The following is a 111,803-nucleotide window of genomic DNA, read 5'->3' on the forward strand; positions in this document are numbered from 1 at the left end:
CCGACCCAGCGCCTGCCGGTCGCCGACTCCGTCACACCTAGAAAAGCGCGCGCCATATGTTGTGTCTCATCCATCACCTCACACCATATGCGCAGGGGTGCGGTTTGACCACGCCCCCAATCTCATCTTGCGAAAAATATCCCCGCCGGAGGCTCCGCCGCCCGCAGCGCCGTCACCCCGTCGGGTTGCGATAGGACATCCGCCGCACGGATCCTGTCTTGGAGCGCATCAGAATGGTTTCGGCGGTCAAGTAGCCGACCTCGCGCTTGATCCCCGCCAGAATCGACCCATCCGTCACGCCGGTCGCGGCAAAGATCACATCGCCCGTAACCATGTCATCGCGGGTGTAAACGCGGTCCAGATTGGTGATGCCGGCCTTCTTGGCGCGGGCGCGCTCATCGTCGTTGCGAAAGGTCAGGCGGCCAAACATCTGTCCGCCCATACATTTCAGCGCCGCCGCCGCCAGCACACCTTCGGGCGCGCCACCACTGCCCATATACATGTCGATGCCGGTCAAATGCGGCTCGGCGCAATGCATCACACCAGCCACATCACCATCGGTGATCAGGCGAATGGCCGCGCCGGTACTGCGCAACTCGGCGATCATTTCTTCGTGGCGCGGGCGTTCAAGCACGCAAACGGTGATATCTTGCGTGCTGCAACCCTTGGCAGAGGCAAGCGCGTTGACGCGGTCAGCGGGGGACATATCAAGCGTCACAATGCCGGTGCGAAACCCCGGACCGATCGCCAGTTTGTCCATATAGACATCGGGTGCGTGCAGCATTGATCCGCGTGGCCCCATCGCGATCACGGTCAGGGCGTTGGGCATGTCCTTGGCTGTCAGGGTCGTGCCTTCCAGCGGGTCCAGCGCGATGTCCACACCAGGGCCATCGCCCGTGCCGACCTCCTCGCCGATATAGAGCATCGGTGCTTCGTCCCGCTCGCCCTCGCCGATGACCACAACACCTGCGATATCAAGCTTGTTCAACTGATCGCGCATGGCGTTGACGGCGGCTTGATCGGCGGCCTTTTCATCCCCGCGCCCGATCAGGCGGGCACTGGCCAGCGCGGCGGCCTCGGACACGCGGGCAAGGCCCAGAGACAGCATGCGGTCGCTAAAATCGGCAGCTTTGGACATGGGGTATTCCTTTTGGATGGGATAGGTGTGGTGTAACCCGCCCTTTGCCCAAGGCCAAGCGCAAGGAAGCCGAGTTTCGTCGCTAACATTGGTATTCCGGCCCAAATCCTTGCAAAGGATTTGCGTGCAGACTTTCAACGAAAGTCTGCGTCACGCAGGCAGGTGGCAGACCATTTCGATGTTGTTGCCGTCAGGGTCGCGCACAAAAGCGCCATAGTAATCCGCATGATAATGGGGCCGCAGCCCGGGCGGGCCATTGTCGGTGCCACCTGCCGCAAGGGCTGCGTCATAAAAGCGATCAACGGTTGCACGATCAGGTGCATGAAATGCGATGTGAACCGGCGGCGTTTGCGCCGGACCTTCACTCAGCCAGAAAACCGCACGATCAGGGCCATACCCAGCGACTTTCACGCCGCCTGTGAATTCTTCGGGAACCATCATCACAAGCGCCGCGCCAATCGGCGCAAGGGCCGCGTCATAGAACCTTTTAGCCGCGTCGAAATCGGAAACACTTAGGCCAGTGTGGTCAATCATGGCGCATTCCCTTGTGGCCGGTCAGACTTCCTCGATCCGGATCGCAACGGGTGCGCCAATGACAACGCGGGTGTCAGCCATTGCGTCCAACGCCTCGTCCAAAGCAGTGCGTGTGGTTTTATGTGTCACGATCAGCACGGGCGCGCTGGTGTCCTGGTGGCCGTATTGGCGCATCCGGTCGATGCTGATGCCTGCCTCGCCCAAAGTCTGCGCAACCTTGGCAAGCGCACCAGGCTTATCCAACAGCTGCATGCGCAGGTAGTATGGCGCGGACACGGCGGCGCGGGCCGCGCGGGCCGCGCGCAGGCTGCTTGCGGGCTGCCCGAACGTTGGCAGGCGCAAGCCGCGCGCAATATCCATCACATCGCCCATGACGGCACTGGCAGTCGGGCCTTCGCCGGCACCTGCACCCCGCAGGACGATCTGGCCCACGGCGTCTCCTTCGATCACCACCATGTTCGTGCCGCCTTCCAGCTGCCCCAGCGGAGATGTATCGGGCACGAGGCAGGGCGACATGCGCTGTTCCAGTCCGCGCCCTGTCATCTGGGCGACACCCAGCAGCTTGATACGGTAGCCCATGTCGGCGGCCTGATGGATGTCCTCGATGGTGACAGCACCGATGCCTTCCAACTCGACCGCGTCAAAATCGACCTGCGTTCCAAAGGCAATCGACGACAGGATCGCCAGCTTGTGCGCAGCATCAATTCCACCCACGTCCAGTTCGGGATCGGCTTCGAGATATCCCAGCTGGTTGGCTTCATCAAAGACGGCCTCGTAAGAAAGCCCCGCACTTTGCATGCGCGTCAGGATATAGTTGCAGCTGCCGTTCATCACGCCCATGACGCGGGTGATTTCGTTGGCGGCCAAACCTTCGGTCAGTGCCTTGATTACGGGAATGCCACCGGCCACGGCCGCTTCGAAACGGATCACGCGATCTGCGGCCTCGGCTGTTTCAGCCAGGGCCTGACCGTGATGCGCCAGCAGCGCCTTGTTTGCGGTGACCACGTCTTTGCCAGCTTTCAGGGCGGCTTCGACTGCGTCTTTCGCTGGGCCGGTGTCGCCGCCGATCAGTTCGACAAAAACGTCAATATCCTTGCGCTTGGCCAAGGCAACGGGATCGTCCTCCCACGCATAATCAGACAGGGCGACATCGCGGTTCTTGCCTTTGGATCGTGCCGAAACGGCAGTGATCACAATCGGGCGACCCGTGCGGGCGGCCAGCAGGTCGGCCTGCTTTTGGACGATGCGCACCACGCCCACACCTACGGTTCCAAGACCTGCAATTCCAAGGCGAAGTGGCTCTGTCATAATCCGGTTCCGTATAGTTGTGGTTCAAAAGGCTGTTAGCGCGTTGGCGCGGCTACTGCAACGCGGCGATGTTGATGCCGCGCGCCATGCGGGCGCGGGTGACGCGATCAACGACCGGACCACGCAACCTGTTGGCCTGCGCACGCAATCGCGCAAGGCGGCTGTCAAAACTGGCCAGTGCGGCGGCGCTGGTCTGACCCGATTGTGCCATACTGTCCGCCTGCGTCAGCAAAGGCCCAAGCGGCACAAGATCGGGGTAGGGCGCATCAAGTGTCGCCTGATCCAGCGTTGCGTCCAGTTCGGGAAACTGGGTGCAAGCGGTGGTCAGGCAAAGAAGGGCAATCACAAGCGGGCGCATCAACGGGCCTTAGCGGGGCAAAGTTGCGCGACAATAGGGGGCTGGCGCGCGCAGATGCAAGGGGTGCAGGATCACACAATTGGCGCGATGTCGCAAATGGGCGGGCCAGCTGCGCGCCTTCCGACCAAGTTGGCGCAAACAACAGGAGACACAGTATGAAAATTGGCTTTATCGGCTTGGGGAATGTGGGCGGCAAACTGGCGGGGAGCCTGCTGCGCAACGGTATTGATCTGGCGGTGCACGATTTGAACCAGACCTTTGTTGCCGATTTCCTGGACCGCGGCGCGCGCGACGGGCAATCACCCGCCGCGCTGATGGCCGAATGCGATCTGGTGATCACCTGTCTGCCGTCACCCGCCGCCTGCGATGCGGTCCTTACCCAGATGTTGCCCGAAGTCACGGCTGGCAAGATCTGGCTTGAGATGTCCACGACAGACGCCGCCGAGGTGCAGCGCCTTGGCAACGAAGTCATCGCGCGCGGTGGCGCGGCTGTGGATTGCCCTGTATCGGGCGGCTGCCACCGTGCGGACACGGGCAATATTTCGATCTTTGCGGGCTGTGATCGTGCAACCTTTGAACGCGTGTTGCCGGTGCTGACCATTCTGGGGCGGCGCGTCCTGCATACCGGCGATCTGGGCAGTGCCAGCACGTTGAAAGTGATGACCAACTACCTGGCAACGGCCAATTTGCTGTCGGTTTGCGAAGCGCTGGTGACGATGAAGGCCGCCGGTCTTGATCTGGCCACCACATACGAGGCGATCCGCATCAGTTCGGGCACGTCATTTGTGCATGAAACCGAAAGTCAGGTCATTCTGAACGGCAGCCGCGATATCAACTTCACCATGGATCTGGTGAAAAAGGACATCGGGCTGTTTCAGGACATCGCCGAACGCGCCGGTGTGCCGCTTGAAATCAGCCCCCTCATGGTGTCGATCTTTGAAGACGGGATCGCCCGCTACGGTGCGCGTGCACAGTCTGACGACATTATCCGCCGCCTCGAGGAAGCAACGGGGCTTGATATCACCGCGCCCGGATTTCCGGCGGAAATGGTCGACGATGAACCCGAAGAACCCGGCTACGAGGTGGTCCCCAACCGATAAGGCTGGCAGCGGCACGCGCTTTTCGCTAGCACGGCGCAAGGCAAAGGGGTGTGTGCATGATGGATCCGGACAAAAATGGCGTCGTGGCGCGGGTAGGCGCATCTCCGATCCGGCGGGTTTTCGCCTTTGGTGTATTGTTCGGGCTGGGCGCGCTGATCATTCTGATCGCCTTTGTTCAGCCACCCGGTTTCGCCTTGCAAGTGATGCTGGTCACATTTGGCGCTGTTGTGCTTTGGGTCGCGGAACGGATGCGCCGTGCGACCATGACCGTGATCGAGCTGACGTCGGAGGGTTTGCGTGATTCAACCGGCGTGCTGGACATCCCGTTTGATCAGATGGAGCGGGTCGAACGCGGGGTATTCGCGATGAAGCCGTCAAACGGCTTTGTGCTGATCACACGCGACAAGGGCCCCAAAGGCTGGGCGCCCGGATTGTGGTGGCGCGTGGGCCGCCGCATCGGCGTTGGCGGGGTGACAGCCGCAGGCGCGGGCAAGTTCATGGCCGAACAAATCGCGCTACACCTCGCAACCCAGCACCCCAAAGGGCGCTAGCACTGGGCGCTGTTGGCGTTGCCGTTGTGGCTGTAACACAGCTGCGGGGCAAAGCGGGGGCGCGTCACCACAAGGTTTTCGAACACAAACGCCTCAAGCCCGATCGAGAAGATCGGCTCGTAAACCACTTCGGTCTGCACGACGATCACGATTTCACCGTCAGGCATGACAGGCAATTGATCTTCGATATTGCTGATATTGCCATTGTTGAGGTTGCCCATGCCACCCTTGTTGCGCGACCAGCGCACATAATAACGGTCGTCATCCGCATCAAAGGTGATGACGCTGATGCGCAGCTTGGTGCGCTGGCTTGTGATCGTCAGGAAACGGTGCATCCGCCAGACGCTGGTGACATACTGATTGGTGATATAGTCGGTTTCGCGGCTCAGCGCGTCCGAGATCGTATAGGCGGCCTTGAGCGCTGTCGATTGCGAGCGGAACGCATCGAAATAGACGAAAGTCGCAAGGTAGGCCCATGTCAGCATGGGAAAAACCAGCACCGATTCAACCGCGATCCCGCCGTCTTCCTCGCGGTGGAACTTTGCCACCATGTGTTTCAGGATGCGCAGCATTAGATTGGCTCCATCACAAAGGCGGAAATTGAAATCAGCGCGTAAAAGTCGCCGCTGTGGCGCGGGATATCAAAGCCGATTCCGGTTGCCGCAAAGAACGGTGAAAACAGCGAACAGGCGCGCACGATCATGATCTGGTTCTGCGTGCCGGCCTCAAAGTTACGCGTTGGCGTAAACGGCTGGTTGGTGTTCACGCAGTCGGCCCGGCGCGGGATATTTGACCAGTTGCGCGGATCAATCGGGCGCATTTCCAGTTTCAGGTTGTTCATGCAGTTGGGGATGATACCCGCGCCTTCGCAGATCATTTCCTTGAACTGGTCATGGGTCGGGGCGGCACCTGTGTTCAGGCGCACCTCGCGCACGGCCATGTCAAGACCCCGTTCCAGCATCACATGACGCGTCATCATCAAACCGGCCTCGAAGGCCGAGGTGAAAAGCACCATGAACATCGGGAACACGAGGACGAATTCGACAGTGGCCGAGCCGTCCTCGGAACGCCGGAACAGGCGCAGGATTTTGGCGAGTGTTCTGATCATTGTGTCAACTTCAGGCTACGGATGTCACTGGCAATCGTGGCAAACTTTTCAGCAAGGTCCGTGCCGGACGCCGTGAAGTAGTGGCTGGGCGAACTTGCACAGTCTTGCAGCGCAACCTGACCACCATAAGGGGCTTCAAAGGCGACGGTATAGACGATGATGTTTGCGTTACGCGCCTCGGCACAGATGTCGGACAGGCGGTCGTCAGCCTCGTTGCCGTTCACAACCGAATAGTCAGCATTTGTCGCGCCTACGTATTCCGAATAGCTGATATAGCCGCGCGAATAGGGTTCGTTCATGAACTCGTTCTTGATCCGCGAACGTGACCAGAAGGCGTAGATGTCCTGCCAGCTGGCGTGATGCACGTGACCGGGGAATTCAACGCCCTGGCCAACACCAAGCTGCACGCCATCGGGGCCGTTGGGGCCATGGATCTTGTAGTCAGGATAGCCCTGTGGGTAATCGTGGATACGGTTCCAATAGGGCTGGTCCAGCCAGAAGAACGTGTCGTCCGTGAAATCATTGGGCGACCCGTCATCATCCACAAGGATCGAGATGTCGTTCTCGGACACATCACCGATATGTTCCCACGCGCCGTCACGGTCAAACCAGATCGGTGACATGCCTGATTTGTAGGGTTCGGCGATGTCGTATTCGGTTGTGTTCTGCCCATCGGTCATCAGCACGATCACCTTGAGGTTATCGGACAACCCGTAATCCATCGGGCGCCCGGCAACCACTGCGGGGGCATCACCGGCGGTGATCAGGTCAGTTACCAGATCGCGCGAACTTGGGTCCAGAAAGGCCGTGGCCCATTTCATGCCCAGATCAATGGCCGTGTTGCCATATGCATACAGATCATCAACCATGTCATTCAGATCGCCAGGCGAGGTCGAGTGCACGATCACGGCGTTTTGCTCGCCAGCGAAACAGATCGGATCACGCAGCGTTTCGCCATAGGACCAGTCATACCACTGCTCGAAATGGGACACTTGCGTATAAGGCGTTTGGGCAAAGCCATAGCCGTCCATCGGCAAGCCGGGGTAATCAAACACCTCGTCGGGCAGCAGCAGGCAGTTGGAATACTCGTGCAGCGTGTCGACATTGTAGTGCGACGCGACTTCCTCGCCCAGGTTCACAACGGAACTGTAGGCGATGATCGACATCGAAATCAGACCTTCGGCCGGCAGACCGTTGTTGGCCATGATCAGGTCGACGAATTCCTCGGCGGCGTCCTGCATGTTGCCAAAGCGGCCGTTGCTGTTCATCGAACTCGAGATGTCAAGCACCAGCGATACTTCAACGTTGGTCACACGCTCTTCGGCGGTGCCTGATGCAGGCGTCGTGATGGCGCGCACACCCGGCGAGAAGGGGTCGGTAAAGACGTTCATCATGTCAGCGAACATCATCGCCATGGATGCTTCGGCACGGGCCGACACACGGCGGTAGTTCAGACCCTCGTGAACGACAGGTTCTCCCACGAGGTAGGCCGACATGCCAGCCTTGGCGAAATAGTCCGCGACAACTTCGGCAGGGGGAAGGGGTTGTTCCATGTCGGCGGCGGCCAGAACGGCGCGATCAAGGGTGCCCTGCAGCTTGGTGCGGGTCGTTTCAAAGCGCATGAAGTCAATTGCCATGCCTCCAGCCATGAGCATCAGCACGAAAATGAACAGGGCAAAGATGATCATCCCGCCGTCCTCGTCACGCTTGAAATCTTTCAGGCCCGAAAAGCCCGGCGCGTTATCAATGTGTCGATCGCAAAATGTTTCGCGTTCCATGACGTCCCTTTCCATACCCCTTGAATGCGCGCCTGGGGTTTGCGAATCACTTGACGCAAAACCCGACTGACGCATTGGGCCAACCGAAGATGTGACATGTTGAAGTGGCAGAATTTTGACCAAATATGGCAATAATAGGTTAACGGAACCACGGATTGGCACCAATTCCAGCCATATCCCCCGCACTGTCGATCGACTGGAAACAAAGGCGGCAGCGGTCGCGCGGCCTGTGCAAAAGGGGATTTGCGGGCAATTTTGCTGAAGTTAGTAAAATCCTAAGAATTTTGCGTGCAGTTGGTGGGAACGGGGTTAGGGTCAGGGATGTCTTGGCGATGGCTGACCATCGCTGTTCAGCTTTAAGGAGCGCACCGTGGCCAAATCTTCCAAAAAGAGCAAAGAACCGTCTTTCCGCGAATCCGTTGACCTGATGTTCAATCGGGCCGTTGCCCTGATGGACCTTTCGCCGGGACTCGAGGAAAAGATCAGGGTGTGCAACGCTACCTACACGGTGCGGTTCGGCGTGCGTTTGCGCGGGTCACTGCACACCTTTACCGGCTACCGGTCGGTCCATTCGGAACATATGGAACCGGTCAAGGGCGGGATCCGCTATGCCATGGGTGTCAATCAGGACGAGGTCGAGGCGCTGGCCGCATTGATGACCTACAAATGCGCGCTGGTCGAAGCGCCCTTTGGCGGGTCCAAGGGCGGCTTGCGGATCGACCCGCGCGAATGGGACGAACACGAACTGGAGCAGATCACGCGCCGCTTTGCCTATGAACTGGCCAAGCGCGACCTGATCCACCCCAGCCAGAACGTGCCCGCCCCCGACATGGGCACCGGTGAACGTGAAATGGCATGGATCGCCGATCAATACCGCCGGATGAACACAACCGACATCAACGCCGCCGCCTGTGTGACCGGCAAACCGACCAACGCGGGCGGCATTCAGGGCCGCACCGAAGCGACGGGGCGCGGTGTCCAATACGCCCTGCGCGAGTTTTTCCGCCACCCGGAAGACATGAAGGCGGCGGGGCTGACCGGAACGCTGGATGGCAAACGCGTCATTGTGCAGGGGCTGGGCAACGTGGGCTATCACGCAGCCAAGTTCCTCTCCGAGGAAGACGGCTGCAAGATCATCGGTATCATCGAACGCGACGGTGGCCTGTTCAGCGAGGACGGGATCGACGTCGAGGCGGTGCACAAATGGATCGCCGCACATGGCGGTGTCAAAGGCTACCCCTCGACCACCTATCAGGAAAACGGCGCAACCCTGCTTGAGGCCGCATGCGACATCCTGATCCCCGCCGCGCTGGAAGGCGTGATCCACATGGACAACGCCGCCAAGGTCAAGGCGCCGCTGATCATCGAGGCCGCGAACGGCCCCGTCACGGCCGGTGCCGATGAAATCCTGCGCAAGAAGGGCTGCGTGATCATTCCCGATATGTATGCCAACGCGGGCGGTGTGACCGTGTCCTATTTCGAATGGGTCAAGAACCTGTCGCATATCCGCTTTGGCCGCATGCAACGGCGCGCCGAAGAGGCGCGCAACGAATTGATCATCGCCGAACTGGAACGGCTGGACGACATGCTGGAGCATCGCTGGTCGATGACCCCTGATTTCAAGGCGAAATACCTGCGCGGCTCGGACGAACTGGAGCTGGTGCGCTCGGGCCTTGATGACACCATGCGCAAGGCCTATCAGGACATGAGCGCCATGTGGCACAGCCGTGATGATTGCGAGGATTTGCGCACCGCCGCATACCTTGTGGCCATCGACAAGGTTGCCGCCAGCTATCGCGCCAAAGGGCTGTAGCGCCACGCAAGCGCGCGGGCTGGAGGGCGCTGCCCCCCCGTCCTGCGGACTCCCCCCGGAGTTGTTTGGCCAAGATGAAGATAGGGGCGCTGTGCTGGCAATCTTTCACTATCTGCACCTGTCGATTGCGGTGATCTGGGCAGGGTCGACCGTGTTTGTCGGGCTTGCCGTCTGGCCGATGCTGGCGCGTTTGCCTGGCGATCAGGCTGTGGCATTGTTTGACCGCCTGCGCCCTGTTGTGGCCGGTGTCTTGGGCAGTATGGCCGGGTTGACCTATCTGTTGGGCGGCTTTCGCGCTTGGCTGGGCGGTGGCATTTCCGGTTGGGCCGATCTGCTTGCGCCTTATGGCGTGTTGGTGATCACGGCCTTTGTCGTGATGATGGCGATCGAGAACGTGGGCGGGCGTTTGCGCCGCCAGTTCAGCGGGTTGACGGACAGACCGGATGCGTTTGTCGCCCATGCGACAATTGCCGCGCGCCGCGCAGGACTGATCCAGCTTGGGCTTTTGCTGGTCATGATCGCGATTATGGTGACGATGGGTCTGGCCCTCTACTAGACGTCGCGCGGAGGCGCGGATTTGTCGAAAAGCGGCGTTGCACGCGGACGCGGGCTTGATAGGGTCGCCCCGTAGGGACAAAGGGCTGCGCCATGGGCTATTCCGGTTTTCGGGTGATCAAGGAAGGGCTGTTCGGCCAGAAGGGCTGGACGCCGCAGTGGCGCGATCCCGAACCCAAGGCCGAATATGACGCCGTGATCATCGGCGGTGGCGGGCACGGGCTCTCGACGGCCTATTATCTGGCCAAAGAGCACGGGATGACCAATATCGCCGTGCTGGAAAAAGGTTACATTGGTGGCGGCAACGTGGGGCGCAACACGACGATCGTGCGCGCCAACTATTTCCTGCCGGGCAATTCGGAATTCTACAGCCATTCCCTGAAACTGTGGGAAGGGCTGGAAGCGGACCTCAATTACAACGTCATGCATTCCCAGCGCGGGCTGATCAACCTGTTCCACAGCGACGGGCAGCGCGATGCTTTTGCGCGCCGTGGCAACGCGATGATCAATCAGGGCGACGATGCGGTGTTGCTGGACCGCGACGGTGTGCGCAAACATCTGCCCTATCTTGATTTCGACAATGTCCGCTTTCCGATTTACGGCGGCCTGCTGCACCCGCGTGGCGGCACGGCACGTCATGATGCGGTCGCCTGGGGCTATGCGCGCGGGGCGGATCAGCGCGGCGTTGATCTGCTTCAGAATTGTGAAGTGACGGGGATCGATATCGAAAACGGTGTCGTCAAGGGCGTGCAGACCACACGCGGGGCGATCCGCGCCAAAAAGGTCGGGATCGTTGTCGCCGGGCGCAGCGGGCAGGTCGCGGCGATGGCCGGAATGCGCCTGCCGATCGAAAGCCACGTCTTGCAGGCCTTTGTGACCGAAGGGTTAAAGCCTTGCATCGACCATGTGGTCAGCTTTGGCATGGGGCACTTCTACATCAGCCAATCCGACAAGGGCGGGCTGGTGTTTGGCGGCGATCTGGATTTCTACAGCTCGTATGCCCAACGCGGCAACCTGCCGATGAAAGAACACGTGATGGACGCGGCGATGACGCTGATGCCGATGATCGGCAAGGCGCGCGTGCTGCGATCATGGGGCGGGATCATGGATATGACGCCCGATGGCAGCCCGATTATCGACAAGACCGACACCGAAGGTTTGTTCATTGATTGCGGCTGGTGTTACGGCGGCTTCAAGGCGGTGCCGGGGTCCGGTTTCAGCTTTGCCCACCTGATGGCGACCGGAAACCACCACGCCCCCGCCGCCCGTTTCCGGCTTGACCGTTTTCGCACAGGCCGCGGCTTGATGGATGAAGAGGGCACCGGCTCTCAGCATAATCTGCACTAAAGGTAGCAAAACATGCGTATCACATGCCCCCATTGTGGCGAACGCGACCGCCGTGAATTCACCTATCAAGGTGACGCATTGGCGCTGGACCGCCCTGCGCGCGATGCAGGCGATGGCGCGTGGGATGACTACCTGCACAACCGTGAAAACCCCGCCGGGGACACCCGCGATCTTTGGTATCACGATGCCTGTGCGACCTGGATCGTCGTGCACCGCAACACCGTGACACATGCCGTGCATGCCAGCACCGCCGCCGCAAAGGTCAAACGATGAGAATTCAAGGCAAGGGCATTTACGGCAACGCGGCCTCGGTCCCGTTTACCTTTGACGGGCAAAGCTATGCGGGGCGCGATGGCGACACGCTGGCCGCGGCACTGCTCGCCAATGATGTGCGGCTTGTGGCGCGCTCGTTCAAATATCACCGCCCGCGCGGGATACTGACCGCCGGATCAGAAGAACCCAACGCGCTGGTGACAATCGGCAAGGGGGCAAAGGCGGATCCCAACCAGCGTGCCACCACGCAAGAGATTTTCACAGGATTGCAGGCGCAAAGCCAGAACCGTTGGCCGTCGCTGCGCATGGATGCGATGGGCGTGAACGACCTGATTTCGCCCTTCCTTGGCGCGGGGTTTTATTACAAGACCTTCATGTGGCCGCGCGCATTCTGGGAACGCGTTTACGAACCGATTATCCGCCATGCCGCCGGTCTTGGCGCACTCAGCGGCAAGCACAACCCCGACACCTATGAAAAGGCATTCGCGTTTTGCGATCTGTTGGTGATCGGTGCGGGGCCTGCGGGATTGATGGCGGCGCTCACGGCAGGGCGGGCAGGCGCTGACGTGATTTTGGCGGACGAGGACGCGCGCATGGGTGGGCGGCTTTTGGCCGAAACCCATGATGTTGACGGGATGGTGGGCCACCTGTGGGTGGAACAGGTGCTGTCCGAACTGCGCGGTATGGACAACGTGCGCCTGATGACCCGCACCACCGTCACAGGTGCCTATGATCAGGGCACTTATGGCGCGCTTGAACGGGTCGGCCACCACCGCCCCCGCGCGGACGGCCTGCCGCGTGAATGCTTCTGGCGGATCGTTGCAAAACGCGCGGTGCTTTGTGCAGGTGCGTTGGAGCGCCCCATCGCATTTCCCAACAACGACCGCCCCGGAATCATGACGGCAGGGGCCGTGCGCACCTATCTTAACCGGTGGGGTGTTGCCCCCGGTCAGGCTATCACGGTCTTTGCCAACAATGATGATGCGCACCGCACCGCGCTGGATATGATCGCCGCTGGTGTCACCGTGGCAGGCGTGATTGACAGCCGCGAGGATGCGCGCGCCTTGGGTGATTATCTTTTGTTCACCGGCGCGCAGGTCACTGCCACGCGCGGGCGGCTTGGACTGGAACAAATCAGCGTCACCCACGCGGGCGGCACTGACAAGATCGCGACCGATTGTCTGGCCATGTCGGGGGGGTGGAACCCGTCCGTGCATCTGACCTGCCATATGAACGGGCGGCCCACATGGCGGACCGACATCGCGTCATTCGTGCCGACACCGGAGGCTGTGCCGGGGATGACGGTCGCGGGTGCCGCCAACGGGCATTTTTCCACCGCCGCCTGCCTTGCGGATGGCGCGGCAGTGGCCGTAGCCGCGCTGGCCGCGTTGAAGATCAAGGCGAAACCCACCGCGACACCGCAGGCAGAAGACACGCCCTATCGCATGGAACCGCTGTGGTTCGTTGAAGGCAAAGGGCGCAAATGGCTGGATTTCCAGAACGATGTGCACGTCAAGGATATCAAGCTGGCCGCGCAGGAAAATTTCCGCAGCGTCGAACACATGAAGCGCTACACGACCCAAGGGATGGCAACCGATCAGGGCAAGAATTCCAACGTGGCGGCCCTTGCAGTGCTGGCCGATGCCACCGGGCGCGGTATTCCCGAAACCGGCACGACCACCTTTCGCCCGCCCTATGTGCCCGTCGCGATTGCGGCGATGGGCGCCGGATCGCAAGGCGCGGGGTTTGCGCCGCAACGGTTCACCACATCGCACAAGGCAAGCGTGGCACGTGGTGCGCCGATGATCGAAGCGGGGCTGTGGTATCGCCCGTCATTCTATGCGGCGGATGGCGAAACCACGTGGCGGCAATCCTGTGATCGCGAAGTGAATGCCGTGCGCAATGCTGTCGGGATCAGCGATGTCAGCACCTTGGGCAAGATCGACATTCAGGGGCCGGACGCCGCCGCCTTTCTTGATTTCGTCTATTGCAACACGTTTTCGACGCTGAAAATCGGGCGGGTGCGTTACGGGCTCATGCTGCGCGAGGACGGCCATGTCATGGACGATGGCACCACCGCGCGGCTGGGCGAAAACCACTTTGTCATGACAACGACGACCGCCGCCGCCGGATTGGTCATGCGCCACCTTGATTTCGTGGCGCAAGTCTTGCGGCCCGATCTGGACGTGCAATGCATTTCAGTGACCGAACAATGGGCGCAGTTTGCCGTGGCTGGGCCGAAATCGCGCGCGTTGTTGAACGGCGTGCTGGACGCCCCGATTGACGACGAAAGCTGGCCCTTCATGGCTTGCGGCGACATGGGTGTCGCAGGGGTGCAGGGGCGTTTGTTCCGCATCTCGTTCAGTGGCGAACACGCCTATGAAGTCGCGGTGCCCGCACGTTATGGCGCTTCCCTTTATGACCTGCTGGTGGAACGCGCCGAGGCCATGGGCGGCTGCGCCTACGGGATGGAGGCGCTCAATGTGCTGCGGATCGAAAAGGGCCACATCACCCATTCGGAAATCCACGGGCGCACGACCGCATTCGACATCGGCTTTGGCCGGATGGTCAGCCAGAAAAAGGACTGTATCGGCAATGCCGCGTCGCAACGCGAGGGGCTGCTGGACGACGATCGTGAACAGCTTGTCGGGCTGAAACCGGCCGGCGCGGTCAAGCAAATCACCGCCGGCGCGCATTTGTTCAATCAGGGCGCGGACCCCGTGCGCACCAACGATCAGGGCTATGTGACCAGCGTGGGCTTTTCGCCGACCCTTGGCACGACACTTGGCCTTGGGTTTTTGCGGAACGGGCGCGCGCGCCATGGCGAGGTGATCACGATGGTCGATCACCTGCGCGGCGTGACAACCCAGTGCGAGGTTTGCGATCCGGTCTTTGTTGATGCGACAGGAGGGCGCTTGCGTGGTTAATTTGGTTGCACAAACGCCCTGCGCGGGCCTTTTGCCGATCACCATCGGCGGGCTGACACTGTCCGAAGTAGAGGCCGGGCCAATCACCTCGGTCGCGCCTTTCGCGGGGCAGGCCAAAGCGGTCTCGGACGCCGTGAAATCGGCCACGGGCATCGCGTTGCCCAGCCCCAATCGCATGACGTCCAAGGGCGGCGCGCGTGCCTTGTGGTTCGGCAAAGGCGTGGCGTTGGTTACGGGCGCGGACCTGCCCGCGATCAAGGGCGCGGCTGTCAGCGATCAATCAGATGCATGGGCCGTGGTCCAGTTGGACGGCGCGGGGGGCGAGGATGTCTTGGCCCGTCTGGTCCCTGTCGACTTGCGTGCAGCGCATTTCAAAAAGGGCCATACCGCCCGCACCATGTTGGCGCATCTGACGGTCAGCGTGACACGCACGGGGCCGCAGACGTTCCAGATCATGGCGATGCGATCCATGGCGAAAACGCTGGTGCACGATCTGGAAACGGCGATGACTGGTGTCGCGGCGCGGGGTTAATCCGCGCTGGGCGCAAGCCGTGCCAGAACACTTGCGCGGCAAATCTGCCCGATGGGTTTTCCGTTTTCCGTGACACTTAGATCACCATTTTCACCCAGCATCGCAATGATATCACGCACCGGCGTTTCGGCGTCCACCGTGGGCCCGTCAATACTGCCGTCAATCATCACATCCCGCGCACACAGCACGCCAAGCGGGTTCATATTTGCCACGAAATCAGCGACATAGCCATTGGCTGGAGCGGAAAAAATCTCGCGCGGGGTGCCGATCTGCACAATCCGGCCACCGTCCATGATGGCGATCCGGTTGCCGATCTTGAACGCCTCGTCCAGATCGTGGCTGACAAAGACAATCGTGCGGTTCAGCCGCTTTTGCAGGTCCAGCAGTTCGTCCTGAAGCCGCGTGCGGATCAGCGGATCAAGCGCGGAAAACGGCTCGTCCATCAGCAGGGTTGGGGCATCAGTGGCAAAGGCGCGCGCAAGACCGACACGCTGCTGCATCCCGCCCGACAATTCGCCCACCAGCGCATCGGCGCGATCCGACAGCCCGACCAGTTCAAGCTGCTCGGCGACCTTGGTCGCACGGGCGGATTTTTCCATGCCGTCCAGTTCAAGGCCAAAGCCGACGTTGTCGCGCACCGTGCGCCATGGCAGCAGGCCAAAGGCCTGAAACACCATCGCCACGCTTTTGCGGCGCAGGCGGCGCAGGGTCGCTGTGTTGGCGTGGGTGACGCTTGTCATCTCGGCACCGTCCTTGATACGCACCTCGCCGCGAAGCACGGGGTTCAGCCCGTTCACGGCGCGCAGTAACGTCGATTTGCCAGACCCCGACAGCCCCATCAGCACAAGGATTTCACCCTCTTGGACGGATAGCGAACAGTTGTGCACGCCCAAGATCTGCCCACAGGCGGCCTGAATATCAGGGCGGTCCTTGCCCGCGTCCATCATCGGCAGGGCGGCGGACGGATCATCCCCGAACACGATCGACACGTTGTCAAATTCAACGGCGCTCATTTGCGGCCCACCCGCAGGATACGGTCAAGCATGATCGCGACGATCACGATGACCAGCCCGCTTTCAAAGCCCTTGGCCGTGTCCACAGTATTCAACGCACGCACCACCGGCACGCCCAGCCCGTCAGCCCCTACAAGGGCCGCAATCACCACCATCGACAGGGACAGCATGATGGTTTGGTTCAGCCCGGTCATGATCTGGGGCATCGCCGAGGGCAACTCCACTTTCCACAGCTTTTGCCGCGCCGTCGCGCCGAATGCATCCGCCGCTTCCAGCAGGGATTGCGGCGTGGATGAAATGCCCAACTGCGTCAGACGGATCGGCGCAGGCACCACAAAGATCACCGTCGCCACAAGGCCCGGCACCATCCCGATGCCGAAAAACACGATTGCCGGGATCAGGTAAACAAAAGTCGGCAAGGTCTGCATCAGGTCCAGCACGGGGCGCATCCAGGCATACAGGCGCGGGCGGTGCGCCGCAGCGATGCCAATCGGCACGCCCACTGCCATACAGACAACACAGGCCGACAGAACAAGGCTCAGGCTTTCGGCCGTTTCTTCCCAATAGCCCTGATCAAGGATGAACAGAAATCCCAGCGCCACAAAGGCGGCAATTGTCAGGCGGCGGTGCAAGGCAAAAACCAGCGCGACAATCACCGCGACAATCACGAAAGGATGGGTCGTTTCGGTCCAGAATGACACATAGGGTTCAAAGCCGCGCCCGCGTATCCAGTTGGTGCCGGGCGGGCGCGACAGCAATGCGAGCAGGAATTCGATAAAGATTTCAACGCTGTCGGAAAACCCGTCCAGAAACCCCTGCGCCCCGTCGCGCACATAATCAAATCCGCGACTGGCGGTTTCGCCCACAGGCAGTTTTTCATCTGTGTAGCCGAAAACCCGTTGGGGCAGCCATTTCAGGAACCACCACAGGGCAGGGACCAGCCACCAGACGAAATCCCAGACGGCAACGATGCACCACCAAAAGGCATAGGCGATGGCAACCACCGCATCCAATATGCTGTTGATAAATGACATCTGTGCGCCCGAATGGGCCGCCCCGCGCGGGACGGCCCGCTATCGCTTACATGCCAAGTGCGGCTTTGACGGCCTCGGCGGCGTCGCCACCGTCTTTGGTTGTCACGCCATCAAGCCAGCCCATGACGAGATCGGGGTCGGCGGCCATCCATGCGGTTGCGGCCGCGGCTGGCTCTTGGCCCTCGTCAAGGATCGCGCCCATGATCTCGTTCTCCATCGCAAGCGTGAATTCAAGATTGTTGAGGAACGCGCCAAGGTTCGGGCAGGTATCGGCGTAACCGGCGGTCGTGTTGGTAAACACCGTTGCGCCACCCAGATCGGGGCCGAACCAGTCGTCGCCACCTTCAAGATAGGTCATGTCGTAGTTGGCGTTCATCGGGTGGGGTTCCCAGCCCAGAAACACAACGGGTTCATCACGATCATTGGCGCGGCCGACCTGCGCCAGCATCCCCGCTTCTGAACTTTCGACAACTTCCATGTCCGCATCACCCAGACCAAAGGCGTTGTCGGCGATCATGTCCATGATCAGGCGGTTGCCGTCATTGCCCGCTTCGATCCCGTAAATCTTGCCGTCCAGCGCATCGGCATTGGCGGCGATCGAGGCGAAATCGGTGATCCCAAGTGCAGCGCCTGCGGCATTGGTGGCCAGCGTGTATTTCGCGCCCTCTAGGTTGGCGCGCACGGTATCGACGGTGCCAGCGTCGCGGTAGGCCGCGATATCGCCTTCCATCGTTGGCATCCAGTTGCCAAGGAAAACGTCCACATCGCCCTCGGCCAGCGAGGTGTAGGTGACCGGCACCGACAGCACCTTGATGTCTGTTTCATAGCCAAGTGCGTTCAGCACAACGGTGGTTGCGGCGGTTGTTGCGGTGATGTCGGTCCAGCCCACATCGGAAAACGTAACCGAATCGCAGTCAGCAAAAGCCGGCATTGCGGCGCAAATTGCCAGCACGGAAAGTGTTGATTTCGTTGTCATTTTAGCAGCTCCCAAGTTGGTTCATTTTTCTTGATTGACCAGTCAATAAAGAACGATCTAGTGTCACCGGGCAAGCAAAATCTGAGGAATTTATGCCCAAGCTGGGATGGAGCCTATACGCCGCGCGGCGTTGGTGAAAGCAACTATTGCAGAGGTCGGTGCGGCCGCGTCTTTGGACGTGACCGTCAGCCAGATCGCCAAACGCGCGGGCATGTCTTCTGCGCTGGCACACCACTATTTTGGTGGAAAAGACCAGATTTTCATCGCTGCCATGCGCCAGATCCTGCGCGACTACGGCACCGAGGTGCGCGCGGCCCTTGGCGTAGCCCCCACCCCTGCGGACCGTGCCCGTGCCATCATCCGAGCAAATTTCGCGCCCGCTTTCTTTGATCCGGCCACCGTCAGCGCCTGGATGACATTTTACGTGCAGGCGCAAACAAATCCTCAGGCCCTACGCCTGCTGCATATCTACCAGCACCGCCTGCGCAGCAATCTGACCCACGCGCTGCGCCCGCTGTGCGATGATCCACGCGATGTGGCTGGCACGCTCGCGGCGCTGATTGACGGGCTTTATATCCGCGCAGCCCTTGCCGAACCGGATGCAGACGCTTGCGGGCGCACGCTTTCGCTCCTTTCCACGCTTACCAAAGGTGCCGCATGACCCAGCCCAACATCCTGATTATCATGGTCGACCAGTTGAACGGAACGCTGTTTCCCGACGGCCCCACCGACTGGTTGCACGCGCCCAACCTCAAGGCATTGGCGGCGCGCTCGACCCGTTTTGCCAACTGCTACACGGCCTCGCCGCTGTGCGCGCCGGGGCGGGCCTCGTTCATCTCGGGGCAACTGCCTTCGCGCACGGGTGTCTATGACAACGCGGCCGAATTTGCCTCGGCGATCCCGACATTTGCGCACCATCTACGTCGTGCAGGCTATCAAACCTGCCTGTCGGGCAAGATGCACTTTGTCGGCCCCGACCAGATGCACGGCTTCGAGGAACGCCTGACGACAGACATCTATCCCGCCGATTTTGGCTGGACGCCGGATTATCGCAAACCCGGCGAACGGATCGACTGGTGGTATCACAACATGGGGTCGGTGACGGGGGCCGGCGTTGCCGAAACTACCAACCAGATGGAATATGATGACGAGGTTGCCTATCACGCGACCCGCAAGATTTACGAGTTGTCACGCGGTGGCGATCCGCGTCCGTGGTGCCTCACGGCCAGCTTTACCCACCCGCACGACCCCTACGTTGCGCGCAAGAAATACTGGGACTTGTATGAAGACTGCGAACACCTGCTGCCGCAGGTCGCCGACCTTGGCTATGATGCCCAAGATCCGCATTCCAAACGGATTTTCGACGCCAACGACTGGCGCAATTTCAACATCACCGAAGATGACATCCGCCGCTCGCGCCGCGCCTATTTCGCCAATATCAGCTATCTGGACGACAAGATCGGTGAAATCCTGCAAGTGTTGAAAGACACCCGCCAAGAGGCGACGATCCTGTTTGTGTCAGACCATGGTGACATGCTGGGCGAACGCGGGTTGTGGTTCAAAATGACCTTCTTTGAAGGCTCGGCCCGCGTGCCGATGATGATCTCTGCGCCGGATATGGATGCAGGGTTGGTGACCACCCCCGTCAGCAATATCGACGTCTGCCCGACCCTGTGCGACCTTGCCGGTGTCAGCATGGACGAGGTCATGCCCTGGACCGACGGCGAAAGCCTGAAACTGCTGGGTCAGGGCGGCACGCGCACCACCCCCGTGGCCATGGAATATGCCGCCGAAGGGTCAAACGCGCCGCTGGTCGCCCTGCGTGACGGGAAATGGAAGTATATCCGCTGCAATCTGGACCCGGATCAGTTATTTGACATTTCCACCGACCCGCACGAGCAGAACAACCTCGCCAATGTTGAAAAATACCAAGAGGCGCTGACGCAGCTACGGGCCAAATCGCAGGAACGCTGGGATCTGAAACGCTTTGACGCGGACGTGCGCGAAAGTCAGGCGCGCCGCTGGGTTGTCTACGAGGCCTTGCGCAACGGCGACTATTATCCGTGGGACTACCAGCCGCTGCAAAAGGCATCCGAGCGCTACATGCGCAACCACATGGACCTGAATGTGCTTGAAGAAAGCAAACGCTTTCCCCGTGGTGAATAACGCTCTCATCTTGCCCGAAATATCCCCGCCGGAGGCTCCATGACCTATCCAACCCAACCCACCGCCAGCCACTTTATCGACGGCGCTTACGTCGAAGACACAAGCGGTGACGTGATTGACGTGATCTATCCTGCAACCGGCAAAGTGATCGCCAAGGTCCATGCCGCGACCCCAGCAATCGTCGAGCAGGCGCTGGCCGCCGCGACCCGCGCACAAAACGACTGGGCGGCGATGACGGGCACCGAAAGGGGCCGCATCCTGCGCCGCGCCGCCGATATCATGCGGATTCGCAACCGCGACTTGTCGGTGCTGGAAACCTATGACACCGGCAAGCCGTTGCAGGAAACGCTGGTGGCGGATGCGACCAGTGGCGCGGATGCGCTGGAGTACTTCGGCGGGCTGGCCGCGTCGATCACCGGCGAACACATCCAGCTCGGCGATGATTTCGTCTATACGCGACGCGAGCCTCTGGGCGTTTGTGTTGGCATCGGGGCATGGAACTACCCCACACAAATCGCCTGTTGGAAGGGCGCGCCCGCACTCGCCTGTGGCAACACGATGGTGTTTAAACCGTCTGAAACCACCCCGCTGTCCGCCCTGAAAGTCGCCGAGATATTGCACGAGGCTGGCGCGCCCGCCGGTGTGTTCAACGTGGTGCAGGGCATGGGCGCTGTGGGCGCATCGCTGGTCACGGACCCGCGCGTGGCCAAGGTGTCGCTGACCGGTTCAGTGCCGACAGGGCGCAAGGTTTATGCCGCCGCCGCCGAAGGCATACGCCATGTCACGATGGAGCTGGGCGGCAAATCCCCGCTGGTGATTTTCGACGATGCCAACCTTGAAGACGCCGTCAGCGGCGCGATCCTCGGGAACTTCTACAGTTCGGGGCAGGTGTGTTCCAATGGCACCCGCGTTTTCGTGCAAGACGGCATCCGTGCGGCGTTCATCAAGCGGCTTTGCGAGCGGCTTGACCAGATCAAAATGGGCGACCCGATGGATGAATCCACCAATTTCGGCCCCATGGTCAGCGCCCGCCAGCGCGACATCGTCATGGGGTTCATCAAGGCCGGTATCAGTGAAGGGGCCACATTAAGTTATGGCGGTAAGATCATTGAAAAAGAAGGATTTTATATCCAGCCCACGGTCTTTTCCAACGTCACAGACGATATGACGATCGCACGGGATGAAATCTTTGGTCCTGTCTTGTCCATTCTTAACTTTAGGGATGAAGAAGAGGTTCTAACGCGCGCAAATAAAACAGAATTTGGCCTTGCCGCCGGTGTTTTCACCCAAGACCTGACCCGCGCCCACCGCATGGCTGCCGGATTTCAGGCAGGCACCTGCTATATCAACACCTACAACCTTGCACCGGTCGAAGCCCCCTTTGGTGGGTCGAAACTGTCGGGCGTGGGGCGCGAAAACTCCAAAGGCGCGATCGAGTACTACACCCAAATCAAATCCGTCTATGTGGCCATGGGCCCCGTCGACGCGCCGTTCTAGGACACCGCAATGCAGGCAGATTATGTGATCGTCGGCGCAGGCAGCGCGGGCTGCGCTATTGCCTATCGACTGGCCGAAGCAGGCAAATCGGTGCTGGTCATTGAACATGGCGGCACAGATGTGGGGCCGTTCATCCAGATGCCCGCCGCGCTGTCCTATCCGATGAACATGAAGCGCTATGACTGGGGCTATTGGTCCGAACCCGAACCGCACCTGAACAACCGCCGCCTGGCCTGTCCGCGTGGCAAGGTGATAGGTGGGTCGTCCTCGATCAACGGGATGATCTATGTGCGCGGCCATGCGCGCGATTTCGATCACTGGGCCGAAAGCGGGGCGCAGGGCTGGGGGTATGGCGATGTGCTGCCCTACTTCAAGCGGCAGGAAAACTGGACGGACGGCGGGCGCGGCGGCGATCCGGGCTGGCGCGGCAGTGATGGCCCGCTGCATGTCACGCGCGGCCCCGGCAAAAACCCCCTGACGCAGGCCTTTGTCGACGCAGGGCAACAGGCCGGATACCCCGTGACGGGCGATTACAACGGCCACCAGCAAGAGGGCTTTGGCCCCTTTGACGCAACCATCCATAACGGCCAGCGCTGGTCTGCCGCGCGCGCCTACCTGCGCCCCGCGCTGAAACGCGCGAATTGCGATCTGGTGAACGCGCTGGCGCTGCGTGTGGTGATCGAGGAAGGCCGCGCCGTGGGTGTCGCGGTGCAACGCGGCGGGGTGGTCGAAACGATCCGCGCCAACGCTGAAGTGATCATCGCGGCCTCGGCCATCAATTCGCCCAAACTGCTGATGCAGTCGGGGATTGGCCCTGCCGCGCATCTGGCGGAGCACGGGATCAATGTCATCGCCGATCGCGCGGGCGTTGGCCAGAACCTGCAAGACCACCTTGAGATGTATATCCAGATGGCGGCGTCCCAGCCGGTGTCACTGTTCAAGTATTGGAACCTGTTCGGCAAAGGGCTGATCGGTGCGCAGTGGCTGTTCACGCGCACGGGGCTGGGGGCCTCAAACCAGTTTGAAAGTGCCGGGTTTATCCGGTCAAAAGCGGGTATTGATTACCCTGATATCCAGTTTCATTTCCTGCCGATGGCTGTGCGCTATGACGGGCAAACCGTGACCGAAGGGCACGGGTTTCAGGCCCATGTGGGGCCGATGCGGTCTGTGTCGCGCGGGGCGGTCACGCTGGCGGGCGCTGACCCCCTTGCCGCGCCCGAAATCCGGTTCAACTACATGTCCGATCCGCAGGACTGGGAGGAGTTTCGCACCTGCATCCGCCTGACCCGCGAGATTTTCGCGCAGGATGCCTTTGCCCCCTTCCGCCGTCACGAAATTCAACCCGGTGACGCCGCCCAAAGCGACAATGAGTTGGACGCCGCGATCCGCGAACATGCCGAAAGCGCCTATCACCCCTGTGGCACCTGCAAGATGGGCGCGGCGGATGATCCAAGCGCAGTCGTTGACCCCGAAACACGGGTGATTGGCGTCGATGGGCTACGTGTGGCCGACAGTTCGATCTTTCCGCGTATCACCAACGGCAACCTGAATGCGCCCTCGATCATGGTGGGGGAAAAGGCGGCGGATCATATCCTTGGGCGCGGGATGCTGGCGGCGGCAAATGATGTGCCGTGGATGCACCCGAACTGGCAGACCGAGCAGCGCTAGCGACATCTTAACCTTTTGGTGATTTCACCCTTGCATCAGTCGGAAATTAACCTTTTGTTAAGGATATGTTCCGCTTCTGTTCAATCCTGTTGCTGACGCTTCTCCCCTTGGCGGCATTCGCTGGCCCCGACGGCCGAATCCGTGTGATCGATGGCGATACCTTTGAAATTGCAGGGCAAACCGTCAGGATGCACGGGATAGATGCGCTGGAAAACGGGCAAACCTGCACCACGGATCAGGGCAGCGTCTGGGAATGCGGCGCATGGAGCACGCAGGAAGTGCGCGCAAGGTTTCAGGGGCGATATGCAGCTTGCCAGCAGGTCGATATCGACCGCTATGACCGGATCGTCGCGCGCTGCGCGGTGGATGGAGCCGACATGGGCCGCACCATCGTGCGGGCAGGTCTGGCCACCGCATATCGGCGCTATTCCATGGAATATGATCTGGATGAAAAGGCCGCAGCCGTGGCCGCAATCGGCATCTGGGGGGCGCAGTTCACCGCCCCTGCAACCTTTCGCGCCGATGAACGCGCCGCCACGCTGCAAGGCGCCACGGCACCCGACGCAAACTGTGTGATCAAGGGCAACATTTCGCGTTCGGGCCGCATCTATCATATGCCCCACAACCGCGATTACGAGCGCACCGGCATCAATCCGGCCAACGGTGAACGCTGGTTCTGCACCGAGGCCGAAGCCCGCGCAGCAGGCTGGCGTGCGGCGCGAAATTAGGGCGCATAAACCATCATTGTTTGATCCCTGTCAAAGTGCCACGCGGCCCCGCGCGATAGCCTTGGGCGAACAGTCAAGGGAGGACACCATATGTCTCACACGCCACATGAACTTGCCGAAGAATTTCCCGAGCACATCGAACTGATGCACAAGCTCAAGTCCGAGAACGCGCATTTCGCAAACCTGTCGGAAAAATACCACGAGGTGAACCGCGCCGTGCACCGCGCTGAAACCGATATCGCACCGACCGATGACTTGCATATGGCGGACATGCGCAAGCAGCGCCTTGCCCTCAAGGATGAAATCTGGGGTATGCTAAAGGCTGGCTAGGTGCCGGTGTCGCCCTGCACAACGGCCTGAAAACGATCAAAGAATTCGTCCGCCATCTTGCGGGCGAATCCGCCCACCACGCGGTTGCCCAACTGCGCCAGCTTGCCGCCGACTGCTGCATTAACGGTGTAGGTCAGCGCGGTGCCATCTTCGGTATCGGCCAGGTGCACATCCGCGCTGCCCTTGGCAAAGCCTGCCACGCCGCCCTTGCCCTCACCGACAATCCGGTAACTTTCGGGCGCATTCACATCCGCCAATGTCACCGCCCCTTGAAACGTGGCTTTCACAGGGCCGACCTTTTGTTTCACCACAGCTGCGAACCCCTGCTCGGGTGAACCTGTCAATTCTTCGCACCCCGGAATACAGGCGCGCAGGGTGTCGGCGTCGTTCAGATGCGCCCAGACGGTCGCGCGGTCGGCATTGATGATGCGGCTGCCAGTCAGTTCCATGTGTTACCTTTCAGTCAATTTGATAGGGCAGGGTGCCGCGGTGGTTCAGTTCGACGCGCAATTCGCGTTCCAGCGGCGGAACGGCCCGTTGATGGCATGTGCGGCGCTCGCAAATGCGGCAGGAAATCCCAATGGGTTCATAGGCTTGCGCGGCGTCCACATCCATGTGGTCGGCGTAAACCAGCGCCCCTGCGTGGCGCACCTCGCACCCCAACCCGATGGCGTAACGGCGCGTGGGTGCATCAAACGCCCCACCTGATTTCGTCACATCCCGCGCGAGGCAGAAATAGCGCACGCCGTCCGGTGTTTCGGCCAGTTGGCGCAGCCAGCGTCCCGGCGTTTCAAATGCGCGATGCACATTCCATAGGGGGCAGGCCCCGCCATAGCGCGCGAATTGCAGCGTTGTGGCTGAATGGCGTTTGGTGATCGTGCCGGCCGGATCGACGCGCACGAAAAAGAACGGGATGCCTTTGGCTCCGGGGCGCTGCATGGTCGACAGGCGATGCGCGACCTGTTCAAGCGACGCGCCAAACCGATCTGCAAGGCGTTCAAGGTCATGGCGGGTGTCCTGCGCGGCCTGCAAGAACGCGCCGTAAGGCATAAGCGCCGCGCCTGCAAAGTAGTTTGCAAGCCCGATCTTGGCGATGGCGCGTGCCTGCGGGGAATGGAACCGCGCCAGATCCAGCGTGGCCTCAAGCAGCTTGTCCTGCGTGACCAGCGCCAGCTGCATGAACAATTGAAACGCCTGCGTTGGCGCGGCGGCGCGGGTTGAAATGTGCAGCTTGCGCGTCTCGGGATCAAAGTGGCGCAACGCCCCGTCCTGATCACTGAAATGCACCGCAATCCCATGCGCCCCAAGGGCGGAAACGGCAGCCGCAACCGGGCTTGGTTTCGTGCTGGCCTGCGCGGCGAACCGTTCGGCGGCGCGATCCACCGCATCAATGTAATTGTCGCAATAGTGAAAGAAGTCGCGCACTTCCTCCCAGGGGCTGGGTTGCAGGCGGGCATCCTCGCGGCCCAATGCCTCGTCCAGTGACGCAAGGCGTTCGTGGGTCTGGCGATAGGCGGAATGCAAATCCAGAAAGGCGCGGGTCAGGGCAGGGGCATTTGATGCGGCAAGTCGCAAATCTGCAAGCGGTGGGGTCGGGCCGGAAAAGATCGGATCGGCCAGGGCCTCGCGCATGTCCCCGACAAGGCGGGCCTCGTCACCCGATTGCAACTCGGTGACGTCAAAGCCGAATTCCTGCGCCAGATTGACCACTACCGTTGTGCTGATCGGGCGGTTGTTGTTTTCCATCTGGTTGAGATAGGGCAGGGACACGCCCAGCTTTTCGGCAAACGCCTTTTGCGTCAGCCCAAGGCGGCCGCGCAGTTCGCGCAGTTTTACACCGGCATAGAGTTTCTGAACGGCCACGATCCCCTCCGCAACTTTGCAATCGAGATGCTAGGCTTTGCAAACTTAGTCGGCAAGCCCCAAGGCGCGTTCGCGCCAGACGACGAACAACACCGACAACAGCGAGGCAATGGCCGTACCGAACATCAGCCATTGCAAGGGCAGGGTGCCGGTTTCGATATCCAGCATCCCACCGGCAAACTGTGACAGCCCTGCGCCGCCGCCCACCATCAACGCGCCGCCAAGACCGCTGGCCGTGCCCGCCAGGTGCGGGCGCACCGACAGCAAACCGGCCGTGACGTTGGGCAGGGCGATGCCGTTCCCAAGGCCAAGGAAGGTGCAGAACCCGAAGAACAAGAGCGGGTGATTGAAGCCCAGCAAGGACACCAACAGTGACGCACCAAGGCCGAAAATGATGATATACGAGCCGGTCATCGCCATGCGATTCACGCCAAACTGAACCGAATACTTTCCTGAAATATAGTTGCCCAAAGCATAACCGACCGCAGGTGCGCCAAGCGCGATCCCGCTCCACAGCGGCGACAGGCCAAAGACTTCACCAGCGACGAATGACGCACCACCAAGCAGGGCAAAAAACGAACCCGATGCGAAAGCGGCACACATTGAATAGCCCCAGAACCGCGGCGAGACGAGCAGTTCGGGATAGCCGCGCAACTGGTCTGCAAAACTGACACCCTGTCCGGCAATCGTTTCGCCCTGGTCAAACCAGACCAGAACAAACACGCCGGCGCCGCACAGCGACAAGAACACAAACGTGGCATGCCAGTTGAAAAGCTGGTCCAGCGCCCCGCCAATCATCGGCCCGAACATCGGCACAAGCGCCATCCCCATGGTCACGAACCCGATCATTGATGCGGCCTGATCCTGGGGGACCATATCGCGCACAACGGCGCGTGACAGCACAAGGCCGGTGGCCACAATGGCCTGCATCATTCGAAAGAACAGGAATGCCGCAATCGACGTCGAAAAGAGCGCACCCACCGAGGCGATCACGAAAATTGCTAATGCAATCAAGGTGATATTGCGCCGCCCGTACCGATCAGAAATCGGCCCGATCAGAACTTGCAGCACGGCTGTTGTTGCCAGATAGCCCGACAGCGCGATCTGCATGATAGCATAATCGGTCTCGAAGTAGTCCGCCATCGCGTTCAACGAGGGCAGAAAGATCGACATGTTCAGGGCCGAGATGCCCGCAATCATGATCAGCGTAAAAATATGTGGCGGGGTTGTGCGATCAAGGAACCGCACCAAGGGCTTGTCTGTCATTGCCTATGACTACGCCCGCACCAGGGGGCTGTCCAACGCAATCTGCACCGGACTGTTTAGTTTGCAATTTTGCATTTTTGCAGGATGGCAGAGCGACTAATTTGCAAATTTGCCCATTCCTGCTTTCCCGCGCCCGCGATGCAGCATAACCTGCCGAAAATCGACGAGGGCAAAATCACATGACCGATATCCTGCAAGAACTCGAATCCCGCCGCGCGACCGCGCACAAAGGCGGGGGCGACAAACGCATCGCCGCGCAGCATGCCAAGGGCAAGCTGACCGCACGCGAACGGATAGAACTGCTGCTCGACGAGGGCAGTTTCGAGGAATTCGACACATTCGTTGCCCACCGCAGCACTGACTTTGGCATGGAAAAACAACGCCCTGCCGGTGATGGCGTGGTGACGGGTTGGGGCACGGTCAATGGCCGTCAGGTCTATGTGTTTTCGCAGGATTTCACGGTTCTGGGCGGGTCGGTCAGCGCCACCCACGCCGCCAAGATCTGCAAGATCATGGATATGGCGATGCAAAACGGCGCACCTGTGATCGGCCTCAATGATTCCGGTGGCGCGCGCATTCAGGAAGGTGTCGATGCGCTGGCAGGCTACGCCGAAATTTTCCAACGCAACATCATGGCCAGCGGCGTCATTCCGCAAATCAGCGTTGTCATGGGTCCGTGCGCGGGCGGCGCGGTGTATTCGCCCGCAATGACCGACTTTATCTTTATGGTAAAGGATAGCAGCTATATGTTTGTGACCGGCCCTGACGTGGTGAAAACCGTCACCAACGAAGTCGTCACAGCCGAAGAACTGGGCGGGGCCAGCACCCACACCCGCAAGTCCAGCGTCGCCGATGGCGCGTTTGAAAACGACGTCGAGGCCTTGGCCGAGGTGCGCCGCCTGATTGATTTCCTGCCGCTGAACAACATCGCAAAACCACCCGTGCGCCCCTTCTTTGACGATGTGGACCGGCTGGATCACAGCCTTGATACCCTGATCCCCGATAACGCCAACGCCCCCTACGACATGAAGGAATTGATCCTGAAACTGGCGGACGAGGGCGAGTTTTACGAGATTCAGGAAGAATTCGCCAAGAACATCATCACAGGCTTTATCCGGCTTGAAGGGCGCAGCGTGGGTGTGGTGGCAAACCAGCCCATGGTGCTGGCGGGCTGTCTGGATATCGACAGTTCGCGCAAGGCGGCGCGCTTTGTGCGCTTCTGCGATGCCTTTGAAATCCCGATCCTGACGCTGGTTGATGTGCCCGGTTTTCTGCCCGGCACGGGGCAGGAACTGGGCGGCGTGATCAAACACGGCGCGAAACTGCTGTTCGCTTACGGCGAGGCGACCGTGCCCAAGGTCACAGTGATTACCCGCAAGGCCTATGGGGGCGCATACGATGTGATGGCCTCCAAGCACCTGCGCGGTGATTTCAACTATGCCTGGCCCACGGCCGAAATTGCGGTGATGGGGGCCAAGGGGGCGACCGAAATCATCCACCGCGCTGATCTGGGTGACGCCGACAAGATCGCGGGCCATACCAAGGATTATGAAAGCCGGTTCGCCAATCCCTTTGTCGCCGCCGAACGCGGCTTCATCGACGAGGTGATCATGCCCCATTCCACCCGCAAACGTGTCTGCCGCGCCTTTGCATCCCTGCGCGGCAAACGGCTGACAAACCCCTGGAAAAAGCACGATAATATTCCGCTATGATTCCGGGTATTCGCCATATTGTGACAGCGCTGATCGCCATGGCCGCGCCAGCGCTTGCCGAAACAGGGATGCCCTCGGGCTATACCCACGCCCTGTTCGAGGCCATTCACGAGGAGGAGACGGGTCTGTGGCGGTTCCGCTATTTGTCAGCGGGTTTGACGCTTGAGGACTACGCCAGCGTTGCGGATGATTTCCTGCACCTGTGCGAGGCCGACATCCTGCCCGCCCTTGCCCAAGCCGGCGAAACAGCCAATCAGATCGTCATCTCGATCGCGGATCGCGAGGTGCCATTTGGCACTACCGACCCGCAAGCCGTGCAGTTTTTCGAAGCGTTTCGCGTCGAAAACGATAGCTGCATATGGGAGGAATTTTGATGCATACACAATATCTTGCGGCGCGTTCCTCATCCAAGCCATGTTTTGATGCAGCCATGTCACATGCGCGCGGCTCGCAAACGCCCGCGTATCTTTTCCACAGGTTTTCCAGTAGTTTTCCACAGGGTTACACCCAAGTGACCTTACCTTGGAAAGAGGCGCGCAACCGGCCAGCAGGCCGGACGCATTTTGTGGACAGAGACAGGAGACTCCTATGTCGAAGAGCATCAAGACACTTACAATGCTTGGCCTGCTTGCCCTTGTGGCAGCATGTGGCGGGCGCAACAGTGACGTCGAAGAATTCGTGGTCGTTGACCCGGTTCCGGTCACGGTTGAGCCAGTTTACACCGGCAAATACAACTAATACCCGTGCGGGGCTGGCGAACACGCCAGCCTCCACTTCCCGCAGCCCGCAACCGGAGGGGCTGTAATGGAAAAGCACCGCGGATTCCCAAGCCGCCTTCCGGGCACCGATTATCAATTCACGATCAGGCGCGACTCCAAGTCGGGGCCGACGAAACTGATTGCGCGCGAACGTTTCGCCGACCGCCGCCCGCCTGACCGGCGCGCCGATGACGGGTTCATGGCCGCGCTTTGGGCGCATTTCGGTAACGAGCCCTTTGTGCGCGGCAATCTGGATGCAGGCCGCCTGAGCTGGTTGTTCGGCCGCGAGGTGGTTGCGGCCGAGGACCCCTTTGATCCGCAAAGCTATGACGCCCTGCTGAAAATTGATGAAAAACGTGCGCGGATCAGTTTTCCCGAAGCATTTGCGGGGGATCGCTTCGAATGATCGGCGGGAAACAGCCCATGGAAATGCAATTTGCGCGGGAAAATGCTCATTCCCGTGCCCGGCGTCGCGGGGTTGTTGCGTGGTCCATTTCGGCGTGCAAACGTGATTGTGTCGTTGGGGTTTCCAGCAAGATTTCAACGGCACATTGTCAATACCGTTACCCTTCCCCTAGCCGGTTTGGTCCTCCCCGGACCAAGCCGGCTTCCCTTTTTCGCGCGTGGTCCCGCCGCTTTGGCCAGCACACAAAGAATTTTGTTGTATTTGATGTCCAAACCGCCGATTCTGCGCCCAATAGCAACACCAATAAGGGCAGTAACCTATGCTTAAACTCCGTCTTTTCCTCGCCGCGACTGCGGTTGTTTCACTCTCCGCATGTCTTGATAACGATGTCGAACGTGGCCTTGCAGGCGCCGCAGCTGGCGCTGTTATCGCCGATGCAACGGGCGGCAACACGACCACAGGTGCGCTTATCGGTGCCGGTGCAGGCGTGTTCTGCGACGACGCAGGCGTCTGCCGCTAACCCATCCCGCCCTTCGGGGCGACTGACCAAGATTGACCGCCGTTGGTGCCGCCGTGCGCCAGCGGCGGTTTTGCATTCAAAGGACCGTTTCCCATGTTCAAGAAAATCCTGATCGCCAATCGCGGCGAAATCGCCTGCCGCGTCATCAAGACCGCCAAGCTGATGGGCATCAAGACGGTCGCGATCTATTCGGACGCGGATCGCAACGCGTTGCACGTCAAAATGGCGGACGAGGCAGTGCACATCGGCCCAAGCCCCGCCAACCAGTCTTATATCGTCATCGACAAGGTGATGGATGCGATCAAGCAAACCGGTGCTGAAGCCGTGCACCCCGGCTACGGATTCTTGAGCGAAAACAGCAAGTTCGCCGAAGCGTTATCTGCCGCTGGCGTGGCCTTTATCGGCCCGCCCGTGAACGCGATCGATGCGATGGGTGACAAGATCACCAGCAAAAAGCTGGCGCAAGAGGCGGGCGTCAGCACCGTTCCGGGCTACATGGGCCTGATCGCGGACGCGGACGAGGCGGTGAAGATTTCTAACGAGGTCGGCTATCCGGTGATGATCAAGGCATCAGCGGGCGGTGGCGGCAAGGGCATGCGCATCGCCTGGAATGACGCCGAAGCCCGCGAGGGGTTTCAATCGTCCAAGAACGAGGCCGCCAGCAGCTTTGGCGATGATCGCATTTTCATCGAAAAGTTTGTCACACAGCCCCGCCACATCGAAATTCAGGTGCTGGCCGACAACCACGGCAACACGATTTACCTCAACGAGCGCGAATGCAGCATACAGCGCCGCAACCAAAAGGTCATCGAAGAAGCGCCCAGCCCGTTTCTGGACGAAAAGACCCGCAAGGCGATGGGTGAACAATCCTGCGCACTGGCCGCCGCTGTGGGCTATTCTTCTGCAGGCACCGTCGAATTTATCGTCGATGGCGACCGTAACTTCTACTTCCTTGAAATGAACACCCGTTTGCAGGTGGAACACCCTGTTACAGAACTGATCACCGGTATTGATCTGGTCGAACAGATGATCCGCGTCGCGTATGGCGAAAAACTGGCGATCAAACAAAAGGACGTGCAGCGCAACGGCTGGGCCATGGAAAGCCGCCTTTACGCCGAAGACCCGTATCGCGGGTTCTTGCCGTCGATTGGCCGTCTGACCCGCTATCGCCCCCCCGCCGAGGAAGCCGAGGACACCCGCGCCGTGCGCAATGACACAGGCGTGTTCGAGGGCGGCGAGATCAGCATGTTCTATGACCCGATGATCGCCAAACTGTGTACATGGGGGCCCGACCGCGCCACCGCGATCGAAGAAATGCGCATCGCGCTCGACGGGTTCGAAGTGGAAGGGATCGGGCATAACCTGCCGTTTTTGGCGGCTGTCTATGACCACCCGAAATTCATCGCCGGTGAAATGACAACAGCCTTTATCGAGGAAGAATATCCCGATGGATTTGAAGGTGTTACCCTGCCCAAGGCCGAGGCGAACCGCGTTGCCGCCGCCGCTGTTGCCATGTATCGGGTCTGTGAAATCCGCCGTGCCCAGATCAGCGGGCGCATGGACAATCACGAACGGGTTGTCGGGCAGGATTGGGTCGTGACCCTTGGCAATGGCACTGCGAAGGCGCTTGTGAACGCGGATCGGGGTGGCGCGACCGTCACGCTGGACGGCACCGCCTATCGCATCGAAGGAGACTGGACGCCGGGCCAGACCCTTGCGCGCCTGACCGTTGATGGTGCGCCGCTGGTTCTCAAGGTTGATCTGATTTCGGCGGGGTTCCGCATCCGGTTTCGCGGGGCCGATCTGAAGGTGCGTGTGCGCACGCCGCGACAGGCCGAACTGGCTGCTTTGATGCCTGAAAAGATCGCGCCTGACACGTCGAAACTGCTGCTTTGTCCGATGCCCGGATTGATCGTCAAGGTCGATGTTGCGGTGGGCGACGAGGTGCAGGAAGGCCAGACCCTTTGTTCGGTCGAGGCGATGAAGATGGAAAACATCCTGCGCGCCGAGCGCAAGGGAATTGTCATGAAAATCAATGCAGTTGCCGGTGACAGCCTTGCCGTTGACGAAGTGATCATGGAGTTTGAATAATCCCTGATCCGGCATGCATATCAGGTTATGGCGCGGCGCGGCGGTCCTCGACCTCTTGGGCGCGCAGGGGCATTTTGTCGATGGAACGTGATATTTCGCGCACGCTCCACGGGGCGGGTTTGCGCAGCTCGATCTGCCCGTCCTTGCCCATCAGCACCAACATGAACCCGCGCGGGCGCAGGCGCGTGCGGGCCTCGCTTGCGTCGCGCGGCGCAGTGTCGGTGATGATCACCACATCCCGTTCGGCCAGATCTTCGGGGCGGGCCTGCAGCAGTTCCATCTGGCGGCGGAAATTGGGATCATTCTCGCTGTCGGCAAAGACGATGACCGGGCGGGCAATCCAGACAAATTCGTTCAAATTGATTTCAGATGCCGCAAAGACAGTTGTTTGGTCCTCTTGCCAAAGTGCAACCGCATCAGGAGGCGCATCCTGCGTCTCGGATGCGGTTTGCGCCGCTACCTGGAACGCAATAAACGCCAGAAAAACAAAGCTGATAACCTGTTTCATAGATACCCCTCTGCATCCCAACATAGGGCGGGTGGGCACAAAAGCTAAGTCCTATCGCCCCAAGGGTCACAACAATTTTAAGGTTAAGCCTATCGTCAGAAAGTTTGTCCAATGATCGGCGCAGTTATTCTTGTCGCGCGATGGTGCGCGGCGCTGCGCTGTGGGGTCAAACGGGCGATGGACGTATTATTGCATATTGGTGCGCATCGCACTGGAACAACAACATTCCAGTGCTTTCTGCAACGCAACCAGACCCCTTTGTGGGAGGCGGGGGTAGCCGTCTGGACACCAGAACGCACCCGCAATGGCATGATGGCGGGGCTTGTGCGCCGCCCGCAAGACATCACCGAACAGGTTGAACGCACCGGCACGCGGTCTTGTGGTGTGATGCGCGTTGAAATTGCCCGCACCCGTGCGATTGGCATGCGCCAGCTGATCATCTCCGAAGAAAACATGATCGGCGCGATGCGAAACAACCTGCGCGAGGGGCTGCTTTATCCGTTGTTGAATGAACGCCTGATGCGATTTCGTGCCGCGTTCGAGGATAGCTGCACCCGCATTGCCATCGGGATCCGGTCTTATGACACGCTTTGGGCATCGCAACTGGCCTTTGCGCTGACACAGGGGCACGCCGCGCCCGACCGCGCCGATCTTGACAGGTTCGTGACCCAGCCCCGCACGTGGCGCAAGATCATCCGCGAGGTTGCGACTGTATTCCCCAAGGCCGACATCGTTGTCTGGCCCTTTGAGCGGCTGGTCGGCCAGCCTGACCGGCAGTTGCAGATCCTGACTGATGGGGTCAGTTGCACAAGTCCGATGACGGGCCACAACGATTGGCAAAATCCCAGCCCGCAACCTGTTGCCCTGCGCGAAATTCTGGCGATGCGTGGCGATCTGGACAGCGCGGCACGGATGCCCAACGCAAAGGGGCGCTGGATGCCCTTCAATGACGACCAAAAAGAAATCCTGCGCGCCCAATACCAGATCGATCTGGCGTGGCTGCGACAGGGCGCAGAAGGGCTGGCACGTTTCGTGGACAGCCACGGCGACGACAGGGAACCATCAAAACAACTGTGCGCAGGCGAGGTTGCGGGCATGAACCCGCCCCGCCCGACGCACGCAGGAGGATATGGCAATGGGAAACAGCAAATCGTGGTCTGAAACGGCGGCCGCCGAACTGCGCGGGCGCAGCCTTGACGATCTGACGTGGCAAACGCTTGAAGGGATCGCCGTGCAGCCGCTTTACACGGCTGATGACATCGACGGGCTGTCCCATCTGGGCACCGTTCCGGGGCAGGCGCCATTTACACGCGGCGTCAAGGCAACGATGTATGCGGGCCGCCCCTGGACCATCCGCCAATACGCGGGCTTTTCCACAGCCGAAGAATCCAACGCCTTTTACCGCAAAGCACTGGCTGCAGGGCAGCAAGGCGTATCGGTCGCCTTTGATCTGGCCACCCACCGCGGTTACGACAGCGACCACCCCCGCGTCGAAGGGGACGTTGGCAAGGCCGGCGTGGCAATCGACAGCGTTGAAGATATGAAAATCCTGTTCGATGGTATCCCGCTGGACAAGGTCAGCGTATCCATGACCATGAACGGCGCAGTGATCCCGATTCTGGCCAATTTCATCGTCGCAGGCGAAGAACAGGGCCACGACAAGGCGCTGTTGGCGGGCACGATCCAGAACGACATCCTCAAGGAATTCATGGTGCGCAACACCTATGTCTATCCGCCCGAACCCTCGATGCGGATCATCAGCGATATCATCGGCTATACCTCTGATAACATGCCGAAATTCAATTCGATCTCGATTTCCGGCTACCATATGCAAGAGGCCGGCGCGAACCTTGTGCAGGAACTGGCCTATACGTTGGCAGACGGGCGCGAATATGTGCGCACCGCCATTGCGGCGGGCATGGATGTGGACAAGTTTGCGCCGCGTCTGTCGTTCTTTTTCGCCATCGGAATGAATTTCTTCATGGAGGCTGCGAAACTGCGCGCCGCCCGCCTGCTGTGGCACAAGATCATGGCCGAATTTGAACCGAAAAACCCCAAATCCAGCATGTTGCGCACCCACTGCCAGACATCGGGCGTGTCCTTGCAAGAACAAGATCCCTACAACAACGTGGTCCGCACCGCCTACGAGGCGATGGCTGCGGCATTGGGCGGCACCCAATCGCTGCACACCAATGCCCTCGACGAGGCGATGGGCCTGCCAACCGAATTCAGTTCGCGCATTGCGCGCAATACCCAGTTGATTTTGCAAGAGGAAACCGGCGTGACCAATGTCGTCGACCCGCTTGCGGGCAGCTACTACGTTGAAAAGCTGACCCATGATCTGGCGCAGGAGGCCTGGAAGCTGATCGAGGAAGTCGAAGACATGGGCGGCATGACCAAGGCCGTGGCCAGCGGCATGCCAAAATTGCGCATTGAAGAATCCGCCGCCCGCCGCCAGGCGATGATTGATCGCGGGCAAGAGGTGATCGTCGGGGTGAATAAATACCGGCTTGATAAGGAAGATCCGATCGACATTCTGGACATCGACAATGATGCGGTGCGCCTGTCGCAAATCGCCCGTCTGGAAAAGACCCGTGCGTCCCGCGACGCGGCTGCCTGTGATGCAGCACTAAATGAATTGACCCGCCGCGCCAAGGAAGGCGGCAACCTGTTAGAGGCCGCCGTGGACGCCGCACGCGCCCGCGCCTCAGTTGGAGAAATCAGCATGGCCATGGAAAAAGAATTCGGGCGTCACCGCGCCGAGGTCAAAACGCTTGCCGGTGTTTATGGCGCCGCTTACGAAGGCGACGCAGGCTTTGCCGCAATCCAGAAATCGGTCGAGGATTTTGCCACCGATGAAGGCCGCCGCCCACGTATGCTGGTCGTCAAAATGGGCCAGGACGGGCATGATCGCGGGGCCAAGGTGATTGCCACCGCCTTTGCCGACATCGGCTTTGATGTCGATGTCGGCCCGCTGTTTCAAACCCCCGCCGAGGCCGCACAGGACGCGGTTGATAACGACGTGCATGTGGTTGGCATTTCCAGTCAGGCGGCGGGCCACAAAACCCTTGCGCCCAAACTGGTGCAGGCGCTGAAAGATGCGGGTGCGGGCGAAATTATCGTGATTTGCGGGGGGGTTATCCCGCAGCAGGACTATCAGTTCCTTTACGATAATGGCGTCAAGGCGATCTTTGGACCGGGCACCAATATCCCCGAAGCCGCCCAAGATATCCTGCGCCTGATCCGCGAGGCGCGTAGTTGAAACTGCGCCTGGATCACCTTGCGATCTGTGCCACGGATCTGGGCATCGGCACCGCTTGGGCCGAACGTGCGCTTGGCCTGACCCTGATCACCGGCGGGCAGCATGCACGTTTCGGCACGCATAACACCTTGCTGGGTTTGGGGGACATCTATTTGGAAGTTATCGCGCCCGATCCGCACGGCGCACCCTATCAGGGGCCGCGCTGGTTTGATCTGGACCGGTTCACCGGCGCCCCCCGCCTTGGCAACTGGATATGCGCCACCGACGATATCTCGCAGGCACCCGAAAAGGCAGGCGTGCCCATTGCCCTGACACGTGGTGATCTGGCGTGGCAGATTGTAGTGCCTGCCGATGGCAGCCTGCCTGATGATGGCGGCTTTCCCACGCTAATTGAATGGGGCAACTGCACCCATCCCGCGACCCGTTTGCCCGATAGTGGCGCGCGCCTGCACGCGCTTGAGGTGCATCACCAGCAGGCCGCGGCATTGGCGGTTGAGGTTGACGCAATGCTGGACGATCCGCGCGTGACGTTCCACACGTCTGCCACCCCCGCGTTGCACGCCACGTTTGACACGCCCAAAGGCCGTGTGCGCCTGTGATCCGGCCTGCGACACCTGATGATGCGGCGGCCATTGCCGCGATCTGGAACCCGGTCATTCGCGACACGACGATCACGTTCAACCCCACGCAGAAAACGCCCGATGACATCGCCGCGATGATCAAGGCGCGGCCTGTCTTCGTGGTCGCGTCTGATGGCACGGACATCACCGGTTTCGCCACCTTTGATCAGTTTCGCAGCGGGCTTGGCTATGCCCACGCCGTTGAACACACCGTCATCATTGCACCAAACGCCAAAGGGCAGGGGCTGGCCAAGGCCTTGATGGAAGAACTGTTCACGCTCGCCCGCGCGCAAGGCATGCACACCATGTGGGCGGGCGTCAGTGGTGAAAACCTTGACGGGGTCGCATTCCATGCCGCCTTAGGCTTTGAAACCATTGGTATTTTACCCGAAGTCGGGCGCAAGTTTGATCGCTGGATTGATCTGGTTCTGATGCAAAAACGCCTCTGACATCCGGCGGCAAGATCGTTAAGGTGCCCCCCATGTCGATCTGGACCCGCATTGCCGAAGCCGTTTCTTCCCTCACCTCGGGTGAGGGGCTGTCGGCCGTGTTTGAAAAGCTGCGCACGCCGCCTGAACGATCGGCGGCCTTTGCGATTGCGGTGATCGCGCTGGGCGCCAAGATGGCCAAGGCAGACGGGCAGGTGACGCGCGACGAAGTCACTGCCTTTCGCGAGGTCTTTGCCATCTCCGCAGCGGATGAAAAGAACGCCGCGCGCATTTTCAACATGGCCCGCACCGATATTGCCGGATTCGAGGAATACGCCCGCCGCATCCGCGCGATGTATGACGACAACACCACCGGTGCGCCGCTGTGTGATCTGATGGAGGGGCTGTTTCACATTGCCCTTGCTGATGGTCAGTATCACCCGAGCGAGGATCAGTTTCTGGCACGCGTGGCCGAAATTTTCGGGCTGGAACACCGCGCATTCCAACGCCTGCGGGCGCAGTTCGTGCCCGATGCGCAGCGCGACCCCTACGATGTGCTTGGGGTTGATCCGAATACGCCGCTGCCCGAGATCCGCAAGGCGTGGCGTGATCTGGTGCGCGAAACCCACCCCGACCGGATGATTGCCCGTGGCGTCCCCGAAGAAGCGGTGAAACTGGCAGAAAAACGCATGATCGCGATCAATGCCGCTTGGGACAAGATCGAACAGGATGCGGCATGAGGATCGCCACCTATAACGTCGAATGGTTTGCCAACCTGTTCGACGAGGCGGGCGCATTGATGGAGGACAACCGCTGGTCCGGGCGGCGCGATGTGATCCGCGAGGATCAGATTGCAGCCCTTGGGGTTGTGTTCAAGCTGTTGGATGCAGATGCGGTCATGGTGATCGAAGCGCCCGATGGCCACGCCCGCCGCGACGGTGTCGCCGCACTTGAAAATTTCGCCGCGCATTTCGGTCTGCGTGCGCGCAGGGCCTTGATGGGGTTCGTCAACGAAACCCAACAGGAAATTACGCTGCTGTATGACCCCGACAAAATGACCGCGCGCCATGATCCGCTGGGCGACCAGACTGGCAAACAGGGATCGCGCGATGCCCCGCGTTTTGACTCAGTCTTTCGCATTGATCTGGATACCGATGCGGCCCCCGATTTGGTCCGCTGGTCCAAACCGCCCCTTGAGGTTGCGATTGAAACGGCCAGTGGCATCGCGTTGCGGATGATCGGTGTGCACGCCAAGTCCAAAGCCCCGCACGGCGCGCGCAACAAGGCCGAGGTCATGCGCATTTCCATCGAAAACCGGCGCAAGCAACTGGCCCAGTGCATCTGGTTGCGCCAGCGCATCGAAGGGCATCTGGAGGCCGGCGCGCCACTGATCGTGTTGGGCGATTTCAATGATGGTCCGGGGCTGGACGAATACGAAAAGCTGTTCGGGCGCTCTGGTGTGGAAATCGTGCTGGGTGAAAACGGCGCGACCCGCCTGTTCGATCCGCACGCGCGCATGGCCCTGTCGCGCCGCCTTGTGGCCACGCCCACGACCGCGCGTTTCAAATTGCCCCCCGATGGGCGCTATTTGCAGGCGCTTTTGGACTACATCATGGTGTCCCCCGATCTGGAACGCCGCGCGCCGGTCTGGACAATCTGGCACCCCTTTGATCATCCGGCCTGCTATGAAAACCCGATGCTGCGCGATGCTTTGCTGACGGCGTCCGATCATTTCCCTGTCACAATTGACATTGATCTGTGACTTGGGATTTGGCCCGTTAACCCTTATGTTGGGATTATGAAACAGATACTCGCCGCCACATTCGCCCTGTCCCTTGCCGCCTTGCCCTTGGCCGCGCAAGACGACCAGGACCCTGATATGCAAGAGGGTTTCTCCCTGATGGAGGAAGGGGCCAAGCTGCTGTTCCGCGGATTCATGGATGAAATGGAACCGGCCTTGGATGACTTTGCCGGTATGGCGCAGGAACTGGAACCGGCGCTGGATATGCTGGCCACGGAAATGGGGCCCGCACTGATGGCACTGATGAAGCGGCTGGACGATGTGCGCCACTACGAAGCTCCAGAAATCCTGCCCAACGGCGATATCATCATCCGCCGCAGCCCTGATGCCCCACCCTACGAGGCAGCAGACCCCGAATCGGGCGAAGAAATCGAGCTTTAGGTCACGCGCTTTTTCTTGAACGTGACGATCGGCGTTGCGCCCATGGCGGTGGCAAGCGCGTTGAACCGTGCCTCGGCCACTTCGCCAAACAGGGGGCGCGACCGATTGCGCAGCACGATCTCCAGTTCTTTCTTTTTGGGGCGCCATTGCAATTCACCGGGCTGTTCGTCGGTGGACAGCAACAACATCGCACCAAAGCGCATGGCCTTGCCCAAAATCTCTGCCTCAAGCTGTTCTTTCTCGCTCAGGAGCGTGAACAGGTTTTCAAACGGTGTGCCTTCGCGTTTGTTGGCATAGCGGTGCAGCAGGGCAATGCCCAAAAATACCCGTTCCGAATGTTTCAGGCCGCCCAGATTGGCGCGGGTTGCGTTGTCAAAACAGACCTCGGCGCGGTAGTCGGGATGCGCGCGCCAACTGACATCATGCAGCAGGCAGGCGGCGCGGGTGATACGTTTGCGCTGCCAGCCATGTTGCTTGAACAGCGGTTCGATGAACCGGTGCAGCGCACGCCCGAAACCGGGCATCCGCGCATCCTTGGCCTCGACGAAACGGCAGGCTTCGATCAGCGGATCGCGGTCGCGCAGACGCTGGGGCATTTGTTCGTAAAGCATCCCTTCGCGGATGCCATAGCTGGATACGGCAATGTCCTTGGGTTTGAAAACCCGCACCAATTCGCGCAGCACCTGGATGGCGTAGGGCACCAGCGACATCCGCGCATCTGATATATTGCAGCGGTTGCGTAGCTCTTGCAGGTCAGATTTTTCGATGTATTCCAAAGTCTTGGAAACCTGGCGGGATGACATGCGGTATTCATGCAGCACGGTCAGCGGATAGCCGCGCCGTTCCATATCAATGCGTGCAATCGCGCGCCATGACCCGCCGACCAGAAACAGGCGCATGGCGGTTTCATGTTCCATTTGCGCGTGCAGACCGGCCATCGTTTGCTTGATAAACGCCTTGAGACCCTTCTTGCCGCCCTTGACCTCGCGCAGTTTCAACGGCCCCAGCGCCGAGGTCAGCCGCTTGCCGACGCGTCCTTCGGACAGGTCCGCCAACTCCATCGACGATCCGCCAATGTCGCAGACCATGCCATAGCTGCCGGGCCAGCCCAGCAGCACGCCTTGGGCCGACAGGCGCGCTTCTTCCTGCCCGTCGATCACCCAGAGTTTCAGACCGGTTTCGCGTTCCACTTGCGCGCGAAAATCGGGGCCGTCACTGGCCTCGCGCACGGCTGCCGTGGCCACGGCCGTCAGCGGTGAAATGCCCATGCCCTTGGCCAGCGCAACAAAGCGGCGGATCGCCGACAGCGCACGCACGCGCCCTTCGGGGTTCAGCTTTCCGGTATCGGACAGGCCCGCACCAAGGCCCGCCATGATTTTTTCATTGTAGAAATAGGCAGGGCTGCGCGCGGCCCCGTCAAACACCACCATCCGCACCGAGTTCGACCCCACATCAACCACACCCACCCGCGACAGCGCGCGCGCCTGCGGGTCATTGAACAGCGGGCGCCCGAACGGCCCCCAATCTTCGTGATCTTTCAGATTGTCGTCCAAAACGCCCCCCTGTTCGGCCCCGTGACCATGACGTTTCAACGCCGCCCAAGTCAATTGCCGGTTGGATCATCCTCGGTATGGGTCAGCTTGGGCACATCTGACGCACCTGCCGATCCGCGCCCCGAAAGTGAAGGGTTCTCCATAAAGAACCGGTGGCAGTTGAACGCGAAGGTGCCATCGGGGATGTCTTCGCGCGCAAATACCCCGTCCGGCCCCATCACCCAGCTTTGCGCCACGTCATGCAGGTTCGCGGCCATGATCTGGCTGACGATCTGCGCCTTGACGGTGTTGTTGGTCGCCTCGACCAGCGTTTCGACACGGCGGTTCAGGTTGCGGCCCATCCAGTCGGCAGAGCTGATGAAAACACGCGCCTTTTTATGCGGCAGGCCATGGCCATTGCCGAAACAGACGATGCGGCTGTGTTCCAGAAACCGCCCGACAATGGATTTCACGCGGATGTTGTCCGACAGCCCTTTGATGCCGGGGCGCAGGCCACAAATGCCGCGGATCACAAGGCTGATTTTCACGCCGGCCTGACTGGCCGCATATAGCGCATCAATCACGTCTTCCTCGATCAGGGAATTCATCTTGGCCCAGATTTCGGCAGGCTTGCCGTTCTTCGCATGCTCTGCCTCGGCGGCAATCATTTCCAGCAGGCGGGGTTTCAGGGTCAGCGGTGAAATCGCAAGGTTTTCAAGGGTTTCGGGCTGTGCATAGCCCGACAGGTAGTTAAATACCTTGGTCGCGTCACGCCCCAGCGCGGCATCGCAGGTAAACAGCGACAGATCGGTATAAACCTGTGCCGTGATCGGGTGGTAGTTGCCGGTGCCGTAGTGCGTGTAAGTGACCAGCTTGTCGCCCTCGCGGCGCACGACGGTGCTGATTTTCGCGTGGGTTTTGTAGTTGATAAAGCCGTAAACCACATGCGCGCCCGCACGTTCCAGACGGCGGGACTGGCGGATATTGGCAGCTTCGTCAAAGCGCGCCTTGAGTTCAACCAAAGCGGTGACGGATTTGCCGTCTTCGGCGGCTTCGCACAGCGCCTCGACGATGGGCGAGCGTTTGGATGTGCGATAAAGCGTCTGTTTAATTGCCACCACATCAGGGTCGCGCGCGGCCTGCGCCAGAAACCGCACGACCATGTCAAAGGTTTCATAGGGGTGGTGCAGCAGCATGTCCTTTTGGCGGATTGCCGCGAACATGTCGCCCTCGTGGTCGAGCACCCGTTCGGGCACGCGCGGGCTGAAGGATGGCCACAACAGATCGGGGCGATCTTCCAGCACCAGTTCGGACAGGTCGGACGCGCCGATCAACCCGTCGACCTCAACGACCTCGTCCTCGGTCACGTGAAGCTCGGCCATGATCATCTTTTTCAGGGCAGGCGGGGCATCGACCGACATTTTCATGCGCACCACTTCGCCGCGCCGGCGCCGTTTCAGTGCCGTCTCAAATTCGCGCACAAGGTCTTCGGCCTCGTCCTCAAGCTCAAGATCGCTGTCGCGCAGGATGCGGAATGCACAGTGGCCCTTGACCTTGTAGCCCGGAAACAGGCTGCCCAGATGTTCCAGCAACAGTTCTTCCAATGGCAGGAACCGGTGATCGCCTTCGTTGGGCAATGCAATGAACCGGTCGATCTGGTGTGGCACGGGCAGCATGGCGCGCAGCGGGCGTTTGTCGGTCGTGCGTTCCAGTTGCAGGGCCAGCGCGAACCCTTCGTTCGGCAGGAACGGAAACGGATGTGCCGGGTCGATGGCCAGCGGTGACAGCACCGGAAACACCTGATCCAGAAACACATCCTCGAGATAGGATTTGTCATCTTTGGTGAGGGCCGCGCGGGTCAGGATTGAAATGCCGGCCTGTTCCATTTCCGCGGTCAGGGCGCGGAACACGGTTTGCTGGCGCGCCATCAGGCTGCGCGCGTTGGTGTCAATCAGCGCCAGCTGTTCGACGGGGCTTAGCCCGTCAATGGATGGGGTGAGGTTTCCCGCATGGGCCAGTTCCCGCAGGCCCGCTACGCGCACGGTGTAAAATTCATCCAGATTGGTGGCTGAAATCGACAGGAACCGCAGCCGTTCCAACAGTGGCACGCGCGGATTTTCCGCTTCTTCCAGCACCCGCCAGTTGAAGCCCAGCCAGCTAAGTTCGCGGTTCACGAACCGCGCCGGACCGGACAGATCACCGTCAAGTGCAACCGGATCGGGAAAGGGGGCGTCAAGGAAATCGGCGTGTGTCATCGGGGGCTTATGGCGCAATACTGTAACGGGAAGGTAACGTGTTATCGCCCGTCCGCGCCCAGTTTGTCCAGTACGACCCTTGCCAATGGCACAGTGATCGACCGTTGTTCTGCCATTGCCGCATGGTCCAGTTCGGCGACGACCCATGCGACCGCCTCAAACGAACGGGGCATGTTGCGCAACAGGTAGTTGAACGCACGCAGGTCGGGCGACAACTGGCGATCCTGAAACTGCTTCATCAGGACGGCCCCCAGCAGCGTATCGTCGGGATCGCCGATGCGGATCACGCTTGTGCCCTGCATCCGGCTGGCCAGATCAGGCAATGCGATGTTCCAGCGGGTCGGGGCGCTAGCAGCACTCACCAACAGCCGCCCACCGGTTGCGCGCAGGTGGTTATGGGCGTGAAACAGCCATTCTTCGCCTGCATGGGGCAGGGTTTCGACATCCTCGACGACCAGACAGGGGGCTTCGGGCGGCGCAAGCGTTGCATCGCCCAAGTCGCGCGCTGCGATGATCTGCGCCCCTGACAGATGCTGGAACACGCGGGCAAGGTGGCTTTTGCCCGACCCTTGTGGCCCGATCAGCGCCAGTTTGCCATCGGGCCAGTTTTCCCAATCGCTGACCATGGCATAGGCTGCCGCATTTGCGTCCGAGACAAAGAAATCATCCGGTTCCAGCGCCACACGGGTGGGCCAGTCAAAGGAAAGCTGCTGTGCCATTCAGTCTTTGTCCGACAGGCCCTTGTAAAGGCGCCCCTTCTTGTATTCGGCGATACCGAAACGGGCGATCACACCCAGCATTGCCGCCACCGGCACGGCGACAAGCATGCCCACAAAGCCGAACAGCGACCCGAATACAGATAGCGCAAAGATCAGCCAGACCGGATGCAAGCCGACACTGTTTCCCACAAGTTTCGGCGTCAGGATGTTCCCCTCAAGGAACTGACCGAACCCGAATATGCCTGCCACGGCGGCAATCCAGGCCCATTCCCCCCAGAACTGGAACAGCGCCAAACCGATGGCCAGAATACCGCCGACAAGCGCGCCAACGTATGGGATAAAGGTGATCAATCCGGCGACAAATCCAACTACCAACCCGAAATTCAGGCCCACCAGCATCAGCGAAACGGCATAGTAACTGCCAAGGATCAGGCAAACAGTGCCTTGGCCGCGAATGAAAGACGCCAGTGTGCGGTCAATCTGGCTGGCGATGTCGCGCACTACAGGGGCGTGATCACGCGGCAGCAATTCATCGACCTTGGCGACCATATTGTCCCAGTCCAGCAACAGATAGAACGTCACAACCGGCACGACGACAATCAGCACCAGCACATTGACCAGCGACAGCGCAGAATTGACCACCGAGTTGACCAGATCGCCGCCCTTGGACTGGATCGTTTCTCCGATCGACACCAGTTGCTGGCGGATCGTGCTGTCCGCATCCATCAACTGCGGAAATTTTTCGGTGAGCCAGCTTTGCAGGTTTGTGAACAGGTCAGGTGCGGTGTTGATCAATTGTCCGGTCTGCTGGATCAGCGTTGGAATGATCAGCAAGATCGCAACCACAAAAATCAGGATTGCAACCAGCGTGATCGTCACTGTCGCCATGATCCGGCTCAGGCCCCATTTCTCAAGTCGATCGGCAATCGGATCAAGGCAATAGGCGACGGCACCACCAAGTATGAAAGGCAAGATCACATCACCCAGATACCAAAGAACCACAAGGAAAACCGCTGTGGCGATGCTCCAGTATTTGACTTGCTGTTGAACCGGAAATGCCATTTTGCCCCCGCGCGCTTATACCTGCCCTAAATGGGCGATGCGCAGGCAGGATGCAAGAAAAAGGCCCCGACGCGGCGGGGCCTTTCCTGTTCAGATCGCGATCTTAGTGACAGGCAGGGCGTGTGCCGGGCAGCAACACTTTGTCGATCACATGGATCACCCCGTTTTCGGCAACGATGTCGGCGATGATCACATTGGCCATTTCGCCCGTGCCGTCAGCGATTGTCACGCCGCCCGCACCAGCGGTGATGCACAGGCGCTCGCTGTCCAGAACCGGCTTGAAGTAGTTGGACCCGCTGGGAATATCCGCTGCGCGCAGCAGGCGGTCATCCACGTGGTAAAGCAGCACATTGGTCAGCTGGCCCTTGTTTTCTTCCATCAGCAGGGTCTCGACTGTGCCTTCCGGCAGTGCGGCAAAGGCATCATTCACAGGCGCGTAAACGGTGAACGGGCCAGGCCCCTGCAGCGTTTCGACCAGACCGGCGGCGGTAACAGCGGCGACCAGCGTGCTGAACCGTTCGTCCGCCACAGCGATGTCAACGATCGTGTCGGCGGTGGCAGCACTTGCAACGGTTGTGCCCAGCACAGCGGCGGCGGTGAGTTTTGCAAAGATATTCATGTGTCCATCCCAATTTTTGGTTCATGCGAAATTGCATATGAAAAGGTTACGGGGGGTCAGCCCGCGTGGTTCACATCCCTCGCGCAGCTGTCATATGGTTGAAATCTTTGATCCAAGGCGCGTTTTGGCACGTTATGCGCGCTTGCACCGCGCGCGGGCGATCCGTAAACCTGTCGCGAAACCGTAGTCCAAAAGGGTCCACCCCCATGCGCATGAGCCGCTATTTTCTTCCCGTTCTCAAAGAAACGCCGCGCGAGGCGCAGATCGTCAGTCACCGCCTTATGTTGCAGGCGGGCATGATCAAACAGGCCAGCGCGGGCATCTATTCGTGGCTGCCACTGGGCTATAAGATTCTGAAAAAGATCGAAAATATCGTGCATCAGGAACAGGCGCGCGCGGGCCATCTGGCAATGCTGATGCCGACGATCCAATCGGCGGACCTGTGGCGTGAAAGTGGCCGCTATGATGCTTACGGTGACGAAATGCTGCGTATCAAGGACCGCGGTGGCCGCGACATGCTGTTTACGCCCACGGCCGAAGAACTGGTGACGGATATTTTCCGCGCCAATGTGTCGTCTTACAAAGACCTGCCGCTGACCATGTATCAGATCCAGTGGAAATTCCGCGACGAGGTCCGCCCGCGCTTTGGCGTGATGCGGGGCCGCGAATTCCTGATGAAGGACGGCTATAACTTTGATCTGACCAAAGAGGACGCGCTGCACGCCTACAACCGCCACCTGGTCAGCTACCTGCGCACCTACAAACGCATGGGTCTCAAGGCGATCCCGATGCGTGCGGATTCCGGCCCGATTGGTGGCGAGGATACGCACGAATTTCTGGTGCTTGCCGAAACGGGCGAAAGCGAGGTGTTTTATGACAGCGCCGTCACTGACCTGACTTTCGGCGACCGCGAGATTGATTATGACGACAAGGCCGCCTGCGCCGCCGTAATGGAGGAATTCACCACTAAATACGCGCGCACAGACGAAACCCACGATGAAGCGCTGTTCAACGCCATCCCCGAAGAACGCCGCAAAACCGCGCGCGGCATCGAAGTCGGGCAGATTTTCTATTTCGGCACGAAATACTCGGATGCCTTGGGCGCGCTTGTCGATAACGGCGAGGGTGAAAAAGTCGCGGTGCATATGGGCAGCCACGGTATCGGCGTGTCCCGTCTGCTGGGCGCGATCATCGAGGCAAGCCACGACGAAAACGGCATCATCTGGCCCGAAGGCGTGACCCCGTTCCATGTGGGTATCCTGAACATGCGGTCCGGTGACGCGGCAGCCGATGCGGCCTGCGAAGACCTTTACCGCGAAATTGGAGCACTTGGCCTTGAACCACTTTATGACGACCGCGACGAACGTGCCGGCGCAAAATTCGGCACGATGGACCTGATCGGCCTGCCATGGCGGATTACGGTCGGGCCACGCGGGCTGAAGAACGGCGTTGTTGAAGTGACCTGCCGCCGCACCGGCACATCCGAAGAAATGACGCCAAAACAGGCCGTCACGAAAATCGCTAAGATTTTCGCCCCGCATGTGCCCGTCAAAGGCCACGCCGATGTTGAACCCATGGCAAACCGGTCGTTCCACACATGGATGTAATGCGCGCATTGATCACCTGGGGCGGCTGGGACGGCCATGAACCCGAACAGGTCGCCGCGATTTTCCACGCGATGCTGGAAGGCGTGGGGATGGATGTCACCGTCACCGACAGCCTTGAATGCTTCAACGATGCCAAAGGCTTGCGCGACTATGATCTGATCGTGCCGGTCTGGACCATGGCGCAAGCCACCCGCGAACAGGTCGCCAACGTCAGCGAGGCCGTGGCCCATGGCACGGGCCTTGCGGGATGTCATGGCGGGATGTGCGATGCCTTTCGCGACCAAACCCTGTGGCAATTCATGACCGGCGCGAACTGGGTCGCGCACCCGGGTGGGGACGGCGTCGATTATCGCGTGAACATCACCGACCCCGATCATGAACTGGTCGCGGGGATCGCTGATTTCGACGTCAGTTCCGAACAATACTACCTGCACGTGGACCCCGCTAATCACGTGCTGGCCACCACCCGTTTTCCGACTGTCGATTGGTATCATTCCCCCAACGGCCCCGTCGATATGCCCGTGGCGTGGACACGGGCCTGGGGGCAGGGACGGGTCTATTACAACGCGCTGGGCCACCACGCCGATGTGATCGCAGACGGCCCCGCGTATGAAATGCTGCGTCGCGGTTTGCTCTGGGCGGCGGCAGGCAAGGCAGTGGCTGATCCGGCGGCCCTTACCCCGCTGCAATCGGCGGGCAACCACTATTGATTGACGCGGGCGATGATCTGATTGGCTGGATGATCGCCCTGCGCGACGATCCATCAGATTACGCAGGCAAGGGCGGCACCGCGCGCCTGCACCGTGATCTGACCGCATGGGAAACCGCCCAGCAAACTGCCCCCGTTGAACGCGACAAGGACGGCAACGCTATCCATCCCGCGCGCCACGGGATGCACTTTGTCCAGCGCGCGCGCGAACATTTCATCGGCTACTACGGGCGTGACCACCGCGGACTGTGGGACGGCGGGGCCGGTTGGGGTGACTGGCTGGAAGCGATCAGCGATAGCCCCGATGAGGCGCTGGAACGCGTGTTCAAATGGCTTGACCTGTTCATCGAAATCTACGGGCGCCACGCCAAACCTGTCGTGTTTCATCCGCCAGATACGCGCCCTTTCATCAATATCCGCACCCACTTGCACCCTATGCGCACTGACCCAGCCACACGCCCCGGTGACGGAAGCCTTGCTGCGTTGCAGGCACATCTGGATGCGCTGATAGCCGATCGCAGCATTCGCGTTGATGAATTCGCTGGGATCATGCAGCGCCACATGATCGAGATGCTGACCTACTTGTTCACCACCTCGTTCCTGATTGATGAAACCGCGCGCGCCGCCCCGCCACCGCACGGGGTCGACGCGCTGGCGCAGGCCATTCACCCCGGCGGCGATCCCTGGCGCACATATTTCCGTGCGGTGGATCGACTCTATGAAAACTTCAAGGGAATGGGGCAGTCCCAAGGCGGCACCCGCTCGCTGATCAAGGGCTAGGGCGTTGACCTTTGCCCCCGCGCCCCATTAGGTGATCCCCAAAACCACAAAGGTGCAGCAGATGGCAGGCCAGACCGCCCCGTTTTCCCGCTTTGAATGGATGATCGCCTGGCGCTATATCCGCGCCAAACGCGCCGAGGGTGGCGTTAGCGTGATGACGTGGATATCGCTGATTGGTATTGCGCTGGCCGTGTTTGCACTGATTGCCACGCTGGCGGTGCGCAGCGGCTTTCGCGCTGAATTCGTTGACACAATCGTCGGGGCCAACGCCCATGTGACGGTCTATCCGCGCGGCGAGGTGGTGCCGAACACCTCGATCATCCTGCGCCAGATCGAAGACTACGCGGCAATGGCCGACCGTATCGAAGCCGTGCCGGATGTTGTGCGCGCCGCCCCCTTGGTCAAGGCGCAGGTCATGGCCAATGCGGGCCAGTATAACACCGGCGTCGAGGTATATGGAATTTCGGCCCAAGACCTGTCCGGCATCCCCCGCATCGCCGCCCCCGAAGAAAGCATGGGGCAGATTGAACGCTTTGACGAAGGGATCGCCGTGGGGTCCGGCGTGGCGCGCACACTGGGTATTACCGTGGGCGACCGCATCCGCGTGATTTCCCCCAATGGCGTGCGCACGGCCATGGGCACCAGCCCCCGCACCGGTGCCTACGAGGTGGTGTATATCTTTACCGCAGGCCGCTATGACATTGATAGCACACGTATTTACATGCCTTTCGCCGAGGCGCAGTCGTTCTTTAACAAGGACGGTTTTGCGGATGAAATCGAAGTGATGGTCACGGACCCCGATACTGTCGACGTGCATGTCCCCGCCATCATCGCCGCTGCGGGCGACAGCGCAATCCCCTGGACATGGCAACAATCCAGTGGCAGTTTCCTGCGCGCTTTGGAGGTCGAGGACAACGTGATGTTCGTGATCCTTTCCATCCTTGTGCTGATCGCGTCGATGAACATCATTTCCGGCCTGATCATGCTGGTAAAAAACAAGGGGCGCGACATCGGCATCCTGCGCACGATGGGCCTGTCCGAAGGATCGGTGCTGCGTGTCTTTTTCATCTGCGGGGCCAGTATCGGCACAATTGGCACTGTGATCGGCGTGATATTCGGCTGTTTGTTTGCGCTGTATATCGACCCGATTTTCAGCTTTGTGAACGCGATGGGGCAGGGCGGTGTCTGGGATCCGTCGATCCGTGGCATCTATAAACTGCCCGCGAAACTGGAACTGCGCGATGTGCTGTCCGCCGTTGTCCTGTCGCTGTCCCTGTCATGGATCGTGACCCTGTTTCCGGCCCGCCGCGCTGCGCGCATGAACCCTGTCGAGGCGCTGCGCTATGAGTGATCTGATCCTGAATATCCAAGGCGTTACCAAGGCCTATAACCATGGCAAGCCCAATGCAGTGACCGTATTGCAAGGCGTTGATCTGCAAGTGCAAAAAGGCGAAGTCGTGGCCTTGGTCGCCCCGTCGGGTGCGGGCAAATCCACCCTGCTGCATATAGCCGGATTGCTGGATACGCCCGATGCGGGGCAGGTCAGTATCAGCGGTGTTGACATGACAAATCTGGGCGATCGCAAGCGCACATCTGCGCGGCGCAATCAGGTGGGGTTCATCTATCAGTTCCACCATTTGCTGCCGGAATTCAGCGCGCTTGAAAACATCGTGCTGCCGCAACTGGCCAATGGCGTGGCGCAGGGTGCGGCACAGAACCGCGCGCAGAAATTGCTGGATCAGGTGGGCGTGGGCGCGCGCGCCAGCCATCGCCCCGCCGCCCTGTCGGGGGGCGAACAACAGCGCGTCGCTTTTTGTCGCGCGCTGGCTAATCAGCCGCGTCTATTGCTGGCTGATGAACCTACCGGCAACCTTGATCCGGGCACGTCCGATGTAGTGTTCGGCGCACTGATGGACCTCGTGCGCGATACCGGATTGTCGGCGGTGATCGCCACGCACAACCTTGAATTGGCCGCGCGGATGGACCGCACGGTGCGCCTTGAACAGGGAAAGATCGTCACATGAAAATTGCCGTCACCGAAATTGAAAGCGCCAGCCGCACCGCCCTGATCGCCCATGGCGCAGGGGAATTTCAAGCCGGTGAAGTTGCCCGCGCCGTGGCCCGCGCCGAGGCGTTGGGCAATGTGATTTGCGGACTTTACTACCTTGAAAGCTATTGCACGCAGCTGGCCTCGGGCCGCGTGAACGGCACTGTGGAACCGGTTGTCAGCCAGCCGCGCGGCGGCGCGGTTCTGGTTGATGCACAGTTCGGCTTTGCCCAGCCCGCATTCACCCGTGGCCTGCCTGCGGCACTGAAAGCCGCCCGCGACAATGGCGTGGCCACCCTTGCCGTGGCCCACGCCCATACCTGCACATCTGTCGGGTTCTTTACCGAACAGATCGCCGCCCAAGGGCTGATCGGTATCGGTATGACAAATGCCTCACCCGTGGTCGCGCCGCCCGGTGGCAACGCCGCCGTAATCGGCACCAACCCCATCGCGATGACCGTGCCGGGGGATGGCGTGCCACGCATGCATTTCGATTTTTCGACCTCGGCCGTGGCGCTGGGCAAGATCACCATGGCCAAGGCGGCGGGCGAAAAGATCCCGCCGGGCTGGGCCGTTGACATTAATGGCAACCCCACGACCGACCCAGAAGCCGCGCTGAAGGGCGCGCTGGTCAGCGCAGGCGGCTATAAGGGCTGGGGGCTGGGACTGATGGTGGAATTGCTGGCCGCTGGCATGACGGGCAGCGTCAATTCGCTGGATGTGAAGGGGCTGAAACTGCCCGACGGGCCGCCGCACGGGTTGGGACAGTTCTATATCCTGCTGGACCCGACAACTTACGGCGATGATTTCGGCGACCGCTTTACCCGCGTGGCCGATGCCGTGGCGCAGCAGGATGGCGCGCGCATCCCCGGCGCGCAACGGACGGCCATGGACGTAATCGACGTGCCAGACGCGCTGTGGGCGCAGGTGCAGACCCTCACGCAGGGCTGACATTCGCGTGAAAGGCCTGTGGCAACGGTTGAGTGGTTTCGGGCGTGGGCTATGGTCAAATCCATCACAGATTTGAAAGGTTGCCCCATGCGCTCGTTTGCCCTCGCCCTGCCGATCCTTCTTGCCGCTGCCCCCCTCGCGGCACAATCCATCAGCTTCAACGGCTGGACAGAACAGCGGTTTTCACTGTTCGCGCAGGTCGACTACGGCTTTTCGGGTAGCCGCCTCAGCGTCTCCTCGGATGATGCGGCTTCGATGACATATCGCCAGCTGCCCGCCGGATCATGGGGCGCGACAAGCGCCAGTTGGTCCTGGGCGGTCAGCGAAAGTGTCCCTGCGACCGACCTGACGCGCAAAGGCGGGGATGATCGCAACCTGTCGCTTTACTTCGTGTTCCTGCCGCAGGCCGAGGCCGAGCGTATCGGCGAGGGCGGGTCGATCCGCAGCCTGCTCAATAACGAACAGGCCCGCGTTCTGGTCTATGTCTGGGGTGGTGCGCACGGGCGCGGTGATGTGCTGTCCTCTCCGTATTTGGGGCCGCGCGGCAAGACGATTGTCCGCCGCCCGTCCGGCACCGGCAGCTTTAGCGAAAACGTCGATCTGGCGGGCGATTATGCCCGTGCATTCGGTGGGTCGGCCGGGGCGCTGGTCGGGCTGGCCGTGTCTGCCGATAGCGATGATACCAATTCGACCATTCGCGGCGAAATCAGCGGCCTGTCGATCAACTGATCAGTCGCAAATGCCGTTCAGGTCTGCGCCCGCGGCAATGCCGGTGACGCGGGTCGGGCGGGATGATTGCAACGGTGGTGTGACCTCCAACACCTCGGACAGTTTTTGCCATAAACGCTGCGTACGCGCACCCTCGGGCGCGATCGTGCGGCAACAGACGTATTCTTCGACCAGTGACGCCTGTTGCTCATATCCCATTTGCAAGAATGGAATATCCCCTGCTGGATCAAATAGATAGGGATCATCGCTGCGGCTGTGTTCGGCGGCGGCACGCAGTGGGTGATAACCTGTCACCGCGCGGTTCTGCCATTGCCAGACGTGGGTCATCTCGTGTGCGAAATACATCGCGGCGACGACGTTGATCGCCTCGGGGTAGTTGGGCAGATAATCCGGCGCGGTCCAGTCGTTGCTTGTCAGCACGCGGTTGAACAGCACCACACCAGCGGTGCGGGCGGTAAAGGTCGGCCCCGTGGGTGTTGGCGCGATCCGCTCGCGGCATGTCACGGGCGGGCGCACCGCATATGTGGATGTTGACAAGCCGATGAATGGGTTGCGCGACATGTGGATTGGCGCGGTGTCCAGTGATGGCCCCATAACGTCGGCTGTCAGCCGTATCTCGCCCTCGGACAGGGCGCGGCCACACCCGGCCAGCAACACCAATGCTATGATAATCAGGCGCATATCCGCCAGCCTAACGCGCGGCTGATCCAGATCAAGGTGAATAGCGCTGCAAGGGCGCAAACTTGTGGCAACAAAGGAGTTTACCATGCGGTATGCAACGATCATCATCGCCACGCTGGCCCTTGCCGGCTGTGTCGCACAATCCACCGATGTGTCCATTGAGGCGGGGGCCGTGGCGTTCCAGCAAGACTGCGCGGCCTGTCACGGCACGGACGCCCGTGGCGAGGGCGATTTCGGGCGCGAGCTGATCCGCGTGCCACCGGATCTGACCACAATGACCCAGCGTTATGGCGGCCAATATCCCCGTGATTTCGTGATGTCGACGATTGATGGCTACACCCGCGGCGAACACTTTAGCGCGGCCATGCCGGAATTTGGCGCAGGCGATATGGGCGCGACCGTGATCGTTGAACAGGACGGGATCGGCACACCGGTGCCTGCGCGGCTTCTGGCCCTATCCAACTACCTTGAAAGCATCCAGCAATAGGAGGGCATAATGCGACACCTGATATTGGCGGCCTGCGTGGTCGCGACACCCGTGCTGGCCCAGGATGCGACCGAGGGGCAGGGGGTTTACCTGCAACATTGCGCCACCTGTCACGGGATGGATGCCACGGGCAATGGCCCGATGGCCCCTGCGATGGTCGTGCAGCCGCCTGATCTGACGGCGCTCGCAGCCGAAAACGACGGCATTTTCCCGACAACCCGCGTGGTCTGGCGGATTGACGGGCGCGACCCGCTGGTCGCCCACGGGTCCGAGATGCCGGTTTTTGGCGACTTCTTTTTGGGCGATGATACGCCGCTCAAGGCACCGTCCGGCCAGCCGATCATGACCAGTCGCGTGATCGCCGATCTGGTGGCTTATCTTGAAGGGATACAGCGGTGAGCGGGCATCACATCACCGACTACGCGATCCTCAGCAACGAGGACTCCCGCGCTTTGGAAAAGAAGGTCTCGGCCGCCATCCATGACGGATGGCAGCCTTTCGGGTCACTCTGCATCAGCCCGCGTGGCGATGGGTTTGCAGCCTATTACGCGCAGCCAATGGTGAAATACACCGATCACTTCGGCTAGGGTTACTTGACCTTTTTACCCGCGATCACGGTGCCGTCCTTGGCGCCGCTATTGGCTGTGGCCAGCACTTTGGGTTGTTCTTTTTTGGGTTTCTTGGTCTCGCGGTTACCGCGGTTCTTTTCCTTGGACATGGGGTGTCCCTTTCTCACAACGGTTCCCGAACGGCGGTTGCCCATCGGGTCGATGCTCAGGGGGGCAGGGTTGCCTGACGGATCAGGGCGATGCAGCCGATGAGGCAGCGGGCGCGCGGGTTGGCGCGACCTGCACGGGGAATGTGCGCCTTTGCGGGGAGTCTTTCAAGTGGGATGGCGGCGTGATTTGCACAGGGGGATGGCGATGCGTCTCTGCACGGGGGATGGCGGGTTAAACCCCGCCCTACGAATTGCCCCGTAGGGCGGGACTTGTCCCGCCGTGCAACGACCAACACAATTACGCACCCCATGCCAAATCAAAGATTTGGCAGCGCCCGAACCGCCCCCACCGGGGCGGGCGCAATTGGAAATTACTGCAACTTGTCTAACTCGTCAGGGTCGGTTAGAGCCATTTTTGAAAAGAAATCTTGCGCAAGCCCAAAGTTCGAAAGACCCAAGTCGCGCCGCATCTCGCGTTGAATTCTTTCCATAACTCTAAACATGGACCGCGGGCTCGGTGCGTCACCCATCTTAGTTAAGTCGCTAAGCGCTTGCAGGACTCCAGTTGATCCCCATAGCACCGCTTTTGTTCGAATATCCATTAACTTTAGTACAAGCGCGTTCTGATCAATGGGTTCCTGTCCAAGGTCCGGTTTTGCCGCGACAAATAAACTCTCAAGTGTCTTCAAGAAGTCCAAGTATATCTCAACTTTGCGTTCACGGTAGGCCGCCTCAATCTCACGTTTCCGAATTCTATTTTGTGAATAAAGCGTTGCGCTAAGACCAAGGATTGCGGTCAAGACAGTTATGGAGAGCGGTACAAAGACCTCTGGTTTGAGTTCTCTTGCCCCATACCAAATCGTCGATCCGACTATCCAAAAACCATATAAAATTCCGAGTAGTGCCACCAAAACCAGCAAGATGGCTAAGCCGACAACGGTCCAGACAAGAAATTTCTTCATACTAATTCACGTCCCTCACTCAAACATCCAACTCCTCAACAAACCGCGCGTTCTCTTGAATATACTGGAACCGCAGTTCCGGCTTTTTGCCCATCAGCCGCTCCACCAGATCGCCTGTTTCGCCCGGCTCGTCCTCGTCAATCGACACGCGGATCAGTTTGCGCGATGTGGGGTCCATCGTCGTTTCTTTCAGGTCTTTCGCGTCCATCTCGCCCAGACCCTTGAAGCGCTGCACGTCGATCTTGCCTTTGCCGCCCAGTCCTGCCTCCATCAGCGCGTCTTTTTCCGCGTCATTGGCCACGTAAATCCGTTTCGCCCCTTGCGTGAGGCGATAAAGCGGCGGGCAGGCCAGATACAGATGCCCGTTGTCGATCAGCGGGCGCATCTGGGTAAAGAAGAACGTCATCAGCAAGGCGGCGATATGCGCCCCGTCCACGTCCGCATCGGTCATGATGATGATCTTGTCATAGCGCAGGTCATCAAGGTTGAATTTGGTGCCCATGCCGACGCCCAAAGCCTCGCAGAGGTCACTGATTTCCTGATTGGTCGTCAGCTTGTTGCTGGCCGCGCCCAGCACGTTCAGGATTTTACCCTTGAGCGGCAAAAGCGCCTGCGTGTTGCGATCACGCGCACCCTTGCCGGACCCGCCAGCGCTGTCGCCCTCGACGATGAACAGTTCCGTCCCCTCGCGGGTTTTGGACGTGCAATCGGTCAGCTTGCCGGGCAAGCGCAGCTTTTTCGTGGCCGATTTACGCGCGGTTTCCTTTTCCTGACGGCGGCGCAGGCGTTCCTCGGCCCGCAGCACCAGAAAATCAAGGATCGCACCGGCGGATTTCGTATCTGCCGCCAGCCAGTTGTCAAAGTGGTCACGCACCGAATTTTCCACCAACCGCTGTGCTTCGGTCGTGGCCAGACGGTCCTTGGTCTGGCCGACAAATTCCGGCTCGCGGATGAAACAGCTGACCAGCGCGCAGCCACCCGTGATCAGGTCGTCGCGGGTGATGTCCTTGGCCTTGCGGTTGTTGACCAGCTCGCCATACGCCTTGACGCCCTTGAGGATCGCCGCCCAGAAACCGGCCTCGTGGGTGCCGCCTTCGGGTGTCGGCACGGTGTTACAATAGGACTGGATGAAGCCGTCGCGCGCGGGCGTCCAGTTGATCGCCCATTCGACCTTGCCGGGGACGTTGAATTTGTCCTGAAAATCGACAGTGCCCGCAAAGGGTTTTTCCGAATAGGTGGTGGCGGCGCCGAGCGTTTCGCCCAGATAATCCGCCAGACCACCCGGAAAGTGGAATGTGGCCTCCATTGGCGTGTCGCCGTCCGCAATCGCGGATTTCCAGCGGATTTCGACGCCGCTGAACAGATAGGCCTTGGAACGGATGGATTTCAGCAAGCGCGCGGGTTTGAACCGGTGCGCGCCGAAAATCTGTTCGTCCGCGTGGAATGTGACGGTCGTGCCGCGCCGGTTGGGGGCGGTGCCGACCTGTGCGACCGGCCCCAGCGGGATGCCGCGCGAAAAGCGTTGTTCATAGATCACCTTGTTGCGCGCGACCTGCACGACCATGGAATCCGACAATGCGTTCACGACTGACGCGCCAACCCCGTGCAAACCGCCCGATGTCTGATAGGCCTTGCCGGAAAATTTCCCGCCCGCGTGCAGGGTGCACAGGATCACCTCGAGCGCGGATTTGTCGGGGAATTTCGGGTGGGGATCAATCGGGATGCCACGGCCATTGTCGCGGATGGTGATGGAATAATCGGCGTTCAGTTCAACCTCGATCCGGTTGGCATGGCCCGCCACGGCCTCGTCCATGGAGTTGTCCAGCACCTCGGCCACAAGGTGATGCAGCGCGCGTTCATCGGTGCCGCCGATATACATGCCGGGGCGTTTGCGGACGGGTTCAAGCCCCTCCAGCACCTCGATGGATGAGGCGTCATAATCGGTCGGTTCGTGTCCCGCCAAAAGGTCGTTGGCCATGTGATGCTCGCTCGCGTTTCTTGATTATGCGTCAGTATGGCAGAGGGCAGGGCCGTGTGAAAGCACCCAAACCCCGAAATTAGCCGCGCCGCCCCCTCGCCACGCCGCGATGTTCTGCTAGGCTGCCCGCAAGCAACGAAAGGGCACACACATGCGTATCTTTTTCACTGGCGGCAGCGGCAAGGCTGGCAAACACGCGGTCGCCTATCTGCGCGGCCTTGGGCATCGCGTTATCAACGTCGATCTGGCGGCTGATCCGGCACCGGGGGGTGATACGCTCAACGTCGATCTGACGGACGCGGGGCAGGTGTTCAACGCCATGTCGGCCTATGCGGATTTTGACGAATTGGACGCAAAGGGTGGCAAGCCTGCCTATGACGCCGTAGTGCATTTCGCCGCCGTCCCCTGCATCATGATGCGCCCCGACAACGAGACATTTCGCATCAACACCATGTCCACCTACAACGTGATTGACGCGGCAGTGCGGCTGGGGATCAAAAAGGTGATCTTTGCCAGTTCGGAAACCACATACGGCATCTGTTTTGCCCATGGTGAAAAGAAGCCTGACTACATTCCCGTCGACGAGGACCACCCGACCATTCCCCACGACAGCTATGCCATGTCCAAGGTCGCCAACGAGGTCTGCGCGCGCAGCTTTCAGGCGCGCAGCGGCATCGACATTTACGGGCTACGCATCAACAACGTCATCGAACCCCATGAATACGCAGAAAACTTTCCGGCCTTCATGGCCGATCCGGCGACACGGCGGCGCAACATCTTTGCCTATATCGACGCCCGCGATCTGGGTCAGATGGTGGCGTGTTGCCTGAAAACGGATGGTCTTGGATTTGAGGTGTTCAACGTCAGCAACGACGATATGTCGGTCGGGATTACCTCGGATCAGGTCATCGCGCAGTTCTATCAGGGCGTGCCGCAAAATCGCGAGATGGGACCAAACGAGACATTTTTTGCAAACGACAAGGCCAAGCATTTGGTCGGGTTCAAGCCCCGCCATTCGTGGCGTGATGTGTTAGGGGAACGGCCTAAGTCCCGCTACAAAAAGCCAAGTCCATAGAAATCCCAACCAATGTCCCGACCACGCCCCCTCGTTTCACTGCTCTATATCGTTACAGTGATCTATTTCATCGAACTTGTGAAAATCGACCGGTAGAACAAGTTCTCCATATAAGAATACGGCCGAAAGACAGCCGGTGGGTGCAGGGCCTGGCGCGCCAAATTTATCTAGGAAATTAAACATAATCAGGATTTTTCGCGGGATTCCGCGAACATCCATACTGACACCAGATATATTCGAAACACCCTCACTTGCGTAGCTTTCAGCTAGTAAACCTTGAAGTGCAATTGGGACAAAAACCTTATCATTCCCATTTTCAAGAAAGAACACCCATATATCTGCATCTGAAAAATTGTGCCATTCGTCAGAAATCTCAAGAATGCCAATGTCTTGATCAAGCCGTCGCAGGTTTTCCCAAAAGCCAGGCACGGGTTGCAGAACGGAAACCCGCAAGGGACCATCGGTTTGACCAAAGAAAAGGAAGTCTGAATCGATGAGTTCGGCGTCGCCTGCTTTGAGAGGAGAAGCCCAAAGCAGCGTTGAGAGAATAACAAGAATGGCTGGGACAACAAAAAAATCGTCAATAGCCATACGAAGCCAATAATTTTGGCGGAAGTTTAGTTTTGTCATAGCTATCGTTTCTCTTCCATAGAGTTGACGTGCAGGTTAATAGATTTTCTGATCAAGATGATGGCGTCAACTGTATATCGCTTGAAGCAACAATCAGGCAGAGGCGATACTGATCAGCAGATCATTGAGCGGCCAAAGCTGGGTAAACGCGCGGCTTAGATCGTCGGTCAATGAGCCGCTGCGCTGCAATTCGCCTGACAGCACAAAGCCTTTGTGTTTCAGCAAGTCGCCTTGCGGGTGATCGGCGGCGTAAGCGAGCGGCACTCGTTTCAAAGCGGGTTCGCGCGCGGTGAACCCTTGGGCTGCAACGCTGTCGATGATCCCCGCAACGCGTGGCCCGTCCAGATCAACAAACTTGCGCCAGTCTTCCAGCACGGGTTTGTCAAAGCCCATCATTCCCGCGCCCACGGTGACGTATTCGGGCGCAATCCCGAAAAAGAACACCGGGTCCTGACGGCCACCGCCAGCCACGCTCCACATCATATGCAGGTGGGTGTTATAGGGGGTCTTGTCCTTGGAAAAGCGCACATCGCGGTGCGGGCGGAACAGTTTTGGGGTGATCGCCTCGCCCGTCAGGTCCGCCAGCGGCGGGCATATGTCATCAAGTAACGCCAGCGCGGGTGCCTTCAGCTTGGTGTCGTATGTGTCTTTGTTTTCCAGCCACCAGTCGCGTTTGTTGTTTTTGGACAGCGCCGCAAAGAACGCGCGCGCATCGCTGATCAGGCTGGCATAGGGGTCGGACATTGGCGGCACCTTTGGGATATGGACCTGCCCCAGCTTTGGCCCTAAGCATATCTGATGCAAGCCCCTGATCACCCCTATCCTGCGCAAACCTACCGAGCGCATGTCACGCGCCTTTTGGCGCTGGGCCTGCCGTTGGTGGGCGCGAGCGTGGCGGGCTTTTCGATCCACATGACCGACACGATCATGCTGGGCTGGTATGATGTGACGGCCCTTGCCGCCGCCACCATCGCCACATCGGTGTGGTTCGTGATCTTTATCGTCGGGGCGGGCTTTGGCTATGCGGTCGTGCCCATGGTCGCCGCCGCTGCCGAAGAAGGCGACGAGGTGCGCGCGCGCCGGATCACGCGCATGGCCCTGTGGCTGAGCGCGGCTTATGGCGTTCTGGCGGTCGGGCTCTTGTGGTGGGCCGAGGAAATCATGCTCGCGATCGGGCAAACCCCTGTCGTGGCGGTGGAATCGGAAAAATACCTGCGCATCGCCGTATTCGGGATGTTTCCCGCGCTGGCCGCGCAGGTCGTGCGGTCATTCCTTGGGGCGCTGCACCTGACGGCTGTGCAACTGTGGATCACGCTGGCCGCACTGGTGTGCAATGCCGTGGTGAACTACGCGCTGATTTTCGGCAATCTGGGCGCGCCCGAACTGGGGATACGCGGCGCGGCACTTGCCTCGGTGATCATCCAGATCGTGCAGGTCGTGGCATTGGTTGCCTATGTGCAGTGGAAACGCCCCGATTACAGCCTGTTCCAACGCATCTGGAAAAGCGACTGGGAAGCCCTGCGCGAGGTCTTTGCCCTTGGCCTGCCGATTGGCATCACGTCATTGGCCGAAAGCGGGCTGTTCACGGCCAGCGCCATCATGATGGGCTGGATCGGCGAGATCGAACTGGCCGCGCATGGCATCGCCCTGCAACTGACCGCATTCATGTTCATGTTCCATGTGGGCATGTCACAGGCCGCGACAATCCGCGCGGGCGGGCACTACGGGCGGCGCGACGAGGTGGCGCTGCGCATGGGCGCTGTTTCGGCCTTTGGTGTGTCCACGGCCTTTGGTGTGATTGTCGTGGCGTTGTTCCTGTTGATCCCCGGCACGCTGGTGTCGCTGTTCATTGACCCGACCGAACCACAGCGCGACGCCTTGCTGGGGCTGGGGATCACGCTGGTGATGCTGGCCGCCCTGTTCCAGTTCGTTGACAGCGCGCAGATCGTCGCCCTGTCGCTGTTGCGCGGCGTGCAGGATACGGCTGTGCCCATGTGGCTGGCCACTGTCAGCTATTGGGTGATCGGCATGCCGGTCAGCTACCTGCTGGCCTTTACACTGGATTTCGGCCCTCAGGGGTTGTGGCTGGGCCTGACGGTCGGGCTTGGTTGCGCCGCCGCCTTGTTGGGCTGGCGGTTCTGGGGGCGCTCGGTCCATATCAGTTAGGATTAGTTGCCCGCGGTTGCTTGAGTATTTTTGAACAAAAGAATGTGGGGCACGTCAGACCAGAAACCGCGAATAAAGCAGCACGCCCCAAGGTGACAGTTGGCTTTCGATCAGGGACCAGAGTGCGCGCGCCTCTGTCGGGGCAAGCCCGGTTGTTTTGTATAGCCGCGCCAGTGGTTGCCGCCCGTCGATCTGCGCGATCAGGGGCGCGGTTTCAGGCGGCAGGGTGATCTGGACCCGTTCGCGTTCCACCGTCATGGCGGGTGCACGCCCATTGGCGATGGCCTGCGCCAGTTTCGCCGCAGGCACGCCGTGCAGATGCGGGATGCGTGTATCGGGGTCGGGCACGGGGGCGGGGTGCGCGCGCGCATAGCCCACGTGGGTCTTGATCGTGCCGCGCAGTTTTTCGGCCACGGCCATGGCTGTGGTGGCGGGCATGCCTTCGGGGGCTGGCGCAAGGCGCGCCAAATCGTAAAGACCCGGATAGGCAAAGCTGGCCAGTTCCCACCCTGTTTCATTCAGGATTTGCAGCAGGGCAGGCACGTCAAAGGCGCGATCCTGACTATGTAACAAAAGATCGTAAAATTCAGCGTCACCAATCGTGTGATCGCCCAGATTGGGATTACACTTGAACGGATGGCCCGCGGGCAGGGTGGCAAGGACGGACTTGGCCGCCGTCACGCGCTGTGACGCTGGCATATCGGCAAACAGCGCGCCAAAGGCCTCTTGCAACGGATAGACCCCAGATCGACCATAGGGCGCATAGACCATGAAGCCCAGACCGCCATGCGGCGCAAGGGCGGCGCGCAAAGCGGTAAATCCGGCGGCCGGGTCGGGCAGGTGGTGCAACACGCCGCAGCAGTCGATGTAATCGAACGGACCGAAATCAGGCGCGTCCAGCAGGCTGCCTGTGTGGAAGGTGATATTGGTGAGGTTGCGCATCCTGGCGCGGGCCCCGGCCACCGCGCGTGCGGCAGTGGACAGGTCGATATAGGTGATCTGCGCCGGGCGGTTGGCGCTGGCCATCATCTGCGCCAGCTGGATCAGCCCGTCACCGGTGCCCCCCCCCGCCACCAGCACACGCAGGGGCTTCGACCAGTCGCGCGCGCCGCCCCAAAGGCAGTGATCCATCTCAAGCGGGTGGCTGGGCGATCCGGTGATCAGGCGCTTGGCCTCGTCCGCGGGATCGCGGGCGGGGTAGGGGAAGGCCTCGTATTGGTCGCGCACGTCGGTGATGGTGGGCCTCGCTTGCGTGATCTTGCGGGTCAGGATTTATCCAGCAACCGGTCCGCCTTTTTGCGCACCAGCACCGAGCGCAAATCGTGCATCGCCAACAGCAGGGCATCGGTCACGTCCTCAAGCTGTTCGTCGCTGGCCTTGGACTGCACCCATTGCGTCGTGATATTGAGGTAATCTACCGCGCGGTGGATATCGTCGATGTCGCGCTGGGCCAGCAGGGCGGTGCGGTGCGCCATCCAGTCCTGGATGCGGGCGACATCGGCCTCGGACAACTCGCGGTCGCCATGTGGTTTCACTTCGCCGTTCTTGATATTGATGACGGCAATCTGGTCCATCTCGATCCGGCGCTGGCGGTTCTCGGTGTCCACGCGAAACACCGCCGCCCCGTTCTCGCGCACACGGAAGTAATAGTCTGGTAGGTCTGCCGACATCGTTACCCCTTACGTCAGCCCCGCACAAAACCCCTGGATCCGTGTGCAGGCCTCTTTCAGTGCCTCGTCGGATGTAGCGTAGCTGACGCGGAAGTTTGGGGAAAGACCAAAGGCAGCGCCAAACACCACGGCAACGCCCGTGTCATCCAGCAGGGCGGTGGCAAACACTTCGTCATCGTCGATCACAACGCCGTTGGGCGTTGTTTTGCCGATGCAGCCGGAAATGTCGGGATAGACATAGAACGCACCCTCGGGGCGCGGGCAGACGATCCCTTCGGCGGCGTTCAGCATCTGCACGACCAGATCGCGGCGGCGCACGAACATCTCGTTATTGGGGGCGATGAAATCCTGCGTGCCGTTCAGGGCCTCGACAGCGGCCCACTGGCTGATTGTGCAGGGGTTGGATGTGGATTGCGACTGCACCTTGCGGATCGCGGCGATCAGATGCTTTGGCCCCGCGCCATAGCCGATGCGCCAGCCGGTCATCGCATAGGCCTTGCTGACACCATTCATTGTCAGCGTGCGGTCTATCAGTTGCGGTTCCACCTGCGCGGGCGTGCAGAATGTGAAATCACCGTAAGCGAGGTGTTCATACATATCATCGGTCAGCACCCAAACGTGCGGGTGGCGCAGCAACACATCCGTCAGTGCGCGCAGTTCATCCCATGAATAGCCCGCCCCTGTGGGATTGGAGGGCGAATTGAACAGGAACCACTTGGTTTTCGGTGTAATTGCCGCCTCAAGCTGGGCCGCCGTGATCTTGAAATCCGCGTCTAGCGTGGCGGCGATGAACACCGGTTCACCACCCGCCAGCAGCACCATATCGGGGTAACTGACCCAATAGGGGGCAGGGATGATCACCTCGTCGCCCGGATTCAATGTGGCCGTGAAGGTGTTGTAAAGAACCTGCTTGCCTCCCGTGCCCACCGTCACCTGATCGGGCGTATAGGTCAGGGCGTTGTCGCGCTTGAACTTGGCGCAGATCGCCTGTTTCAGTTCGGGGATGCCATCGACGGCCGTGTATTTCGTGCGGCCTTCGTTGATTGCGGCGATGCCGGCGGCCTTGATGTTGTCGGGCGTGTCGAAATCCGGCTCGCCCGCGCCAAGGCCGATCACGTCGCGCCCTGCCGCCTTGAGCTCTTGGGCTTTGGTCGTCACGGCGATGGTGGGCGATGGTTTGACGCGGTCAAGTGTCGCGGAAAGAAAAGACATGGTCGGCCTCATGTGGAATCCTTTGGTTGCGCGTGTCATATGGTGCACAACCGACCCGATCAAGCAGCAAGGAACATGCGATGAACGATGTCATGGAAAAGTCAGACGACGCTGGCTGGTTCAGCGAAGAAACCGCAACCTTTGGTGACCGTGTCGCAGGCGCGCGCGAAAGCACGGGGCTCAGCCAAAAGGCATTGGCCAAGAAACTGGGCATCAAACTGGGCACCCTGCGCAACTGGGAAGAAGACCTGAACGAGCCGCGCGCAAACAAGTTGCAGATGCTTGCGGGCGTTCTGGGTGTGTCAATGTCGTGGCTGCTGACAGGCAATGGCACGGGGCCGGATGCGCCAATGGACGCAGACGAGGCACAGGCCGATATTGCGGGGATTCTGGCGGAAATGCGCGGCTTGCGCACGCAGATGACCCAAAGCGCCGAACGCCTTGGCCAGTTGGAAAAGCGCCTGCGCGCTGCCCTGCGCGAACCTGCATGAGCGAAAGCGCCGAAACCCGCCTGAAACGGCTGCGGATGCGATCCATGCGGCGCGGGATCAAGGAAATGGACCTGATCCTTGTGGCTTTTGCCGATGCGGAACTGGCGGATCTGGGCGCGGCGGAGGTCGATCTTTATGATCGGCTTTTGGGCGAAAATGATCACGATCTTTATCAATGGGTGTCAGGGCAGGTGCAAACCCCTGCGCCCTATGGCCCATTGATCGCGCGGATCGCGGCGCGCGCGAACGGGATTGTGAAACCCGAACCGTAATTCATGCAAATTTCTATCATCGTTTAACGGGTTGTTGGGTTTTATGCCCCAGACATACCCCGACAAATGTTGACGGAGTAACACGCATGAGCCTTCATTCTGACGTGGCCGCACCGGCCAAAACGGCGATCGACGCCGGATTCATGACCAGCTATCTGGAATCGCTGACGCTGGTCGAACGCCTTCACCGGTTGTTGCTTGACGTGATCAAGGACGAATTTGAACGGGTAGGCGTGATCGAAATCAACGCCGTGCAGGCGCTGTTGCTGTTCAACATCGGCGATCACGAGGTGACGGCGGGTGAACTTAAATCGCGCGGTTATTATCAGGGCAGCAACGTCAGCTATAACCTGAAAAAACTGGTTGAAATGGGCTTTATGCATCATCAGCGCTGCGAAATTGACCGCCGGTCGGTCCGTGTGCGCCTGACGGAAAAGGGGCGGCGCATTCGCGATGTGGTCACGCGTTTGTTCGCGGGTCATGCCGAAGGGTTGCAGGGGCGCGGTGTGCTGGACATGGCCGGTATCGAAGACATTACAACCGCCCTGCGCCGCGTCGAACGCTACTGGACCGATCAAATCCGCTATATCTACTAGGGGGTCGCGCTGCCGATGGCGAAGCTGGCCAGTTCGCGCAGCAACTTGCGGGTCATGGCCGCCGCGTAATCCTCGAATCCCAGTGCCGTTTCCACAAACGCCTGCGGGCCGCGCACGACATAGTTTTGATAGTAGGCCGACAGTTCGCTGATTTGCAGATCATGGCCAGGGTCGTCGTGCCCGATCACCAACCCGTTGATCGTGACATCGGATGGAATTGCGCCATCGGGAATGTCTTGCGGGCGTGTGCCGGTATTGGCCTTGCCATCGCCGGACATATCCAGCGTGCGTTTCCAGCAGGTGGGCTGCTGCTCGAGCAGGCCAAGCCCTGTCAGGATTGCCGGCCCAAGGGCCGTTGTCGGTTGCGCTGGGCGGCGTGTCGTTGACGCAAGGGTGGCGATCACGTCAATCAAAGCGGCCTCGTCCGTGATTTCGCGCCACGGCAGGATCAGATACTGGTCGTGCGGCCCGCTCCACTCGAAGATGGCGATGCGCACCGGTGCATTTGACGGGGCAAGCAGCACCTCGCGCACCGGCGCGCTGTTCAAGGCCGCCGCCAGCCCGTCAAGCTGCAGGCGATATTCGCGCGCATCCACCGATCCCGACACATCCAGCCCAAGGGCCAGCGCCTGACGGCATCCCGTTTGCGCCAGCGCAGGTGCGGCAAGGCACCAGAACAAGGCAGCAAGGCGGATCACCCGGCTGGACCTGCTGCGCCGCGCGGGGCACCTGTCCGCAGACCGATGATACGCACACTCAACTCGCGCAACAGCTTGCGTTGCATCGCGTTTTCGTAATCGGCAAACCCGCGCGCCGTTTCCACAAAAGCCAGCCGCCCGCGCATCACCTCGCGCTGATAATATCCCAACAGCCTGGCGTCATCACTGCCGTCCAGCACCACAAGCCCGTTGACCGTGACACCTTCAAACGGGAAATGCGCATAGGCTTGGGCAGGGGCAAAGCCTTCGTTGTTGATCCCGTCACCGGCAATATCAATGACCTGCGCGTCACAATAAGGGGCCTGTTCCAGCACCGTGGCACCATGGGCCAGGGCATGGCCCAGTGCTGTGGGATAGTCGTCATGACTGCGGGTTGTGCGGGAAATCGCCAGTGCTGCATCGGTCAGGTCAGCGGGGGATCTGATCATTGTCCAGTCCAGCAGCACCGCCTGATTATAGCGCCCGCTCCATTCAAATGCGGCAAGTGCGACGGGCGCATCGCTGGCCAAAAACGCGGCCACAACATCGGGTGCGACAAGCGCGGCAGCCAACCCGCCGCGCTGCAACGCATCCTCGGATTGATCCACCGATGACGACACGTCGATGGCCAGTAGCAGGGCAAGGCGGCACGGCGCGGCCGCCGCACCTTTGGCGACCAACGCCAGAATTGCGGCGGCCGGTATGGCGCGCGCGCCTACCAATGGCCGGTGTTTTCCATACTGGCCCAGGGTTCGCGCGCAGGCAGCGCGTCACCGGCTTGCAGCAATTCGATCGAGATATTGTCGGGGCTGCGCACAAAGGCCATATGCCCGTCACGCGGCGGGCGGTTGATGGTCACACCATTGTCCATCAGGTGCTGGCAGGTGGCATAGATGTCGTCCACTTCATAGGCCAGATGCCCGAAATGGCGGCTGTCGCTTGGCAGTCCATCATCGCCGTCCCAGTTGTAGGTCAGTTCCACGGGGCACTCCTCTTGGCCTTCGGGCGCCATGAAAATAAGGGAAAACCGCCCGCCATCACTGTCGTGACGTTTGGTTTCCCTAAGGCCCAGCAGGGCATAAAACGCCATTGATGCCTCAAGGTCTTTGACGCGCACCATCGTGTGTAGATATTTCAAACCCATTTTTCGCTCCTTGCGTTGCTTTGCCAAATGCTAGCACAGCACTGCGCGATGACCAGCCTCAGAAGGTGGAGCGAAAGCCGAACCGGATCGAAAACGCCGAGCGGTCAAAGCGGCTGACATTGCTGTCGCTGCGTTGCGCACCAAGGGTCACAACGGGCGCGAAACCCGCGTAGTCGAAATCGACAAAGGCGAACTCGGCCGACGCAAACTGCGTTGTATCCTGGCGCCCGCCCGGCACTGGTAAAATGATCGCGTAGTCGGGGTAGTCCGAGTGGCTGGCACCCAGCGTAAACAACATCTCGGCGGGGCCGATCTGTTGGGCCGGCGCATAGGTCATTTGCAGACTTGCGGCCGTGTTGCGTTGGTTGCCCGTTTCACTTGCGGTGTCGCGCAGTTCAAAGGTGCCGCCAAGTTGCGCACCACTGTCAAAACGATAGGTCAGCCCCGCGCTTAGCGTTTCAATCGTATCGCCAGCCTGTCCCGTATCGCCAATCCAGCGCTGTTCAAACGCCAAACCTGCCGATCCGGTCAGTTGGTCCGTGACAGGGTATTGCGCCGCAAGCGACAGACGCGCGAAAGGCGTGCTTAGGTCGCCGCCCGACCAGTGCGCGCCGATGTCGAAGTCCGCCATCGCCAAACCCTGACCCAGTGCGCGCGTGTGACCCAGCCCCACTTCGACAAGTGTCGCGCCGAAATCACCGTTTTCGCTGTCGGGCGCCAAGGCGCGTGCCGCGTCGGACAGCAAAACCTGCCGGCTGTAAAAGCGCCCCGCGATTTCCGTGCGCGCGTGTGCGTTTTCGGCCAATCGGTAGCTAAATCGCAGGTCAGCAGTGGCTGTCACACCGGACAGGGCACGCGCATCCCCACTCAGCACGCCAACAAAAGGCAACCCGTCAATGACATTATAAAGATCGTCGCTGCCGCCATTTACGTTGCTGGACGGGGAAAACGATAGCTGGATATTCGTGCGCCACGGGTTCAGGGTGCGCAGCCCGCCATAGTCGGCCTGCGTTTGCGCAAGGGCGGCGTCATTGGGGGCTACGGTCGCGGCGCGTCGCAGCCAGACTTGCGACAGCGTCAGGCGATCTTCGTTGGCAGCGGCGAGGGCTGTGAGGCGGGCGGCTTCGTATTTTTGTGCGTCCGTTGTGGCCAATCGCCATGCGCGGGCACCTGCCTTGCGGCCTTGGTCCGGGCGTCCCAATCGGGGTTCGACGGCGGCCAACACAATCAGTGCCGCGCGATCATCCGGGTCAGCTTGAAGCAGGGCAGCGGCCAGATCGCGTGCCAGTTCAAAATTGCCAGACAGCGCGGCTTGTTGTGCCGCGGCGCGTGCATCGTCAAAGCTTAGCTCGACCGTGGTTTGTGCCTGCCCCTGAAGGGTCAACCCAAAGCAAAACGCCAGAGCACAGACAAGGTATCTAGTTGACGCCAGCACAGATCGGCGCATCACCGGGCGTGCCACATTGGGCCAGCACGAAAATCCCGTATTCCTGTTCGTTCTCGACACCGGGAATGAAATCACCGTCAAGAAGCACGCCGCCACCAACAGATGTCGCGCCGGTGCCACCAAAGACGCCGGCGTAATTCCCGACACCGGTTTGGTCGCCAATTTCAACCGATCCTTCAAACGTGCCATCGGCTGCGATGTCGCCGGGGATCAGGAAAATATCAGGGATCGCCGTGCCATATTCCGTCAACTCGCGGTTAGTGATCGCACCGTTGATCGTGTTGTCAGTAAAGTCGGCGTTGATAAAGACATCGCCGGTCACGCGCGTGGGCTGCGCGGGCAGGATCGCCGGATCGGTGCCGGGCGGAACGGGAAGCAACTCCGCACCCGGTGCGTTGATGTTGCTTAGGCCCGCATATGTTCCGGCATAGCTGACAAGGCCCGTGTCCGCACTGTATGTCCCGATCTGTGTCACACTTGTGCCGCCAAAGAACTTGGTGAACTGGCCACCGTCCATGACAGTCGCGGCCTGAATCGCCGCATCCGGACTTTCGGCGACAATCGCCACGAACATCCGGTCAAGCGGATCGTCCTGATAGGTATAGGCCTGATAACCCGGCACGTTCAGCGCGGGGTTGCGGTTGTAAACGGCGTCAAATGTTCCTTGGTCAAGCGATGTAATCTGCACCGTGATCGTCGGCGCACCGGCAACAAACGTGACAGAACCCACATTACCCTGCACTTTTTCGGGGACGCCGCTGTCGCTGACAACGGGCGGCTCGATCGGCGTTTCGGTGACACCAAAAACAAATGGATTCCCATCACCGCATGCCGTCAGCAGCCCCAGACACAGGCTGAAAGAAATTGCTTTGTGCATCGACTGCCCCTCATCACGGTTTCGTCACAAAGTCGGGGGATCGTGGTTGAAAGTCAACGCGCGGTTGGTCATTGCGCACAAAAAAGACCGATGCGGCGCGGGCATGTCACAATCTGTGCGGTGTTCGCGCTTTTCACCCGCGCCGTTCACCGCTAGGTTTTGCCCAAAGCGCACCTTGGGGGACAACACAGTGCATCAATACCACGCGGCCCTGCGGCAGGTTCTGGACACCGGCGAAACATCCACCGATCGCACCGGCACGGGCACGATTTCCGCCTTTGGACTGCAAAGCCGCTATCCGCTGGCCGATGGTTTCCCGCTTGTAACCACGAAAAAGCTGCATCTGCGCTCGATCATCCATGAATTGCTGTGGTTCCTGTCGGGGGATACGAACATCGGCTACCTGCGGGACAACGGCGTGTCGATCTGGGATGAGTGGGCCGACGAAAACGGCGACCTTGGCCCCGTCTATGGCCACCAGTGGCGCCATTGGCCCGGCCGCAAAGGCGAAATTGACCAGATCGCGGTTCTGCTTGATCAGATCAAGAACACCCCCGACAGCCGCCGCATGATCGTCTCGGCGTGGAATCCGGCGGATGTGCCGGACATGGCGCTGCCGCCCTGTCATACCCTGTGGCAGGTGCGCATCAACGGCGGCAAGCTGCATTTGCAGCTATATCAACGCTCGGCGGATTTGTTTCTGGGCGTGCCGTTCAACATCGCATCCTATGCGCTGTTGCAACATATGCTGGCCCATGTGACCGGCTACGCCGTGGGGGATTTCATCCACACGATGGGCGATGCGCATATCTATTCCAACCATATGGAACAGGTGCAAACGCAACTGGCACGCATCCCGAAACCATTGCCGACATTGCGCATCACCCGCGAGGTCACTTCGCTGTTCGATTTCAAATACGAGGATTTCGAGATCACGGGCTATGATCCCGATCCGGCCATCCGCGCGCCGGTGGCCGTATGATTTCCCTGATCGTGGCGCGCGCGCGCAATGGCGCGATCGGCAAGGATAACGACATTCCCTGGCACGCCCCCGAGGACCTGGCGTTTTTCCAGCGCGAAACCACGGGCGGCGCGATCATCATGGGGCGCATCACATGGGACAGCCTGCCGCCGTTCAAGCCATTGAAAGGGCGGCTGAATATCGTTGTGACCTCGCGCGAAACGGGTGCGCCACATCAGGTGGCCAGCGTTTCTGATGCCATCGCGCTGGCCTATACGCAGGGATATCGGCGCATCTATGGCATCGGCGGCGCGGGCATTTACCGCGAAATGCTGCCACTGGCCGACAGGCTGTTGATTACCGAAGTTGATCTTGAGATCGCGGATGCGGATGCATTCTTTCCCGACATCGACGCGCAAGACTGGCGCGAATTGGGCCGCCAGCCCCTGCGCGCGGCTGACCCGTGTTGCGAGGCCGTCGAGCTTTTGCGCCGCTAAATCGGGGAAGTTACGCCCCAATCTCCCCTCACTCTTGCCCAAGTGCTTGGTTAACAAGGGGGTATGACAAAGCTGCCCAAATCCAACGGATCGAACCCGTTGTTCCCGCTGACACCGCAACAGGTGCGTGCAATTCTTGGGACAAGCCCCGCCTAGACGACTTTGATGTCGCCGGCCATCTTGCGGCCATCGCGCCCGTCGACCAGCTCGAATTCAACCGCTTGTTCATCCGCCAATCCGGTCAGCCCCGATGCTTCGACCGCAGAAATGTGCACGAAAACATCCGCGCCGCCGTCTTCGGGCGCGATAAAGCCGAAACCTTTTGCAGAATTGAACCATTTTACGGTGCCTTTGGGCATGTCCTTCTCCTTTGTCGGGCCGCAGCCGCGGCGTTGCGGCACAATTGGGCCCGCGACAAAGGCGGATAGTCCGTTGGCCTTCGGTTAAAATTCTAGCGTGATTTCGCAAAAGGCAAATGACAAATTGCCGTGAGGGCGTCAGTTTGCACGAAACCGCCGACCATGTTGAAAGGCCCGCGCATGCGCATCTTTGCCCTGAAATCCTGTGACACCTGCCGCAAGGCGATTGCCGCGATCCGCGCTGCGGGGCATGATCCGCAGATCATCGATGTGCGCGCCGACGGGGTGTCTGACGCCGATCGCGCGGCGATAATCGCAGCCTTCGGCGACAAGGCGATCAACCGCGCGTCGACCACGTGGCGCGGCCTAACAGATGCCGAAAAAGACAGTGATCCCAATGAACTGCTAGCCGCCCACCCGACCCTGATGAAACGCCCTGTCATCGAACATGCGGGCCAGCTTTATCTGGGCTGGAAGGCGGATGTGCAGGCGCTCATCCTTGGATAATCGCGCCACGCCCCTTATGTGGGACTGGCAATCAGATCGGAGAGAACCATGCGCAACGCAGCCCTTACCCTTGGTATTATCGCAGGCGTCATCGGCATTTTCGTCGGCCTGTTCGGCTATGGCTATGCGGAACTGACCACCAACCAACCCGAGGTCGGCGAGGTGTTTGGCACATTCGACAATCCCGGTTTCATCCGGTTTGCCAGCTTCATGGCGCCCTTGCTGGCCATCGCCGGTGGCGCCATGGCCAAGATGCGCGCGCTTTGGGGCGGTGGGTTACTGTTGATCGCGGCGGCGCTGTTTTACACGGCCTTCGGGTTTAACGCCGGCACGATGTTCCCGATCGGATTCGCCGCGCTGGGCGGGATACTGGCCATTGCCGCCGGTAAGCCCGACGAACCTAAGGCGCATTTCTGAAAAAGCGGTCCAGTGACAGCGGCCCCGCACCCTTGAACACCAAGACCAACAAGGCCAGCACCCAGAACGCGCGCTGGTCCATGATCACCCCGTCTGGCAGCCGGTCAAACCATGCGCCCAAAGTGGCGGCATGTTCAATCCCGCCGTGGCCGTAAAGGTCTGTCAGGCTCTGCACCGTGATAAAGCCGATCATGCCCAAGGCCGCAGGGCGGGTCAGCAGGCCAAGCAGGATCAGCGCGGGCAGGATGAATTCGGCCCATGTGCCCGCCACGACCACGGCCCAGTGAAATACACCCAATTCGCCGGTGTTATAGCTTGCCGCCTCCATCGCTTTGGGAAAGATTTGCACGTATCCGCCTGATGACGGCGACAAGAACCCCCAAAACCCTTCGCCAAGTTTGCTGACAGCCGAGCGCCAGAAGTAAACCAGCGTCACCGCGCTGAACACCAGCCGCGCAAGGGTGGGCAGGACCACTGGTGCGGTGCGATCCAACCGGGCCAGCAGCCCGCGATAGGTGGTGATCAACTGGGACATGGTTTTGCCTTTCAGGGCTTGATTTCAGTGATGGCGCGCTGCTGCAAAAGCAGCCCAAGGATCGCCCCCAGATCAAGGGCATCGCCTGCCTCGTCCGCCGCCCCCGCAAGGGTCGCATCAGATTGCAACGCCACGACAAAACGGGCGGACGCAGGGGGCACCACATGCATTTGCGGGTCCAGATCGGGGCGGGTGATCAGCACCGTTTCACCGCCTTTGGTCTGGGCCTCCCCGGCCATATTCGCGCGCCACAACCCGTGAACCGGATAGGGTGACGCGACAAGACGCAGCGCCGGAGCAAGCGAAAAACGCAGATCGCCCAGGGCTTCGGGCGGAAATTGCGCCAGGGCATCAGCCGCAATCGGCGTGGCGTCCGGCGCGTGATAGGCGTGGCGCAGGGCCAGTTCCAGATGCGCCATGTCGGGCAGATACGGCAGGCTGGCGGCGGGGGCAAAGCCCGCCAGAAACGCGGGCATCTGTTCGCCATAAAACATCATCAACGGTGATGTGGGCGGGTGTGCGCGCAGGTAAACCCCTGCCATCGCACGAAAAAAGTCATCCCCCACCAGTTTTCGGATTACGGGGAACGCGGTTTCAAGCGCATCCGACAGGCTGACGGCCACGTTGTTGCGATAGACGTCAAACCGCTTGCCTGCCGCGCGCCCCTGCCCATCGGCCAGCCCGGCGGGCGTTGGCAGCGCGGGGTCAAGCACCGCGTGACGGAAATCGGACTGGCTGACGTTCATGCCAGCACCGACAGGGCCGCATCGGCGCGCTGTGCTTCGGCGGCCAGAACGGGCCAGTCGGGCACATCGGTGTCCCATTCAACAAGCAGCGGGCGGGGGCCGGATTTGGCCAATGTATAGTCCAGCAGCGCCCAGACCGGATCGACCACCTCGCGCCCGTGGCTGTCGATCAACAAAGGCGCGCCGTGTTCGTCCTCGTCCTCGTCATGGCCGCCAAGGTGGATTTCGCCGACCGCTGACAGGGGGTAGTCGTCGATATAGCCTTGCGGCGAATAGCCAAGGTTGGTCGCGGACACGAAGACGTTGTTCACATCCAGCAGCAACCCGCATCCGGTGCGGCGCACCACCTCGCGCAGGAAGTCGGTTTCTGTCATTTCGGATTCAGCAAAGGCGAGGTAGGACGACGGGTTTTCCAGCAGCATCTGCCGGCCCAGCAGGTCTTGCACCTGATTGATATGGGCGGCCACGCGGGCCACCGTTGATTCTGTGTAGGGCAGGGGCAGCAGATCGTTCAGGAAATGCGCGTCATGGGTGGACCACGCCAGATGTTCGGAAAAACTGGCCGGATCAAGCCAGTCGCAAAGGGTTTTCAAACGGGCAAGATGATCGGCGTCCAGCGGGCCTTCGCCGCCGATCGACAGCCCGACACCATGCACGGAAATGGGAAATTTTTCAGACAGGGCTCGCAGTTGCGCCAACGGGCGGCCACCACCACCCATGTAGTTCTCGGCGTGGATTTCCAGCCAGCCGACAGGTGCAGGATCGTCCATGATATCAGCGAAATGCTGCGGCTTGTAGCCAACGCCGGGCAGGGTGGGCAGCGTGTTTTGCGAGGCATCAAACATGGGAAATTCCTGTGTCGGTAAGGTGGGCCGTAACCCACCCTACCATATCAGCTTATGCGGGCAGGTCGCGATCAAGCGCTTCAAGCGAGCCGGAACGCGCGGGATCGTCGCCCATGGCTTCGATCATCGTATCTTCGCAGGTGCCGGCGGGGACCAGTGTCCAGGCGTTGCCCTGATAGTCGACGGTGGATGTGCCGGCGCATGTGGTGCCGGGGCCAGCTGCACAGTCGTTTTCGCCAGCCAGCGAAATACCATAGCACTTTTCTTCGTCAGCTGCGCTTGCGGTGGTGGCAAGACCGGCAACAGCCGTGGCAACAGAGGCAGCAATCGCGAGGGTTTTGTAGGTGTTGGACATGAGGTTTTCCTAAAGGTTGGTTTCGAACAGATGCCAGCGGGTGATCCGTTTGGCTGCCTGAACCGTAGATAGTTTTGGGAGTGCAGGGCTACTCACAGGGCCGTGCATCGCGCCCGCGTGACCGCATGTTATGGGTTTTGCAGGTGCAGAAATCCGGTAATCCCTTGAAACAAAAGACCCGCCCACATTTCTGCGGACGGGTCTGTTACAGTTTCCAGCGCTGGAATGTTACAAAAGGTCGGGCGGTGTGGCCTCGATTTTCAGCTGTGCGACGATTTCGTCCAGACTTGTAACATTTGACTGCTTCTCGCCAAGGCGGCGCACGGACACTGTGCGTTCCTCGACTTCGCGCTGACCGATGGCCAGAATGACCGGCACCTTGCCAAGGCTGTGTTCGCGGACCTTGTAGTTGATCTTTTCGTTGCGGGTATCGGCCTCGGCGCGCACACCTGCAGCCTGCAACGCCGCGACGATTTCGCGCGCATAATCGTCGGCATCCGATACGATTGTGGTCACGACAACCTGCCGTGGCGCAATCCAGAACGGTAGTTTGCCCGCGTGGCTTTCGATCAGGATTCCGATGAAACGCTCGAAACTGCCTAGTGTCGCACGGTGCAGCATGACGGGGCGATGTTTCGCACCATCTTCGCCGATGTAATTTGCATCAAGCCGTTCGGGCAGCACGAAATCCACCTGATGGGTGCCACACTGCCAGTCGCGGCCAATCGCATCCGTCAGCACGAACTCCAGCTTGGGGCCATAGAACGCGCCTTCGCCGGGGTTGAGTTCCGGCTCGATTCCGGCGGCACGGGTCGCATTCAACAGGGCGGTTTCGGCCTTGTCCCAAACGGCATCACTGCCGGACCGCTTTTCAGGCCGATCCGAGAACTTGACGCGGAATTTGTCAAAGCCAAGGTCGCGATACACCTGACTGAGGAAGTCGATATAGATCGCGGTTTCGCTTTCGATCTGGTCTTCGCGGCAGAAAATATGCCCGTCGTCCTGTGTGAACCCGCGCACGCGCATGATGCCGTGCAGCGCGCCCGAAGGTTCATAGCGGTTGCACGACCCGAACTCGGCCATGCGCAGCGGCAGGTCGCGATAGGATTTCAGACCTTGATTGAAGATCTGCACGTGGCAGGGGCAGTTCATCGGTTTGAGGGCGTTCACGGTCTTTTCGCGTGCGTGTTCCTCGTCCACTTCGACGATGAACATGTGCTCCTGATACTTTTCCCAGTGGCCGGATTGTTCCCACAAGCGGCGGTCGACAACCTGCGGTGTGTTGACCTCGACGTAGCCGTGTTTGCTTTGCATCCGGCGCATGTAGTCCTGCAAGGTCGTGTAGATGCGCCAGCCGTTCGGGTGCCAGAAAATCTGGCCCGGCGCTTCTTCCTGCATATGGAACAGGTCCATCTCGCGGCCCAGCTTGCGGTGGTCGCGCAGGGCGGCCTGTTCCAGCATGTGCAGATGCGCCTTGAGGCCTTCCTTGTTCAGGAACGCAACGCCATAAATCCGCTGCAACATCGCGCGGTCGCTGTCGCCGCGCCAATAGGCACCGGCGATGGACATCAACTTGAACGCATCCGCGGGCACCTGACCGGTGTTTTGCAAATGCGGGCCGCGGCACAGATCCTGCCAGTGGCCGTGCCAATACATCCGCAGCGGTTCATCGCCCGGAATGGCCGCGATCAGCTCGACCTTGTAGGGTTCGTTGTTCGCCTCGTAGAACTTGATCGCGCGGTCGCGGTCCCAGACTTCGGTGGTCACGGGATCGCGTTTGTTGATGATTTCCTTCATCTTTTTCTCGATCATGCCCAGATCTTCGGGCGTGAACGGGTCGGCGCGGTCAAAGTCGTAATACCAGCCGTTTTCGATCACGGGGCCGATGGTGACCTTGGTGTCGGGCCAGATTTCCTGCACGGCGCGCGCCATGATATGCGCAAGATCGTGGCGCACCAGTTCAAGGGCCGCCGTGTCGTCCTTCATGGTGTTGATGGCGATGCTGGCGTCCGCGTTGATGGGCCACTGCAAGTCCCAGTGCTGGCCGTTCACGGTGGCGCTGATCGCCTTTTTTCCAAGCGATGTGGCGATGGCATTGGCCACTTCGCCGGGCGTTACCCCTGCGTCGAAATCGCGGGAATTGCCATCGGGAAATGTAAGGGAAATCTGGCTCATGGGCCTGCTCCTCGTCGTTTTGGCGCCTACGGGACGCCCGGTTGCGGGTGATATGTGCGGGGGTTTTCGCCGATGGGATCGGGGGCGTCAAGGGCGTATGGAAACCGTATGGAAAGCGTATGGAAAGCGTATGGCTGCGATATGGCGAAATTCCCTGCCGCGCCGCCCTGTGCAAACAGGTCATCGGCAGTGATCGAACCGGATAAGCATGGCAGCACCCGAACACGCCCGCCTTCGCCTTCCTGTCCGATTCTGGATGTGCGTGCGCGCAAAGCTTGTCCGAGGATCGGATGGATCAGTTCCGGGCCGCGAGCTGATACCCCGGGGCGGCAACGGCCTGCACGGTCGTAATCGGCGCCGTGCCGATCCATGTCGTCCGCTCGATAACGAACAGCGCGCTACCAACGGATGTCGCGAGATGCTTCGCAGTTTCGCCGTCAGCGCTCATTGCTGAAAACCTGACTTCGATGCGGCTGTATGGTTTGTGACGGACAAGCCATTCATTTGCGCTTTCGCGTGTCAGATCAACGTCAAGGATTTCGGGCGACGACTTTGGGTTGATCCATCGGTCCTCGAAGATATAGGGCCGATTGTCGGCGAGGTGCAGTGCCGTCACATGCAGCATCTCGACAGTCTGATGAATTCCGAAGCGCGCCATGATTTCAATGGGCGTCTCTTCAAGTTCGCTGCTGATGAGGTGGTAATTGTACTTGGCACCGCGCTGCTCGACCTCGCGCCGGGTGATCGGAATGTCGAACGTGGCCCGTGTAACCGGGTCAGTTCGCACATGGGTGCCGCCCTTGCGCTTGCGTTCGACAATCCCGGCGAGCGCCAGATCCTGCATGGCGCGGTGCACGGTGGTGCGGGCGCAACCAAGCTCCTGTGCGATATCTTCGTCGCGCGGCAGCTTGTCTCCCGGTGCATAGGTCCGGTTCAGGATCCGCGCGCGGATCACGTCACGAACATCCGTCCATGCAATGCGCGACTCCACGTTCAAAAATCGGTCTCCAGTCGGGTCATTGTCTGCTTGTATCTATCAACTATCGCATCGCGCCGGAAATGGCGACCGCGCGCGACAACATGTCGGCCAGCGCTCCAGACATCCCGGATACAGGATTGGCCACCGCCGCCAAAGATCAGGCTGTCGAGAACCGCATCTCCCCGACGATTGCACAGCCATTCGTTGTCATCATCGAGCGCCATCAGGTCTGCCAGGGCACCGACCTCGATCCGGCCGCTGTCCCGGCCACCGGCGCGCGCGCCGCCTGTCGCGGCAGCGTCAAGCAATACGCGGCCGGTTGACCGGTTCTGCGTCGCCAAAGCCGCCCGCGACCTGTCCCGCAGGCGTTGGGAATACTCCAGCGTCTTCAATTCTTCGAACAACGCGATATGGATATTGGAATCGGACCCGAAACCGACCGTCCCCTTGGCTCCCAGATAGGTCGTGCCGTTGAAGATACCGTCACCGAGGCTCGATTCCGTGATGGGACAAAGGCCCGCCACGGCACCGGTCCTGGCAAGCGCCACCGTCTCGTCGTCTGTCATTTGTGTGCAATGGATCAAACACCAGCGGCCATCTACCGCGTGATTGTCAAGCAGCCATTCAGTGGGCCGCGCGCCAAGATGGGCAAGAACCTCGTCAACCTCGGCCACCTGTTCGGCAAGGTGCATGTGGATTGGTCCGGAAGCCGTCTGTTCAACGACAGTGCGCAGACCCAACGGATCAACGGCGCGCAGGGAATGTGGCGCCACGCCAATGACAGCGTCCGCGGGGCCGCGGGCAACGGCAGCCGCCGCGTCGGCATGCAGGCGCAAAAAGCGGTCGGGATCATTGCCAAACCGCCTCTGACCTCCATTGAGCGCGCGCCGGTCACACCCGCCAAACTGATAATGGACCGGCAACAGGGTCAGGCCGATGCCCGCGTGCGCGGCTGCCGCCACGATCCTTTCTGACATTTCCGCGAGGTTTTCATATGGTTCACCACCGACATCGTGGTGCAGGTAGTGGAATTCAGCGACAGCGCCATACCCCGCTTCAAGCATCTCCATAAAGACAAGCGCCGCGATCGCCTCGACATCTTCCGGCGTCAGCTGGTCAAGGAACTTGTACATCAGCCGCCGCCAGCTCCAGAAACTGTCGCGCGGGTCGGGGCCCTTGGCTTCGGTCAGGCCCGCCATCGCCCTTTGAAAAGCATGGCTATGCAGGTTCTGCGGCGCGGGTAGCAAGAGCGCCACCTGGTGGGTCGGCGATTGCGAGACGGGGCCGACGTGCGCGATTCGCCCGTTGGCGTCAATTTTCACTTCCACACAAGATTGCCACCCACTTGGTGTAAGCACCTGGTTTGCATGAATAACCTGCACGGCAACAACTCCATTGACTTTTTTATGTAGGAACATATTAATTTTAAATAGGTTATATTAAGAAAGCAAGCAATGGCACAGCGCTACGTCATATCCGGAGCAAAGGTCGCCACCCTGGCGGATGACGCCAATGGCTACGACCTGCGCGAAGGCGCCGCCATCGTGGTGCTTGGTGACAAGATCGCTTGGGTTGGTCCTGAATCCGATCTGCCGTCGGAGTATGCCGGGCTGGAGAGCCACGACCACGCTGGCCGCCTGATCACACCATCGCTGATCGATTGTCACACCCATATCGTCCACGGTGGCAACCGTGCGCAGGAATTCGCATTGCGCCTGACCGGTGCCAGTTACGAGGAGATCGCGCGCGCAGGGGGCGGGATCGTTTCGACCGTCGCCGCAACGCGCGGGGCGAGTGCCGACGAATTGCTTGCCAGCGCCCTGCCACGGGTAGATGCGCTGATCGCGCAAGGGGTCGGGACGGTGGAAATCAAGTCGGGCTATGGCCTCGATACCGAAACCGAGCTCAAGATGCTGCGCGTTGCCCGCACCCTTGGGCAAGCGCGCCCGATCCGGGTCATGACCAGCTTTCTTGGCGCCCATGCGGTTCCAGCGGGTGCAGAGGCCGACGCCTATATTGACGACGTGTGTTTGCCGACGCTGGAAGCGGCCCACGCCGAGGGCCTGGTTGATGCAGTTGACGGATTTTGCGAAGGTATCGCTTTTGACGCCGCTCAGATTGCCCGCGTGTTTGATAGGGCGCGCGCACTTGGTCTTCCGGTAAAGCTGCACGCCGAACAGTTGAGCCATATTGGCGGCACGGCACTGGCGGCTGAATACGGTGCTTTGTCGGCTGACCATGTGGAATACGCGACCGAGGCGGACGCGGCGGCGCTGGCCAAGGCCGGAACCGTCGCCGTGCTTTTGCCCGGTGCGTTTTATACGGTTCACGAAACCCAGGCACCGCCGGTTCAGGCGTTTCGTGATCATGGTGTGGCGATGGCCGTGGGGACCGACTGGAACCCCGGTTCTTCGCCGCTTGGGTCGCTCTTGCTGGCGATGAATATGGCCTGCACCCTATTTCGCATGACCCCGGCCGAGGCGTTGGCAGGCACCACGCGCAACGCTGCCCGTGCGTTGGGGCTGACAGACAGCGGCGTGATTGCTGCGGGGATGCGCGCGGATCTGGCGATCTGGGATGTGAGCGATCCGGCAGAGCTTTCTTACGGCATCGGGATCAACCCGTTGCATCATCGCATTTTTGAAGGAACCATATGACCCATACGATCACCCCCGCAGCCACCACGCTGGCGCAGCTTGAAGCGATCTGGCGGTCTGACGCGCCCGTCGCGTTGGACGCCGCTGCGCGCGCGGGCATTGATGCCTCGGCGCAGTTGATTGCGCAGGCCGCAAATGGCGGCGCGCCGGTTTACGGGGTCAACACGGGCTTTGGCAAACTGGCGTCGGTGCGGATTGCGCCACAGGATACCGAAACGCTGCAGCGCAACCTGATCCTGTCGCATTGTTGCGGGGTCGGGGAGCCATTGGAGCCGGACACGACGCGGTTGATGATGGCGCTCAAACTGTTGTCGCTGGGGCGCGGCGCATCCGGCGTGCGCTGGGAGGTCTGTGCGCTGATCGAAGGGATGCTGGCCCGTGGCGTGTTGCCGGTTATCCCTGTGCAGGGGTCGGTCGGGGCGTCCGGTGATCTGGCGCCTTTGGCCCATATGGCCGCCGCGATGATCGGGCAGGGCGAGGCGACATATCAGGGCCAGACGATGGCGGGTGGCGCAGCCTTGGCCAAGGCGGGGCTGGCGCCTGTGGTGCTGGGCCCCAAAGAGGGCCTTGCGCTGATCAACGGCACGCAATTTTCTACCGCCTGCGCGCTTGTCGGGTTGTTCGGTGCGTGGCGCGCGGCACGCGGGGCGGTCGTGACCTCGGCCTTGTCCACCGACGCGATCATGGGGTCGACCGCGCCGCTGAACCCCGCGATCCATTCCTTGCGCGGTCATCAAGGCCAGATCGACGTGGCCGATGCGATGAGCCTGCTTTTGGCGGGGAGTGAAATTCGCGAAAGCCACCGCGACGGCGATACCCGCGTGCAAGACCCCTATTGTATCCGCTGCCAACCGCAGGTGTCGGGAGCGGCGATTGATCTTCTGCGTTTTGCAGGCCGCACGCTCGAGACCGAAGCCAACGCGGTCACGGATAATCCGTTGGTGATTGTTGACACGGGCGAGATCCTGTCGGGCGGCAATTTCCACGCCGAACCCGTTGCCTTTGCCGCCGACCAGATCGCGCTTGCCGTGGCCGAGATCGGGGCGATTGCGCAGCGTCGCGTGGCGCTGATGGTCGATCCGACACTGTCGTTCGATTTGCCGCCTTTCCTCACGCCGGAACCGGGCCTGAATTCGGGTCTGATGATCGCCGAGGTCACAACGGCGGCCCTGATGAGCGAAAACAAACACCTCGCCAACCCGTGTTCTACCGACAGCACGCCGACCTCGGCCAATCAAGAGGACCATGTCAGCATGGCTGCGCATGGTGCGCGCCGCCTGGGCCGGATGACGGAAAACCTGTCGGTCATTTTGGGGGTCGAGGCGATGTGCGCGGCGCAGGGGATCGAACAGCGCGCGCCTTTGGTGACATCCGGACCTTTGCAATCTGCCATCGCCCGTCTGCGCGCCGTGGTTCCGCCCCTACAGCAGGATCGCTACCTCGCGCCCGACCTCAAATCGGCGGCGGCCTGTATCGCGGATGACAGCCTTGCGGATGCGAGCGGTCTGGAGATGAGCCTGTGAGCCTGATCGAGGTCAGCCGCGGCGACAGCCCCCTTGTGCTGGGCCTTCCCCATACGGGCACCGATATTCCGCCCGATTGCCTTGGCCGCCTGAACGACACAGGCCGCGCAATGGCCGACACAGATTGGCACATCCACGCGCTGTATGACGGGTTGGTGCCCGATGTCACCACCGTGCGCACCACCGTGCATCGCTACGTCATAGACGTGAACCGCGATCCATCGGGCGCAAGCCTTTATCCCGGGCAGAACACCACCGGGCTTTGCCCCGTTACCGATTTCGACGGGGTGGCGATTTACAACGACGGACAAGAGCCGGACGCCGCCGAGGTGGCGCATCGCTGCGCCGCCTATCATGCGCCTTATCACGCAGCGCTCGCCGCTGAACTGGAGCGCGTCAAAGCCATGCACGGGTTTGCTATCCTTTATGATTGCCACTCGATCCGCGCGCACATCCCGTTTCTTTTTGACGGCAGGCTGCCGGATTTCAACATCGGCACCAACGAAGGCACCACTTGCGCATCAGCGATCGAGGAAGAGGTGTTCGCCCTGTGCCAGTCTGCCAAGTCCTATTCCAGCGTGTTGAATGGCCGTTTCAAAGGCGGCTGGACCACGCGCCATTATGGCAAACCCGCTAACGGCCTGCACGCGATCCAGATGGAGTTGGCGCAGTCCACCTACATGCTGGAACACCCGCCCTGGACCTATCTGCCAGCGCGCGCTGATCAAACGCGTGCCCACCTGAAAACCATCCTCGAAACCCTGTCTGACTGGAGGCCATCATGAGCGATCCCCGCAAGAACACCCGCGACATCTATCCGCCCACGGGGGCCAAGTTGACCACCAAAAGCTGGATGACCGAAGCGCCCCTGAGGATGCTGATGAACAATCTGCACCCCGACGTGGCCGAAAACCCGCATGAGCTGGTCGTCTATGGTGGTATCGGGCGCGCGGCGCGCACATGGCAGGATTTCGACACAATCGTTGCCAGCCTCAGGGACCTTGAAGAGGATGAAACGCTGGTCGTGCAGTCGGGCAAACCGATTGCGATCGTCAAGACACATGCGGATGCCCCGCGCGTGCTGATCGCCAATTCCAACCTCGTGCCCCATTGGGCCACGTGGGATCACTTCAACGAACTCGATAAAAAGGGTCTGGCGATGTATGGCCAGATGACCGCTGGATCGTGGATTTATATCGGTAGCCAAGGGATCGTGCAGGGCACCTATGAGACCTTCGCCGAGGCGGGTCGCCAACACTACGATGGCGACCTGACGGGCAAGTGGATTTTGACGGGCGGCCTTGGCGGCATGGGCGGCGCGCAGCCGCTTGCGGCGGTGATGGCGGGGGCCTGCTGTCTGGCGGTGGAATGCAATCCCGACAGTATCGATTTCCGTCTGCGCACAAAATATGTCGACGAGAAAACCGACAGCTTGGATGAAGCCCTTGCGTTGATCGAAAAGTGGACGGCCGCGGGCGAGGCAAAGTCCGTGGCCCTGCTGGGCAATGCTGCCGATGTCTTCCCCGAACTCTACAAGCGTGGCGTGCGCCCCGATATGGTGACAGACCAGACCAGCGCCCATGATCCGCTGCACGGCTACCTGCCGCAAGGCTGGGGCATGGCCGAATGGAAAGCCAAGCAGGAAAGCGACCCCAAAGCGGTGGAAAAGGCTGCGCGGGCGTCGATGAAAACCCACGTGGCGGCCATGGTGGATTTCTGGAACGCAGGCGTGCCGACACTGGATTACGGCAACAACATCCGGCAGGTGGCGCTTGAGGAGGGGTTGGAGAATGCCTTTGCCTTCCCCGGTTTCGTGCCTGCCTATATCCGCCCGCTGTTTTGTCGCGGTATTGGCCCGTTCCGCTGGGCCGCGCTGTCAGGAGACCCCGAAGACATCTACAAGACCGACGCCAAGATGAAAGAGCTGTTCCCTGAAAACGAGCACTTGCACAACTGGCTCGACATGGCGCGCGACCGCATCGCGTTTCAGGGCCTGCCTGCGCGCATTTGCTGGATCGGCCTTGGCGACAGGCACCGTGCTGGGCTGGCTTTTAACGAAATGGTCGCCAGTGGCGAATTGAAAGCCCCCGTGGTGATCGGGCGCGACCACCTCGACAGTGGCTCGGTCGCTTCGCCCAATCGCGAAACTGAGGCGATGAAGGACGGATCGGACGCCGTTTCCGATTGGCCGCTTCTGAATGCGCTGGTCAACACGGCATCGGGTGCCACATGGGTCAGCCTGCACCACGGTGGCGGCGTCGGCATGGGCTTTAGCCAGCATTCGGGTGTGGTGATTTGTGCGGATGGCACGCCGGAGGCCGCCAAGCGGCTGGAACGTGTGCTGTGGAATGACCCTGCCAGTGGCGTCTGGCGCCATGCGGATGCCGGATACCAAGAGGCCATCGACTGCGCGCGCGAACACGGGCTGCGCCTGCCGCGCATCCTTGGCTGACACGCCCCGAACAAGGCCGCGCAAGACGGCCCCGACAAACCCAAACTTACCACCCAACCCACAAGGAGATGACAGATGGACAGACGTAAATTTCTAGCAGCAGGTGCCCTTGGCACCGCGGCGACAACGCTGGCGGCCCCCGCCATCGCGCAGGACGTGCGCAACTGGAAGCTGGTGTCGGCATGGCCCAAAAACCTGCCCGGACCGGGCGTCGCGGCGCAAACGCTGGCCGACCGGATCACGACGCTGTCGGGCGGGCGCATCAACGTCACGCTTTATGCGGCTGGTGAAATCGTGCCCGGCAATGGCGTGTTTGACGCGGTGTCCGAGGGCACAGCCGAACTTTACCACGCCGTTCCCGCCTATTGGGGCAGCAAATCCAAGGGCATCCTGCTGTTTGGATCGCAGCCTTTCGGCCTGCGCGCGGACGAGCAATTCGGCTGGATGTATCACGGCGGCGGTCAGGCGCTTTACGACGAGATGTATGGCCGTTTCGGCATCAAGCCGTTCCTGTGCGGCAACTCCGGCCCGCAGTGGGCGGGATGGTTCAAGAACGAGATCAATTCGGTCGAAGACCTCAAGGGTCTCAAGTTCCGCACCACAGGCATCGCGTCGCAAATGGCGGCGAAACTGGGCATGGCCGCCGAAGCCATGTCTGGCCCCGCCATGTTCCAGGCCCTGCAAACAGGTGCGCTGGACGCAGGCGAATTCATCGGGCCATGGACGGACAGCGCGCTGGGCTATTATCAGGTCGCACCGCACTACTACTGGCCTGGCGTGGGCGAGCCGTCCTCGGCGGAAGAATGCGGCGTCAATGCCGATGTCTTTGCCGAATTGCCTGATGATCTGAAAGAGGTCGTCACGCAGGCCTGCCACGGTCTCTATAATCCGGTCTGGACCGAATACATGACCAAGCACGCGCAATCGCTGCAAACGCTGGTCGCGGAACATGGCGTGCAGGTCCACAAACTGCCCGACGATGTAATCGCGGCCATGGGTGTCGCAGCGCAGGAGATCATGGAAGAATATCGCGGTGACGACGACGAACTGGTGGTGCGCATCACCGAGAGCTTCATCGCCTATCGTGATCTGGTGGGCGGTTACATGTCTTATGCGGACAATGGCCAGATGAACGCCCGCGCAGGCGTCTTCAGCTACTAGACCCAACGGGTGCGCGGCCACGGGGTCGCGCACCGCAGACATCAAAGGGGGCAGATTATGCGAGCGATGGCGAATGCAATCGACCAGATGAACCGTGCGGTGGCCAGCGCCATTCGATGGCTCGCGTTGATCATGGTCCTCGTTCAGTTCTGTATCGTCATCGGGCGCTATGTTTTCGGGTTCAATTCCATCGCGGCACAGGAAAGCGTTCTGTATATGCATGCGACCCTGTTTATGCTGGGCGCGGGGTTTACGCTGCTGGTCGACAAACACGTGCGGGTTGATGTGTTCTATGCCAAGGCCAGCGCCGCTGCCCAACGGCGCATCGACATCTTCGGCCATGTTTTCCTGCTGATCCCGTCGATGGTCGCGCTGCTTTCCTGGTCGTGGCCGTCGGTGCGCAATTCGTGGAAAATCCTTGAGGGCCCGATCTCGGTCGGCGGGATCGAGGCGGTGTTCCTGTTGAAATCCCTGATCCCTGCCTTTTGCATTCTGATCCTGCTTCAGTCGCTTTCGCTGCTGGTGCGCCTGCTTCTTGAAGGTGACAAGTCATGACCCAGTATCTTGATCTGATCATGTTCGCCGTCCTGATGGCAGCGATCCTGTCCGGCTTTCCGGTGTCCTTTTCGATTGCGGGCGTCGCCGTGGCCTTTGCCTATCTGGGCTGGATGCTGGGCGAAATGGACGTGTCGCTGCTGGGGGCTTTGGGGCAGCGTGCCTTCGGCCTGATTACCAATACGGTCCTGATCGCCATTCCTGTCTTCGTGCTGATGGGGGCGATCCTTGAGAAAAGCAAAATCGCAGAAGAACTGCTCGACACGATGGGCCGCAGCTTTGGCCAGTTGCGCGGCGGGCTTGGCATTTCGGTGGTGCTTGTGGGCGCGCTTCTGGCGGCCTCTACGGGTATTGTCGGGGCGACCGTGGTCGCCATGGGCATGATCGCCCTGCCCTCTATGCTACGTGCGGGTTACAACCCGGCTGTGGCCTCGGGGATTGTGTGCACGGCAGGGACATTGGGGCAGATCATTCCGCCCTCGACCCTGCTGATCATCCTCGCTGATGTGATGTCGAACGCCTATCAGCAGGCACAATACGAGCAGGGTAAATTCTCGGTCGAGGCTTTGTCCGTCGGTCAGTTCTTTGCCGCCGCGATCATTCCCGGCCTGCTGCTGGTCACGCTTTACCTGCTCTACATCCTGATCCGTGGGGCATTGCGCCCGCAGGACATGCCGCCTGCCGACATCGGCCTTGCAAAACCCGACCGGCGCGAGGTCATGGGGGCAATCGTGCCTCCCGTCCTGCTGATTTTCGCCGTGCTGGGCGCGATCCTTGGCGGTATCGCGACGCCGACCGAAGCGGCATCAGTCGGGGCGATTGGCGCCTTGCTGATGGCCGGGCGCAAGATCGGGATCAATCCGCGTCTGATCCTGATCGGGGCGGCCGCGCTGATCGTGCTGGGCTTGTTGGCCGGTGCCTATCCTGTCCGGCTTCAGCGCAGCGACAATGATATTTTCGACTGGGTAGTCGGAGGCTTCTATGCGCTTCTCGCGATTGTCGGGCTGGTTGCTGTGGGCCTCGCCCTGCGGGCATCCATCCGCGAAAAGATCATTCACGAGGCGCTGACATCGACGCTGACCATGACGGCGATGATCTTTGCCACGATCCTTGCGGCCGGGTTCTTTTCGCTGGTCTTTATCGGGCTTGGCGGCGAGGAGCGGGTCGCGCACCTGCTGGAAAACCTGCCAGGCGGGCCAACGGGCGCGCTGGTCTTTGTGATGATCTTCGTGTTCATCCTCGGGTTCTTCCTCGACTTCGTGGAAATCTCGGTGATTGTCCTGCCACTTGTGGCACCGTCGCTGATCCTGATGGGGCATGATCCGATCTGGCTGGGCGTCTTGCTGGCGATCAACCTGCAAACCAGTTTCCTGACGCCGCCCTTTGGTTTCTCGCTGTTTTATTTGCGCGCAGCAGCCCCGAAAGAAATCAGGACCGAACAGATCTATCGTGGCGTGGTGCCATTTATCGGATTGCAAGCGATCGGAATACTGTTTGTCTGGGCATTGCCGTTCCTCGCGACCTGGCTTCCCGCAACGCTTTTCTAGAAACTCTGCGGGGACGCGAAACATCATGGCCGCTATTTGCAAGTTCCAGCGGCATTGCAAATCAAATCTATATGCGCGTCAAACCAGGCCTGATCCAATGGTTTCCCTGACATGAGCTTTCGGAAGTATGGCACGGAAATTGCGATCTCGATCAGTTGTTCGACGGGCGCCTCGTCACTTATCTCTCCGCGCTCCAAAGCCAGATCAAAGGCCGACCGGACATTGGCGCGACGATCCCGGTTCCATTTCTCAAGCAACTCACGCGTTTGACCATCTATCGCTGCGGTGCCGATGACTTGCGGCGCGATCTTGCCCCACGGCGTATCGTTCAGCGCAGAGACGAGGGTTCCCAGTATCCACTCCAGGTCCGCCCGCAGCGGTCCGTCTGTCGGTTTCGGGCTTTTGCCGCTTTGGGTCGCACGCGCGAAGGCGGCATTCCTCAAATCATCCAGCTTGGGCCAATGGCGATAAAGCGTGCTGCGTGAAATGCCGGTTTCGCGATTGATTGCGCCATGGGTCACGGCAAGCACACCCTCGGTTTCCAACAGGTGCAATGCGGCCTCAAGTGCGCGCGTCTGCGTCGCGTCCAGGCGTGGGTCAGCTAACTTGTTCATCGGGTTTTCATATCACAAAGCAAAGTGGTTTGGAACAGTTTGCAGCGCTACAGTGCAAATTGTTGCATAGCGATACAAATTGTATTAAAAATGATTCCAGTTACAACAAATGCGTCAAAGCCTGCGCAAAAAACCCAAGATTGAGGGACTACAAACATGACCCAGCCTGTTCCAATCATTGCCGCGAAGTTCCCCGCCAAAGTCAGTTTGGAAGAAGGGAAAGATTACTTCTGGTGCCAATGTGGCCGATCCAAAAACCAGCCCTTCTGTGACGGGAGCCACGCAGGTAGTGGGATCGAACCGCTCAAATTCACGGCCGAAAAGAATGGGGATGCCGCGTTATGCCAGTGCAAGTCGACAGCGAACGGGCCGTTCTGCGACGGGTCGCATACGCGGTTGGGTGGCTTGGCTGTGGGCGATGCTTCCCCCGCGCCCAAATCCGATATTCCGCAAGCGACGCCGACGCCCGAAGAACCCACCGTTGCGCGCATTCATGCCTTGGCCAAGGACGGTCTAAGCAAGCTGGGGCATCACGGCGAAATGGGTGCGATGGGCGTGCCTCGCAAAGACCTGCCGCATTGGGATGACGTCCAGATCCTGCCAGCACAGATGGCGCGCAAGCCTTTGTTGGACGACGCAACCGTTGCCACATCGGTCACGATCGGGCCGCGTGCTGCCAAGCCTCTGCACCTCGAAATCCCGCTGTTCGTCTCGGACATGAGCTTTGGCGCACTGTCAGAGGAGGCAAAGACGGCCCTGTCGCGCGGGGCACAGATGGCGGGCACGGGGATTTGTTCGGGTGAGGGCGGCATGCTGCCCGAAGAACAGGCCGAAAACAGCCGCTATTTTTACGAACTCGCCTCGGCGCAGTTTGGCTGGGACATCGACCATGTGACCAAGGTGCAGGCTTTCCATTTCAAGGGCGGCCAGGGGGCCAAAACCGGCACGGGCGGCCATCTGCCCGGCAACAAGGTGCAAGGCAAGATTGCGGACGTGCGCGGGCTGAAACCCGGCCAATCCGCGATTTCGCCCGCGACTTTCCCAGATCTGCATACGCCCGCCGATTTCAAACGCATCGCTGATCAAGTGCGTGAAAGGTCGGGTGGCATCCCGATCGGGTTCAAGCTTTCTGCAAACCACATCGAGGACGATATCGACTTCGCACTGGAGGCATCGGCCGACTACATCATCCTCGATGGTCGTGGCGGCGGCACGGGGGCGGCCCCGCTGATCTTTCGCGATCATATCTCGGTCCCGACGATCCCGGCCTTGGCCCGTGCGCGCGCGCATCTTGATGCGAAAACCGGTCGCGAGGTCACGCTGGTCATCACCGGTGGTTTGCGCGTGGCAGAAGATTTCGCCAAGGCGATGGCCCTTGGGGCGGATGCGGTCGCGGTCAGCAATTCTGCCATGCAGGCGGTGGGGTGCATTGCCGCGCGCATGTGCAATTCCAACAACTGCCCTGTCGGCGTGGCGACGCAGAAACCCGAACTGCGCAAGCGATTGGACGTGCAGATCGGGGCGGAAAAACTCGCCCGATACTTCGGAGCCAGCGTGGAACTGATGCAGGTTCTGGCCCGCGCATGCGGCCACGATAACCTGTCCGGGTTCACCCAGCGCGACATCACCACATGGAAACGCGAGGTGGCTGATTTGAGCGGCATCCGGTTCGCCGGAGTGCGCTGACGCAGAGCCACTGTGCGCCGCGCGGCACTGGTGTGGGCGGATTGGCCGCCCCACCTTTGCCGTGAAAGGAGACGACCGATGCGCGATACACATACCATTCGTCAGGATGAAATGCCCGACGAGATGGGGTTTCTCTTGGAGCAATACCCCCGCGACAGCTGGGACGCTCATCCCGGCTTTCACGAAAAGACCAAGCACTGGCTGGGCGCGCATCAGATGTTCCGCCGCGTGGCGAAACGCGTCCGGCTGGATACAGAAGCGCTGTTGAAAAAAGACATGGCGCTTGAGGATTATGCGGATCGCCTGTCCTACTATGGCGGCAACTTGGTCGGGAACCTGCATGGCCATCACGGCTGGGAAGACCGCAGCTACTTTCCTGAATTGTCAGCCGCAGACCCGCGCTTTGATGCAGGGCTTGCGGTGCTGGAACAGGATCATACCGATCTGGACAAGGTGTTGGATGATTTCACCCGCACGGCCAACCGACTGATCAAACTCACCGCGCTGGACGCGGCGCAGGCTTATGACGAGTCGGGACAGGTGCATGAAACAAGCATGACGATTGAGGCGTTCCTGAAACGACACCTTAGCGACGAGGAAGATCTGGCGGTGCCAATCATCTTGCATCATCGGCTCAGAGGGTGAAGGTGACGAGATGACAGACAAATCGACCCAAGAAGACCAGACAGCCGCCAATCAGCGCCGTGCACGAGGCGAATTCGTGCGCGGCGTCAGCGGGTTCCGGCACGCGCTTGGCGACCCCGACTTTCGAGCAGCGCCGGGCCGCTATCATCTGTTCGTCGCGCTCAATTGTCCGTGGTGCCACCGGGTGACACTGGCGCGCAATGTATTGGGGTTGCAGGACAGTATCACCATGGACGTGGCCTTTCCGAACCGGACCGGAGACGACGATCCGGAGGGGCCGAACTTGTGGGAATTCGCACCAGACCGGATTGCGACGCTCACAGGTGCACCGCTGCCGGAATGCACCGTTGAGACGGGCACCGGCAAGGGATTGCGATTGGCCAAGGAGATTTACCGTGCGCAAGGATCCGAGGAGCAATCGGTCCCCATCCTCTACAACAAGATCGCAGGTCGCATCGTCAACAACGAAAGCGCCGAAATCATCCGCATGCTGGACGCGCACGCCCAAGCGCTGGGCAGCAATGTCGCAACGACGGATCGCGTGCACCTTTGTCCGGATGACGGGGTGCGCCGCGATATCCACGATCTCAACGACCTGATCTACACCACAATCAACAACGGTGCTTACAAGGCCGGGTTCTCGTCAGACCAGAAGGTCTATGCAGCCGCTTTTGATGCCTATTTTGAAACGCTTGCGGCGCTCGACATGCGTTTGTCAGACGGGCGACTGTTTCTGACAGGAGAGACGTTTACCGAAGCTGACTTGCGTCTGTTCCCCACGCTTTACCGTCACGATCCCGTTTACTATGTGCGGATGAAGTTGAATGGCGCAAGGATACTCGATTATCCACACGTGTGGCGCTGGCTGTGCCGGGTCTATGCCCTGCCGGGAATTGCAGACGCGGGTTCACTGGTGCATTGCCGCCAAGGATATTTTGGCCGCAGTTGGAATGGCGTGGTGCCCAGCGGCCCCCTCAAACCGATGACATACCCAGAGGCGTATCACCATCCCGAGCTTGCAGTGACCTAGCAAGATAGACCGGGCGGTCCTGAACTCGAAACGTCGTGCAAATGCGGCGATCAGATAATCAGGTGGTCTTGATCACTGACAGCGCGAGGGCGAGCGCGGCTCTGATCTGGGCAGGGCTTTCCTGTGTGGCCCGTTGCGTCAGCGCAAGCCCGATCTGCTCCATCAGATATCGCGCCACAAGGGGCGTGGTCTGATCACTGTCCCATGCTCCGGCCTGTTTCTGTTCCTCCAGATATGCCGCGAAAGCCTCAACCGCGGCGCGATCAATCTCATCCACACGTGCGCGTGTCTTCGGACCCAGCCTGTGTTTGCCCGCGCGCATCTTGTAAAACAGGCAGCCGGTCTCCATCCGCATGTCATCAACAGCAAAATCCATCAAGGCGTCCAATGTGGGCCTTAGCGACTGATTGCTTTGCAGGATCGCGAACAGATCACTCAGCACCTTTTGCGCATAGTGATCCAGCGCGGCCAATGTCAGCCCGTCCTCGTTGCCGAACGCGCGGTAAAGTGATGGCTTTGAAATGCCAGCCATCTGGCAGATGGCGTTGACGGATACATCGGCCGGATCGGTGCGCTGATACGCCGACACGGCCGTTTCCAAAACGGCATCTTCGCTCATCGTGCGAGGGCGACCGCGCACAGGTTTTTCTTCGTCACTCAAGTTTTTGTTACCACGTGGTATTTAATTATTGACGTCATGTCCAAAGTTTTCGTACCACTAGGTATCAAAACATGCAAGGTCCGCCGCACGGTTCAGAAATCACCGGTGCATGCATCAGACCACAAAGGAAGACACTGAATGTCCAATACTCTCATCTCGAATGTCGGGTTGTTGCTGTGCCTTGCCCCCGCCGCCGTTCACGCGGTCGAGGTTTCAAGGCCGCTCTGGGCACGTTGGGTGGTGAACTGGGTTCTACCATTCTTCGGCCCGGGGCTGCCACGTCCGTCCGTCGCGCTGACACACGAAGACCAAACCGCCATGCTTGACGCGGCTTTGGGCGCAATGCCCGAAACCAAAGGTCAGGCGGGTGCCGACTACGTCTTTTTGATGTTGTTTGAGCAACGACAAGGCGCACTGGCCTTCATCGCCGTGACCGTCGGTGTGTTCTACGGGCTGACGCTTCCCGTGGCAGATCGCCATGCTCTGCATCTTGTCTTTGGTGTCATGGCCGCACTTTTCACATTGGTAAACGCCAATCACGCGGGCCTCCCGTTTTTGGGCCATCACCCGAAGATTTCACGTAACGGACGCAACGTGGGGCTGGTTTTCGCACCCTTTTGGGCCGTGGCCACTGTCCTCAATTACCTCGCCTTCACCAGCGCGACTTAGCGCCTCACACCAAACCTCATAAGGATCATCTCAATGACACAGACCCTCAAGGCAATCGCACTCGCCACCGCTGTTCTTGCCGGCCCCGCAATGGCCGACGATATCGACACGGTGCGCGCCTTTTATTCCGATATCCTGAGCAATCCGGCAGAAACCACGTCGGAACGCTATTACGAGCTGTTCTCGCCCGATGTCGTGTCCATCCCCACGCCGCCCGGTGGCGAAGGTGCGCAAGGCATGCTCAACACCATCGGCTTTCTTGGGCAAGTCGTCCCCGACCTGACATGGGAGCCACAAGAAATTATCGCGACCGATGACAGCCGCTATATTGTTCGCGGCACTTTCTCGGGCACGCCGGTTGGCCCGTTCTTTGGCGTTGATCCTGCAACGGGCAAATCGTTCGAGGCGATGTCGATTGATATCGTCACCGTGGAGGACGGTCTGATTTCCCATGTCTATCACCTTGAGGACTGGACCGGCGCAATTGCGCAACTGACCGCTGACTAACGGCGCGCCAGATCGAGCGTCCAACAATCCAAGGGTCGCCACAGCCACGTGGCGGCCCAAAACGGCGCAAGATCGGCACCACCCCCGACTGCCGTCACAGCAGACCCAAAAACGCCTGCACCTTGATCGAGCGATGCAAATCCACATGCGTCACGACCCACACCGGAATTTGCCATGCGGGATCAGGCGTGCCGATGGAAATCAGATCAGGGTCAGCATCAGCGTCTGAGATCGGGGCAAAACCAATCCCGAAACCGTCGCGGCCGTTTACCTGTTTATCGCAGTTTCGATCGTGCCTTACTGGCAGGATCTGTCCGGCACGGAAATCCAGGATTGGTTCGCCGGGCCGTTTGCGCGATTTGCCTATATGATGGTCATCGTCCATTTGATGTCGATTGCGACGACAATTTGGGCCTTTGTGCTGCATCGCCGTGCGCCCTAACCGCTGGGGGCGCTGTGGCTGGTCGCCTTGATCACCTTGCTGATCTGTCAGGCGTTCAACTTCACGCTGTTTGGTGGCAGTTATAACCTCGCCCTGCAGTCTGGCACGCTTGACGCCGATGTCGCCCTTCAAACACTTGATGACTGGGACCTGTTTCATAAGATCAGAACGGCTTCGGTCTGTATCAGTGCGTTCATCATGGCGGTGATTTTTGTGAAATCGACACAAGCAGCCGCAGATCGCGCCGGCTAACCCTTCATTGGCGACCCCGTTTCTGGTCAGGTGTCCTTGCGCGCCAGTTTCACGTGCTTCAGCATCTCCTGCACCTTTTCGGTCCGGTGCAGATCGACATGCGTCACAAGCCAGAGCGGTACCGTCCAAGCCTTCTTGAAAGGAAAAGCACGATGGAGACCGGTCGCAGCCTCTGCCTCATGGTCAGCCAGGAAGCCCATGCCGATACCTGCCGAAATCGCCGAAAAGTTGACCTCCAAATTCTTGGATGACAGTGCAATCATATCCGGGTTTATGTGGTCTTTGATCCATGGCCCAAACGGCAGGCGGCTGTCATCGGTTGGTGGAACAACAAATTGATGGCCATCCAGATCGCCTTCGCCCTGAGGCAGGCCACGCCGACTGATATAGCTGCTGTGGGCGTAAAGGCTCAAGCCAACACGCCCGAAACTGCTGACGACATAGTCGGGATGGTCGGGCCTGGCCCCCGCGCGCACCGCAATATGTGCCTCGCCGTATTCAAGCCGGGCAAGGTCTTCGCTGGCATCAATATGGACCTGACATTCTGGGTTCGATGCTTTGAATTTTGCGATGGCCCCCATGAGCAAACCGGCAAAAGGGGCCAGGATCGTGAGTTTGATTTCACCGGTGATTGCGGCTTTCGCCCCTGCCGCGCGACCCGCCAGATCGTAGATCAATTCTTCGGTCTTCTGCGCGACCCGTAACACGTCCGCTCCAAGCTCGGTCAGCGCATAACCACGCGCATGACGGATAAAGACACGCCCGCCCAACTCGGCCTCAAGCAAGTCAATATGACGGTTCACGGTCGCGCGGTGAAAACCAAGCAGGTCAGCAGCCGCGCTGACGGTCCCCAATCTGGCAACATGATATGCGGTCCGAAGCTCTGCCCATTTGTCCATATCTCTAGTGCCTGTTTTGCGCGCATTAAGTGCGATCTGACGCGCATTGAGCGCGCACACGATACATAGCACATAACGGAGGTCCGAAAACCATAATTGCTGGAAAATACACATGACCTACATATCGCTCGGCCTTCGTATCCTACTGACCCTCGCATTTGTTGGTGCGGGTGGCGCCAAGATTGCAGGCGTCGAAATGATGGTCGTCACCTTTGAACAAATCGGATTTGGTCAAGCGTTTCGCTATTTCACAGGCGTCGTTGAGGTTATTGGCGCTGCCCTGCTTTGGTTGCCACGCCGCCAAGTGATTGGCGCGGCAATCTTGGGTGGCACGATGGTCGGCGCTGTCCTGACCCATTTGTTCATTCTTGGGCCATCTGCCTTTCCCGCCATCATCCTCGGCCTTCTGTGCGCAGCCGTTCTTTACATCCATCGCGCCCAAGTTCCCGAAGTTTTGGGCCACATAAACACAGATCAAGTCTGATCGGAGATACCCATGTCAACGCGCGCCAACATCGTCGTTTTTGCGGCCAGCAACAGCACAAAATCAATCAACAAACGCCTTGCTTTGCACGCAGCCAAGATCCTTCAGGATGAATTCAAGGCGCCAGTCGAAATTGAGGCTCTCGACCTTAACGATTATGACATGCCCGTTTACAGCCCCGAACGTGAGGGGCAGGGTATTCCCCGGCAGGCACAAGCCTTTTTCGACAAGCTGGGCGCGGCTGATGGCGTGATCATTTCCCTTGCCGAATACAATGGAAGTTACACCGCCGCCTTCAAAAATATCTTTGATTGGTGCAGCCGCATCAAGATGACGATTTTTCAAGATCGACCAGTGATGGTGATGGCAACGTCCAAAGGCGGACGAGGGGGCGCGAACGTTCTGGCGGCAGCGAAAGGCGGCTTTCCGCACTTTGGCGCGAACATAACGTCCAGCTTCGGCTTCGGCCCATTTGACGAACATTTCGATAGCGAAACAGACCGTTTGAAATCACCTGAATTGGCGTTGGAGTTGCGCGAAGCGATCCTTGCATTTCAAGACGCCATTCCCGCAAGCGCGTGAATTCCGGAAAGGAACATCCCCATGTCGCAATCTACTTCACACCTTCTATTGAAAATCGCTGCCGTTCTATGGACCATTTGGGGACTGGTTCATATGTTCGCTGGTATCATGACGATGAGCCAAGATGCAGCGGGTGCTGTCGCTGGAATTGCCGACGCCGTTGACCCGGCACGCATTGGTGCTGATTTTCACCCGGCAGTCGGCGCAGTTCTGAACCAACATGGATTCAACCTGCTTTGGATCGGCGCTTTCACTGTTGTTGGCAGTGTGTTCATCTGGCGCCATTCGGTGGTGGCCATTTTCATGACAGCGATTGTCGGCTGGGTCACTGATGTTGGCTATTTCATCTTTATGGACCTTGGGCGCTTTGTGCATTTTGTGCCCGGCACGGTGATGACAATCGTATCCTCCGCTGCGGTGCTGTTGAGCCTTTGGGCGCATTTTGCAGGGCTACGCGGGCAAAAAACGTCTTAGCACATAGCACCAACCAGCCCTTTGAACGGCGCGCGGACCTTTGACACATGGAACTTTAGGTCATTTTTATTGATGCTTTGATGGTTGCGGGACCACGCGGCTAAACCTCGACGGCGGTTTGTAAATGGCGGGCCTTTTGCAGTTCTTTAGCCCAGTCAGGCGGCAGCGAACACCGCGTAGGCCATGATCAACACGCAGATCCAGCCCAGCAGGAAAATGATCGGGCGCAGGGGCAGGCGGGCGATGCCGGAAATCATGCCGATGGCATGCACCACCCTGACCCAGAAGAACGCAATCGCTGCCCAATAGGTCAGCGCTGTGAACCCGTCGAGCCTGTCGATGATCAGCACCAGCACCGCAAAGGGGAAGGCCTGTTCCAGCAGGTTCAGATGGGCGCGAAAGGCGCGGTGCACCCAGGGGCGCAGCTTTGACAGATCGTGCGGGCGCCCGAACCCGTCAGTTGCACCGGGGTCACTGGACGATCCGACGATATAAGGAATCCAAAGTGATGCGGCCAAGATCATCAGGCAGGCAAGAATGCCCAGTTCGGTTGGGAAGGTATCCATGGGTATTCTCCTTACATGGCCGCTTTGAGGGCGGTGCCCGTTTCAAGATAGGATTTGAGGCTTGCCGCCAGACGCGCCCAGCCTTCGGCGAACCCTTCCTGACCCGGTGCCAGGTCGTAGTGTTCGATGGTCAGCTTGCAGGTCTCGCCCTGCGGTTCGATCAGATAGACCATATGCGACGCAGGCGCGTCCGGCCCCATGAACAGGGGTTCAAACGTCATGGCGATGCGCGATTTCGGGTCAAGCGCAGTCGTGACCTGCCGCAGCATCGCATCGCCATTGGGCAGGATAAACGCGGTCGCCTCGCCCACCGCCGGATTTCCCTGCACCACGTTGCAGGCAAAATGATAGCGCGCCATTTCGTCGGCTTCGGTCAGCGCGCTCCACAGCGCATCCTGCGTGCAGCGGATAAACGTCTGCATCATGAAATCGGGTTTTCCCATATTGGTCTCTCTTTCCAGTTTACTTTTCAAAGCGCTTAGCGCGCGGGCTTGGGGTTGCAGGAAGGGGGCGACCCAGCGGTCCATGACGTCCTGAAGGGGCAGCGCATTGAGGTAGGCATATTTGAACCGCCCCACATTGCGGGTGACGATCAGATTGGCGTCTTCCAGCACCCGCAGATGCTTCATCACGCCAAAGCGGGTCATGGTCAGGCCAGATTCGATTTCCGTCAGGTTTTGCCCGTCCTGTTTGCGCAGGGCGTCAAGGATCGCACGGCGGGTCGGGTCGTTGAGGGCTTTGAAAATCTTGTCCATGGCTCACAATAGGTGACTATATGGTCACATATCAAGCAGAACTTTGCCAACCACCCACGTGACCTTTGCGGCGGATTGCGATACTGTCGCCACGCAACGGCGCAACAGGTTGAATTTATGCAGTTTCTCGACACTCCCCAAGGGCGTCACATTGCCTATTACATCACAGAAGGCGCGGCCCCCACCGTGGTGTTTCTGGGTGGATTCATGTCCGATATGGCAGGAACAAAGGCTGTGTTTCTGGAAGACTGGGCGCGCAACACCGGCCGTGCATTTCTGCGATTCGACTATTCGGGTCACGGCCAGAGTAGCGGTAGTTTCACCGAGGGATGTATCGGTGACTGGTGCGCGGATGCCCGCGCCGTGCTGGCATTGATCGACGGGCCTGTCGTGCTTGTCGGGTCGTCCATGGGCGGCTGGATTTCCCTGCTTTTGGCGCGCGCGATGCCTGCCAAAGTTGCCGGGCTGGTCACGATCGCCGCTGCGCCCGATTTCACCGAGGACAGCATGTGGGCCGGATTTGACGCCGATCAACGCGCCGCGCTTGTGCATGACGGGAAAATTGCGCTGCCATCGGATTATGATGACCCCTACACCATCACCCGCCGCCTGATCGAGGACGGGCGCGACAATCTGGTGTTGCGCGCGCCCCTGAACCTGCCGTTTCCGGTGCGGTTCCTGCAAGGCACGGCCGATAGGGATGTGGAAATGTCGGTTGCCTTGCGATTGCTGGAACACGCCAAGGGGCCGGACATGCGCCTGACGCTGGTGGACGGGGCCGACCATAGGTTTTCCGACGAGACCTGCCTTGACCTGATCACCGCATCCGTGGCCGAGGTGATTGCGCGCGCCTGAGGGGCAGCTGCAAACGCGATATCGTGCCGGCGGCACAGGTGACGCAAGGTTTCGCTAGGGGGATTTGGGCCGCCATGCATAACCTTGGCCAAACGGGGGGAACGCATGGCACTTACATTATCGCAAAAGGCGGGCTGGGGGCTGGCCGACATGGGCATCGTCGTCTTTGTCGTGGTCAAGCAGTTGTTGGTTTTCGCATTTCTGACCAGCCAGTTAGGCGTGCCTGTGGGCCTCGCGGGTGCCGTGACCACGGCGGTGCTGATCTTTGACATCATCACCGATCCGCTGGTGGGTTATCTGTCGGACCATACCCAAAGCCGCTGGGGCCGCAGGTTCCCGTGGATGGCCCTGGGTGCGGTTGTCATGGCGGCGGGGATGATCGGCTTGTTTGCGGTGCCTGCGGGCATGGGCACTTCGGCAAATCTGGCATGGGTGGTCGGGTTCTTCGTGATGGCGACAATCGGGTTCACGATGGTCGCCGTGCCTTACGGTGCGATGGCGGGCGAGATTACCCAAGATCCGCGCGAAAGGTCGACGATGACGGCCTGGCGCATGGGATTTGCCAGTATTGGCATCCTGGTGGGCGGGGCATTGGTGCCCGGCCTTGCGGCGGGGCTGGGCCACGCCACGGCCGCGATTGTCGTATCGCCCCTGATCATTGGTGCGATCTGGCTGTCGATCTTTCTGACACGGCGCGCCCCGCGTATCGCGCAGGCCACCACGGTTGATCCGCGCGCGGTGATCACGCTGGTGCTTGGCAACCGTGCCTTTGTGGTGCTGACCGTGCTGTATGGCGTTATGACCATGGCGATTGCGCTGATCACGGCGGGGCTGCCCTTTGCCGCGCTTTATCTGATCATCGATTCCGGCGATACGCTGCTGTCAGGTGCTGCCACCGCCCTGACCACCCTCAGCCTGATGTTCGCCGCCTTTGTTCTGGGTGCGATCCTGTCCCAAGCGGTGTGGGTCGCCCTGTCGCGCGCGCTGGGAAAGATGGGTGCGCTGGTTCTGGGGTTAAGCCTTTATATTCTTTTGATGGTCGTGCTTTACTTTGAGCTGCCGTCGGTCAATGTCACTGTGATTGCAGGGCTTTTCGTGCTTGCGGGGATGGCCAACGGCGCATACCAGCAAATCCCCTTTGCGATGTATCCCGACCTGATGGATGTCACACGGACGCAAAGCGGCCAGGCGATCGAGGGGGCGTTCAGCGCGATCTGGCTGTTCGGTCAAAAGGTTGCCAACGCCATTGCGCCGCTGATCCTTGGTGCCATTCTGACGGCATTTGGCTGGGTGGAGACCACGCAGTCGATTGTCGTGCAACCGGACGCAGCACTGGGCGCGCTGCATGTGGCGATTACGCTGGTGCCAGCGGGCATCCTTGGGTTGGCAGTTGTCGGGCTGCTGGCGTTTTACCGCCCGCCTTTGGCGCACCAGCGCGGGCCGTGACGCAGATTTGGGTTGCGCCTGCCCTGCGGGAACAGGCATCAATCGCGTGTCGCGCCCCCGGACGGGGCGGCAGGGGATGGCATGAACGAACCACTGGTCTTACTTCCGGGCATGATGTGTGACGCACGCATTTTTGCACCGCAGATTTTTGCGCTTTCCACCGACATGGCTGTCATGGCCGCGCCGATCACGCGCGGTGAACGGATCGAGGAAATCGCCAGCCACATCCTGACGCTTGCCCCGTCGAAATTCGCACTGGCGGGTCTGTCGATGGGCGGGATCGTGGCGCTGGAAATCGTGCGCCGCGCGCCTGAACGGGTGACACGGCTGGCCTTGATGGATACCTCGCCCTTGGCGGAAACCCCGGCCGAGGCCGCCGCGCGCGAGGCGCAGATCGTGGGTGCGCGCGCAGGAAGGATGCTGGATGTGATCCGCAACGACATGCTGCCAAACGTCCTGCGCCCCGGACCGGAACGGGGTGATCAACAGGCGTTGATGCTGGACATGGCGGCAGACCTGGGCCCCGAGGTTTTCGTGCGCCAGACCCGCGCGCTGCAACGGCGGCGCGATCACCAGATGACCCTGCGAAAAATCCGCCAGCCTGCGCTGATCCTATGTGGCGCCGATGACAGGTTGACCCCACCCAAACGCCACGAATTCATGGCGCAACTGATTGAATTTGCACAGCTTCGTGTGATTGATGACGCGGGGCATTTGCCGGTCTTGGACCAACCCGCCGCCGTGACGGCCGCGATCCGCGACTGGATGAAACAGCCCTTGGTGCTGCGCTAGATACGGCGCGCGGCGGCCTCGGGCAGGCCAAGGGCCGCGCGGTCTTGGGGCGTCAGAACCGTGGGGCGCACCACAGGTTTCAGTGTATGCACGTCGAAAAAGGGCGTGTGTTTCCAGCGCCCCGTCAGGCGCGCGGCCAGGGTCCGGCACACCATCCGCCAGATCATCTTTGCCAGGCCTTTGTGGGCCTGTTTGCCATCGCCCTTGTCGATGAAACCATCGGCGATCACGGGCCCAAGCGGTGCCGTATCACGCGCGCGCGACACGTAAAGGCTGGCAAAGGGAAACTTTGGTGAACCCATGGTGTTGAACAGCGGCGCGCCACAGCATGTCGCATACCAGCGCAGCAGTGATCCCGCGCGCAGTGACAGCACGGCAAGGTTTTCAGCACCGCTGTCAAAACGCACGCGATCGGGTGTGGTTTGGAAATAGGAAACGCCATCGGGGCGCGGGTCCGGTTCGCCAAGGTGCATGACCGCCCCGCGGCAATCGTTGCAATGGCAGCGTGCGTGGGTGCCCGCCGATAGCGTGATCTGCGTCAATGCCCCTTTGACCTGTCCGCAGCGGCATGCGAAATCGACGTCCCGTGCCGCGCGGCCCATCAAAGGGCTACGTTCGAAAGACCCGCGTCTGGGGGGAGGTCCTTGTGTTTGGCGCGGCGCAGCTTGCGCGTTGGATCGCCGCTGTTTGCATCAATGAAATCAAGCACAAGCGGGCGAATGTTGTTGCGCCAGCTGCGCCCCGCGAAGATGCCATAGTGGCCCGCACCCGGTTCAAGGTGGGCCGCCTTTTTGTCGTCTGGCAGGCTTGTCAGCAGGTCCAGCGCCGCAAGGCATTGGCCGGGGGCGGAAATATCGTCTTCTTCGCCCTCGACGATCTTGACCGCCACGGTCGTGATCTTGCCGAAATCGACCTTTTTGCCATCAACCCAGAAATCATTGCGGGCAATGTCGCGCCCCTTGAAGATGCGTTCCACCGTCGAGAGGTAAAATTCCGCGGGCATATCCATGACGGCCAGATATTCGTCGTAAAACGTGTTGTGCCGGTCATGTTCGCCATCTTCGCCCTTGGCGATGCGCATGATCTGGTCCTGAAACGCCTTGGTGTGGGTTTCGCCGTTCATCGAGATGAACGAGGCAAGCTGCAACAGACCCGGATAAACCAGACGCCCCACGCCCGCGTATTTAAAGCCGACCCGCTGGATCATCGTCTGTTCCAGCTGGCCCATGGTCACGGAACGGCCAAAGTCGGTGACTTCGGTGTGGTTCGCCTCGGGGTCGACGGGGCCGCCAATCAGGGTCAGGGATGCGGGCTGTGCCTTGGGGTCTTCCGCGGCCAGATAGGCGGTGGCGGCAAGGGTCAGCGGCACCGGTTGGCAGACGGCGATGACGTGGATGTCACTGCCCAATGCCTTCATGAAATCAACAAGGTAAAGGGTATAGTCCTCGACATCGAACTTGCCCGCGCTGACGGGGATGTCACGGGCATTGTGCCAGTCGGTGATATAGACCTCGCAATCGACCAGCAGCGATTTCACGGTCTTGCGCAGCAGCGTGGCATAGTGGCCCGACATGGGCGCGACCAGCAGAACGCGGCGGTTGCGCGCCTTGCGGCCCGGCACCGCGAAATGGATCAGATCGCCAAAGGGGCGGCTGACCACGGTGTTGATGCTGACCAGATGGTCCTTGCCATCCTCGCAAGTAAAGGTGCTGATGCCCCAGTCGGGCTTGGCGACCATGCGGCTGAAGGATCGTTCCGTGACCTCGCCCCAGGCCTTGAGCATCTCCATGCCCGGATTGGGCCAGAGCGCAACGGCAGGGTAGGATGCAAATGCGCGGGCCGTTGCCCCCAACCATTGGTTGGTGTTGCGCATGCTTTCCATCATGTCATAGGTCATCATATACTTCACAAAGACACCTCCGGGTGTTTGGCGCAGCAGGGTAGTTTGGTCGCATTGACGTTTCGTAAACGCCAAGGCAGATGCTGCACCTGCAAAGTAGGGGTGAAATCGCGATATGACAACTGATGATTCAACCGACGACACTACATCTGGTGAAAGCCTTGCCAAGCTTGAGGCAAATCTGGCCAAGATCGAAGGGTTGACGCAACGTCTGGTCAACGCGCTGGCACACAAACGCAATGTTCCAAAGGATCTGCAGGGCCCCGATCAGGAACTTTATCTGAAGGCAGCCTCCACCTATTGGTCCGAAATGATGGCCAACCCCGCCAAGATGATCGAACATCAGGTCGGGTATTGGGGAAAAACGGTCAAACACTTCGTCGAGGCGCAACAGGAACTGGCCAAGGGCAATCTTGTCGCCCCGCCCGATGATACCCCCACCGACAAACGGTTCGCCAATCCGCTGTGGCAAACCCACCCCTATTTCAACTTTGTGAAACAGCAATACATGATGAATGCCAAGGCAGTGCATGATGCAGTTGCCGAAGTGGACGGGCTGGATGACAAAGACCGCAAGCGGCTGGAATTTTTCAGCAACCAGATTGTCGACATGTTCAGTCCGACGAATTTTCTGGCCACAAACCCCGATGCCCTGACCCGCGCCGTCGAAACCGAAGGCCAAAGCCTGCTGGACGGGCTGGAGCATCTGGTGGCCGATCTGGAAGCCTCGGGCGGGGAATTGCAGGTCACGCTGGCGGATAAATCCGCTTTCAAAATCGGTGAAAACATCGCAACCACCCCCGGTGACGTGGTGTTTCGCAATCACATGTTCGAGCTGATCCAGTATCGCCCGACCACGGAAAAGGTGTTCGAGACCCCGCTGATCCTGTTTCCGCCCTGGATCAACAAGTTTTATATCCTTGATCTGAAAGAACAAAACAGCCTGATCAAATGGATCACCGATCAGGGCTACACGCTGTTTGTCGTGTCCTGGGTCAACCCCGATGCCAGTTATCGCGACACCGACATGACGGACTATGTGCAGGACGGGTATCTGGCGGCGTTTGCGCAGGTGAAATCCATTTGCGACGTCAAAAAGGTCAACGCCGTGGGGTATTGCATCGCTGGCACGACCCTGTCGCTGACGCTGGCGCTGATGAAGGCGCGCAAGGACAAATCGGTCAATTCCGCGACCTTTTTCACGACCCTTACGGATTTTTCCGATCAGGGCGAGGTGGGCGTGTTCCTGAACGACGATTTTGTCGACGGGATCGAGGAGGAAGTGCAGAAATCGGGCATTCTGGAAAGCTTTTACATGTCGCGCACCTTTTCCTATCTGCGCAGCAATGACCTGATCTATGGGCCCGCGATCAAAAGCTACATGATGGGGCAGGCACCGCCTGCGTTCGATCTGCTTTACTGGAATGGCGATGGCACCAACCTGCCGGGCAAGATGGCGGTGGACTATCTGCGCGGCCTTTGCCAAAGCGACACGTTTGCCAACGGGACGGGTTTTGCCATAGCAGGGCAAAAACTGCACCTGAAAGACGTTGATGTGCCGCTGTGCGCCATTGCCTGCGAAACCGATCACATCGCCGCGTGGAAAAGCAGCTATCGCGGCGTGCAAAAGATGGGCGCCAAGGACAAGACGTTTATCCTGTCCGGGTCGGGCCACATCGCCGGGATCGTGAACCCGCCCAGCAAGGTCAAATACGGCTATTCCCTGAACGATGACCTGACATTGTCGCCCGAAGACTGGCAGACTGCCGCAGTGCAGCATGACGGATCGTGGTGGCCCGAATGGGAAGGCTGGCTGCGCAAGAAATCCGGCAAGCAAGTGCCTGCCCGCACCCCCGGCGATTCGACACATCCGGTGTTGTGTGCGGCACCGGGAACCTATGTTTCGGCCGCACCCGCCAAGTGACGCAGGGTTAAGTGCTTGATTTTGCAAGCGCAGAAAAAATCTTATGCTGCGGTGCAGAAAAAACTTGAAATGCCGCGCTGCAGCATGCATATTGTGGTTAGAAATTCACAGCGGCACTGCCGCGACCGACCCTGAAAGGTTCTGACCAATGGCTAACACACAAGACTTCACCGCCGTCATGAAAGACATGATGGGCGCATTCCCCGTCGACACCAAAGCAATGGAAGAGCAGTTCAAGACTTCCACAACCTTGGCTGAAAAAATGTCCGCCGTCACCATCGACGCCGCTGGCAAATCCACCGAACTGTCCGCAAAGTGGGCACAGGACACACTGGGCAAGCTGCAGAAGCTGACCGCTGCCAAGGCCGAGCCTGCCGACTATGCAAAATCCGTCACCGATTTCGCATCCGCGTCTGCCGAAGCTGCTGCTGAAAACATGGCCGCTTTCGCTGAAATCGCGAAAAAAGTGCAGACCGAAACACTGGAACTGCTGATGGCCGCTGGCAAGGACATGTCCGAGGACATGACAACTGCCGCCAAGAAGGCAACCGCCGACGTGACTGCTGCTGCGAAGAAGGCAACAGCGAAGTAAGACAAGGGAATTCTGACGGTCTTTCCTCCCTGAGACCGGACGACACCCGAGGGCGAGCCTGCATTGCGCAGCTCGCCCTTTCTTTTTGTGCAAAGGCGGCATAGGCTTCTCTGCACTGCAACATATCCGGGGAGGATACCGTGGCCGAGTCGAACAAACCGCTGTTGATCAAGCGCTACGCGAGCCGCAGGCTCTATAACACCGAAACCAGCGACTATGTGACGCTTGAGGATATCGCAGGCTTTATCCGCGAAGGCCGCGAGGTGCAGATCGTCGATCTGAAATCCGGCGACGACCTGACCCGCCAATACCTGTTGCAAATCATTGCCGAACACGAAAGCCGCGGCGAAAGCGTGCTGCCCGTGGACGTGCTGACCGATCTGGTGCGCAGCTATACGACGCAGGCCACATCCGTGGTGCCGCAGTTTCTGGCGATGAGTTTCGACATGTTGCGCGACGGGCAATCCAAGATGGCTGAAAGTGTCGGTTCAATGAACCCCTTGGCCAATATGCCCGGCTTTGAAGCAATGCAGGCGCAGCAACAGGCGTTTTTCAAGGCGATGACCGGCGGGATGATGGGCGGCACGACCCCAAAGGCCGACCCGCAGCCCGAACCCGAAACAGATGACCTTGATGATATCAAGGCCGAGTTGGCCGCATTGCAGGCGAAACTGTCCAAACTGGGCAAATAGGGCGGGCCATGGTGGCATCGACGGGCCGGATTACCCTGTGGGGCGTCGAGGTGTTCGTCGCCACCGCCGAAGAGGCCAGCATCAGCGCTGCCGCGCGCCGTCTGGGCACCTCGGCCGCGACCGTCAGCCAGCAGTTGACCAACCTTGAGGGCGCGATTGGCACATCGCTGCTGAACCGCTCGGAACGCCCCGTGACCCTGACACCGGCGGGCGAAATGTTCCTGCGCCGCGCCAACACCATCCTGAACGAGGCCGATCAGGCCCGCGCCGAACTGGCCATGGCCGATCTGTCACGACTCACCCGGTTCCGCCTTGGCATGATCGAGGATTTCGATGCCGATGTGACACCGCGCCTGCTGTCGGACATGGCTGACACCCTGAAAAACTGCCAGTTCTTGCTGGAAACCGGCGCATCGCACCGGTTGTTTGATCTGCTGGAAACCCGTGCACTGGATGTGGTTGTCGCCACCGATATGGGGGCTGCAGCCCCGTGGATGGAGGTGCATCCGCTGGTGCAGGAACCCTTTGTCGTGGCTGTGCCCAAGGGCAGTGTGACGGGGGATGCGGCCCGCACCCTGCGCCGGATGCCGCTGATCCAATACACCACCCGCCATCACATGGGCCGGATGATCGCTGCCCATCTGGCGCGCCAGAACCTGACAGTGTCGCACAAGTTTGAACTGGACAGCTATCACGCGATCATGGCGATGGTGGCTGCCGGTGCGGGGTGGACGATCCTGACGCCGCTGGGCTGGCTGCGCGCGCAACGTTTCCGCGATCAGGTCGACGTGATCGCGCTGCCATTTGCCCCGCTGACACGGGTGATTTCGCTGACCGCGCGCCGTGATGTGCTGGGTGATATGCCCGCGGGCATCGCCGCACAACTGCGCCCGCTGTTGCAGGGGATGATCGTTGATCCCGCCCGCGCGCAATTGCCATGGCTGGGTGGTGATCTGGCGGTGCTGGGGGGCTAGCCCCCCGTCCTGGCGGACTCCCCCCAGAGGTATTTTTGAACAAAAGAAGGGGTCTTAGGTGCCGAACGCGCGGGGGCTGCCCATGACCGCGGTCGCTGAATCTGTCAGGGCCGTGGCGATATAGCTGCATTCATCAAGCGAAAGGCGGGCGGGCAGGCGCACATCGCAGGCCTTCATCAGCATCGCGCGGGTTTTGGGCAGATCGGGTGTTTCGATGAATTGCCAGTTCCAGAAGGCCCGCGCGTTGTCGCTGGATTGCCCGAATACCTGCACCTTGACACCGCGCGCGGCGGCGGCGGCGGCAAAGGCCTGCGTTTCGTCCGGTGTCAGATCGACAAGGTTGAACTGGATGCTGTCAGGCGCGCGGCGTTCGGGTGCGAGGGCGGGTGGAACATGCAGATAGGGCGAGGCGTTGAGCCGGGCCGCAACATGGTCATGATTGCGCAACCCGTCACGCACGCGGCGGGGGAGTTCACCCAGCTGCGGGCGGATCACGGCTGCCGACAGATTGCCAAGCCGTTGATTATAAAGCGGGAGTTTGTTTTGCCAGCGCGCAAAGGCATCCTGCAGCACGGGGTGCTTTTGCCAGTTGTGTTCGTAGGCACCCGACATGATGACCGCGCGCGCGATCAGGTCGGGATCGTCGCTGACCATGATCCCGCCTTCGCCCGCGTTCAGCAGTTTGTAGGATTGAAAGCTGAAACAGCCGATCGCCCCGATCGTGCCGATATTGCGCCCGTGCCAGGTTGTGCCGATGGAATGGGCGGCGTCCTCGATCACCGGAATTTGCGCTGCGTCACACAGTGCCATGATCGCATCCATGTCCGATGTATGCCCGCGCATATGGCTGATGATCACGGCCTGCACTTCGGGCAGTTTGGCGGCGAAATCATCCATGTCGATGCGGTAGTTATCGCCGCATTCGGCCAGAACGGGGATGCAATCGGCGTGAACCACGGCCGATGGCACCGCGCCGAAGGTAAAGGCGGGGATCATGACGCGGGCATCGCGGGGCAGGCCAAGCGCCTTGAGGGACAGGAACAGGGCCGCCGAACATGACGACACGGCCAGTGCGAACCTTGCCCCCAGCATCTGCGCGAATTCCTGTTCCAGCAGGGTTACGGGTGCGTTCGCAGCGGCGGTGTAGCGGAACAGATCACCGGAATTGAGCAGGTCCTGCACGGCCACAAGCGCGGCGGCGGGGATTGGCTCGGCATCGTAAACATTGGGGGCTTGCGTCATGTTTTCGGCTTTCCTGAAACGGGACTTTGGATTTTCCTAACATTAAGGAGGTGACAAATCCATGACAATCCCCGCGCGGATCGCCCGAAAGCCGTTTATTGCCTAATATCCCAGTCTGTCGCGCAACCCGAACCACGCAAGCGCCGCACCCAGCATCGGGGTGCGCAGCAGCGGCCCCCCGGGAAAGCGCGGAGTTGGCAAGGTCGTCAGCGTGTCAAAGCGCCCCGCTTGCCCTGCCACGGCCTCGGCCATGATCCGCCCCGCAAGGCCCGACAGCGCCACGCCATGCCCCGAAAAGCCGCCCGCCGCGACCATGTTTGGCCCAAGGCGCAACAGGCAGGGCAGGCGGGTCGTCGTGATCCCGAGGGTGCCGCCCCATGCATGATCAATCGCCACGCCGCGCAATTGCGGAAACATCTGCTCCATCCGTCCGCGCAGCAGTCCGGCGATGTCGCGCGGAAACCCAAGAGAGGCATTTGCGCGCCCGCCAAACAACAGGCGGCCATCGCCGGAGAGGCGGAAATAGTTCACCACATGCTTGCTGTCAGCCACGGCAATATCGCGCGCCAACACATCACGCGCGCGATCACCAAGGGGGGCCGTGGCGATCATGAAGCTGTTGATCGGCAGAACGCGGGCGGCGTATTTGCCAAACAGATGCGGCAGATAGCCGTTGCCGGCGATGATCACGTGATCGGCGCGCACACGGCCTTGCCCGGTGCGCACCACGGCGGGTTGTCCGGCCTCCACGTCGTGCACTTCGCTGCGTTCATGGATCACAGCGCCTGCATTTTCTGCCGCATGGGCAAGGGCAAGGGCATAGCGCAGGGGCTGCACATGGCCCGCGCCGGTATCCACCAACCCGCCCTGATAAAGCGGTGATTTTACAATGGCTTGAAAGCTGTCGCGGGTGTGTTTTTCAATGGCATCATAGCCGTATTCAAGGCGCAGGAAATTTGCCTCGTCATGCAGGGCGCGGACCTCGGGGGCGGAATAGGCCCCATCGGCCACACCGGATTTGAAAGCTGCGTCTGGCGCATGGGTGGCGCAGAAATCGCGCACCATTGCTTTGCCTTCCTCGGCGAAGTCCCACATGGCGCGGGCGTTTTCGCGCCCCAGTCGCTGGGCGATCCAGCGCGGGCTTTTGTTGAAGCCGGAACAGACCTGCCCACCGTTGCGCCCCGATGCCCCGAAACCCGCACGGTGGGCCTCGAGGACAATCACCTTGAGCCCTTTTTCAGCCAGCGTCTTGGCCGCCCAAAGCCCCGTATAGCCCGCCCCGATCACGCAGACATCGGCGCGTTGCTGCCCGCGCAGACCGGGCCGTTCTGGGCCAAGATCGACGCCTGTCGCATAGGCGCTGGCCGGGTAGGTGGCGGGGCGGTCATTGCGGTAAAGGGCGTTGGACATCAGGGTGCCTCGCGCAGATCGTAATACTGCAAGGTATAGGCTTCGGGCCGGGTGGTGGCGATCTGGGTCGCGTCTGTTACCCCGCCCTTCACGACGATCCGGTAGCATTCGTCACAGTCACTGCCCAGTTGTGCGGCGACAAAGGCTGTGAAGGCCGCGTCGGCATCCACCTGAATGCGGGTCAGTTCGGTGATCCGGTCAAGAACCGTATCGGCCAGGGTGTCGGCACCGTCGATCTGCACCTGCATCTGGTGATACTGCATGTCGGTAAAGGGGATGGGGGCACCGTTGCGCAGGATCGGCGCGGAATTGTCGATATCGCCAATCACTGCAGGGCCGGCAGGCGAGATATCGACGGATGACACTGCCGCCCCGTCGGGCAGGGTGTCTTGCACGGCCTGCATGACCATGGCGCTGTGCGTGTCGCGATCAAAAAAGGCCGTGGCAGGGGCGATCATTGTCGGCAAATCAAGCGTCAGTTCCGGCACCTGACGTGGCACAGGCAGGCCACCCAGAGGGCGCAGATCGAGAAAGCCGAAATTCGGATCCTCGGACACGGCCAGGATCGCGGCGAGGTAATCATCATAGCTGTCATATTGCGCGACCTGCGGGATCGCGCTGACGACGCTGCCGGTGTCGATACCCGTCAGGGTGCACGGGGTCGCACAACCATATCCGGCGATGAACAGATCGTCACGATAAAGCGAGATGACCGGCGCGGCATCGGGCTGCGCCAGCATTTCACGACTCAGTTGGGTGACATCCGTGCCAACCAGCGCGGCATTGTCTTGCGCGGCAATTACGGCATTGTCGCGCAGCACCACAGGCGCGCCATCCCCGTCATGGATCATCAGGGCGAGCGTGCCTGTCGCAAGGTCGTGATCGCGCAGGACGAAAACCGGATCGGGTGCGGCAGGCGCGGCAGGTTGCTCGACCACCACATCGGGTTGCGCGGGTTCCATTGGTTCCCGGATG

At 60.2% G+C, this 111,803-nt stretch carries 121 protein-coding genes (2 of these 121 cut by a window edge); 68 read left to right on the forward strand and 53 right to left on the reverse strand.

Annotated features, from left to right (window positions below; genetic code table 11):
• The 5 genes from recJ to SJY21_RS14700 form a co-directional block, all read right to left on the reverse strand.
• Positions 1-74, reverse strand: the beginning of a protein-coding gene (gene recJ, locus SJY21_RS14680; protein WP_377512317.1) for a single-stranded-DNA-specific exonuclease RecJ. It extends 1,690 nt beyond the left edge of the window; the window shows 74 of its 1,764 coding nt (coding positions 1-74); it begins with the start codon at positions 72-74; the stop codon falls past the left edge of the window.
• A 98-nt stretch (positions 75-172) separates the two neighbouring features.
• Entirely contained in the window at positions 173-1,138 is a 966-nt protein-coding gene (gene glpX / locus SJY21_RS14685) for a class II fructose-bisphosphatase (RefSeq protein ID WP_377512320.1), read from the reverse strand.
• Between the two features lie 150 nt (positions 1,139-1,288).
• Positions 1,289-1,672, reverse strand: a complete 384-nt coding sequence (locus SJY21_RS14690) for a VOC family protein (protein ID WP_377512323.1) — start codon at positions 1,670-1,672, stop codon at positions 1,289-1,291.
• Positions 1,673-1,693: 21 nt separating this feature from the next.
• Positions 1,694-2,980 (reverse strand): homoserine dehydrogenase, encoded by a 1,287-nt coding sequence (locus tag SJY21_RS14695; RefSeq protein WP_377512325.1) that lies wholly within the window; start codon positions 2,978-2,980, stop codon positions 1,694-1,696.
• Between the two features lie 52 nt (positions 2,981-3,032).
• Positions 3,033-3,338: a hypothetical protein gene (locus SJY21_RS14700; RefSeq protein ID WP_377512328.1), complete on the reverse strand. Its 306-nt coding sequence runs from the start codon at positions 3,336-3,338 to the stop codon at positions 3,033-3,035.
• A gap of 155 nt (positions 3,339-3,493) precedes the next feature.
• Between SJY21_RS14700 and SJY21_RS14705 the strand changes: the two genes are divergently transcribed.
• Both SJY21_RS14705 and SJY21_RS14710 read left to right on the forward strand, forming a co-directional pair.
• Positions 3,494-4,438, forward strand: coding sequence for an NAD(P)-dependent oxidoreductase (locus SJY21_RS14705; RefSeq protein ID WP_377512331.1), 945 nt, complete (start codon positions 3,494-3,496; stop codon positions 4,436-4,438).
• Positions 4,439-4,494: 56 nt separating this feature from the next.
• The gene (locus SJY21_RS14710) at positions 4,495-4,989 is read left to right on the forward strand and encodes a hypothetical protein (protein ID WP_377512334.1); all 495 of its coding nucleotides are present in this window, start codon (positions 4,495-4,497) and stop codon (positions 4,987-4,989) included.
• On the opposite strand, the gene SJY21_RS14715 is transcribed toward SJY21_RS14710, so the two are convergent.
• Genes SJY21_RS14715 through SJY21_RS14725 form a run of 3 tightly spaced genes read right to left on the reverse strand, consistent with a single transcriptional unit; the run spans position 4,986 to position 7,875 of the window.
• The gene (locus SJY21_RS14715; protein ID WP_377512338.1) at positions 4,986-5,561 is read right to left on the reverse strand and encodes a TadE/TadG family type IV pilus assembly protein; all 576 of its coding nucleotides are present in this window, start codon (positions 5,559-5,561) and stop codon (positions 4,986-4,988) included. The genes SJY21_RS14710 and SJY21_RS14715 overlap by 4 nt on opposite strands.
• Complete coding sequence (locus SJY21_RS14720) at positions 5,561-6,097, reverse strand: TadE/TadG family type IV pilus assembly protein (protein WP_377512341.1); 537 nt, start codon at positions 6,095-6,097, stop codon at positions 5,561-5,563. The genes SJY21_RS14715 and SJY21_RS14720 overlap by 1 nt, the downstream gene beginning before the upstream one ends.
• A complete protein-coding gene (locus SJY21_RS14725; RefSeq protein ID WP_377512344.1) occupies positions 6,094-7,875 on the reverse strand; it encodes a TadE/TadG family type IV pilus assembly protein in 1,782 nt (593 codons plus the stop codon). Before SJY21_RS14725 ends, SJY21_RS14720 begins: the two co-directional genes overlap by 4 nt.
• 427 nt (positions 7,876-8,302) lie before the next feature.
• On the opposite strand from SJY21_RS14725, the gene SJY21_RS14730 reads away from it, so the two are divergent.
• The 6 genes from SJY21_RS14730 to SJY21_RS14755 all read left to right on the forward strand — a co-directional run bounded on the left by SJY21_RS14730 (position 8,303) and on the right by SJY21_RS14755 (position 15,322).
• The gene (locus SJY21_RS14730; protein ID WP_377513258.1) at positions 8,303-9,688 is read left to right on the forward strand and encodes a Glu/Leu/Phe/Val dehydrogenase; all 1,386 of its coding nucleotides are present in this window, start codon (positions 8,303-8,305) and stop codon (positions 9,686-9,688) included.
• A gap of 91 nt (positions 9,689-9,779) precedes the next feature.
• Complete coding sequence (locus tag SJY21_RS14735; protein WP_377512347.1) at positions 9,780-10,244, forward strand: hypothetical protein; 465 nt, start codon at positions 9,780-9,782, stop codon at positions 10,242-10,244.
• A 92-nt stretch (positions 10,245-10,336) separates the two neighbouring features.
• A complete protein-coding gene (locus tag SJY21_RS14740) occupies positions 10,337-11,590 on the forward strand; it encodes a sarcosine oxidase subunit beta family protein (protein WP_377512350.1) in 1,254 nt (417 codons plus the stop codon).
• 12 nt (positions 11,591-11,602) lie between these two features.
• Positions 11,603-11,863 carry a sarcosine oxidase subunit delta gene (locus tag SJY21_RS14745; RefSeq protein WP_377512353.1) on the forward strand — a complete coding sequence of 87 codons (261 nt, stop codon included), beginning with the start codon at positions 11,603-11,605 and terminating at the stop codon, positions 11,861-11,863.
• Positions 11,860-14,790, forward strand: a complete 2,931-nt coding sequence (locus SJY21_RS14750; protein ID WP_377512356.1) for a sarcosine oxidase subunit alpha family protein — start codon at positions 11,860-11,862, stop codon at positions 14,788-14,790. The genes SJY21_RS14745 and SJY21_RS14750 overlap by 4 nt, the downstream gene beginning before the upstream one ends.
• Complete coding sequence (locus SJY21_RS14755; RefSeq protein WP_377512359.1) at positions 14,783-15,322, forward strand: sarcosine oxidase subunit gamma; 540 nt, start codon at positions 14,783-14,785, stop codon at positions 15,320-15,322. The genes SJY21_RS14750 and SJY21_RS14755 overlap by 8 nt, the downstream gene beginning before the upstream one ends.
• Here the strand turns inward: SJY21_RS14755 and choV are convergent.
• Genes choV through choX form a run of 3 tightly spaced genes read right to left on the reverse strand, consistent with a single transcriptional unit; the run spans position 15,319 to position 18,345 of the window.
• Positions 15,319-16,335, reverse strand: coding sequence for a choline ABC transporter ATP-binding protein (choV, locus tag SJY21_RS14760; protein WP_377512362.1), 1,017 nt, complete (start codon positions 16,333-16,335; stop codon positions 15,319-15,321). The genes SJY21_RS14755 and choV overlap by 4 nt on opposite strands.
• Positions 16,332-17,369, reverse strand: a complete 1,038-nt coding sequence (gene choW, locus SJY21_RS14765) for a choline ABC transporter permease subunit (protein WP_377512366.1) — start codon at positions 17,367-17,369, stop codon at positions 16,332-16,334. Before choW ends, choV begins: the two co-directional genes overlap by 4 nt.
• Before the next feature lie 46 nt (positions 17,370-17,415).
• Positions 17,416-18,345: a choline ABC transporter substrate-binding protein gene (gene choX / locus SJY21_RS14770; RefSeq protein ID WP_377512369.1), complete on the reverse strand. Its 930-nt coding sequence runs from the start codon at positions 18,343-18,345 to the stop codon at positions 17,416-17,418.
• Between the two features lie 106 nt (positions 18,346-18,451).
• Between choX and betI the strand changes: the two genes are divergently transcribed.
• The 6 genes from betI (at position 18,452) to SJY21_RS14800 (ending at position 24,734) form a co-directional block, all read left to right on the forward strand.
• Complete coding sequence (betI, locus tag SJY21_RS14775) at positions 18,452-19,006, forward strand: choline-responsive transcriptional repressor BetI (RefSeq protein WP_377512372.1); 555 nt, start codon at positions 18,452-18,454, stop codon at positions 19,004-19,006.
• Positions 19,003-20,511, forward strand: coding sequence for a choline-sulfatase (gene betC, locus SJY21_RS14780; protein WP_377512375.1), 1,509 nt, complete (start codon positions 19,003-19,005; stop codon positions 20,509-20,511). Before betI ends, betC begins: the two co-directional genes overlap by 4 nt.
• A 39-nt stretch (positions 20,512-20,550) precedes the next feature.
• The gene (gene betB / locus SJY21_RS14785; RefSeq protein ID WP_377512378.1) at positions 20,551-22,008 is read left to right on the forward strand and encodes a betaine-aldehyde dehydrogenase; all 1,458 of its coding nucleotides are present in this window, start codon (positions 20,551-20,553) and stop codon (positions 22,006-22,008) included.
• Between the two features lie 9 nt (positions 22,009-22,017).
• On the forward strand, positions 22,018-23,676 hold the full coding sequence (betA, locus tag SJY21_RS14790) for a choline dehydrogenase (protein ID WP_377512381.1): 1,659 nt from the start codon (positions 22,018-22,020) through the stop codon (positions 23,674-23,676).
• A gap of 65 nt (positions 23,677-23,741) precedes the next feature.
• Positions 23,742-24,404 carry a thermonuclease family protein gene (locus SJY21_RS14795; protein WP_377512384.1) on the forward strand — a complete coding sequence of 221 codons (663 nt, stop codon included), beginning with the start codon at positions 23,742-23,744 and terminating at the stop codon, positions 24,402-24,404.
• Positions 24,405-24,494: 90 nt separating this feature from the next.
• Positions 24,495-24,734 (forward strand): YdcH family protein, encoded by a 240-nt coding sequence (locus SJY21_RS14800; RefSeq protein ID WP_377512387.1) that lies wholly within the window; start codon positions 24,495-24,497, stop codon positions 24,732-24,734.
• Here the strand turns inward: SJY21_RS14800 and SJY21_RS14805 are convergent.
• Genes SJY21_RS14805 through SJY21_RS14815 form a run of 3 tightly spaced genes read right to left on the reverse strand, consistent with a single transcriptional unit; the run spans position 24,731 to position 27,863 of the window.
• Positions 24,731-25,183: a CoxG family protein gene (locus tag SJY21_RS14805; RefSeq protein ID WP_377512390.1), complete on the reverse strand. Its 453-nt coding sequence runs from the start codon at positions 25,181-25,183 to the stop codon at positions 24,731-24,733. The two genes, SJY21_RS14800 and SJY21_RS14805, sit on opposite strands and share 4 nt — an antisense overlap.
• Before the next feature lie 10 nt (positions 25,184-25,193).
• Positions 25,194-26,597, reverse strand: a complete 1,404-nt coding sequence (locus SJY21_RS14810; protein WP_377512393.1) for a short-chain fatty acyl-CoA regulator family protein — start codon at positions 26,595-26,597, stop codon at positions 25,194-25,196.
• Between the two features lie 45 nt (positions 26,598-26,642).
• Positions 26,643-27,863 carry a multidrug effflux MFS transporter gene (locus tag SJY21_RS14815; protein ID WP_377512396.1) on the reverse strand — a complete coding sequence of 407 codons (1,221 nt, stop codon included), beginning with the start codon at positions 27,861-27,863 and terminating at the stop codon, positions 26,643-26,645.
• A gap of 179 nt (positions 27,864-28,042) precedes the next feature.
• Between SJY21_RS14815 and SJY21_RS14820 the strand changes: the two genes are divergently transcribed.
• The 6 genes from SJY21_RS14820 to SJY21_RS14845 all read left to right on the forward strand — a co-directional run bounded on the left by SJY21_RS14820 (position 28,043) and on the right by SJY21_RS14845 (position 33,350).
• Entirely contained in the window at positions 28,043-29,575 is a 1,533-nt protein-coding gene (locus tag SJY21_RS14820) for an acyl-CoA carboxylase subunit beta (protein WP_377512399.1), read from the forward strand.
• Entirely contained in the window at positions 29,572-29,949 is a 378-nt protein-coding gene (locus tag SJY21_RS14825) for a DUF6497 family protein (protein ID WP_377512401.1), read from the forward strand. Before SJY21_RS14820 ends, SJY21_RS14825 begins: the two co-directional genes overlap by 4 nt.
• Positions 29,950-30,163: 214 nt before the next feature.
• The gene (locus SJY21_RS14830) at positions 30,164-30,313 is read left to right on the forward strand and encodes a hypothetical protein (RefSeq protein WP_377512404.1); all 150 of its coding nucleotides are present in this window, start codon (positions 30,164-30,166) and stop codon (positions 30,311-30,313) included.
• A gap of 66 nt (positions 30,314-30,379) precedes the next feature.
• The gene (locus SJY21_RS14835) at positions 30,380-30,739 is read left to right on the forward strand and encodes a hypothetical protein (protein WP_377512406.1); all 360 of its coding nucleotides are present in this window, start codon (positions 30,380-30,382) and stop codon (positions 30,737-30,739) included.
• Between the two features lie 319 nt (positions 30,740-31,058).
• Complete coding sequence (locus tag SJY21_RS14840) at positions 31,059-31,259, forward strand: hypothetical protein (protein WP_377512409.1); 201 nt, start codon at positions 31,059-31,061, stop codon at positions 31,257-31,259.
• 93 nt (positions 31,260-31,352) lie between these two features.
• Positions 31,353-33,350, forward strand: a complete 1,998-nt coding sequence (locus SJY21_RS14845; protein WP_377512412.1) for an acetyl-CoA carboxylase biotin carboxylase subunit — start codon at positions 31,353-31,355, stop codon at positions 33,348-33,350.
• A 25-nt stretch (positions 33,351-33,375) separates the two neighbouring features.
• On the opposite strand, the gene SJY21_RS14850 is transcribed toward SJY21_RS14845, so the two are convergent.
• Complete coding sequence (locus SJY21_RS14850) at positions 33,376-33,858, reverse strand: DUF4174 domain-containing protein (protein ID WP_377512414.1); 483 nt, start codon at positions 33,856-33,858, stop codon at positions 33,376-33,378.
• 111 nt (positions 33,859-33,969) lie between these two features.
• On the opposite strand from SJY21_RS14850, the gene SJY21_RS14855 reads away from it, so the two are divergent.
• From SJY21_RS14855 to SJY21_RS14885, 7 genes are read left to right on the forward strand one after another with little or no spacing between them, the layout of a single operon-like run.
• Positions 33,970-35,019 carry a hypothetical protein gene (locus SJY21_RS14855; RefSeq protein WP_377512417.1) on the forward strand — a complete coding sequence of 350 codons (1,050 nt, stop codon included), beginning with the start codon at positions 33,970-33,972 and terminating at the stop codon, positions 35,017-35,019.
• Positions 34,994-37,120, forward strand: coding sequence for a methylmalonyl-CoA mutase (gene scpA / locus SJY21_RS14860; protein ID WP_377512420.1), 2,127 nt, complete (start codon positions 34,994-34,996; stop codon positions 37,118-37,120). Before SJY21_RS14855 ends, scpA begins: the two co-directional genes overlap by 26 nt.
• Positions 37,117-37,719, forward strand: coding sequence for a VOC family protein (locus SJY21_RS14865; RefSeq protein WP_377512423.1), 603 nt, complete (start codon positions 37,117-37,119; stop codon positions 37,717-37,719). Before scpA ends, SJY21_RS14865 begins: the two co-directional genes overlap by 4 nt.
• The gene (locus SJY21_RS14870) at positions 37,716-38,189 is read left to right on the forward strand and encodes a GNAT family N-acetyltransferase (protein WP_377512426.1); all 474 of its coding nucleotides are present in this window, start codon (positions 37,716-37,718) and stop codon (positions 38,187-38,189) included. Before SJY21_RS14865 ends, SJY21_RS14870 begins: the two co-directional genes overlap by 4 nt.
• Positions 38,190-38,221: 32 nt before the next feature.
• Positions 38,222-38,908 carry a TerB family tellurite resistance protein gene (locus SJY21_RS14875; RefSeq protein WP_377512429.1) on the forward strand — a complete coding sequence of 229 codons (687 nt, stop codon included), beginning with the start codon at positions 38,222-38,224 and terminating at the stop codon, positions 38,906-38,908.
• On the forward strand, positions 38,905-39,930 hold the full coding sequence (locus SJY21_RS14880) for an endonuclease/exonuclease/phosphatase family protein (RefSeq protein ID WP_377512432.1): 1,026 nt from the start codon (positions 38,905-38,907) through the stop codon (positions 39,928-39,930). Before SJY21_RS14875 ends, SJY21_RS14880 begins: the two co-directional genes overlap by 4 nt.
• Before the next feature lie 36 nt (positions 39,931-39,966).
• Positions 39,967-40,350 carry a hypothetical protein gene (locus SJY21_RS14885; RefSeq protein WP_377512435.1) on the forward strand — a complete coding sequence of 128 codons (384 nt, stop codon included), beginning with the start codon at positions 39,967-39,969 and terminating at the stop codon, positions 40,348-40,350.
• Here SJY21_RS14885 and SJY21_RS14890 read toward each other — a convergent pair.
• The 5 genes from SJY21_RS14890 to SJY21_RS14910 form a co-directional block, all read right to left on the reverse strand.
• Positions 40,347-41,903 carry a Ppx/GppA family phosphatase gene (locus SJY21_RS14890; RefSeq protein ID WP_377512437.1) on the reverse strand — a complete coding sequence of 519 codons (1,557 nt, stop codon included), beginning with the start codon at positions 41,901-41,903 and terminating at the stop codon, positions 40,347-40,349. The genes SJY21_RS14885 and SJY21_RS14890 overlap by 4 nt on opposite strands.
• Positions 41,904-41,953: 50 nt before the next feature.
• Positions 41,954-44,137, reverse strand: a complete 2,184-nt coding sequence (locus SJY21_RS14895; RefSeq protein WP_377512440.1) for an RNA degradosome polyphosphate kinase — start codon at positions 44,135-44,137, stop codon at positions 41,954-41,956.
• 41 nt (positions 44,138-44,178) lie between these two features.
• Complete coding sequence (locus SJY21_RS14900) at positions 44,179-44,856, reverse strand: chromosomal replication initiator DnaA (protein WP_377512443.1); 678 nt, start codon at positions 44,854-44,856, stop codon at positions 44,179-44,181.
• Positions 44,857-45,918 carry an AI-2E family transporter gene (locus SJY21_RS14905; RefSeq protein WP_377512446.1) on the reverse strand — a complete coding sequence of 354 codons (1,062 nt, stop codon included), beginning with the start codon at positions 45,916-45,918 and terminating at the stop codon, positions 44,857-44,859.
• Between the two features lie 103 nt (positions 45,919-46,021).
• Positions 46,022-46,537, reverse strand: a complete 516-nt coding sequence (locus SJY21_RS14910) for a fasciclin domain-containing protein (RefSeq protein ID WP_377512449.1) — start codon at positions 46,535-46,537, stop codon at positions 46,022-46,024.
• Between the two features lie 206 nt (positions 46,538-46,743).
• Here SJY21_RS14910 and proS point away from each other — a divergent pair, with 206 nt between their 5' ends.
• The 7 genes from proS (at position 46,744) to SJY21_RS14945 (ending at position 53,360) form a co-directional block, all read left to right on the forward strand.
• Positions 46,744-48,144 carry a proline--tRNA ligase gene (gene proS / locus SJY21_RS14915; protein ID WP_377512452.1) on the forward strand — a complete coding sequence of 467 codons (1,401 nt, stop codon included), beginning with the start codon at positions 46,744-46,746 and terminating at the stop codon, positions 48,142-48,144.
• Complete coding sequence (locus tag SJY21_RS14920) at positions 48,144-48,854, forward strand: ThuA domain-containing protein (protein ID WP_377512455.1); 711 nt, start codon at positions 48,144-48,146, stop codon at positions 48,852-48,854. Before proS ends, SJY21_RS14920 begins: the two co-directional genes overlap by 1 nt.
• Positions 48,851-49,633 (forward strand): hypothetical protein, encoded by a 783-nt coding sequence (locus SJY21_RS14925; protein ID WP_377512458.1) that lies wholly within the window; start codon positions 48,851-48,853, stop codon positions 49,631-49,633. Before SJY21_RS14920 ends, SJY21_RS14925 begins: the two co-directional genes overlap by 4 nt.
• A 61-nt stretch (positions 49,634-49,694) precedes the next feature.
• Complete coding sequence (locus SJY21_RS14930) at positions 49,695-50,984, forward strand: lipoprotein-releasing ABC transporter permease subunit (RefSeq protein ID WP_377512461.1); 1,290 nt, start codon at positions 49,695-49,697, stop codon at positions 50,982-50,984.
• Positions 50,977-51,657, forward strand: a complete 681-nt coding sequence (locus SJY21_RS14935) for an ABC transporter ATP-binding protein (protein WP_377512464.1) — start codon at positions 50,977-50,979, stop codon at positions 51,655-51,657. The genes SJY21_RS14930 and SJY21_RS14935 overlap by 8 nt, the downstream gene beginning before the upstream one ends.
• Positions 51,654-52,631, forward strand: coding sequence for an Ldh family oxidoreductase (locus tag SJY21_RS14940; protein ID WP_377512467.1), 978 nt, complete (start codon positions 51,654-51,656; stop codon positions 52,629-52,631). The genes SJY21_RS14935 and SJY21_RS14940 overlap by 4 nt, the downstream gene beginning before the upstream one ends.
• Positions 52,632-52,718: 87 nt before the next feature.
• Positions 52,719-53,360 (forward strand): DUF3047 domain-containing protein, encoded by a 642-nt coding sequence (locus SJY21_RS14945; protein ID WP_377512470.1) that lies wholly within the window; start codon positions 52,719-52,721, stop codon positions 53,358-53,360.
• Here the strand turns inward: SJY21_RS14945 and SJY21_RS14950 are convergent, their stop codons facing one another.
• Positions 53,361-54,041, reverse strand: a complete 681-nt coding sequence (locus tag SJY21_RS14950) for a hypothetical protein (protein WP_377512473.1) — start codon at positions 54,039-54,041, stop codon at positions 53,361-53,363. It abuts the gene before it with no gap.
• Between the two features lie 85 nt (positions 54,042-54,126).
• On the opposite strand from SJY21_RS14950, the gene SJY21_RS14955 reads away from it, so the two are divergent.
• From SJY21_RS14955 to SJY21_RS14965, 3 genes are read left to right on the forward strand one after another with little or no spacing between them, the layout of a single operon-like run.
• Positions 54,127-54,528, forward strand: coding sequence for a c-type cytochrome (locus SJY21_RS14955; RefSeq protein WP_377512476.1), 402 nt, complete (start codon positions 54,127-54,129; stop codon positions 54,526-54,528).
• Between the two features lie 9 nt (positions 54,529-54,537).
• On the forward strand, positions 54,538-54,927 hold the full coding sequence (locus SJY21_RS14960) for a c-type cytochrome (protein ID WP_377512479.1): 390 nt from the start codon (positions 54,538-54,540) through the stop codon (positions 54,925-54,927).
• Entirely contained in the window at positions 54,924-55,115 is a 192-nt protein-coding gene (locus SJY21_RS14965; RefSeq protein ID WP_377512482.1) for a DUF1737 domain-containing protein, read from the forward strand. The genes SJY21_RS14960 and SJY21_RS14965 overlap by 4 nt, the downstream gene beginning before the upstream one ends.
• A 2-nt stretch (positions 55,116-55,117) precedes the next feature.
• Here the strand turns inward: SJY21_RS14965 and SJY21_RS14970 are convergent, their stop codons facing one another.
• The 3 genes from SJY21_RS14970 to parE form a co-directional block, all read right to left on the reverse strand.
• Positions 55,118-55,246 (reverse strand): hypothetical protein, encoded by a 129-nt coding sequence (locus tag SJY21_RS14970; RefSeq protein ID WP_377512485.1) that lies wholly within the window; start codon positions 55,244-55,246, stop codon positions 55,118-55,120.
• A gap of 371 nt (positions 55,247-55,617) precedes the next feature.
• A complete protein-coding gene (locus SJY21_RS14975; protein WP_377512488.1) occupies positions 55,618-56,208 on the reverse strand; it encodes a hypothetical protein in 591 nt (196 codons plus the stop codon).
• Between the two features lie 19 nt (positions 56,209-56,227).
• Positions 56,228-58,186: a DNA topoisomerase IV subunit B gene (gene parE, locus SJY21_RS14980; protein ID WP_377512491.1), complete on the reverse strand. Its 1,959-nt coding sequence runs from the start codon at positions 58,184-58,186 to the stop codon at positions 56,228-56,230.
• Positions 58,187-58,337: 151 nt separating this feature from the next.
• Between parE and SJY21_RS14985 the strand changes: the two genes are divergently transcribed.
• Positions 58,338-59,261, forward strand: a complete 924-nt coding sequence (locus SJY21_RS14985; RefSeq protein WP_377512493.1) for an NAD-dependent epimerase/dehydratase family protein — start codon at positions 58,338-58,340, stop codon at positions 59,259-59,261.
• 36 nt (positions 59,262-59,297) lie between these two features.
• On the opposite strand, the gene SJY21_RS14990 is transcribed toward SJY21_RS14985, so the two are convergent.
• Positions 59,298-59,891, reverse strand: coding sequence for a hypothetical protein (locus tag SJY21_RS14990; RefSeq protein WP_377512496.1), 594 nt, complete (start codon positions 59,889-59,891; stop codon positions 59,298-59,300).
• 93 nt (positions 59,892-59,984) lie between these two features.
• Complete coding sequence (locus SJY21_RS14995; protein ID WP_377512499.1) at positions 59,985-60,635, reverse strand: DUF2461 domain-containing protein; 651 nt, start codon at positions 60,633-60,635, stop codon at positions 59,985-59,987.
• 54 nt (positions 60,636-60,689) lie between these two features.
• Between SJY21_RS14995 and SJY21_RS15000 the strand changes: the two genes are divergently transcribed.
• Entirely contained in the window at positions 60,690-62,057 is a 1,368-nt protein-coding gene (locus tag SJY21_RS15000) for an MATE family efflux transporter (RefSeq protein ID WP_377512503.1), read from the forward strand.
• A 54-nt stretch (positions 62,058-62,111) separates the two neighbouring features.
• Here SJY21_RS15000 and SJY21_RS15005 read toward each other — a convergent pair whose 3' ends face one another.
• From SJY21_RS15005 to SJY21_RS15015, 3 genes are read right to left on the reverse strand one after another with little or no spacing between them, the layout of a single operon-like run.
• Positions 62,112-63,284: a class I SAM-dependent methyltransferase gene (locus SJY21_RS15005; protein ID WP_377512506.1), complete on the reverse strand. Its 1,173-nt coding sequence runs from the start codon at positions 63,282-63,284 to the stop codon at positions 62,112-62,114.
• 38 nt (positions 63,285-63,322) lie between these two features.
• Positions 63,323-63,727, reverse strand: coding sequence for a hypothetical protein (locus SJY21_RS15010; protein ID WP_377512509.1), 405 nt, complete (start codon positions 63,725-63,727; stop codon positions 63,323-63,325).
• Between the two features lie 9 nt (positions 63,728-63,736).
• Positions 63,737-64,939 (reverse strand): pyridoxal phosphate-dependent aminotransferase, encoded by a 1,203-nt coding sequence (locus SJY21_RS15015; RefSeq protein WP_377512512.1) that lies wholly within the window; start codon positions 64,937-64,939, stop codon positions 63,737-63,739.
• An 80-nt stretch (positions 64,940-65,019) separates the two neighbouring features.
• On the opposite strand from SJY21_RS15015, the gene SJY21_RS15020 reads away from it, so the two are divergent.
• The 3 genes from SJY21_RS15020 (at position 65,020) to SJY21_RS15030 (ending at position 66,298) form a co-directional block, all read left to right on the forward strand.
• Positions 65,020-65,430 carry a helix-turn-helix domain-containing protein gene (locus SJY21_RS15020; protein ID WP_377512515.1) on the forward strand — a complete coding sequence of 137 codons (411 nt, stop codon included), beginning with the start codon at positions 65,020-65,022 and terminating at the stop codon, positions 65,428-65,430.
• Positions 65,427-65,702 carry a succinate dehydrogenase assembly factor 2 gene (locus SJY21_RS15025; protein WP_377512518.1) on the forward strand — a complete coding sequence of 92 codons (276 nt, stop codon included), beginning with the start codon at positions 65,427-65,429 and terminating at the stop codon, positions 65,700-65,702. Before SJY21_RS15020 ends, SJY21_RS15025 begins: the two co-directional genes overlap by 4 nt.
• Before the next feature lie 86 nt (positions 65,703-65,788).
• Positions 65,789-66,298, forward strand: coding sequence for a MarR family winged helix-turn-helix transcriptional regulator (locus SJY21_RS15030; RefSeq protein WP_377512521.1), 510 nt, complete (start codon positions 65,789-65,791; stop codon positions 66,296-66,298).
• On the opposite strand, the gene SJY21_RS15035 is transcribed toward SJY21_RS15030, so the two are convergent.
• The 5 genes from SJY21_RS15035 to SJY21_RS15055 are packed head-to-tail and all read right to left on the reverse strand — an operon-like array spanning position 66,295 to position 70,464.
• Positions 66,295-66,996, reverse strand: coding sequence for a DUF1194 domain-containing protein (locus tag SJY21_RS15035; protein ID WP_377512524.1), 702 nt, complete (start codon positions 66,994-66,996; stop codon positions 66,295-66,297). The two genes, SJY21_RS15030 and SJY21_RS15035, sit on opposite strands and share 4 nt — an antisense overlap.
• Complete coding sequence (locus SJY21_RS15040) at positions 66,993-67,718, reverse strand: DUF1194 domain-containing protein (protein ID WP_377512527.1); 726 nt, start codon at positions 67,716-67,718, stop codon at positions 66,993-66,995. Before SJY21_RS15040 ends, SJY21_RS15035 begins: the two co-directional genes overlap by 4 nt.
• Positions 67,712-68,140: a VOC family protein gene (locus tag SJY21_RS15045; protein WP_377512530.1), complete on the reverse strand. Its 429-nt coding sequence runs from the start codon at positions 68,138-68,140 to the stop codon at positions 67,712-67,714. The genes SJY21_RS15040 and SJY21_RS15045 overlap by 7 nt, the downstream gene beginning before the upstream one ends.
• A 58-nt stretch (positions 68,141-68,198) precedes the next feature.
• Complete coding sequence (locus tag SJY21_RS15050; RefSeq protein WP_377512533.1) at positions 68,199-69,590, reverse strand: hypothetical protein; 1,392 nt, start codon at positions 69,588-69,590, stop codon at positions 68,199-68,201.
• Positions 69,559-70,464: a thymidylate synthase gene (locus tag SJY21_RS15055; protein ID WP_377512536.1), complete on the reverse strand. Its 906-nt coding sequence runs from the start codon at positions 70,462-70,464 to the stop codon at positions 69,559-69,561. The genes SJY21_RS15050 and SJY21_RS15055 overlap by 32 nt, the downstream gene beginning before the upstream one ends.
• A gap of 190 nt (positions 70,465-70,654) precedes the next feature.
• Here SJY21_RS15055 and SJY21_RS15060 point away from each other — a divergent pair, with 190 nt between their 5' ends.
• Both SJY21_RS15060 and SJY21_RS15065 read left to right on the forward strand, forming a co-directional pair.
• The gene (locus SJY21_RS15060) at positions 70,655-71,446 is read left to right on the forward strand and encodes a thymidylate synthase (RefSeq protein ID WP_377513260.1); all 792 of its coding nucleotides are present in this window, start codon (positions 70,655-70,657) and stop codon (positions 71,444-71,446) included.
• On the forward strand, positions 71,443-71,922 hold the full coding sequence (locus SJY21_RS15065) for a dihydrofolate reductase (protein WP_377512539.1): 480 nt from the start codon (positions 71,443-71,445) through the stop codon (positions 71,920-71,922). The genes SJY21_RS15060 and SJY21_RS15065 overlap by 4 nt, the downstream gene beginning before the upstream one ends.
• Before the next feature lie 152 nt (positions 71,923-72,074).
• On the opposite strand, the gene SJY21_RS15070 is transcribed toward SJY21_RS15065, so the two are convergent.
• On the reverse strand, positions 72,075-72,281 hold the full coding sequence (locus SJY21_RS15070; protein WP_377512542.1) for a cold-shock protein: 207 nt from the start codon (positions 72,279-72,281) through the stop codon (positions 72,075-72,077).
• A 162-nt stretch (positions 72,282-72,443) separates the two neighbouring features.
• On the opposite strand from SJY21_RS15070, the gene SJY21_RS15075 reads away from it, so the two are divergent.
• Both SJY21_RS15075 and SJY21_RS15080 read left to right on the forward strand, forming a co-directional pair.
• Positions 72,444-72,788: an ArsC/Spx/MgsR family protein gene (locus tag SJY21_RS15075; RefSeq protein ID WP_377512545.1), complete on the forward strand. Its 345-nt coding sequence runs from the start codon at positions 72,444-72,446 to the stop codon at positions 72,786-72,788.
• 48 nt (positions 72,789-72,836) lie between these two features.
• Complete coding sequence (locus tag SJY21_RS15080; RefSeq protein ID WP_377512547.1) at positions 72,837-73,205, forward strand: hypothetical protein; 369 nt, start codon at positions 72,837-72,839, stop codon at positions 73,203-73,205.
• Here SJY21_RS15080 and SJY21_RS15085 read toward each other — a convergent pair.
• From SJY21_RS15085 to SJY21_RS15115, 7 genes are all read right to left on the reverse strand, one after another.
• Positions 73,189-73,740 (reverse strand): DoxX family membrane protein, encoded by a 552-nt coding sequence (locus tag SJY21_RS15085; protein WP_377512549.1) that lies wholly within the window; start codon positions 73,738-73,740, stop codon positions 73,189-73,191. The two genes, SJY21_RS15080 and SJY21_RS15085, sit on opposite strands and share 17 nt — an antisense overlap.
• Before the next feature lie 11 nt (positions 73,741-73,751).
• Positions 73,752-74,486, reverse strand: a complete 735-nt coding sequence (locus tag SJY21_RS15090) for a DUF2063 domain-containing protein (protein ID WP_377512553.1) — start codon at positions 74,484-74,486, stop codon at positions 73,752-73,754.
• Positions 74,483-75,331 (reverse strand): DUF692 domain-containing protein, encoded by an 849-nt coding sequence (locus tag SJY21_RS15095; protein ID WP_377512556.1) that lies wholly within the window; start codon positions 75,329-75,331, stop codon positions 74,483-74,485. The genes SJY21_RS15090 and SJY21_RS15095 overlap by 4 nt, the downstream gene beginning before the upstream one ends.
• A 52-nt stretch (positions 75,332-75,383) precedes the next feature.
• Positions 75,384-75,686, reverse strand: coding sequence for a DUF2282 domain-containing protein (locus SJY21_RS15100; protein WP_377512559.1), 303 nt, complete (start codon positions 75,684-75,686; stop codon positions 75,384-75,386).
• A gap of 228 nt (positions 75,687-75,914) precedes the next feature.
• Positions 75,915-77,861, reverse strand: coding sequence for a threonine--tRNA ligase (gene thrS, locus SJY21_RS15105; protein ID WP_377512562.1), 1,947 nt, complete (start codon positions 77,859-77,861; stop codon positions 75,915-75,917).
• A 295-nt stretch (positions 77,862-78,156) separates the two neighbouring features.
• A complete protein-coding gene (locus tag SJY21_RS15110; RefSeq protein WP_377512565.1) occupies positions 78,157-78,858 on the reverse strand; it encodes a GntR family transcriptional regulator in 702 nt (233 codons plus the stop codon).
• On the reverse strand, positions 78,855-80,222 hold the full coding sequence (locus SJY21_RS15115; RefSeq protein WP_377512568.1) for a formimidoylglutamate deiminase: 1,368 nt from the start codon (positions 80,220-80,222) through the stop codon (positions 78,855-78,857). The genes SJY21_RS15110 and SJY21_RS15115 overlap by 4 nt, the downstream gene beginning before the upstream one ends.
• A gap of 72 nt (positions 80,223-80,294) precedes the next feature.
• Between SJY21_RS15115 and hutI the strand changes: the two genes are divergently transcribed.
• The 7 genes from hutI (at position 80,295) to SJY21_RS15150 (ending at position 88,735) form a co-directional block, all read left to right on the forward strand.
• A complete protein-coding gene (hutI, locus tag SJY21_RS15120; protein WP_377512571.1) occupies positions 80,295-81,497 on the forward strand; it encodes an imidazolonepropionase in 1,203 nt (400 codons plus the stop codon).
• Positions 81,494-83,020 carry a histidine ammonia-lyase gene (gene hutH, locus SJY21_RS15125; RefSeq protein WP_377512574.1) on the forward strand — a complete coding sequence of 509 codons (1,527 nt, stop codon included), beginning with the start codon at positions 81,494-81,496 and terminating at the stop codon, positions 83,018-83,020. The genes hutI and hutH overlap by 4 nt, the downstream gene beginning before the upstream one ends.
• A gap of 2 nt (positions 83,021-83,022) precedes the next feature.
• Positions 83,023-83,805 carry an N-formylglutamate deformylase gene (gene hutG / locus SJY21_RS15130; RefSeq protein WP_377513262.1) on the forward strand — a complete coding sequence of 261 codons (783 nt, stop codon included), beginning with the start codon at positions 83,023-83,025 and terminating at the stop codon, positions 83,803-83,805.
• Complete coding sequence (gene hutU, locus SJY21_RS15135; protein ID WP_377512576.1) at positions 83,802-85,472, forward strand: urocanate hydratase; 1,671 nt, start codon at positions 83,802-83,804, stop codon at positions 85,470-85,472. The genes hutG and hutU overlap by 4 nt, the downstream gene beginning before the upstream one ends.
• 75 nt (positions 85,473-85,547) lie before the next feature.
• Positions 85,548-86,633, forward strand: coding sequence for a TRAP transporter substrate-binding protein (locus SJY21_RS15140; RefSeq protein ID WP_377512579.1), 1,086 nt, complete (start codon positions 85,548-85,550; stop codon positions 86,631-86,633).
• Positions 86,634-86,690: 57 nt separating this feature from the next.
• Positions 86,691-87,188 carry a TRAP transporter small permease subunit gene (locus tag SJY21_RS15145; protein ID WP_377512582.1) on the forward strand — a complete coding sequence of 166 codons (498 nt, stop codon included), beginning with the start codon at positions 86,691-86,693 and terminating at the stop codon, positions 87,186-87,188.
• Positions 87,185-88,735: a TRAP transporter large permease subunit gene (locus SJY21_RS15150; protein WP_377512585.1), complete on the forward strand. Its 1,551-nt coding sequence runs from the start codon at positions 87,185-87,187 to the stop codon at positions 88,733-88,735. Before SJY21_RS15145 ends, SJY21_RS15150 begins: the two co-directional genes overlap by 4 nt.
• Before the next feature lie 32 nt (positions 88,736-88,767).
• Here the strand turns inward: SJY21_RS15150 and SJY21_RS15155 are convergent, their stop codons facing one another.
• Complete coding sequence (locus tag SJY21_RS15155; RefSeq protein ID WP_377512588.1) at positions 88,768-89,349, reverse strand: TetR/AcrR family transcriptional regulator C-terminal ligand-binding domain-containing protein; 582 nt, start codon at positions 89,347-89,349, stop codon at positions 88,768-88,770.
• A gap of 156 nt (positions 89,350-89,505) precedes the next feature.
• On the opposite strand from SJY21_RS15155, the gene SJY21_RS15160 reads away from it, so the two are divergent.
• From SJY21_RS15160 to SJY21_RS15170, 3 genes are all read left to right on the forward strand, one after another.
• Entirely contained in the window at positions 89,506-91,035 is a 1,530-nt protein-coding gene (locus SJY21_RS15160) for a glutamate synthase-related protein (protein ID WP_377512591.1), read from the forward strand.
• A gap of 78 nt (positions 91,036-91,113) precedes the next feature.
• Positions 91,114-91,680: a hemerythrin domain-containing protein gene (locus tag SJY21_RS15165; protein WP_377512594.1), complete on the forward strand. Its 567-nt coding sequence runs from the start codon at positions 91,114-91,116 to the stop codon at positions 91,678-91,680.
• Between the two features lie 10 nt (positions 91,681-91,690).
• Positions 91,691-92,710, forward strand: a complete 1,020-nt coding sequence (locus SJY21_RS15170) for a glutathione S-transferase C-terminal domain-containing protein (protein ID WP_377512597.1) — start codon at positions 91,691-91,693, stop codon at positions 92,708-92,710.
• A 58-nt stretch (positions 92,711-92,768) separates the two neighbouring features.
• Here SJY21_RS15170 and SJY21_RS15175 read toward each other — a convergent pair whose 3' ends face one another.
• Positions 92,769-93,329: a TetR/AcrR family transcriptional regulator gene (locus tag SJY21_RS15175; protein WP_377512600.1), complete on the reverse strand. Its 561-nt coding sequence runs from the start codon at positions 93,327-93,329 to the stop codon at positions 92,769-92,771.
• Positions 93,330-93,509: 180 nt separating this feature from the next.
• On the opposite strand from SJY21_RS15175, the gene SJY21_RS15180 reads away from it, so the two are divergent.
• On the forward strand, positions 93,510-94,040 hold the full coding sequence (locus SJY21_RS15180; protein WP_377512603.1) for a hypothetical protein: 531 nt from the start codon (positions 93,510-93,512) through the stop codon (positions 94,038-94,040).
• Between the two features lie 33 nt (positions 94,041-94,073).
• Complete coding sequence (locus tag SJY21_RS15185) at positions 94,074-94,547, forward strand: ester cyclase (protein ID WP_377512606.1); 474 nt, start codon at positions 94,074-94,076, stop codon at positions 94,545-94,547.
• 94 nt (positions 94,548-94,641) lie between these two features.
• Here SJY21_RS15185 and SJY21_RS15190 read toward each other — a convergent pair whose 3' ends face one another.
• Positions 94,642-95,121 (reverse strand): hypothetical protein, encoded by a 480-nt coding sequence (locus SJY21_RS15190; protein WP_377512609.1) that lies wholly within the window; start codon positions 95,119-95,121, stop codon positions 94,642-94,644.
• 146 nt (positions 95,122-95,267) lie between these two features.
• Positions 95,268-96,140, reverse strand: coding sequence for a LysR family transcriptional regulator (locus SJY21_RS15195; RefSeq protein WP_377512612.1), 873 nt, complete (start codon positions 96,138-96,140; stop codon positions 95,268-95,270).
• Between the two features lie 112 nt (positions 96,141-96,252).
• Here SJY21_RS15195 and SJY21_RS15200 point away from each other — a divergent pair, with 112 nt between their 5' ends.
• From SJY21_RS15200 to SJY21_RS15210, 3 genes are all read left to right on the forward strand, one after another.
• The gene (locus SJY21_RS15200) at positions 96,253-96,624 is read left to right on the forward strand and encodes a DoxX family protein (protein ID WP_377512615.1); all 372 of its coding nucleotides are present in this window, start codon (positions 96,253-96,255) and stop codon (positions 96,622-96,624) included.
• Positions 96,625-96,636: 12 nt separating this feature from the next.
• Positions 96,637-97,206: an NADPH-dependent FMN reductase gene (locus tag SJY21_RS15205; protein ID WP_377512618.1), complete on the forward strand. Its 570-nt coding sequence runs from the start codon at positions 96,637-96,639 to the stop codon at positions 97,204-97,206.
• 93 nt (positions 97,207-97,299) lie between these two features.
• Positions 97,300-97,680, forward strand: coding sequence for a hypothetical protein (locus SJY21_RS15210; RefSeq protein ID WP_377512621.1), 381 nt, complete (start codon positions 97,300-97,302; stop codon positions 97,678-97,680).
• A 155-nt stretch (positions 97,681-97,835) separates the two neighbouring features.
• Here the strand turns inward: SJY21_RS15210 and SJY21_RS15215 are convergent, their stop codons facing one another.
• Entirely contained in the window at positions 97,836-98,246 is a 411-nt protein-coding gene (locus SJY21_RS15215) for an MAPEG family protein (protein WP_377512624.1), read from the reverse strand.
• 11 nt (positions 98,247-98,257) lie between these two features.
• A complete protein-coding gene (locus SJY21_RS15220) occupies positions 98,258-99,001 on the reverse strand; it encodes a metalloregulator ArsR/SmtB family transcription factor (RefSeq protein WP_377512627.1) in 744 nt (247 codons plus the stop codon).
• Positions 99,002-99,118: 117 nt separating this feature from the next.
• On the opposite strand from SJY21_RS15220, the gene SJY21_RS15225 reads away from it, so the two are divergent.
• The 3 genes from SJY21_RS15225 to SJY21_RS15235 all read left to right on the forward strand — a co-directional run bounded on the left by SJY21_RS15225 (position 99,119) and on the right by SJY21_RS15235 (position 102,094).
• Positions 99,119-99,856, forward strand: coding sequence for an alpha/beta fold hydrolase (locus SJY21_RS15225; RefSeq protein ID WP_377512630.1), 738 nt, complete (start codon positions 99,119-99,121; stop codon positions 99,854-99,856).
• 105 nt (positions 99,857-99,961) lie between these two features.
• Positions 99,962-101,302 carry an MFS transporter gene (locus tag SJY21_RS15230; protein ID WP_377512633.1) on the forward strand — a complete coding sequence of 447 codons (1,341 nt, stop codon included), beginning with the start codon at positions 99,962-99,964 and terminating at the stop codon, positions 101,300-101,302.
• 81 nt (positions 101,303-101,383) lie between these two features.
• Entirely contained in the window at positions 101,384-102,094 is a 711-nt protein-coding gene (locus tag SJY21_RS15235; RefSeq protein ID WP_377512636.1) for an alpha/beta fold hydrolase, read from the forward strand.
• On the opposite strand, the gene SJY21_RS15240 is transcribed toward SJY21_RS15235, so the two are convergent.
• Both SJY21_RS15240 and phaZ read right to left on the reverse strand, forming a co-directional pair.
• Entirely contained in the window at positions 102,091-102,696 is a 606-nt protein-coding gene (locus SJY21_RS15240; protein WP_377512639.1) for a DUF6151 family protein, read from the reverse strand. The genes SJY21_RS15235 and SJY21_RS15240 overlap by 4 nt on opposite strands.
• Entirely contained in the window at positions 102,696-104,003 is a 1,308-nt protein-coding gene (gene phaZ / locus SJY21_RS15245; protein WP_377512643.1) for a polyhydroxyalkanoate depolymerase, read from the reverse strand. Before phaZ ends, SJY21_RS15240 begins: the two co-directional genes overlap by 1 nt.
• A gap of 106 nt (positions 104,004-104,109) precedes the next feature.
• On the opposite strand from phaZ, the gene SJY21_RS15250 reads away from it, so the two are divergent.
• From SJY21_RS15250 to SJY21_RS15265, 4 genes are all read left to right on the forward strand, one after another.
• Positions 104,110-105,918, forward strand: coding sequence for a PHA/PHB synthase family protein (locus SJY21_RS15250; RefSeq protein WP_377512646.1), 1,809 nt, complete (start codon positions 104,110-104,112; stop codon positions 105,916-105,918).
• Positions 105,919-106,066: 148 nt separating this feature from the next.
• Positions 106,067-106,510 carry a phasin family protein gene (locus tag SJY21_RS15255; protein ID WP_377512649.1) on the forward strand — a complete coding sequence of 148 codons (444 nt, stop codon included), beginning with the start codon at positions 106,067-106,069 and terminating at the stop codon, positions 106,508-106,510.
• A gap of 140 nt (positions 106,511-106,650) precedes the next feature.
• Positions 106,651-107,202 carry a polyhydroxyalkanoate synthesis repressor PhaR gene (phaR, locus tag SJY21_RS15260; protein WP_377512652.1) on the forward strand — a complete coding sequence of 184 codons (552 nt, stop codon included), beginning with the start codon at positions 106,651-106,653 and terminating at the stop codon, positions 107,200-107,202.
• Between the two features lie 8 nt (positions 107,203-107,210).
• The gene (locus tag SJY21_RS15265) at positions 107,211-108,176 is read left to right on the forward strand and encodes a LysR family transcriptional regulator (protein ID WP_377512654.1); all 966 of its coding nucleotides are present in this window, start codon (positions 107,211-107,213) and stop codon (positions 108,174-108,176) included.
• Positions 108,177-108,230: 54 nt separating this feature from the next.
• On the opposite strand, the gene SJY21_RS15270 is transcribed toward SJY21_RS15265, so the two are convergent.
• From SJY21_RS15270 to SJY21_RS15280, 3 genes are all read right to left on the reverse strand, one after another.
• Positions 108,231-109,418 carry a DegT/DnrJ/EryC1/StrS family aminotransferase gene (locus tag SJY21_RS15270; protein WP_377512657.1) on the reverse strand — a complete coding sequence of 396 codons (1,188 nt, stop codon included), beginning with the start codon at positions 109,416-109,418 and terminating at the stop codon, positions 108,231-108,233.
• Between the two features lie 102 nt (positions 109,419-109,520).
• Positions 109,521-110,828 carry an NAD(P)/FAD-dependent oxidoreductase gene (locus SJY21_RS15275; protein WP_377512660.1) on the reverse strand — a complete coding sequence of 436 codons (1,308 nt, stop codon included), beginning with the start codon at positions 110,826-110,828 and terminating at the stop codon, positions 109,521-109,523.
• Positions 110,828-111,803: the 3' portion of a hypothetical protein gene (locus tag SJY21_RS15280; protein ID WP_377512663.1), read on the reverse strand. It continues 71 nt past the right edge of the window; only the last 976 of its 1,047 coding nucleotides appear in the window; its start codon lies beyond the right edge, outside the window; the stop codon is at positions 110,828-110,830. The genes SJY21_RS15275 and SJY21_RS15280 overlap by 1 nt, the downstream gene beginning before the upstream one ends.

Source organism: Octadecabacter sp. R77987 (assembly GCF_042466115.1).
Taxonomy (GTDB): domain Bacteria; phylum Pseudomonadota; class Alphaproteobacteria; order Rhodobacterales; family Rhodobacteraceae; genus SW4.

Bases quoted from the DNA above. Each gene is read 5' to 3' on its own strand.
- glpX (WP_377512320.1), bottom strand. From the start codon at position 1,138: ATGTCCAAAGCTGCCGATTTTAGCGACCGCATGCTGTCTCTGGGCCTT.
- SJY21_RS14690 (WP_377512323.1), bottom strand. From the start codon at position 1,672: ATGATTGACCACACTGGCCTAAGTGTTTCCGATTTCGACGCGGCTAAA.
- SJY21_RS14695 (WP_377512325.1), bottom strand. From the start codon at position 2,980: ATGACAGAGCCACTTCGCCTTGGAATTGCAGGTCTTGGAACCGTAGGT.
- SJY21_RS14700 (WP_377512328.1), bottom strand. From the start codon at position 3,338: ATGCGCCCGCTTGTGATTGCCCTTCTTTGCCTGACCACCGCTTGCACC.
- SJY21_RS14705 (WP_377512331.1), top strand. From the start codon at position 3,494: ATGAAAATTGGCTTTATCGGCTTGGGGAATGTGGGCGGCAAACTGGCG.
- SJY21_RS14710 (WP_377512334.1), top strand. From the start codon at position 4,495: ATGATGGATCCGGACAAAAATGGCGTCGTGGCGCGGGTAGGCGCATCT.
- SJY21_RS14715 (WP_377512338.1), bottom strand. From the start codon at position 5,561: ATGCTGCGCATCCTGAAACACATGGTGGCAAAGTTCCACCGCGAGGAA.
- SJY21_RS14720 (WP_377512341.1), bottom strand. From the start codon at position 6,097: ATGATCAGAACACTCGCCAAAATCCTGCGCCTGTTCCGGCGTTCCGAG.
- SJY21_RS14725 (WP_377512344.1), bottom strand. From the start codon at position 7,875: ATGGAACGCGAAACATTTTGCGATCGACACATTGATAACGCGCCGGGC.
- SJY21_RS14730 (WP_377513258.1), top strand. From the start codon at position 8,303: ATGTTCAATCGGGCCGTTGCCCTGATGGACCTTTCGCCGGGACTCGAG.
- SJY21_RS14740 (WP_377512350.1), top strand. From the start codon at position 10,337: ATGGGCTATTCCGGTTTTCGGGTGATCAAGGAAGGGCTGTTCGGCCAG.
- SJY21_RS14745 (WP_377512353.1), top strand. From the start codon at position 11,603: ATGCGTATCACATGCCCCCATTGTGGCGAACGCGACCGCCGTGAATTC.
- SJY21_RS14750 (WP_377512356.1), top strand. From the start codon at position 11,860: ATGAGAATTCAAGGCAAGGGCATTTACGGCAACGCGGCCTCGGTCCCG.
- choV (WP_377512362.1), bottom strand. From the start codon at position 16,335: ATGAGCGCCGTTGAATTTGACAACGTGTCGATCGTGTTCGGGGATGAT.
- choW (WP_377512366.1), bottom strand. From the start codon at position 17,369: ATGTCATTTATCAACAGCATATTGGATGCGGTGGTTGCCATCGCCTAT.
- choX (WP_377512369.1), bottom strand. From the start codon at position 18,345: ATGACAACGAAATCAACACTTTCCGTGCTGGCAATTTGCGCCGCAATG.
- betI (WP_377512372.1), top strand. From the start codon at position 18,452: ATGGAGCCTATACGCCGCGCGGCGTTGGTGAAAGCAACTATTGCAGAG.
- betC (WP_377512375.1), top strand. From the start codon at position 19,003: ATGACCCAGCCCAACATCCTGATTATCATGGTCGACCAGTTGAACGGA.
- betB (WP_377512378.1), top strand. From the start codon at position 20,551: ATGACCTATCCAACCCAACCCACCGCCAGCCACTTTATCGACGGCGCT.
- betA (WP_377512381.1), top strand. From the start codon at position 22,018: ATGCAGGCAGATTATGTGATCGTCGGCGCAGGCAGCGCGGGCTGCGCT.
- SJY21_RS14795 (WP_377512384.1), top strand. From the start codon at position 23,742: ATGTTCCGCTTCTGTTCAATCCTGTTGCTGACGCTTCTCCCCTTGGCG.
- SJY21_RS14800 (WP_377512387.1), top strand. From the start codon at position 24,495: ATGTCTCACACGCCACATGAACTTGCCGAAGAATTTCCCGAGCACATC.
- SJY21_RS14805 (WP_377512390.1), bottom strand. From the start codon at position 25,183: ATGGAACTGACTGGCAGCCGCATCATCAATGCCGACCGCGCGACCGTC.
- SJY21_RS14815 (WP_377512396.1), bottom strand. From the start codon at position 27,863: ATGACAGACAAGCCCTTGGTGCGGTTCCTTGATCGCACAACCCCGCCA.
- SJY21_RS14820 (WP_377512399.1), top strand. From the start codon at position 28,043: ATGACCGATATCCTGCAAGAACTCGAATCCCGCCGCGCGACCGCGCAC.
- SJY21_RS14825 (WP_377512401.1), top strand. From the start codon at position 29,572: ATGATTCCGGGTATTCGCCATATTGTGACAGCGCTGATCGCCATGGCC.
- SJY21_RS14830 (WP_377512404.1), top strand. From the start codon at position 30,164: ATGTCGAAGAGCATCAAGACACTTACAATGCTTGGCCTGCTTGCCCTT.
- SJY21_RS14835 (WP_377512406.1), top strand. From the start codon at position 30,380: ATGGAAAAGCACCGCGGATTCCCAAGCCGCCTTCCGGGCACCGATTAT.
- SJY21_RS14840 (WP_377512409.1), top strand. From the start codon at position 31,059: ATGCTTAAACTCCGTCTTTTCCTCGCCGCGACTGCGGTTGTTTCACTC.
- SJY21_RS14845 (WP_377512412.1), top strand. From the start codon at position 31,353: ATGTTCAAGAAAATCCTGATCGCCAATCGCGGCGAAATCGCCTGCCGC.
- SJY21_RS14850 (WP_377512414.1), bottom strand. From the start codon at position 33,858: ATGAAACAGGTTATCAGCTTTGTTTTTCTGGCGTTTATTGCGTTCCAG.
- SJY21_RS14855 (WP_377512417.1), top strand. From the start codon at position 33,970: ATGATCGGCGCAGTTATTCTTGTCGCGCGATGGTGCGCGGCGCTGCGC.
- scpA (WP_377512420.1), top strand. From the start codon at position 34,994: ATGGGAAACAGCAAATCGTGGTCTGAAACGGCGGCCGCCGAACTGCGC.
- SJY21_RS14875 (WP_377512429.1), top strand. From the start codon at position 38,222: ATGTCGATCTGGACCCGCATTGCCGAAGCCGTTTCTTCCCTCACCTCG.
- SJY21_RS14880 (WP_377512432.1), top strand. From the start codon at position 38,905: ATGAGGATCGCCACCTATAACGTCGAATGGTTTGCCAACCTGTTCGAC.
- SJY21_RS14885 (WP_377512435.1), top strand. From the start codon at position 39,967: ATGAAACAGATACTCGCCGCCACATTCGCCCTGTCCCTTGCCGCCTTG.
- SJY21_RS14895 (WP_377512440.1), bottom strand. From the start codon at position 44,137: ATGACACACGCCGATTTCCTTGACGCCCCCTTTCCCGATCCGGTTGCA.
- SJY21_RS14900 (WP_377512443.1), bottom strand. From the start codon at position 44,856: ATGGCACAGCAGCTTTCCTTTGACTGGCCCACCCGTGTGGCGCTGGAA.
- SJY21_RS14905 (WP_377512446.1), bottom strand. From the start codon at position 45,918: ATGGCATTTCCGGTTCAACAGCAAGTCAAATACTGGAGCATCGCCACA.
- SJY21_RS14910 (WP_377512449.1), bottom strand. From the start codon at position 46,537: ATGAATATCTTTGCAAAACTCACCGCCGCCGCTGTGCTGGGCACAACC.
- proS (WP_377512452.1), top strand. From the start codon at position 46,744: ATGCGCATGAGCCGCTATTTTCTTCCCGTTCTCAAAGAAACGCCGCGC.
- SJY21_RS14920 (WP_377512455.1), top strand. From the start codon at position 48,144: ATGCGCGCATTGATCACCTGGGGCGGCTGGGACGGCCATGAACCCGAA.
- SJY21_RS14930 (WP_377512461.1), top strand. From the start codon at position 49,695: ATGGCAGGCCAGACCGCCCCGTTTTCCCGCTTTGAATGGATGATCGCC.
- SJY21_RS14935 (WP_377512464.1), top strand. From the start codon at position 50,977: ATGAGTGATCTGATCCTGAATATCCAAGGCGTTACCAAGGCCTATAAC.
- SJY21_RS14940 (WP_377512467.1), top strand. From the start codon at position 51,654: ATGAAAATTGCCGTCACCGAAATTGAAAGCGCCAGCCGCACCGCCCTG.
- SJY21_RS14945 (WP_377512470.1), top strand. From the start codon at position 52,719: ATGCGCTCGTTTGCCCTCGCCCTGCCGATCCTTCTTGCCGCTGCCCCC.
- SJY21_RS14950 (WP_377512473.1), bottom strand. From the start codon at position 54,041: ATGCGCCTGATTATCATAGCATTGGTGTTGCTGGCCGGGTGTGGCCGC.
- SJY21_RS14955 (WP_377512476.1), top strand. From the start codon at position 54,127: ATGCGGTATGCAACGATCATCATCGCCACGCTGGCCCTTGCCGGCTGT.
- SJY21_RS14960 (WP_377512479.1), top strand. From the start codon at position 54,538: ATGCGACACCTGATATTGGCGGCCTGCGTGGTCGCGACACCCGTGCTG.
- SJY21_RS14970 (WP_377512485.1), bottom strand. From the start codon at position 55,246: ATGTCCAAGGAAAAGAACCGCGGTAACCGCGAGACCAAGAAACCCAAA.
- SJY21_RS14975 (WP_377512488.1), bottom strand. From the start codon at position 56,208: ATGAAGAAATTTCTTGTCTGGACCGTTGTCGGCTTAGCCATCTTGCTG.
- parE (WP_377512491.1), bottom strand. From the start codon at position 58,186: ATGGCCAACGACCTTTTGGCGGGACACGAACCGACCGATTATGACGCC.
- SJY21_RS14985 (WP_377512493.1), top strand. From the start codon at position 58,338: ATGCGTATCTTTTTCACTGGCGGCAGCGGCAAGGCTGGCAAACACGCG.
- SJY21_RS14990 (WP_377512496.1), bottom strand. From the start codon at position 59,891: ATGACAAAACTAAACTTCCGCCAAAATTATTGGCTTCGTATGGCTATT.
- SJY21_RS14995 (WP_377512499.1), bottom strand. From the start codon at position 60,635: ATGTCCGACCCCTATGCCAGCCTGATCAGCGATGCGCGCGCGTTCTTT.
- SJY21_RS15000 (WP_377512503.1), top strand. From the start codon at position 60,690: ATGCAAGCCCCTGATCACCCCTATCCTGCGCAAACCTACCGAGCGCAT.
- SJY21_RS15010 (WP_377512509.1), bottom strand. From the start codon at position 63,727: ATGTCGGCAGACCTACCAGACTATTACTTCCGTGTGCGCGAGAACGGG.
- SJY21_RS15015 (WP_377512512.1), bottom strand. From the start codon at position 64,939: ATGTCTTTTCTTTCCGCGACACTTGACCGCGTCAAACCATCGCCCACC.
- SJY21_RS15020 (WP_377512515.1), top strand. From the start codon at position 65,020: ATGAACGATGTCATGGAAAAGTCAGACGACGCTGGCTGGTTCAGCGAA.
- SJY21_RS15025 (WP_377512518.1), top strand. From the start codon at position 65,427: ATGAGCGAAAGCGCCGAAACCCGCCTGAAACGGCTGCGGATGCGATCC.
- SJY21_RS15030 (WP_377512521.1), top strand. From the start codon at position 65,789: ATGAGCCTTCATTCTGACGTGGCCGCACCGGCCAAAACGGCGATCGAC.
- SJY21_RS15045 (WP_377512530.1), bottom strand. From the start codon at position 68,140: ATGGGTTTGAAATATCTACACACGATGGTGCGCGTCAAAGACCTTGAG.
- SJY21_RS15055 (WP_377512536.1), bottom strand. From the start codon at position 70,464: ATGCACAAAGCAATTTCTTTCAGCCTGTGTCTGGGGCTGCTGACGGCA.
- SJY21_RS15065 (WP_377512539.1), top strand. From the start codon at position 71,443: ATGATTTCCCTGATCGTGGCGCGCGCGCGCAATGGCGCGATCGGCAAG.
- SJY21_RS15070 (WP_377512542.1), bottom strand. From the start codon at position 72,281: ATGCCCAAAGGCACCGTAAAATGGTTCAATTCTGCAAAAGGTTTCGGC.
- SJY21_RS15075 (WP_377512545.1), top strand. From the start codon at position 72,444: ATGTTGAAAGGCCCGCGCATGCGCATCTTTGCCCTGAAATCCTGTGAC.
- SJY21_RS15080 (WP_377512547.1), top strand. From the start codon at position 72,837: ATGCGCAACGCAGCCCTTACCCTTGGTATTATCGCAGGCGTCATCGGC.
- SJY21_RS15085 (WP_377512549.1), bottom strand. From the start codon at position 73,740: ATGTCCCAGTTGATCACCACCTATCGCGGGCTGCTGGCCCGGTTGGAT.
- SJY21_RS15090 (WP_377512553.1), bottom strand. From the start codon at position 74,486: ATGAACGTCAGCCAGTCCGATTTCCGTCACGCGGTGCTTGACCCCGCG.
- SJY21_RS15095 (WP_377512556.1), bottom strand. From the start codon at position 75,331: ATGTTTGATGCCTCGCAAAACACGCTGCCCACCCTGCCCGGCGTTGGC.
- SJY21_RS15100 (WP_377512559.1), bottom strand. From the start codon at position 75,686: ATGTCCAACACCTACAAAACCCTCGCGATTGCTGCCTCTGTTGCCACG.
- thrS (WP_377512562.1), bottom strand. From the start codon at position 77,861: ATGAGCCAGATTTCCCTTACATTTCCCGATGGCAATTCCCGCGATTTC.
- hutI (WP_377512571.1), top strand. From the start codon at position 80,295: ATGGCACAGCGCTACGTCATATCCGGAGCAAAGGTCGCCACCCTGGCG.
- hutH (WP_377512574.1), top strand. From the start codon at position 81,494: ATGACCCATACGATCACCCCCGCAGCCACCACGCTGGCGCAGCTTGAA.
- hutU (WP_377512576.1), top strand. From the start codon at position 83,802: ATGAGCGATCCCCGCAAGAACACCCGCGACATCTATCCGCCCACGGGG.
- SJY21_RS15140 (WP_377512579.1), top strand. From the start codon at position 85,548: ATGGACAGACGTAAATTTCTAGCAGCAGGTGCCCTTGGCACCGCGGCG.
- SJY21_RS15145 (WP_377512582.1), top strand. From the start codon at position 86,691: ATGCGAGCGATGGCGAATGCAATCGACCAGATGAACCGTGCGGTGGCC.
- SJY21_RS15150 (WP_377512585.1), top strand. From the start codon at position 87,185: ATGACCCAGTATCTTGATCTGATCATGTTCGCCGTCCTGATGGCAGCG.
- SJY21_RS15155 (WP_377512588.1), bottom strand. From the start codon at position 89,349: ATGAACAAGTTAGCTGACCCACGCCTGGACGCGACGCAGACGCGCGCA.
- SJY21_RS15160 (WP_377512591.1), top strand. From the start codon at position 89,506: ATGACCCAGCCTGTTCCAATCATTGCCGCGAAGTTCCCCGCCAAAGTC.
- SJY21_RS15165 (WP_377512594.1), top strand. From the start codon at position 91,114: ATGCGCGATACACATACCATTCGTCAGGATGAAATGCCCGACGAGATG.
- SJY21_RS15170 (WP_377512597.1), top strand. From the start codon at position 91,691: ATGACAGACAAATCGACCCAAGAAGACCAGACAGCCGCCAATCAGCGC.
- SJY21_RS15175 (WP_377512600.1), bottom strand. From the start codon at position 93,329: ATGAGCGAAGATGCCGTTTTGGAAACGGCCGTGTCGGCGTATCAGCGC.
- SJY21_RS15180 (WP_377512603.1), top strand. From the start codon at position 93,510: ATGTCCAATACTCTCATCTCGAATGTCGGGTTGTTGCTGTGCCTTGCC.
- SJY21_RS15185 (WP_377512606.1), top strand. From the start codon at position 94,074: ATGACACAGACCCTCAAGGCAATCGCACTCGCCACCGCTGTTCTTGCC.
- SJY21_RS15195 (WP_377512612.1), bottom strand. From the start codon at position 96,140: ATGGACAAATGGGCAGAGCTTCGGACCGCATATCATGTTGCCAGATTG.
- SJY21_RS15200 (WP_377512615.1), top strand. From the start codon at position 96,253: ATGACCTACATATCGCTCGGCCTTCGTATCCTACTGACCCTCGCATTT.
- SJY21_RS15205 (WP_377512618.1), top strand. From the start codon at position 96,637: ATGTCAACGCGCGCCAACATCGTCGTTTTTGCGGCCAGCAACAGCACA.
- SJY21_RS15210 (WP_377512621.1), top strand. From the start codon at position 97,300: ATGTTCGCTGGTATCATGACGATGAGCCAAGATGCAGCGGGTGCTGTC.
- SJY21_RS15215 (WP_377512624.1), bottom strand. From the start codon at position 98,246: ATGGATACCTTCCCAACCGAACTGGGCATTCTTGCCTGCCTGATGATC.
- SJY21_RS15220 (WP_377512627.1), bottom strand. From the start codon at position 99,001: ATGGACAAGATTTTCAAAGCCCTCAACGACCCGACCCGCCGTGCGATC.
- SJY21_RS15225 (WP_377512630.1), top strand. From the start codon at position 99,119: ATGCAGTTTCTCGACACTCCCCAAGGGCGTCACATTGCCTATTACATC.
- SJY21_RS15230 (WP_377512633.1), top strand. From the start codon at position 99,962: ATGGCACTTACATTATCGCAAAAGGCGGGCTGGGGGCTGGCCGACATG.
- SJY21_RS15235 (WP_377512636.1), top strand. From the start codon at position 101,384: ATGAACGAACCACTGGTCTTACTTCCGGGCATGATGTGTGACGCACGC.
- SJY21_RS15240 (WP_377512639.1), bottom strand. From the start codon at position 102,696: ATGGGCCGCGCGGCACGGGACGTCGATTTCGCATGCCGCTGCGGACAG.
- SJY21_RS15250 (WP_377512646.1), top strand. From the start codon at position 104,110: ATGACAACTGATGATTCAACCGACGACACTACATCTGGTGAAAGCCTT.
- SJY21_RS15255 (WP_377512649.1), top strand. From the start codon at position 106,067: ATGGCTAACACACAAGACTTCACCGCCGTCATGAAAGACATGATGGGC.
- SJY21_RS15265 (WP_377512654.1), top strand. From the start codon at position 107,211: ATGGTGGCATCGACGGGCCGGATTACCCTGTGGGGCGTCGAGGTGTTC.
- SJY21_RS15270 (WP_377512657.1), bottom strand. From the start codon at position 109,418: ATGACGCAAGCCCCCAATGTTTACGATGCCGAGCCAATCCCCGCCGCC.
- SJY21_RS15275 (WP_377512660.1), bottom strand. From the start codon at position 110,828: ATGTCCAACGCCCTTTACCGCAATGACCGCCCCGCCACCTACCCGGCC.